Origin of the sequence: Serratia sp. CY76391, assembly GCF_052166695.1 — a bacterium.
Taxonomy (GTDB): domain Bacteria; phylum Pseudomonadota; class Gammaproteobacteria; order Enterobacterales; family Enterobacteriaceae; genus Serratia; species Serratia nematodiphila.
Genome location: NZ_JBJNOJ010000014.1, coordinates 57,182 through 172,524, shown reverse-complemented (window position 1 = coordinate 172,524; position 115,343 = coordinate 57,182). Strand labels below are relative to the sequence as shown.

At 61.3% G+C, this 115,343-nt stretch carries 99 protein-coding genes and 1 pseudogene (2 of these 100 running past the window's edge); 50 read left to right on the top strand and 50 right to left on the bottom strand.

Features of this window, described 5'->3' with window-relative positions; genetic code table 11:
• A protein-coding gene (gene tsgA, locus ACJ8PN_RS22700) for an MFS transporter TsgA (RefSeq protein WP_004930336.1) crosses the window boundary here: on the top strand, nt 1-300 show its 3' end. It extends 885 nt beyond the left edge of the window; 300 of the gene's 1,185 nt are visible here — the last part of the coding sequence; its start codon lies off the left edge, out of view; it ends in the stop codon at nt 298-300.
• 53 nt (nt 301-353) lie between these two features.
• Here tsgA and ACJ8PN_RS22695 read toward each other — a convergent pair whose 3' ends face one another.
• On the bottom strand, nt 354-1,622 hold the full coding sequence (locus tag ACJ8PN_RS22695) for a cytosine deaminase (protein ID WP_442535238.1): 1,269 nt from the start codon (nt 1,620-1,622) through the stop codon (nt 354-356).
• Nucleotides 1,623-1,925: 303 nt separating this feature from the next.
• On the opposite strand from ACJ8PN_RS22695, the gene nirB reads away from it, so the two are divergent.
• From nirB to cysG, 3 genes are read left to right on the top strand one after another with little or no spacing between them, the layout of a single operon-like run.
• Nucleotides 1,926-4,475 (top strand): nitrite reductase large subunit NirB, encoded by a 2,550-nt coding sequence (nirB, locus tag ACJ8PN_RS22690; RefSeq protein ID WP_082997493.1) that lies wholly within the window; start codon nt 1,926-1,928, stop codon nt 4,473-4,475.
• Nucleotides 4,472-4,798 carry a nitrite reductase small subunit NirD gene (gene nirD, locus ACJ8PN_RS22685; protein WP_015379293.1) on the top strand — a complete coding sequence of 109 codons (327 nt, stop codon included), beginning with the start codon at nt 4,472-4,474 and terminating at the stop codon, nt 4,796-4,798. Before nirB ends, nirD begins: the two co-directional genes overlap by 4 nt.
• A 50-nt stretch (nt 4,799-4,848) precedes the next feature.
• Nucleotides 4,849-6,252, top strand: coding sequence for a siroheme synthase CysG (gene cysG, locus ACJ8PN_RS22680; protein WP_171454877.1), 1,404 nt, complete (start codon nt 4,849-4,851; stop codon nt 6,250-6,252).
• Between the two features lie 50 nt (nt 6,253-6,302).
• Here cysG and trpS read toward each other — a convergent pair whose 3' ends face one another.
• The 12 genes and pseudogenes from trpS to pilM form a co-directional block, all read right to left on the bottom strand.
• A complete protein-coding gene (gene trpS, locus ACJ8PN_RS22675) occupies nt 6,303-7,310 on the bottom strand; it encodes a tryptophan--tRNA ligase (RefSeq protein WP_004930324.1) in 1,008 nt (335 codons plus the stop codon).
• A 2-nt stretch (nt 7,311-7,312) separates the two neighbouring features.
• Nucleotides 7,313-8,011 (bottom strand): phosphoglycolate phosphatase, encoded by a 699-nt coding sequence (locus tag ACJ8PN_RS22670; RefSeq protein WP_351108964.1) that lies wholly within the window; start codon nt 8,009-8,011, stop codon nt 7,313-7,315.
• Entirely contained in the window at nt 8,004-8,681 is a 678-nt protein-coding gene (rpe, locus tag ACJ8PN_RS22665) for a ribulose-phosphate 3-epimerase (RefSeq protein ID WP_004930320.1), read from the bottom strand. The genes ACJ8PN_RS22670 and rpe overlap by 8 nt, the downstream gene beginning before the upstream one ends.
• Before the next feature lie 51 nt (nt 8,682-8,732).
• Nucleotides 8,733-9,545, bottom strand: coding sequence for an adenine-specific DNA-methyltransferase (dam, locus tag ACJ8PN_RS22660; RefSeq protein WP_004930319.1), 813 nt, complete (start codon nt 9,543-9,545; stop codon nt 8,733-8,735).
• A gap of 84 nt (nt 9,546-9,629) precedes the next feature.
• On the bottom strand, nt 9,630-10,643 hold the full coding sequence (locus ACJ8PN_RS22655; RefSeq protein WP_351108966.1) for an SPOR domain-containing protein: 1,014 nt from the start codon (nt 10,641-10,643) through the stop codon (nt 9,630-9,632).
• 172 nt (nt 10,644-10,815) lie between these two features.
• Nucleotides 10,816-11,904 carry a 3-dehydroquinate synthase gene (gene aroB / locus ACJ8PN_RS22650; protein ID WP_342107754.1) on the bottom strand — a complete coding sequence of 363 codons (1,089 nt, stop codon included), beginning with the start codon at nt 11,902-11,904 and terminating at the stop codon, nt 10,816-10,818.
• Nucleotides 11,905-12,010: 106 nt separating this feature from the next.
• On the bottom strand, nt 12,011-12,532 hold the full coding sequence (aroK, locus tag ACJ8PN_RS22645) for a shikimate kinase AroK (RefSeq protein ID WP_004391482.1): 522 nt from the start codon (nt 12,530-12,532) through the stop codon (nt 12,011-12,013).
• A 349-nt stretch (nt 12,533-12,881) separates the two neighbouring features.
• Nucleotides 12,882-14,126: a DNA uptake porin HofQ gene (hofQ, locus tag ACJ8PN_RS22640; RefSeq protein WP_351108971.1), complete on the bottom strand. Its 1,245-nt coding sequence runs from the start codon at nt 14,124-14,126 to the stop codon at nt 12,882-12,884.
• A complete protein-coding gene (locus ACJ8PN_RS22635) occupies nt 14,123-14,482 on the bottom strand; it encodes a HofP DNA utilization family protein (protein ID WP_033645613.1) in 360 nt (119 codons plus the stop codon). Before ACJ8PN_RS22635 ends, hofQ begins: the two co-directional genes overlap by 4 nt.
• Nucleotides 14,475-14,969, bottom strand: coding sequence for a hypothetical protein (locus tag ACJ8PN_RS22630; RefSeq protein WP_351108975.1), 495 nt, complete (start codon nt 14,967-14,969; stop codon nt 14,475-14,477). Before ACJ8PN_RS22630 ends, ACJ8PN_RS22635 begins: the two co-directional genes overlap by 8 nt.
• Nucleotides 14,962-15,501, bottom strand: coding sequence for a PilN domain-containing protein (locus tag ACJ8PN_RS22625; protein WP_351108978.1), 540 nt, complete (start codon nt 15,499-15,501; stop codon nt 14,962-14,964). The genes ACJ8PN_RS22630 and ACJ8PN_RS22625 overlap by 8 nt, the downstream gene beginning before the upstream one ends.
• Nucleotides 15,501-16,333: pseudogene (gene pilM / locus ACJ8PN_RS22620) on the bottom strand (pilus assembly protein PilM). The gene ACJ8PN_RS22625 and the pseudogene pilM overlap by 1 nt, the downstream one beginning before the upstream one ends.
• Nucleotides 16,334-16,454: 121 nt before the next feature.
• Between pilM and mrcA the strand changes: the two are divergent.
• Entirely contained in the window at nt 16,455-19,013 is a 2,559-nt protein-coding gene (gene mrcA / locus ACJ8PN_RS22615; RefSeq protein ID WP_031300057.1) for a peptidoglycan glycosyltransferase/peptidoglycan DD-transpeptidase MrcA, read from the top strand.
• Nucleotides 19,014-19,064: 51 nt separating this feature from the next.
• Here mrcA and nudE read toward each other — a convergent pair whose 3' ends face one another.
• Nucleotides 19,065-19,619: an ADP compounds hydrolase NudE gene (gene nudE, locus ACJ8PN_RS22610; RefSeq protein ID WP_015379304.1), complete on the bottom strand. Its 555-nt coding sequence runs from the start codon at nt 19,617-19,619 to the stop codon at nt 19,065-19,067.
• A gap of 445 nt (nt 19,620-20,064) precedes the next feature.
• Between nudE and ACJ8PN_RS22605 the strand changes: the two genes are divergently transcribed.
• The 7 genes from ACJ8PN_RS22605 (at nt 20,065) to ACJ8PN_RS22575 (ending at nt 26,965) form a co-directional block, all read left to right on the top strand.
• The gene (locus tag ACJ8PN_RS22605) at nt 20,065-22,200 is read left to right on the top strand and encodes an intracellular growth attenuator family protein (protein ID WP_442535235.1); all 2,136 of its coding nucleotides are present in this window, start codon (nt 20,065-20,067) and stop codon (nt 22,198-22,200) included.
• A gap of 98 nt (nt 22,201-22,298) precedes the next feature.
• Entirely contained in the window at nt 22,299-22,979 is a 681-nt protein-coding gene (yrfG, locus tag ACJ8PN_RS22600; protein ID WP_004930298.1) for a GMP/IMP nucleotidase, read from the top strand.
• Nucleotides 22,976-23,383 carry a ribosome-associated heat shock protein Hsp15 gene (gene hslR / locus ACJ8PN_RS22595; protein ID WP_015379306.1) on the top strand — a complete coding sequence of 136 codons (408 nt, stop codon included), beginning with the start codon at nt 22,976-22,978 and terminating at the stop codon, nt 23,381-23,383. The genes yrfG and hslR overlap by 4 nt, the downstream gene beginning before the upstream one ends.
• Before the next feature lie 25 nt (nt 23,384-23,408).
• Nucleotides 23,409-24,287 carry an Hsp33 family molecular chaperone HslO gene (hslO, locus tag ACJ8PN_RS22590; protein WP_015379307.1) on the top strand — a complete coding sequence of 293 codons (879 nt, stop codon included), beginning with the start codon at nt 23,409-23,411 and terminating at the stop codon, nt 24,285-24,287.
• Nucleotides 24,288-24,481: 194 nt separating this feature from the next.
• Nucleotides 24,482-26,101: a phosphoenolpyruvate carboxykinase (ATP) gene (pckA, locus tag ACJ8PN_RS22585; RefSeq protein ID WP_015379308.1), complete on the top strand. Its 1,620-nt coding sequence runs from the start codon at nt 24,482-24,484 to the stop codon at nt 26,099-26,101.
• Between the two features lie 127 nt (nt 26,102-26,228).
• Nucleotides 26,229-26,489: a FitA-like ribbon-helix-helix domain-containing protein gene (locus tag ACJ8PN_RS22580; protein WP_015379309.1), complete on the top strand. Its 261-nt coding sequence runs from the start codon at nt 26,229-26,231 to the stop codon at nt 26,487-26,489.
• A complete protein-coding gene (locus ACJ8PN_RS22575; RefSeq protein ID WP_076741273.1) occupies nt 26,486-26,965 on the top strand; it encodes a type II toxin-antitoxin system VapC family toxin in 480 nt (159 codons plus the stop codon). The genes ACJ8PN_RS22580 and ACJ8PN_RS22575 overlap by 4 nt, the downstream gene beginning before the upstream one ends.
• A gap of 32 nt (nt 26,966-26,997) precedes the next feature.
• Here the strand turns inward: ACJ8PN_RS22575 and envZ are convergent, their stop codons facing one another.
• The 4 genes from envZ to cbpA all read right to left on the bottom strand — a co-directional run bounded on the left by envZ (nt 26,998) and on the right by cbpA (nt 30,615).
• The gene (gene envZ, locus ACJ8PN_RS22570) at nt 26,998-28,368 is read right to left on the bottom strand and encodes a two-component system sensor histidine kinase EnvZ (RefSeq protein ID WP_031300055.1); all 1,371 of its coding nucleotides are present in this window, start codon (nt 28,366-28,368) and stop codon (nt 26,998-27,000) included.
• Nucleotides 28,365-29,084 (bottom strand): osmolarity response regulator transcription factor OmpR, encoded by a 720-nt coding sequence (gene ompR / locus ACJ8PN_RS22565; RefSeq protein ID WP_004709363.1) that lies wholly within the window; start codon nt 29,082-29,084, stop codon nt 28,365-28,367. Before ompR ends, envZ begins: the two co-directional genes overlap by 4 nt.
• A gap of 257 nt (nt 29,085-29,341) precedes the next feature.
• Nucleotides 29,342-29,647 (bottom strand): chaperone modulator CbpM, encoded by a 306-nt coding sequence (locus ACJ8PN_RS22560; RefSeq protein ID WP_004930739.1) that lies wholly within the window; start codon nt 29,645-29,647, stop codon nt 29,342-29,344.
• Nucleotides 29,648-29,652: 5 nt separating this feature from the next.
• Nucleotides 29,653-30,615 (bottom strand): curved DNA-binding protein, encoded by a 963-nt coding sequence (gene cbpA, locus ACJ8PN_RS22555; protein WP_016930380.1) that lies wholly within the window; start codon nt 30,613-30,615, stop codon nt 29,653-29,655.
• A 229-nt stretch (nt 30,616-30,844) separates the two neighbouring features.
• Here cbpA and greB point away from each other — a divergent pair, with 229 nt between their 5' ends.
• The 5 genes from greB to ACJ8PN_RS22530 all read left to right on the top strand — a co-directional run bounded on the left by greB (nt 30,845) and on the right by ACJ8PN_RS22530 (nt 37,267).
• Complete coding sequence (gene greB / locus ACJ8PN_RS22550) at nt 30,845-31,318, top strand: transcription elongation factor GreB (protein ID WP_004930745.1); 474 nt, start codon at nt 30,845-30,847, stop codon at nt 31,316-31,318.
• Between the two features lie 157 nt (nt 31,319-31,475).
• Nucleotides 31,476-33,809 carry a Tex family protein gene (locus ACJ8PN_RS22545; protein ID WP_351108987.1) on the top strand — a complete coding sequence of 778 codons (2,334 nt, stop codon included), beginning with the start codon at nt 31,476-31,478 and terminating at the stop codon, nt 33,807-33,809.
• Nucleotides 33,810-34,416: 607 nt separating this feature from the next.
• Entirely contained in the window at nt 34,417-34,641 is a 225-nt protein-coding gene (feoA, locus tag ACJ8PN_RS22540) for a ferrous iron transporter A (RefSeq protein ID WP_004930752.1), read from the top strand.
• A 71-nt stretch (nt 34,642-34,712) separates the two neighbouring features.
• Nucleotides 34,713-37,028 carry a Fe(2+) transporter permease subunit FeoB gene (feoB, locus tag ACJ8PN_RS22535; protein WP_442535234.1) on the top strand — a complete coding sequence of 772 codons (2,316 nt, stop codon included), beginning with the start codon at nt 34,713-34,715 and terminating at the stop codon, nt 37,026-37,028.
• Nucleotides 37,028-37,267, top strand: a complete 240-nt coding sequence (locus ACJ8PN_RS22530) for a FeoC-like transcriptional regulator (RefSeq protein ID WP_004930758.1) — start codon at nt 37,028-37,030, stop codon at nt 37,265-37,267. The genes feoB and ACJ8PN_RS22530 overlap by 1 nt, the downstream gene beginning before the upstream one ends.
• Before the next feature lie 44 nt (nt 37,268-37,311).
• Here the strand turns inward: ACJ8PN_RS22530 and ACJ8PN_RS22525 are convergent, their stop codons facing one another.
• Nucleotides 37,312-37,596, bottom strand: a complete 285-nt coding sequence (locus tag ACJ8PN_RS22525) for a YdgH/BhsA/McbA-like domain containing protein (protein ID WP_004930765.1) — start codon at nt 37,594-37,596, stop codon at nt 37,312-37,314.
• A 270-nt stretch (nt 37,597-37,866) separates the two neighbouring features.
• Entirely contained in the window at nt 37,867-38,637 is a 771-nt protein-coding gene (bioH, locus tag ACJ8PN_RS22520) for a pimeloyl-ACP methyl ester esterase BioH (RefSeq protein ID WP_351108990.1), read from the bottom strand.
• Between the two features lie 40 nt (nt 38,638-38,677).
• Here bioH and gntX point away from each other — a divergent pair, with 40 nt between their 5' ends.
• Both gntX and nfuA read left to right on the top strand, forming a co-directional pair.
• Complete coding sequence (gntX, locus tag ACJ8PN_RS22515; RefSeq protein ID WP_171454886.1) at nt 38,678-39,361, top strand: DNA utilization protein GntX; 684 nt, start codon at nt 38,678-38,680, stop codon at nt 39,359-39,361.
• Between the two features lie 58 nt (nt 39,362-39,419).
• Nucleotides 39,420-39,995, top strand: coding sequence for a Fe-S biogenesis protein NfuA (gene nfuA, locus ACJ8PN_RS22510; protein WP_004930777.1), 576 nt, complete (start codon nt 39,420-39,422; stop codon nt 39,993-39,995).
• A 69-nt stretch (nt 39,996-40,064) separates the two neighbouring features.
• Here nfuA and malQ read toward each other — a convergent pair whose 3' ends face one another.
• Both malQ and malP read right to left on the bottom strand, forming a co-directional pair.
• The gene (gene malQ, locus ACJ8PN_RS22505; RefSeq protein WP_351108994.1) at nt 40,065-42,155 is read right to left on the bottom strand and encodes a 4-alpha-glucanotransferase; all 2,091 of its coding nucleotides are present in this window, start codon (nt 42,153-42,155) and stop codon (nt 40,065-40,067) included.
• A gap of 9 nt (nt 42,156-42,164) precedes the next feature.
• On the bottom strand, nt 42,165-44,570 hold the full coding sequence (malP, locus tag ACJ8PN_RS22500) for a maltodextrin phosphorylase (RefSeq protein WP_442535233.1): 2,406 nt from the start codon (nt 44,568-44,570) through the stop codon (nt 42,165-42,167).
• Nucleotides 44,571-45,030: 460 nt separating this feature from the next.
• On the opposite strand from malP, the gene malT reads away from it, so the two are divergent.
• From malT to glpD, 5 genes are all read left to right on the top strand, one after another.
• The gene (gene malT / locus ACJ8PN_RS22495; RefSeq protein WP_171454889.1) at nt 45,031-47,745 is read left to right on the top strand and encodes an HTH-type transcriptional regulator MalT; all 2,715 of its coding nucleotides are present in this window, start codon (nt 45,031-45,033) and stop codon (nt 47,743-47,745) included.
• A gap of 82 nt (nt 47,746-47,827) precedes the next feature.
• Nucleotides 47,828-48,154, top strand: coding sequence for a thiosulfate sulfurtransferase GlpE (gene glpE, locus ACJ8PN_RS22490; protein ID WP_004930790.1), 327 nt, complete (start codon nt 47,828-47,830; stop codon nt 48,152-48,154).
• 171 nt (nt 48,155-48,325) lie between these two features.
• On the top strand, nt 48,326-49,162 hold the full coding sequence (glpG, locus tag ACJ8PN_RS22485; RefSeq protein WP_015379321.1) for a rhomboid family intramembrane serine protease GlpG: 837 nt from the start codon (nt 48,326-48,328) through the stop codon (nt 49,160-49,162).
• Between the two features lie 51 nt (nt 49,163-49,213).
• The gene (locus ACJ8PN_RS22480) at nt 49,214-49,972 is read left to right on the top strand and encodes a DeoR/GlpR family transcriptional regulator (RefSeq protein ID WP_004930797.1); all 759 of its coding nucleotides are present in this window, start codon (nt 49,214-49,216) and stop codon (nt 49,970-49,972) included.
• Nucleotides 49,973-50,218: 246 nt separating this feature from the next.
• Nucleotides 50,219-51,727, top strand: coding sequence for a glycerol-3-phosphate dehydrogenase (gene glpD / locus ACJ8PN_RS22475; protein WP_171454890.1), 1,509 nt, complete (start codon nt 50,219-50,221; stop codon nt 51,725-51,727).
• A 59-nt stretch (nt 51,728-51,786) separates the two neighbouring features.
• On the opposite strand, the gene glgP is transcribed toward glpD, so the two are convergent.
• The 6 genes from glgP to asd form a co-directional block, all read right to left on the bottom strand.
• Nucleotides 51,787-54,234 carry a glycogen phosphorylase gene (gene glgP, locus ACJ8PN_RS22470; protein WP_049240503.1) on the bottom strand — a complete coding sequence of 816 codons (2,448 nt, stop codon included), beginning with the start codon at nt 54,232-54,234 and terminating at the stop codon, nt 51,787-51,789.
• Between the two features lie 141 nt (nt 54,235-54,375).
• Nucleotides 54,376-55,806 carry a glycogen synthase GlgA gene (gene glgA / locus ACJ8PN_RS22465; protein ID WP_004930807.1) on the bottom strand — a complete coding sequence of 477 codons (1,431 nt, stop codon included), beginning with the start codon at nt 55,804-55,806 and terminating at the stop codon, nt 54,376-54,378.
• A 135-nt stretch (nt 55,807-55,941) separates the two neighbouring features.
• On the bottom strand, nt 55,942-57,219 hold the full coding sequence (gene glgC / locus ACJ8PN_RS22460) for a glucose-1-phosphate adenylyltransferase (protein WP_442535232.1): 1,278 nt from the start codon (nt 57,217-57,219) through the stop codon (nt 55,942-55,944).
• A 15-nt stretch (nt 57,220-57,234) separates the two neighbouring features.
• A complete protein-coding gene (gene glgX / locus ACJ8PN_RS22455; protein ID WP_171454891.1) occupies nt 57,235-59,217 on the bottom strand; it encodes a glycogen debranching protein GlgX in 1,983 nt (660 codons plus the stop codon).
• A complete protein-coding gene (gene glgB / locus ACJ8PN_RS22450) occupies nt 59,214-61,400 on the bottom strand; it encodes a 1,4-alpha-glucan branching enzyme (RefSeq protein WP_171454892.1) in 2,187 nt (728 codons plus the stop codon). Before glgB ends, glgX begins: the two co-directional genes overlap by 4 nt.
• 443 nt (nt 61,401-61,843) lie before the next feature.
• Nucleotides 61,844-62,947, bottom strand: coding sequence for an aspartate-semialdehyde dehydrogenase (gene asd, locus ACJ8PN_RS22445; protein WP_004930820.1), 1,104 nt, complete (start codon nt 62,945-62,947; stop codon nt 61,844-61,846).
• Nucleotides 62,948-63,139: 192 nt separating this feature from the next.
• Here asd and ACJ8PN_RS22440 point away from each other — a divergent pair, with 192 nt between their 5' ends.
• Entirely contained in the window at nt 63,140-63,733 is a 594-nt protein-coding gene (locus tag ACJ8PN_RS22440) for a YhgN family NAAT transporter (protein ID WP_025159894.1), read from the top strand.
• Between the two features lie 30 nt (nt 63,734-63,763).
• Here the strand turns inward: ACJ8PN_RS22440 and gntK are convergent, their stop codons facing one another.
• From gntK to ACJ8PN_RS22420, 4 genes are all read right to left on the bottom strand, one after another.
• Complete coding sequence (gntK, locus tag ACJ8PN_RS22435; RefSeq protein ID WP_033645624.1) at nt 63,764-64,291, bottom strand: gluconokinase; 528 nt, start codon at nt 64,289-64,291, stop codon at nt 63,764-63,766.
• A 101-nt stretch (nt 64,292-64,392) separates the two neighbouring features.
• On the bottom strand, nt 64,393-65,709 hold the full coding sequence (gene gntT / locus ACJ8PN_RS22430; RefSeq protein WP_004930830.1) for a gluconate transporter: 1,317 nt from the start codon (nt 65,707-65,709) through the stop codon (nt 64,393-64,395).
• Between the two features lie 340 nt (nt 65,710-66,049).
• Nucleotides 66,050-67,045 carry a gluconate operon transcriptional repressor GntR gene (gene gntR / locus ACJ8PN_RS22425; RefSeq protein ID WP_004930833.1) on the bottom strand — a complete coding sequence of 332 codons (996 nt, stop codon included), beginning with the start codon at nt 67,043-67,045 and terminating at the stop codon, nt 66,050-66,052.
• Nucleotides 67,046-67,175: 130 nt separating this feature from the next.
• The gene (locus ACJ8PN_RS22420; protein ID WP_004930835.1) at nt 67,176-67,871 is read right to left on the bottom strand and encodes a pirin family protein; all 696 of its coding nucleotides are present in this window, start codon (nt 67,869-67,871) and stop codon (nt 67,176-67,178) included.
• A 389-nt stretch (nt 67,872-68,260) separates the two neighbouring features.
• On the opposite strand from ACJ8PN_RS22420, the gene ACJ8PN_RS22415 reads away from it, so the two are divergent.
• The gene (locus ACJ8PN_RS22415; protein ID WP_060557884.1) at nt 68,261-68,776 is read left to right on the top strand and encodes a GNAT family N-acetyltransferase; all 516 of its coding nucleotides are present in this window, start codon (nt 68,261-68,263) and stop codon (nt 68,774-68,776) included.
• Nucleotides 68,769-69,947, top strand: a complete 1,179-nt coding sequence (locus ACJ8PN_RS22410) for a P1 family peptidase (protein ID WP_442535231.1) — start codon at nt 68,769-68,771, stop codon at nt 69,945-69,947. Before ACJ8PN_RS22415 ends, ACJ8PN_RS22410 begins: the two co-directional genes overlap by 8 nt.
• A gap of 61 nt (nt 69,948-70,008) precedes the next feature.
• Here ACJ8PN_RS22410 and iolE read toward each other — a convergent pair whose 3' ends face one another.
• Genes iolE through iolD form a run of 4 tightly spaced genes read right to left on the bottom strand, consistent with a single transcriptional unit; the run spans nt 70,009 to nt 74,878 of the window.
• Nucleotides 70,009-70,905, bottom strand: coding sequence for a myo-inosose-2 dehydratase (gene iolE, locus ACJ8PN_RS22405; protein ID WP_015379329.1), 897 nt, complete (start codon nt 70,903-70,905; stop codon nt 70,009-70,011).
• A gap of 59 nt (nt 70,906-70,964) precedes the next feature.
• Complete coding sequence (locus ACJ8PN_RS22400; RefSeq protein ID WP_004930845.1) at nt 70,965-71,849, bottom strand: sugar phosphate isomerase/epimerase family protein; 885 nt, start codon at nt 71,847-71,849, stop codon at nt 70,965-70,967.
• Between the two features lie 39 nt (nt 71,850-71,888).
• Complete coding sequence (locus ACJ8PN_RS22395) at nt 71,889-72,902, bottom strand: Gfo/Idh/MocA family protein (protein ID WP_004930848.1); 1,014 nt, start codon at nt 72,900-72,902, stop codon at nt 71,889-71,891.
• A 35-nt stretch (nt 72,903-72,937) separates the two neighbouring features.
• The gene (gene iolD, locus ACJ8PN_RS22390; RefSeq protein WP_437189554.1) at nt 72,938-74,878 is read right to left on the bottom strand and encodes a 3D-(3,5/4)-trihydroxycyclohexane-1,2-dione acylhydrolase (decyclizing); all 1,941 of its coding nucleotides are present in this window, start codon (nt 74,876-74,878) and stop codon (nt 72,938-72,940) included.
• Nucleotides 74,879-75,424: 546 nt separating this feature from the next.
• Between iolD and ACJ8PN_RS22385 the strand changes: the two genes are divergently transcribed.
• Together ACJ8PN_RS22385 and ACJ8PN_RS22380 are read left to right on the top strand one after the other, a co-directional pair.
• On the top strand, nt 75,425-77,356 hold the full coding sequence (locus ACJ8PN_RS22385) for a bifunctional 5-dehydro-2-deoxygluconokinase/5-dehydro-2-deoxyphosphogluconate aldolase (protein WP_442535230.1): 1,932 nt from the start codon (nt 75,425-75,427) through the stop codon (nt 77,354-77,356).
• 203 nt (nt 77,357-77,559) lie between these two features.
• Nucleotides 77,560-78,396 (top strand): MurR/RpiR family transcriptional regulator, encoded by an 837-nt coding sequence (locus tag ACJ8PN_RS22380; protein WP_004930856.1) that lies wholly within the window; start codon nt 77,560-77,562, stop codon nt 78,394-78,396.
• Between the two features lie 41 nt (nt 78,397-78,437).
• Here the strand turns inward: ACJ8PN_RS22380 and ACJ8PN_RS22375 are convergent, their stop codons facing one another.
• The 4 genes from ACJ8PN_RS22375 to ACJ8PN_RS22360 form a co-directional block, all read right to left on the bottom strand.
• Complete coding sequence (locus ACJ8PN_RS22375) at nt 78,438-78,776, bottom strand: type II toxin-antitoxin system RelE/ParE family toxin (RefSeq protein ID WP_004930859.1); 339 nt, start codon at nt 78,774-78,776, stop codon at nt 78,438-78,440.
• Nucleotides 78,777-78,790: 14 nt separating this feature from the next.
• A complete protein-coding gene (locus tag ACJ8PN_RS22370) occupies nt 78,791-79,060 on the bottom strand; it encodes a hypothetical protein (protein WP_004930864.1) in 270 nt (89 codons plus the stop codon).
• 174 nt (nt 79,061-79,234) lie between these two features.
• A complete protein-coding gene (gene iolB / locus ACJ8PN_RS22365) occupies nt 79,235-80,056 on the bottom strand; it encodes a 5-deoxy-glucuronate isomerase (RefSeq protein WP_171454897.1) in 822 nt (273 codons plus the stop codon).
• A 77-nt stretch (nt 80,057-80,133) separates the two neighbouring features.
• Nucleotides 80,134-81,639 carry a CoA-acylating methylmalonate-semialdehyde dehydrogenase gene (locus ACJ8PN_RS22360; protein ID WP_015379335.1) on the bottom strand — a complete coding sequence of 502 codons (1,506 nt, stop codon included), beginning with the start codon at nt 81,637-81,639 and terminating at the stop codon, nt 80,134-80,136.
• Between the two features lie 555 nt (nt 81,640-82,194).
• Here ACJ8PN_RS22360 and ACJ8PN_RS22355 point away from each other — a divergent pair.
• Together ACJ8PN_RS22355 and ACJ8PN_RS22350 are read left to right on the top strand one after the other, a co-directional pair.
• On the top strand, nt 82,195-83,637 hold the full coding sequence (locus tag ACJ8PN_RS22355; protein WP_171454898.1) for a sugar porter family MFS transporter: 1,443 nt from the start codon (nt 82,195-82,197) through the stop codon (nt 83,635-83,637).
• A gap of 32 nt (nt 83,638-83,669) precedes the next feature.
• Nucleotides 83,670-84,506, top strand: a complete 837-nt coding sequence (locus tag ACJ8PN_RS22350; RefSeq protein WP_171454899.1) for a TIM barrel protein — start codon at nt 83,670-83,672, stop codon at nt 84,504-84,506.
• Between the two features lie 35 nt (nt 84,507-84,541).
• On the opposite strand, the gene fetB is transcribed toward ACJ8PN_RS22350, so the two are convergent.
• The 5 genes from fetB to ACJ8PN_RS22325 form a co-directional block, all read right to left on the bottom strand.
• Nucleotides 84,542-85,315, bottom strand: a complete 774-nt coding sequence (gene fetB / locus ACJ8PN_RS22345; RefSeq protein WP_033631883.1) for an iron efflux ABC transporter permease subunit FetB — start codon at nt 85,313-85,315, stop codon at nt 84,542-84,544.
• The gene (gene fetA / locus ACJ8PN_RS22340; RefSeq protein ID WP_004930881.1) at nt 85,302-85,979 is read right to left on the bottom strand and encodes an iron efflux ABC transporter ATP-binding subunit FetA; all 678 of its coding nucleotides are present in this window, start codon (nt 85,977-85,979) and stop codon (nt 85,302-85,304) included. Before fetA ends, fetB begins: the two co-directional genes overlap by 14 nt.
• 191 nt (nt 85,980-86,170) lie before the next feature.
• Nucleotides 86,171-86,458 (bottom strand): FaeA/PapI family transcriptional regulator, encoded by a 288-nt coding sequence (locus ACJ8PN_RS22335; protein WP_171454900.1) that lies wholly within the window; start codon nt 86,456-86,458, stop codon nt 86,171-86,173.
• Between the two features lie 37 nt (nt 86,459-86,495).
• Nucleotides 86,496-87,605: an FKBP-type peptidyl-prolyl cis-trans isomerase N-terminal domain-containing protein gene (locus ACJ8PN_RS22330; RefSeq protein WP_351109020.1), complete on the bottom strand. Its 1,110-nt coding sequence runs from the start codon at nt 87,603-87,605 to the stop codon at nt 86,496-86,498.
• A gap of 29 nt (nt 87,606-87,634) precedes the next feature.
• Nucleotides 87,635-88,048 (bottom strand): hypothetical protein, encoded by a 414-nt coding sequence (locus ACJ8PN_RS22325; RefSeq protein ID WP_033639183.1) that lies wholly within the window; start codon nt 88,046-88,048, stop codon nt 87,635-87,637.
• A gap of 767 nt (nt 88,049-88,815) precedes the next feature.
• Here ACJ8PN_RS22325 and ACJ8PN_RS22320 point away from each other — a divergent pair.
• From ACJ8PN_RS22320 to pdxR, 9 genes are all read left to right on the top strand, one after another.
• Complete coding sequence (locus ACJ8PN_RS22320; protein ID WP_171454902.1) at nt 88,816-89,346, top strand: fimbrial protein; 531 nt, start codon at nt 88,816-88,818, stop codon at nt 89,344-89,346.
• A gap of 91 nt (nt 89,347-89,437) precedes the next feature.
• Nucleotides 89,438-89,989, top strand: a complete 552-nt coding sequence (locus ACJ8PN_RS22315; RefSeq protein WP_171454903.1) for a fimbrial protein — start codon at nt 89,438-89,440, stop codon at nt 89,987-89,989.
• A 71-nt stretch (nt 89,990-90,060) separates the two neighbouring features.
• On the top strand, nt 90,061-92,562 hold the full coding sequence (locus ACJ8PN_RS22310) for a fimbria/pilus outer membrane usher protein (RefSeq protein ID WP_171454904.1): 2,502 nt from the start codon (nt 90,061-90,063) through the stop codon (nt 92,560-92,562).
• A gap of 24 nt (nt 92,563-92,586) precedes the next feature.
• Nucleotides 92,587-93,333 (top strand): fimbrial biogenesis chaperone, encoded by a 747-nt coding sequence (locus tag ACJ8PN_RS22305; RefSeq protein ID WP_060557886.1) that lies wholly within the window; start codon nt 92,587-92,589, stop codon nt 93,331-93,333.
• Between the two features lie 11 nt (nt 93,334-93,344).
• Nucleotides 93,345-93,956: a fimbrial protein gene (locus ACJ8PN_RS22300; protein WP_004930909.1), complete on the top strand. Its 612-nt coding sequence runs from the start codon at nt 93,345-93,347 to the stop codon at nt 93,954-93,956.
• A 14-nt stretch (nt 93,957-93,970) separates the two neighbouring features.
• Nucleotides 93,971-94,975 carry a fimbrial protein gene (locus tag ACJ8PN_RS22295; protein WP_171454905.1) on the top strand — a complete coding sequence of 335 codons (1,005 nt, stop codon included), beginning with the start codon at nt 93,971-93,973 and terminating at the stop codon, nt 94,973-94,975.
• Between the two features lie 18 nt (nt 94,976-94,993).
• A complete protein-coding gene (locus ACJ8PN_RS22290) occupies nt 94,994-95,533 on the top strand; it encodes a fimbrial protein (RefSeq protein ID WP_004930913.1) in 540 nt (179 codons plus the stop codon).
• A 101-nt stretch (nt 95,534-95,634) separates the two neighbouring features.
• A complete protein-coding gene (locus ACJ8PN_RS22285) occupies nt 95,635-96,258 on the top strand; it encodes a LuxR C-terminal-related transcriptional regulator (RefSeq protein WP_004930915.1) in 624 nt (207 codons plus the stop codon).
• A gap of 79 nt (nt 96,259-96,337) precedes the next feature.
• Complete coding sequence (gene pdxR / locus ACJ8PN_RS22280) at nt 96,338-97,831, top strand: MocR-like pyridoxine biosynthesis transcription factor PdxR (protein WP_442535229.1); 1,494 nt, start codon at nt 96,338-96,340, stop codon at nt 97,829-97,831.
• Here pdxR and ACJ8PN_RS22275 read toward each other — a convergent pair.
• Complete coding sequence (locus tag ACJ8PN_RS22275; RefSeq protein WP_442535228.1) at nt 97,828-98,745, bottom strand: DMT family transporter; 918 nt, start codon at nt 98,743-98,745, stop codon at nt 97,828-97,830. The genes pdxR and ACJ8PN_RS22275 overlap by 4 nt on opposite strands.
• A gap of 294 nt (nt 98,746-99,039) precedes the next feature.
• Between ACJ8PN_RS22275 and ACJ8PN_RS22270 the strand changes: the two genes are divergently transcribed.
• The 3 genes from ACJ8PN_RS22270 to ACJ8PN_RS22260 are packed head-to-tail and all read left to right on the top strand — an operon-like array spanning nt 99,040 to nt 105,412.
• Nucleotides 99,040-100,281 carry an SrfA family protein gene (locus ACJ8PN_RS22270; RefSeq protein WP_411261706.1) on the top strand — a complete coding sequence of 414 codons (1,242 nt, stop codon included), beginning with the start codon at nt 99,040-99,042 and terminating at the stop codon, nt 100,279-100,281.
• The gene (locus ACJ8PN_RS22265) at nt 100,281-103,226 is read left to right on the top strand and encodes a virulence factor SrfB (RefSeq protein WP_442535237.1); all 2,946 of its coding nucleotides are present in this window, start codon (nt 100,281-100,283) and stop codon (nt 103,224-103,226) included. Before ACJ8PN_RS22270 ends, ACJ8PN_RS22265 begins: the two co-directional genes overlap by 1 nt.
• A complete protein-coding gene (locus tag ACJ8PN_RS22260; protein WP_442535227.1) occupies nt 103,223-105,412 on the top strand; it encodes a virulence factor SrfC family protein in 2,190 nt (729 codons plus the stop codon). Before ACJ8PN_RS22265 ends, ACJ8PN_RS22260 begins: the two co-directional genes overlap by 4 nt.
• A gap of 33 nt (nt 105,413-105,445) precedes the next feature.
• Here the strand turns inward: ACJ8PN_RS22260 and ACJ8PN_RS22255 are convergent, their stop codons facing one another.
• Nucleotides 105,446-106,345: a LysR substrate-binding domain-containing protein gene (locus tag ACJ8PN_RS22255; RefSeq protein ID WP_004930950.1), complete on the bottom strand. Its 900-nt coding sequence runs from the start codon at nt 106,343-106,345 to the stop codon at nt 105,446-105,448.
• Nucleotides 106,346-106,487: 142 nt separating this feature from the next.
• On the opposite strand from ACJ8PN_RS22255, the gene ACJ8PN_RS22250 reads away from it, so the two are divergent.
• From ACJ8PN_RS22250 to ACJ8PN_RS22235, 4 genes are all read left to right on the top strand, one after another.
• Nucleotides 106,488-107,498, top strand: coding sequence for an aldo/keto reductase (locus ACJ8PN_RS22250; protein WP_015379355.1), 1,011 nt, complete (start codon nt 106,488-106,490; stop codon nt 107,496-107,498).
• Between the two features lie 55 nt (nt 107,499-107,553).
• On the top strand, nt 107,554-108,351 hold the full coding sequence (locus tag ACJ8PN_RS22245; RefSeq protein ID WP_004930955.1) for an SDR family NAD(P)-dependent oxidoreductase: 798 nt from the start codon (nt 107,554-107,556) through the stop codon (nt 108,349-108,351).
• 36 nt (nt 108,352-108,387) lie between these two features.
• Nucleotides 108,388-108,804, top strand: a complete 417-nt coding sequence (locus ACJ8PN_RS22240; RefSeq protein WP_031300306.1) for an SRPBCC family protein — start codon at nt 108,388-108,390, stop codon at nt 108,802-108,804.
• Between the two features lie 126 nt (nt 108,805-108,930).
• A complete protein-coding gene (locus ACJ8PN_RS22235; RefSeq protein ID WP_171454911.1) occupies nt 108,931-109,350 on the top strand; it encodes a VOC family protein in 420 nt (139 codons plus the stop codon).
• Here ACJ8PN_RS22235 and ACJ8PN_RS22230 read toward each other — a convergent pair.
• Nucleotides 109,347-110,030 carry a Crp/Fnr family transcriptional regulator gene (locus ACJ8PN_RS22230; RefSeq protein ID WP_442535226.1) on the bottom strand — a complete coding sequence of 228 codons (684 nt, stop codon included), beginning with the start codon at nt 110,028-110,030 and terminating at the stop codon, nt 109,347-109,349. The two genes, ACJ8PN_RS22235 and ACJ8PN_RS22230, sit on opposite strands and share 4 nt — an antisense overlap.
• 160 nt (nt 110,031-110,190) lie before the next feature.
• On the opposite strand from ACJ8PN_RS22230, the gene ACJ8PN_RS22225 reads away from it, so the two are divergent.
• Together ACJ8PN_RS22225 and add are read left to right on the top strand one after the other, a co-directional pair.
• The gene (locus tag ACJ8PN_RS22225; RefSeq protein ID WP_197753913.1) at nt 110,191-111,132 is read left to right on the top strand and encodes a nucleoside hydrolase; all 942 of its coding nucleotides are present in this window, start codon (nt 110,191-110,193) and stop codon (nt 111,130-111,132) included.
• Nucleotides 111,133-111,141: 9 nt separating this feature from the next.
• The gene (add, locus tag ACJ8PN_RS22220) at nt 111,142-112,134 is read left to right on the top strand and encodes an adenosine deaminase (RefSeq protein ID WP_049240476.1); all 993 of its coding nucleotides are present in this window, start codon (nt 111,142-111,144) and stop codon (nt 112,132-112,134) included.
• A gap of 28 nt (nt 112,135-112,162) precedes the next feature.
• On the opposite strand, the gene ACJ8PN_RS22215 is transcribed toward add, so the two are convergent.
• Nucleotides 112,163-113,362 (bottom strand): NAD(P)/FAD-dependent oxidoreductase, encoded by a 1,200-nt coding sequence (locus ACJ8PN_RS22215; RefSeq protein ID WP_044030054.1) that lies wholly within the window; start codon nt 113,360-113,362, stop codon nt 112,163-112,165.
• A 300-nt stretch (nt 113,363-113,662) separates the two neighbouring features.
• On the opposite strand from ACJ8PN_RS22215, the gene pitA reads away from it, so the two are divergent.
• Complete coding sequence (gene pitA, locus ACJ8PN_RS22210; RefSeq protein WP_171454915.1) at nt 113,663-115,165, top strand: inorganic phosphate transporter PitA; 1,503 nt, start codon at nt 113,663-113,665, stop codon at nt 115,163-115,165.
• Between the two features lie 73 nt (nt 115,166-115,238).
• Here the strand turns inward: pitA and uspB are convergent, their stop codons facing one another.
• Nucleotides 115,239-115,343 carry the 3' end of a universal stress protein UspB gene (uspB, locus tag ACJ8PN_RS22205; protein WP_004930978.1) on the bottom strand. It continues 231 nt past the right edge of the window, so 105 of the gene's 336 nt are visible here — the last part of the coding sequence; its start codon lies beyond the right edge, outside the window; its stop codon occupies nt 115,239-115,241.

The window sequence follows — 115,343 nt, the reverse complement described above, 5'->3', positions numbered from 1 at the left end:
GAACACCTGGGCTACTACATCATGGCCCTGGGCTTCGTTTCCAGCGCCATCTATACCACGTTGATCACCCTCGGCTCGCTGCAGACCAAGGTCTCCTCGCCGAAACTGGTCAACTTTATCCTGACCTGCGGCACCATCGGCACCATGCTGACCTTCGTGGTCACCGGCCCGATCGTGGCGAAAGGCGGCGCGCACGCGGCGCTGACCACCGCCAACGGCCTGTACCTGGCGGTATTCGTGATGTGTCTGCTGCTGGGCTTCGTGACCAAGCACCGCAGCCACGGCCACGTGACGCACTGATTTCTTCGCATCAAATACATCAAGGGCGCCCGCAAGGCGCCCTTTTTTGCGCCTTAGCGCCGAAAATCCACCGTCTCATCCTGCTGCAAATGCAGCGTGGTTTCCGCCGGCCGCGTTTCGGCGATCACCGCCCCCTGGCGAATCGAATAACGCACCGGCGTCTGGCGGCGCACCGCGTCGAAACCGCTTTCCGCCGGCAGGATCACCAGGTTGGCGCTGTTGCCGGCCACCAGGCCATAGTCGCTGAGGTTAAGGGTGCGCGCACTGTGGTGGGTGATCAGCTTCAGCCCATCGTCGATCTGGCCATAGCCCATCAGCTGGCACACGTGCAGCCCCATATGCAGCACCTGCAGCATGTTGGCGGTGCCGAGCGGATACCAGGGATCGAACACGTCGTCGTGGCCAAAGCAGACGTTGATCTCCGCTTCCAGCATCTCCTTCACCCGCGTCACGCCGCGCCGTTTCGGGTAGCTGTCGAAACGCCCCTGCAGGTGAATGTTCACCAGCGGATTGGCGACAAAGTTGATGCCGGACATTTTCAGCAGACGGAACAGCCGCGAGGCGTAAGCGCCGTTGTAAGAGTGCATCGCCGTGGTGTGGCTGGCGGTGACTTTCGCCCCCATCTCCAGCTTCAGCGCCAGCGCCGCCACGGTTTCGACGAAGCGCGATTGCTCGTCGTCTATCTCGTCGCAGTGCACATCCACCAGCCGATCGTATTTTTGCGCCAGCGCGAACGCCTTATGCAGCGACTCCACACCGTATTCGCGGGTGAATTCGAAGTGCGGAATGGCGCCCACCACGTCGGCCCCCAGCCGCAGCGCCTCTTCAAGCAGCGCTTCGCCGTTGGGATAAGAGAGGATCCCCTCCTGCGGGAAGGCGACGATCTGCAGCGTCACCCAAGGCGCCACCTCCTGTTTCACCTCCAGCATGGCGCGCAGCGCGGTCAGCGTGGGATCGGAAACGTCGACGTGGGTGCGCACATACTGCACGCCGTTGGCGATCTGCCACTTGAGCGTTTGCCAGGCGCGCTGCTTGACGTCTTCATGAGTCAACAGCGCCTTGCGTTCGGCCCAGCGCTCAATGCCCTCGAACAGCGTGCCGGACTGGTTCCAGGCCGGCTGACCGGCGGTTTGCGTGGTATCCAGGTGAATATGCGGTTCGACGAACGCCGGCAGCGCCAGCCCGCCCTGCGCATCCAACACGTCGCTGCGCCACTCCAGCCCTTCCGGTTGCGGCACCAGATGCGCGATGCGCCCCTGCTCGATCGCCAGTTGCCACAACCCTTCATGCCCGCTTAAACGCAGGTTATCGATAAACTTCAATGGACGTTTCGCCACCCTTCACCTCTGCCGTTGCGCTGGTTTTCTTCATCATACTGGCAGCGGATCGCGCTGACAAAGTCACCGTTTCATGCCTACCCCCTGCGTTTACTCCCTGCGGGGTAATTTGCATGCAAACTGACTCGCTTCAGCTAAAGGTGAATAAAATCCGCAACTTATCAAAAAACGTGAAAAATCATCTATATACCACGTTAGAGGTATATGAGAGTGTGATTGATTTGCATCAATAAATTGCCCCTCGGGAGAGATAAGGTAAGCCTAGGAAACCCGAATTTTGAGGCAATAATGAGCAGAGTCAAACTTGCCGTCGTCGGCAATGGCATGGTCGGCCACCGGTTCATCGAAGATCTGTTGGATAAAGCAGACAAAGACCAATTCGACATCACCGTATTTTGCGAAGAGCCGCGCATCGCTTACGATCGCGTGCACCTTTCCTCCTACTTCTCGCACCACACCGCCGAAGAGCTGTCGCTGGTGCGCGAAGGCTTTTACGAAAAACACGGCGTGAAGGTGCTGATCGGCGAGCGCGCTATCACCATCAATCGCGACGAGAAGGTCATCCACTCCAACACCGGCCGCACCGTTTATTACGACAAGCTGATCATGGCCACCGGCTCTTACCCGTGGATCCCGCCGATTAAAGGCTCGGATAGCCAGGACTGCTTCGTTTACCGCACCATCGAAGACCTGAATGCCATCGAAGCCTGCGCGCGCCGCAGCAAGCGCGGCGCGGTAGTCGGCGGCGGGCTGCTGGGGCTGGAAGCCGCCGGCGCGCTGAAAAGCCTGGGGGTGGAAACGCACGTGATCGAGTTCGCTCCGGTGCTGATGGCCGAACAGCTCGACCCGATGGGCGGTGACCAGCTGCGCCGCAAGATCGAGCGCATGGGCGTCAAGGTACACACCGGCAAAAATACCCAGGAGATCGTCAACGGCGGCGGCACGGCGCGCAAAACCCTGCATTTCGCCGACGGTAGCCTACTGGAAGTGGATTTCATCGTGTTCTCCACCGGCATCCGCGCCCAGGACAAGCTGGCGCGCCAGTGCGGGCTGGAGATTGGCCGCCGCGGTGGCATCGCCATCAACGACAGCTGCCAGACGTCGGATCCGGATGTGTACGCCATCGGGGAGTGTGCCGCCTGGCGCGATCGCACCTTCGGCCTGGTGGCGCCGGGTTACAAAATGGCGCAGGTGGCCGCCGATCACCTGCTGAACCGCGAAAACGGCTTCCAGGGTGCCGACATGAGCGCCAAGCTGAAGCTGCTGGGCGTAGACGTCGGCGGCATCGGCGATGCCCACGGCCGCACCGAGGGCGCCCGCAGCTACGTCTATCTGGATGAAAGCAAAGAAGTCTACAAACGCCTCATCGTCAGCGCCGACAACAAAACCCTGCTCGGCGCGGTGCTGGTGGGCGACACCAGCGATTATGGCAACCTGCTGCAGCTTGCATTGAACGGCATCGCGCTGCCGGAAAACCCGGACGGCCTGATCCTGCCGGCCCATGCGGGCAGCAAACCGGCCATCGGCGTGGATTCGCTGCCGGAAAGCGCGCAGATCTGCTCCTGCTTCGACGTCAGCAAAGGCGACATCATTCAGGCGGTCAACAAAGGTTGCCACACCGTGGCGGCGCTGAAGGCCGAAACCAAGGCCGGCACCGGCTGCGGCGGCTGCATCCCGCTGCTTACCCAGGTGTTGAACGCCGAGCTGAGCAAGCAAGGCATCGAGGTCAACCACCACCTGTGCGAACACTTCGCCTATTCGCGCCAGGAGCTGTTCCACCTGATCCGCGTCGAAGGCATCAAGTCGTTCGAGGCGCTGCTGACCAAATACGGCAAAGGCTACGGCTGCGAAGTCTGTAAGCCAACCGTCGGCTCGTTGCTGGCTTCTTGCTGGAACGAGTACATCCTCAAGCCGCAGCATACGCCGCTGCAGGATACCAACGACAACTTCCTCGGCAATATCCAGAAAGACGGCACCTACTCGGTGATCCCGCGCTCCGCCGGCGGCGAAATCACCCCGGACGGCCTGCTGGCCATCGGCCAAATCGCCAAGGAGTACAACCTCTACACCAAAATGACCGGCTCGCAGCGCATCGGCATGTTCGGCGCGCAGAAAGACGACCTGCCGGCCATCTGGCGCAAGCTGCTCGCCGCCGGCTTTGAAACCGGGCACGCATACGCCAAGGCGCTGCGCATGGCGAAAACCTGCGTCGGCAGCACCTGGTGCCGCTATGGCGTCGGCGACAGCGTCGGCTTCGGCGTCACGCTGGAACACCGTTACAAAGGCATCCGCACCCCACACAAAATGAAGTTCGGCGTCTCAGGCTGCACCCGTGAATGCGCCGAAGCGCAGGGCAAGGATGTCGGCATCATCGCCACCGAGAACGGCTGGAACCTGTATGTCTGCGGCAACGGCGGCATGAAGCCGCGCCACGCCGATCTGCTGGCCGCCGATCTCGATCGCGAGACCCTGGTGCGCTACCTCGACCGCTTCATGATGTTCTATATCCGCACCGCCGATAAGCTGCAGCGCACCTCGGTGTGGCTGGAGAGCCTGGAAGGCGGCATCGATTACCTGCGCAAAGTGATCGTCGACGACAAGCTCGGCATCAACGCGCAGTTGGAAGCCGAGATCGCCCGCCTGCGCGACGCGGTGGTCTGCGAATGGAAAGAGACCGTCGAGCACCCGGAAACGCAGCTGCGCTTCGCCCACTTCATCAACAGCCCGCTGCGCGATCCGAACGTGCAGGTGGTGGCCGAACGCGACCAGCACCGCCCGGCGCGTCCGGACGAGCGCATTCCCGTCACCCTGATCGATACCGAGGAGAGTCACGCATGAGCCAGTGGATTACCGTTTGTCCCGTCGCCGACATTCTGCCCGGCACCGGCGTGTGCGCCCTGATCGGCGATCGGCAGGTGGCGGTGTTCCGCCCCTATGCCGACGAACAGGTGTTCGCCATCAGCAATATCGACCCGTTCGCCCAGGCCAGCGTGCTGTCGCGCGGCCTCATCGCCGAACATCAGGGCGAATTGTGGGTCGCCAGCCCGCTGAAGAAACAGCGTTTCCGCCTGTACGACGGCCACTGCCTGGAAGATGACAGCCGCTCCGTCGCCAGCTTCACCAGCCGGGTGGTCGACGGCATCGTGCAAGTCGCGGCATAACCTTTCGGGGGCGCATCCCGCCCCCACGCCGATAACCCCGAGGAATGCCGATGGACTACCTGCCGATTTTCTGCCAACTGCAACACAAAGCCTGCCTGCTGGTCGGCGGCGGCGAGATCGCCGAACGCAAGGCGCGCCTGCTGCTGGACGCCGGCGCGGCGCTGACCGTCAACGCCCTGGCCTTCAGCCCGCAGTTCCACCTGTGGGCGGAAGAAGGCCTGGTGACGCTGGCCGAAGGTGAATTCAGCCCGGCCCTGCTGGCGGAAAAATGGCTGGTGATCGCCGCCACTGACCGGCTGGAGGTCAACGCGCGGGTGTACCAATGCGCCAACCAGCAGCGGGTATTCTGCAACGTGGTCGACGACCCGAAACGCGCCAGCTTTATCATGCCGTCGATTATCGACCGTTCGCCAATCATGGTGGCGGTGTCCTCCGGCGGCAAAGCGCCGGTGTTGGCGCGGCTGCTGCGCGAGAAGCTGGAAGCGCTGCTGCCGCAACACCTCGGCAAGCTGGCACAGCTCGGCGGATCGCTGCGTCAACGGGTGAAACAGCGCTTCAGCAGCCTCGGCGCGCGCCGCCGCTTCTGGGAACGGTTGTTCGCTCACGATCGGCTGGCGCAATCGCTGGCCAATGACGACGCCGCGCTGGCCGAACGCCAGCTCGAGCAACTGTTCAGCGAACAGCCGGCAGATCGCGGTGAAGTGGTGCTGGTGGGCGCCGGGCCGGGCGATGCCGGCCTGCTGACGCTGAAAGGGCTGCAACAGATCCAGCAGGCCGACGTGGTGGTTTACGACCGGCTGGTCTCCGAAGCGATCATGACGCTGGTGCGCCGCGACGCCGAGCGCATCTTCGTTGGCAAACGCGCCGGCCATCACTGCGTGCCGCAGGAACAGATCAACCAAATTCTGCTGCAGCAGGCGCGGCAAGGCAAACGCGTGGTACGGCTGAAGGGCGGCGATCCCTTTATCTTCGGCCGCGGCGGCGAAGAGCTGGAGACGCTGGCGGACGCCAACGTGCCGTTCTCGGTGGTGCCGGGCATTACCGCCGCCTCCGGCTGTTCCGCCTACAGCGGCATCCCGCTCACCCACCGCGACCACGCGCAGAGCGTGCGTCTGGTGACCGGCCACGCCAAGGCCGACGGTGGATTGGACTGGGCGACGCTGGCCGCCGGGCAACAGACGCTGGTGTTCTATATGGGGCTGTCGCAAGCGGCGGAAATCCAGCGTCGGCTGATCGCGAACGGACTGCCGGCCGCCACGCCGGTGGCGCTGGTGGAAAACGGCACCTCTTGCCGCCAGCGGGTGATCGAAGGCGAGCTCCACCAACTGGGCGCCTTGTCCCTGCAGGCCGCCAGCCCCAGCCTGATCATCGTCGGCAGCGTGGTCAGCCTGCGCAGCAAGCTCAATTGGTTCGCCAGCGAGGAATCGCCCGCCAGCCTGGCGCAAATGGCGTAATACCGACGTAAAAAAAGCGGCCTTAGGCCGCTTTTTTATTTGCGCCGGCGTTACGCCTGCGGCGGTACGAAACCGACGGCCTGATAGACCTTCGCCAGGGTTTCCTGCGCGCGTGCACGGGCCTTGGCGGCGCCGTCGCGCATGACCTGCTGCAGATAGGCTTCGTCGTTGCGGAAACGGTGGTAGCGCTCCTGCAGCTCAGCCAGCATGCCGGAGACGGCTTCCGCCACCGCGCCTTTCAGGTGGCCGTACATCTGGCCTTCAAACTCGGCTTCCAACTGCGCGATGCTCTTGCCGGTCACGCCGGCGAGGATATCCAGCAGGTTGGAGACGCCCGCCTTGTTGACCACGTCGTAACGCACGACAGGCGGCTCTTCCGAGTCGGTCATTGCGCGTTTGATCTTCTTGGTCACCGCTTTCGGATCTTCCAGCAGGCCGATCACGTTGTTGCGGTTATCGTCCGACTTGGACATCTTCTTGGTCGGCTCCTGCAGCGACATCACGCGCGCGCCGGATTTGGGAATAAACGGCTCCGGCACTTTGAACACGTCGCCGTACAGCGCGTTGAAACGCTGGCCCACGTCGCGGCTCAGCTCCAGGTGCTGTTTCTGATCTTCGCCCACCGGCACCTGGTTGGTTTGATACAGCAGGATGTCTGCCGCCATCAGCACCGGATAGCTGAACAGCCCGGCGTTGATGTTCTCCGCGTAGCGCGCGGATTTGTCCTTGAACTGCGTCATGCGGCTCAGTTCGCCGAAATAGGTGTAACAGTTCAGCACCCAGCTCAGCTGCGTGTGCTCAGGCACGTGCGACTGCACGAAGATGGTGCTTTTTTCCGGATCGATACCGCAGGCCAGATACAGCGCCAGCGTATCCAGCGTGGCCTTGCGCAGCTTCTCGGCGTCCTGGCGCACGGTGATGGCATGCAGATCGACGATGCAGTAGATGCAGTCGTAGTCGTCCTGCATCTGCACCCACTGACGCAGCGCACCCATGTAGTTGCCGATGGTCAGTTCGCCGGACGGCTGCGCGCCGCTAAATACGATGGGCTTACTCATGTTTAAATTTCCTGATTCTCTAAAGATGACAGCCCAAGAGCGGGCAACAAATCGGCGAAGCGCTCCAACACCCGATCGGGGTGGCTCAGGGCGATCGATTCGCCGTAGTTATAACCGTAGGTAAAGCCGACGCTCGGGCAACCGGCGCCCTGCGCGGCTTGAATATCGTTGCGTGAGTCGCCGACGAACAGCAGTTCATGCGCGCGCAGGCCAAGCCTGCCGAGCACCAGGTACAAAGGCGCCGGGTGCGGTTTCTTTTCCGTCACGTCGTCGCCGCCGATCACCAGCGAGAAATAGTCGCCAATGCCCAAAGATGCCAGCAGCGGCGCCACGAACGGCGTCGGCTTGTTGGTCACCAGCGCCATCGGGTAACCGTGCGCGGCCAAGCGGGCCAGCGTCTCTTGCACCTGTGGGAACAGACGGCTGCCGCTGTCGACGGTCTGCGCGTAGAAATGGTCGAAGCGTTCACGCAGCCGGCTGCACTGCTCCGGCGTGCCTTCCGCCTCCGCCCAGCGCAGCGCGCGCTGCACCAGCACGTCGGCGCCGTTGCCGATCCAGGTGCCGACCCGCTCCTCACCCGCTTGCGGCAGGCCCGTCTCTTCCAGCGCCATATCGATGGCGGCCGCCAGACCCGGCGCGCTGTCGACCAGCGTGCCGTCCAGATCGAAGGCCAATGCGCGGATCGCGCCGAAATCAGCCATGGGTAACCTTCGCCAGCTCACTGCGCATTTCGTCAATCACCTTGCGGTAGTCCGGCTGGCCAAAGATGGCGGAACCGGCGACGAACATATCGGCGCCTGCGGCGGCGATTTCGGCGATGTTATCCACTTTCACCCCGCCGTCGACTTCCAGGCGGATATCGCGACCGCTGTCGTCGATCAGTTTGCGTACCTGGCGCAGCTTGTCCAGAGTGCCGTGGATAAACGACTGGCCGCCGAAGCCCGGGTTGACCGACATCAGCAGGATCACGTCAATTTTATCCATCACGTAATCGAGGTAGCTTAGCGGCGTCGCCGGGTTGAACACCAGGCCGGCCTTACAACCGTGCTCTTTGATCAGCTGAATGGTGCGATCAACATGTTCGGAAGCTTCGGGGTGGAAAGAGATATAAGACGCGCCGGCCTTGGCAAAATCTGGCACGATGCGATCTACCGGCTTGACCATCAGATGCACGTCAATCGGCGCGGTAATGCCGTAGTTGCGCAGCGCTTCGCACACCATAGGACCGATGGTCAGATTAGGCACGTAGTGGTTGTCCATGACGTCGAAGTGCACCACGTCGCCGCCTGCGGCCAGCACGTTAGCGGTATCTTCACCTAACCGGGCAAAATCTGCCGACAGAATGGACGGGGCAATCAAAAACTTTTTCATCCGCTTCTCCAAACGTAGGGTCGAGTTGTTATGCGCCGGGGTGCCCCCGGCTTAGCGATACAGCGCCAAAAGCTCGTTCACTTTGCTGCGGCCGAGAATATTGCGGCTGATCGTGCGGCGCGCTTTCACCACATACAGCGCAGCATGCTGGTACCAGTCGCGCGTCAGCTCGGTATCGTGATTGGAGATCAATACCGGTACCTGGCTCTCTACCGAGAGCTGGTGCGCCAGATGCGCCAAACTCTGCTGATCGGCGATGCTGAAGCTGTTGGTGTGGTAAGCGGTGAAATTCGCCGTCGCCGACAGCGGCGCGTAAGGCGGATCGCAATACACCACGGCACCGGCCACGGCCTTCGCCATGGTATCGCGGTAATGCTCGCAGACAAAAGTGGCATTGCGCGATTTTTCGGCAAACCAGTAGAGCTCTTCTTCCGGGAAGTACGGTTTCTTGTACCGGCCGAACGGCACGTTAAACTCGCCGCGCAGGTTATAGCGGCACAGGCCGTTATAGCAGTGACGGTTCAGGTACAGGAACAGCAGCGCCCGGCGGTAAGGCTCGGTGCTAGTATTGAACTCTTCTCGCAGCAGGTAAAACTGATCCGAGTTATTGAATTCATCGGCGAAAAGCGTGCGGGCATCGCGCACGAAGTCATCCGTGCGCAGCTTAACGATGTTATACAGGTTGATAAGATCGCTATTGATGTCGGCGAGAATGTAGGCGTCGTAATCCGTATTCAGAAAGACGGATCCCGCACCCACGAAGGGCTCGATTAAGCAGTCTCCCGCCGGCAGATGGCGACGAATCTCATCTACCAGCGGGTATTTTCCACCAGCCCATTTTAAAAAAGCGCGGTTTTTCTTCATGCCGTCAATTAGCTACTTATACAATTCAGAGCGGCGGATTGTACTCTGTTTCAGACAGCACATCAGCGCACAAATTTAAATGATTTATTTTTTAAGATCTTGCTGCACTTGGTGTACAGGTCGGACCCACGGTTTTTTCGCCTGCACATCCGCCGGCAACGAAGCAATGGCGCGCTTCGCTTCTGCGGAAGAAGCATAGTTACCGCTCACCAGTACGTACCACGGCTTGCCGTCACGCTTGGTGGCGTACACCAGGTAATTCTGCAGCTTCTGCTGTTTGGCGTAGGCGTTCAGCGTATCGGAACGCGAAGCGCTGCTCAGCTGCAAGGTATAGTGGCTGCCCGGCGCAGACTGCACAGAGCTGCCGCTGCTGGCGACCGCTCCCGCTTTCGCGGTGGAAGACGGCTTGGCCGGCGGCGTATACACCGTGGTCGGTGATTTATGCTGCGTTGCGGTCGGTTTGGCGGCGGCAGTTTTCGCCGGCGTTTTATGCTGTTGCGGCGCGGTTCCCTGCACAGGACGCGTCGCTTCGCGCGCTGCGGCACCGCTCATCACCGTCGCCGGTGCGGTCGGCAACGTCGACGCTGCGCCGGTCATGCCTTGGGTCGCCGCATCCACCTGCCCCTGCTGCTGCGACAACGCATCCGCCATGTTGCCCGGCAAATCGACGCGCTGCTGCGCACCGCCCTGCTGAGGCTGCGTTTGCGCTTCGGTCGGCGTGCCGGAGATCGGCGGAACGCTGACGTTCTGCGGTTGCTGCGGCTGAGCCGCGCTCACGCCGTTGTTATCGTGGGTATCCGTGGTACCGCCCGGCACGCCGTTGTTGGCGGTAGTCAGCGACGAAGAACCGGACAGGTTGATATCGCGGGCCCCGCCGTTTTGCGCGCCGTTCTCCTGAGCCGCTTCATGTTTGGTCGGCGCCTTCAGGGCGGAACCGATGCCGATAATCAGCAGCAGCAGCACCAAAATGCCGATGCCAATCATCAAATGTTGGCGCGAAACGGCGAAGCGCGGCGCGGCGGCCGGCTTGCGCGAGCGCGTAGGGCGACGATCGCTGCTATCAGGTCTGAGATCGTCTTCCGGTTTAAACTCGTCCATCTGAAACCCTCCAACTAGAGGCAAAAGCCCACCACCGTAGACCTACCGTGGCACGGGCAGATTAACCCGATGATGGCAAAGCGACACCCGTCATGCTCTGCTCACTGTATTAATATAGATGCAAATGGCGGCTAAGCCACTGTTACTTAGTCCGATTTAATTACGCGTCTGCTCAGGCAGGCAGGCAGGCGGCGATCGACGCCAACACCAGCTCATGCCCTACGCCGCCGCGCACTTCCGCCGCCCCGATCGCGGTCGGCAGCACCAGGCGCAGTTCACCCGCCAGCACTTTCTTGTCGCGCAGCATGTGCGGCAGATAGGATTCCGGCGTCATTTCCTGCGGCCCGCAGACCGGCAAGCCGGCGCGCAGCAGCAGCGTTTTGATGCGTTCGATATCTTCAACGGAGAACTGGCCGAGACGGTGCGCGGTTTCCGCCGCCATCACCATGCCGGCAGCCACCGCTTCGCCGTGCAGCCATACGCCGTAGCCCATTTCGGCTTCGATGGCGTGGCCGTAAGTATGGCCCAGATTCAGCAAGGCACGCAGGCCGCTTTCGCGTTCGTCGGCGGCCACCACCTCGGCCTTGAGCTCACAGCAGCGGCGGATACAGTAGGCCAACGCCTGCATATCCAGCGCCATCAGCGCATCGATGTTGTTTTCCAACCAGACGAAGAACTCGCGATCGAGGATGATCCCGTATTTGATGACTTCTGCCAGGCCGGAAGAGAGTTCACGCGTCGGCAAGGTTTTCAGGCAATCCAGATCAACCACCACCGAAGCGGGTTGATAGAAAGCGCCGATCATGTTTTTGCCGAGCGGGTGGTTGACGGCGGTCTTGCCGCCCACGGAAGAGTCCACCTGCGACAACAGCGTGGTGGGAACCTGAATAAAGCGCACGCCGCGTTGGTAGCACGCGGCGGCAAAGCCGGTCAGATCTCCGACAACGCCGCCGCCGAGGGCGATCAGCGTGGTATCACGCCCGTGCGGTTTTTCCAGCAGCGCCGAAAACACCTGCTCCAACACCGCCAGAGATTTGTACTGCTCACCATCGGGAAGGATCACCTGATCCACCACGACGCCGCCCTGCTCCAACACCTGCCGGACACGCTCAAGATAAAGCGGCGCCAGGGTCTGGTTGGTGACCAACATCGCTTGCTCACCCGCCTTCAACGGCATAAAAGAAGCCGGATCGTTAAACAATCCGGCGGCGATGGTAATCGGGTAGCTGCGCTCCCCAAGCGTTACAGTAATTCTCTCCATGTCGCGCTCAGTTCTCTGTATGGTGCGGCGGTGGTTGATCCCCGCTGCGGCGGGGAACACAAATCAGTTTTCCGCATTGGCCGACGGCGAACGCGGAAAGCGGCAATCAGTTGCTTTCCAGCATGTTGATGATCTGGTTGGCAACCACTTTAGCGCTCTGATCGTCGGTGCGGATGGTGACATCGGCAATCTCTTCATACAACGGATTGCGCTCTTTCGCCAAGGCTTCCAGCACTTCACGCGGCGGAGAATCGACCTGCAGCAGCGGGCGTTTTTTATCACGCTGGGTACGAGCAAGCTGCTTCTCGATCGTGGTTTCCAGATAGACCACCACACCGCGCGCGGACAGACGGTTGCGCGTTTCGCGCGACTTCACCGAACCGCCGCCGGTCGCCAACACAATCCCTTGTTTTTCCGTCAGTTCATTAATGACTTTTTCTTCACGATCGCGGAAACCTTCTTCCCCTTCCACGTCGAATACCCAGCCCACGTCAGCTCCGGTACGTCGCTCAATTTCTTGATCGGAGTCGAAGAACTCCATATTGAGTTGCTGAGCTAACTGACGGCCAATAGTGCTTTTGCCGGCACCCATAGGCCCAACCAGAAAGATATTGCGTTTCTCTGCCATGTTTTTCGGTATTACTAAGACAATTCGTTAATGTTAACCCGCCCCGCCAATCAAATCAGCGGCGGGACCTAAACTGAAACCTCATGAGCGATAGTGCGAGATCAGACGAAAAATTATCTCAACACTCTTGGTAGTTTGGCAACCGAATAAATCGCAATCCACGCCGCGGGAGGGAAACCATATGTTTTTAACGGCGTCTTGACGCTAACAAAAAACCTCGGTGCTCAATTCGGTAACCCTTGTAAGCTAAATCGGCCGCAGCGTCAAACGCAGATCCCCCCAAGGAGATAAAAAAGTGTATCTGCTCATCAACTTTAGGAGATTTGCCGCCCGGCCGACAGGCCGCCGCTTATCCCTTAATCAGAGTCGGCGTAATGAAGATCACCAGCTCGCGTTTTTTCTGTTGTGCGCCGCTTTGTCGGAACAAGCCTCCCAATAACGGCACATCCCCCAACCCCGGCACCTTGTCCGCCGTCTTGCCGCTATGCCGTTGAAAAATACCGCCGAGCACCAGGGTTTCACCGTTTTTCACCGTGATCTGCGTCTTAATCTCCTGTTTATCGATGGTCAGTGCCTCACCCGCCCCGCGGCTGATAGCGCGCCCCGGCATATTTTGGCTGATGTGCAGCGTCAGCGTGATGCGCCCGTCCGGCAACACTTTCGGTGTCACCTCCATGCCCAGCACCGCCTCTTTGAACTCGATGGCAGTCGCACCGCTGGCGCCGCTTGACACTTCGTAAGGGATCTCGGTTCCCTGCTTGATACTGGCGGTTTGCAGGTGCGCCGTCAGCAGGCGTGGACTGGCGATGATCTCCACCTGATTCTCCTGCTCCAGCGCCGTCAGCTCCAGGCTCAGCAAACGCCCGCTGATGCGCGCCAGATGGAAACCGGCGTTCACCGCGCTGCGCTCCAGCGGCAGGTTGACACCGACATTGCCCGGCCGCAACGGCCGCGCCGGCCTGTCGTCGGGCGCCAACCCCCAACGCACGCCAAGCTCACGCAGGCTTTCGCGGTTGATGGTCACGATATGCGCCGCCAGTTGCACCTGCGCCAGCGGCGCGTCCATTTCCGTTACCCGCTTTTTCAACTGCGTCAGGATTGGCGTGGTGTCGCGCAGCAGCAGCGTATTGGTGCGTTTATCCGCCAACACGCTGCCACGCTCGCTCAGCAACGCACCACGTTGGGCATTGAGGCTTTCGGCAATTTCCGCCGCATCGCCGTTCTGTAACGTCAAGGTCAGGCTGTGCAGCGGTTGCCGCTGCGCCAACGCCTCTCGCTGCTGCCTTTTTTCCTGTGCGTCCGGCTCCGGCGAGATCAGTATCACGTTGCCTTCCCGCGTCATCGCCAGTTTGCCCATGCGCAGGGTCAACGCCAGCGCCTGCGGCCAGGGCACATTCTCCAGCCGCAGCGTCAGGTTGCCGCTCACGCCGGGCGCGGCGATCAGGTTCATCTGCCGATAATCCGCCAACGCCTGCAGGATGACCGTGACCGGCGCATCCTGAAATTCCAGGGAAACCCGCTGCTTATCCTGCGCCTGCGCGGTGCCAAGCGCCAGGCACCACAGCGCCAAGCCCAATCCAGCACATCCTTTCATGGTTTGCCATCCTTGTTGTCCATCATCAGCGAGACGTCGCCCTGGCTCGCCGGGCAATCTGGTTCGGCCGTCAGCGCCGTTAACGTCAGGCTACGTGCCTGCACCTGCGTCACCTGCCAGCGCTCGGCCAGCACCCGTTGCTGCGGCCGCAGGCGCAACCATTGCCCCGCCGGCGTCACCACCCAGCCATAGCGCAGCGTCGGTTGCCCGATGACGCCTTTCAGTCGCCAGCCCGCCGGCGACGCCTCCGTTTGGGCACAAGCAGGCATCGGCAGCGGCGCAAACGGGTCGCGCGGCTCAGCGCACAATGCCCATGGCCATAACAACCACCACCAACGGCCGGGTCTTTTACTCATTGGGCTGCTCCTCGGTGGCATCCTGCAAAACCAACCGCGCCGTCATGCCAAGGGACGGCGTCTCCACGCTCAGCTGCTCAAGGCGTAAATCGGTGGGCAGCGTCTCCAGCAGCGCCAGCAAACCGGCGTAGTCAATGCGCAAGCTCAGCGTTTGCCGCGGCGGTTTTTCCTGCCGCTGCCAGCGCAACAACGCGCCTCCCGCCCGTTGCAGCACGCTCGCCAGATCGCCGGTGGTGGACGGAGGTAGCGGCGCCGCCGGGATAGCGGTTTCCGGCACCTCGTCCAGTTGGCGTTGCACCATGGCGATCTGTTGCAACAGACGCTGTTGCCGCTCCGCCGCGCTTTCCCGCTGACGCCATTCGTCTTGCAGCATCCAGCCGCCGCCCAACAGCGCCAACGTGCCGATACCCAACCCTTGTGACAGCAGCAATAGCCAGCCCGGCAAGCTCAGCCAGAGACGCAGCCCGGATGACAAACGGTTATCCATCACGCCCCCACTGCGCCGCCAGATGAAAGGTGTACAGGCCGTCGTCGCGTTGCGCCACCTCAGCCAAACGCAACCGCGGCAACGCAGGCATCCCCGCCAGCCGCCGTTCGAACTGCGTGATGGCCGCAGGAGAGCGGCTTAATCCACGCAGCCGCAGGCCGTTCACCGCATCACTCTCCATCGCCGTGAGCCACAGCGGTGGAGGAATGCTGGAGGACAATTGCTGCAGCAGCTGAAAATAACGCCGGTTATGTTGGGCGTTGCTCGCCTGCCGTTCGGCGCGGGCGCGGTGCAGCGCCCGCTGCGCCCGCTCTTGCTGTTGCTGACGGGCGAGCAACGTCAGTGCCGCCAGCTCTTCACCCAGCATCGCCAGCCGCGCATGCCGCTGCGCCTGTTGGTGACGCAACTGGCCGGCGACCAGGAACAGCGCCAGCAGCAGTGCCGTTAGCTGCAACAGCAGCACGCCCAACCAGAAATAGCCACGTCGCCGCTCGCGGCGTTGTCGCCAGGGCAGAAAGTTGACCTGATACATCAGCGATCCTCCTCGCGCAGCGCCAGGCCACCGGCCAACGCGAACGCCGAAGGATGCCAGGCAACGGCGGACGCAGCTGCGTGAAGGCGCTGAGCGGCGACCAGGCAAGGCAACCGGCGGGCAAGGCACCTGCCAGCACGCTGCCGGCATAGATCGGCCGATCGTCGCCCGCCGGCATCTGGGCTTGCAGCGCCCGCAGCGCCTGCGCGTCATCGTCGCCCGGCGCCAGACCAAAGGCGAACGCGCCATCGGCCGGCGCTACCCACAGCCATTCTCGTTCGAGACGGTGCATCAGCCCCGCAGCGGGCGGCACGCCTGCCGCCGTCGCCATCATCCGCAGCGCGCAGGGGGTGATATCGACCGCTTGCGGATGCAGGCCAGCCTGACGCAGACAATGCAGCCACTGCTGCAGCTCCTGCCGCCGCGCGGCGGTCAGCAACAGCGCCGCCTCATCCGCCGGCGCGGTGCGATAGTCGAGCGCCAGCGTCTGGCCGTCGAGCGGAAACTGCTTCACACCGTGGCCGCCGATATAGTCGCTGCGTTCCGGCTCGCGCAGCCGCGCGTCCGGCTGCGCCATGCGTTGCTGCAACACACGCTGCGCCGGCAGGGCAATGCGTAAGGAAATATGTCGCGGCAGTTGGACGCGCCATTGCCGCAGCGCCCGGATAAGAAATTCGGAAGGTTCCAGACAGCCATCGCGTAAAACCGCCTGCGGCAGCGCCTGCTGCCACCAGTGGCGCAACTGCCAGCCGTTGCGACGCCGTTGGGCCGCCACCGCCCGCACGCAGTCGATTTGTATATCCAGCCCCACCTGCCATGCTTGAGGGAACATGTTTCGCAAGCCTCCATAACATCAGATGATAAAAGAACATATCCATGTCGCAGGCTTGCCTTTATACTACCGCGCGGTTGTTTATAAACTGCCCAAATGACTTAGAAATGGGAAATCTCAGGTGAAGTTCGTAAAGTATTTACTAATCCTTGCAGTATGTTGCATCGTGCTGGGAGCAGCCTCGATTTTCGGCTTGTACAAATATGTCGAGCCGCAGCTGCCCGACGTCGCAACGCTGAAAGATGTGCGGCTGCAGATACCGATGCAGGTCTACAGCGCCGATGGCGAACTGATCGCCCAATACGGCGAGAAACGCCGCATTCCGCTGAAACTGGATCAAATTCCGCCGGTGATGGTGCACGCATTCATCGCCACCGAAGACAGCCGCTTCTATGATCACCATGGCGTCGATCCGGTCGGCATCTTCCGCGCCGCCTCCATCGCGTTGGTCTCCGGCCACGCTTCGCAGGGGGCCAGTACCATTACCCAACAGCTGGCGCGTAACTTCTTCTTAAGCCCGGAACGCACCCTGATGCGTAAAATCAAGGAAGCCTTCCTGGCGGTGCGCATCGAGCAGATGCTCACCAAGGATGAAATCCTTGAGCTGTATCTGAACAAGATCTATCTGGGTTACCGCGCCTACGGCGTGGGCGCCGCCGCGCAGGTCTATTTCGGCAAAGACGTCAGCCAGCTGACCCTGAGCGAAATGGCGACCATCGCCGGCCTGCCGAAAGCGCCGTCCACCTTCAACCCGCTCTATTCGCACGATCGCGCCGTTGCCCGTCGCAACGTGGTGCTGTCGCGCATGCTGGACGAACACTACATCACGCAGGCGCAGTACGATCAGGCGCGCTCCGAAGACCTGGTCGCCAATTACCATGCGCCGGAAATCAGCTTCTCCGCGCCGTATCTCTCCGAGATGGTGCGTCAGGAGATGATCAAGCGTTACGGTGAAAACGCCTATACCGATGGTTACAAGGTTTACACCACCGTCACCAAACGGCTGCAGCTGGCGGCGCAGGAGTCGGTACGCAACAACGTGCTGGCCTATGACATGCGCCACGGTTACCGCGGCCCATCCAACGTGTTGTGGAAAGTCGGCGAAGCGGCCTGGGATCGCAAACAGATTGTCGATTCGCTGAAAAACCTGCCGAACTACGGCCCGCTGGCGCCGGCGGTGATCACCGCCGCCAACCCGCAGGAAGCGACGGCGATGCTGGCCGACGGCAGCAGTATTGCCCTGCCGATGGCGACCATGCGCTGGGCACGCCCATACCGTTCGGACACTCAGCAAGGCCCAACGCCGAAACGCGTCACCGACGTAGTGCAGGCCGGCCAGCAAGTGTGGGTGCGTAAAGTGAACGAAGCCTGGTGGCTGTCGCAGGTGCCGGACGTCAACTCGGCGCTGGTCTCTATCAACCCGAACGACGGCGCGGTGAAAGCGCTGGTTGGCGGCTTCGACTTTAATCAGAGCAAGTTCAACCGCGTCACGCAGGCCCTGCGTCAGGTGGGCTCGAACATCAAACCGTTCCTGTACACCGCCGCGATGGATAAAGGCCTGACGCTGGCCACCATTCTGAATGACTTGCCGATTACCCGTTGGGATGCCGGCGCCGGCACCGACTGGCGGCCGAAGAACTCGCCGCCGACCTACGACGGCCCGATTCGCCTGCGACAGGGGTTGGGGCAATCGAAGAACGTGGTGATGGTGCGCGCGATGCGCGCGATGGGCGTCGATTACGCGGCGGAATATCTGCAGCGCTTCGGCTTCCCGGCGCAAAATATCGTGCATACCGAATCGCTGGCGCTGGGGTCCGCCTCCTTCACCCCGATGCAGCTGGTGCGCGGCTACGCGGTGCTGGCGAACGGCGGTTACCTGGTCGATCCGTACTTCATCACCAAAATTGAAGACGATAACGGCAATACGGTGTTCGAAGCCAAACCGAAAGTGGTGTGCGGCAGCTGTAACCTGCCGGTGATCTACGGCGATACCCACCGTTCGGCGGTGCTGTCCGACGACAACATCGAAAACGTCGCCACCTCGCAGGAAGGCAACAACAGCACGGTGCCGATGCCTCAGCTGGAGCAAGTCACCCCGGCTCAGGTACAGCAGGACGGCGACCAACAGTATGCGCCGCACGTCATCAGCACACAGCTGGCCTTCCTGATTCACGACGCGCTGAACAGCAACATCTTCGGCGAACCGGGTTGGATGGGTACCGCCTGGCGCGCCGGCCGCGATCTGAAACGTCATGATATCGGCGGCAAAACCGGTACCACCAACAGTTCCAAGGACGCCTGGTTCTCCGGCTATGGCCCGGATACCGTGACCTCGGTGTGGATCGGTTTCGACGATCACCGCCGCGACCTGGGCCGTTCGACGGTATCCGGCGCTATCCCGGATCAGATTTCCGGCGGTGAAGGCGGTGCCAAGAGCGCCCAGCCGGCGTGGGACGACTTTATGAAAACCGCGCTGGAAGGCATCCCAGAGCAGAAAGTCACGCCGCCGCCGGGCATCATCAGCGTCACCATCGACAAGAGCAGCGGCAAGCTCTCAGGCGGTGGCGGCGGCAGCCGTTCCGAATACTTCATCGAAGGAACGCAGCCGACGGACTACCCATCGCGCGATACCGGCACCACGTTGACCGATCCGGGCGGCGAAAGCCACGAGCTGTTCTGATCGAAAAGGGCCAGAGAAATCTGGCCCTTTTTTTATTCGGCGTGAAGCGTATCAGCGCGACGCGCGCAAAAATGCCTCGGAAAGGAACAGCGCGCTGACGTTGCGCGCCTCACGGAAATCCGGTTCCGCCAGCAGCGCCATCATGTTGGCGATCGGCCAGCGCACCTGCGGCAAGGGCTCCGGCTCATCCCCTTCCAGGCTCTGCGGATAGAGATCGTGCGCCAGCACGATATTCATTTTGCTGGAAAAGTAGGACGGCGCCATCGTCAGCTTACTGAGAAAATCAAAGCGTTTCGCGCCGTACCCCACCTCTTCCATCAGCTCGCGGTTGGCCGCCTCCAGCACCCCTTCACCGGGATCGATCAGCCCTTTCGGGAACCCCAGCTCATAGGATTCGGTGCCGACCGCATATTCGCGGATCAGCAGCAGGTCATCGCCAATCACCGGCACGATCATCACCGCTTCGCGATCCGAAGGCCGCATGCGCTCATACACCCGCCGAACACCGTTGCTGAATTCCAAATCGACCGACTCGACGTTAAACAAACGCGAACGCGCGACCGTTTCCACTTTCAGAATTTTAGGTTTTTGCAGGTGTTTATCCATGATTGCCTCAAAGAGGTTACCCAGGCGCGGACGGGGCAACCGAAAAAATGATTGGCGTAACGCACGGCTCGTTGGCGCTCAAACGCTGACCAAATTCGATCCTGATCACATTGTGCGTTAAGGGCAAGCTCTGCCGCAACGCGCATGCACAGTAATTTACTTTCTTTTAACAAGCGTAGCCAGCGGCCGGCGATTTTCCGTACTGATTCAGCAAACAGCGCGCAAGAAAATAGGATAATACCGATATCGACGACAGAGGCCGGTTGCTAGTATCACGCAGGCAAGAATCAGTGATAAAATGGCCTTGCATCATGAAGGAATGAGATCCAGAGCGAGAATCTGTTTGTTCCCTCATTAGTTCTGGGTGCCTCCTGGCGGTTTACTCCGTATAATATTCAGCTTTTCATCAGGTTGGCGAAATTCACGGGTGTGAGATGGGGATTGCATGAGCACAATAGTGTTGATATTGGCCTTAGTGCTTGTCTGCCTGATTGCCGCCGGCCTGTACCTGTGGTTCAAGGCTCGCAACCCGTCGGCGCTGGCGCACGCATTGCCGTTTATCAAGCCTGCCCACCGCAAGCTGACCGACGAAGAGCGCGCCGCGGTCGAGTTCTATCTCAGTCAGCAAAACAAACTGAGCAACAAACTGTTGCCCGGCGGCGGTGCTACGCTGCCCGCGGCCAAGCTGGCGCTCACCCCGCAAAGCGATAACGTATATCCGGTCACGCACGCCATCACCCGCTACGGGCTGGCCAGCGACGATCCCAATAAATGGCGCTATTACCTCGACGCGGAAGAGGTGCATCTGCCGCCGTTTTGGGAACCCTATATCACCGCCGACAACCATGTGGAAGTGATCAGAACCCAGACGCTGCCGCTGGTGATTTCGCTCAACGGGCACTCGCTGAAAGATCACATTCACGATCGGCCGCAGCCGCCGGTGGTGGCCGCCACGCCGACCAAAAACGCGTCCATCCGCAAGGAAGAGAGCGAGCATGTCGAGCTGGTCAATATTCGCAAGGAAACGCAGGAAGAGCATGCGCTGAACCGGCCGAACGGCATCCGCGAAGCCGTCATCATCTCCGCCGCACTGCTGCTGCTGTTCTTCAGCCTGATAAGCCCGGTGCTGGTTATCCCCTGGATGATTTTTGTGGCGGTGCTGATGATCGCCTGGGGATGCTGGAACCTGTTCCGCCGTCCGGCGTCGCGTGAGCTGAAAGAGATCCACTGCCTGCGCGGCACGCCAAAGCGCTGGGGCCTGTTCGGCGAGTCCGATCAGGGGCAGATCAGCAACATTTCGCTCGGCATCATCGATCTTATCTACCCACCGCATTGGCAGCCGTACCTGACTCAGGATCTGGGCAAGACCACCGATGTGGACGTCTACCTCAATCGGCAGGTAGTGCGCCAGGGGCGCTTCCTCTCGCTGCATGACGAAGTGAAGAATTTCCCGCTGCAGCAGTGGGGCCGCAACGCGGTGCTGGTCGCCAGTTCGGCGCTGGTACTGCTGTTGCTGTTGATCTATATCCCGCTCAACCTGCCGCTGACCCTCAGCATGGCCTGGCTGCAGGGTGCGCAAAAAGTGGAAGTGACCAGCGTGCAGGCCCTGGAAGCCACGCCGCTGCGCATCGGCGACACGCTGAAAGTACGCGGCAGCGGCATGTGCTATGTGCCGCCGCCGGCCAACGGTGGCGGCACCGTCAATTTTGCGCCGTTCGACTGCTCCGGCATCTATTGGAACAACGCCGCCCCGCTGCCGCAGCCGGAATCGGAAGTCATAGACAAAGCGACGGCCCTGCTGGCCACGGTCAACAGCCAGCTGCATCCAAGCGGCGCCGATCAGAAGGTCAACCCGCAGCTGGCCAGCGCCATCGAGAAATCCGGCATGATCCTGTTGGATGACTTCTCTGATATCGTTTTGAAAACGCAGGATTTATGTCAGGCAGAAAACGACTGCGTGCGGTTAAAAAACGCCTTGGTCAACCTGGGCAACGCCAAAAACTGGAGCGGCCTGATGAAACGCGCCAGGTCCGGCGCGCTGCAAGGCGTCAACGTCCTGCTGCGCCCGGTGAGCGCCGAGTCGCTGGAAAGCCTGACCAAAGTGGCCACGTCATCGTTCATCTTCAATGAAACGCGCCTGGCCGCCGCGGCGCTCAACAGCCCGCCACCGGGCGGTTTCCTGATCCGCAGCGACGAAGGCCGCCAACTGGTCAGCCACCCGCAATCCTCGGTGCCGCAAAGCGAATACAACGCCCTCGACCAGTGGAATGAGCTGCAGCGCCTTTCCACTCTGCTGTTGCATACCCCGTTCCAGGCCCAAGGGGTGATCACCAGCCTCAGCGTCGATGCCAACGGCACCCGCCACGTGGCGCTGCACAGCGAACCGGACATGATCACCCTGTGGCGTTACCTCGGCACCAGCCTGCTGTTGCTGGCGGTGGTCGTCAGCCTGGGCTATAACGCCTGGCGGCTGGTGCAGCGTCGGCGCATCAATCAACACCGCGTCGCCGATATCCAGCGTTACTACGACAGCTGCTTCAACCCGCAGCTCAATCCGATGTCGATGCGGCCGATGCCCTGAACCTGACGCCGGGGCCTCCGCCCTGTCATCTGCTTATGCTACGCTAACGCTATTATTCTCATCTGCGGACCGCCCGTCGGTTCGCCCGTGGAGTTTTTATGGTTCCCGAGTTTGATTGGCCGCAGATCGATACCGTGCTGCTGGATATGGACGGCACCTTGCTGGATCTGGAATTCGACAGTCACTTTTGGCTCAGCCTGGTGCCGCAAGCGCTGAGCGAAAGGCGCGCCATTCCGTTTGACGAAGCCCGCAATATTATTGAGCGGGAATATCAGGCGGTGCAGCACACCATGAATTGGTATTGCTTCGATTACTGGAGCGAGCGGTTGGATCTGGATATCTACCGCATGACCAGCGAAGTGGGCAGCCGCGCCCGGCTGCGCGAGGACACCGAGCCATTTTTACGGGCGCTGCGCGGCGCCGGCCTGCAAACCATTTTGCTGACCAACGCCCATCCGCACAGCCTGGCGGTGAAAATCGAGCATACCGGTCTGGATCGGCACCTTGATTTATTGTTTTCCACCCACACATTTGGTTATCCGAAAGAAGATCAGCGTCTGTGGCAGGCGGTGCAACAGCACACCGGGTTCAACCCGCAGCGCACGCTGTTCGTCGACGACGGCGAGCCGATCCTCGACGCGGCGCGCACTTTCGGCATTCGTTACTGCCTGGGCGTGCAAAACCCGGACTCCAGCACGGCGGAGAAAAGCTTCCAGCGCCATCCGTCGATGCGCGACTATCGCCTGCTGATACCGGCGCTGGCCAAGGGGGAAGCATGAAGGAAAAAGCGACGCGCGACGACGCGGTCCGGCTGGATAAGTGGCTGTGGGCCGCACGCTTCTACAAGACCCGCGCACTGGCGCGCGAAATGATCGACGGCGGCAAGGTGCATTACAACGGCCAGCGTGGCAAGCCGAGCAAGATTGTCGAACTTAACGCCGAGCTCAAGCTGCGGCAGGGCAACGAAGAACGTACGGTGATCGTGCTGGCGCTGACCAGCCAACGCCGCGGCGCCGGCGAGGCGCAGCAAATGTATCAGGAAACCGAAGCCAGCATCGCCAACCGCGAAAAAATGGCGCTGGCGCGCAAGATGAACGCGTTGACCATGCCGCATCCGGATCGTCGTCCGGACAAAAAGGAGCGGCGCGACCTGATGAAATTTAAATTTGGTGAGCCGGAATAACCCCTCACCGCAATGAGAGAAGATTATGTCCAACCATGACCAATTGCACCGTTACCTGTTTGAAAACTACGCGGTGCGCGGCGAGCTGGTTACCGTCAGCGAAACCTATCAGCAGATCCTGAATAACCACGACTACCCGGCGCCGGTGCAAAAGCTGCTGGGCGAGCTGCTGGTCGCCACCAGTCTGTTGACCGCCACCCTGAAGTTCGACGGCGACATCACCGTTCAGCTGCAAGGCGACGGCCCGCTGAAGCTGGCAGTGATCAACGGCAACAACCGCCAGGAGATGCGCGGCGTTGCGCGCACCCAGGCGCCTATCGCCGACGACAGCACCTTGCATCAGATGATCGGCAACGGCGTCATGGTCATCACCATTTCCCCGACGGAAGGCGAGCGCTATCAGGGCGTCGTCGGCCTGGAAGGTGAAACCCTGGCCGAATGCCTGGAAGCCTACTTCCGCCAGTCCGAGCAGCTGCCAACCCGCCTGTTCATCCGCACCGGCGAAGCGGAAGGCAACGCCGCGGCGGCCGGTATGCTGCTGCAGGTGCTGCCGGCGCAGGACGGCAACCTCGATGATTTCGATCATCTGGTGCAACTGACCAACACGGTCAAAAGCGAAGAGCTGTTCGGCCTGCCGGCCAACGAAGTGCTGTACCGCCTGTACCATCAGGAAGAGGTCACCTTGTACGAACCGCAGGACGTGCAGTTCCGCTGCACCTGTTCCCGCCAGCGTTGCGCCGACGCGCTGCTGACCCTGCCGACCGACGAAGTGGCGGACATGCTGGAGCAGGACGGCAATATCGACATGCACTGCGACTACTGTGGCAGCCACTATGTCTTTGACCCGGTTGATGTTGCCGCGTTGTATGCAGGTAACACCGGCGAAAGCGACCAGTTGCACTAAGTTACACCCTTTCGGCGGGCGCGCCCGGCGCCCGCCAACGCCCGCCGTTTGCACGTTTGCTTTTTTCCGTGTGCTATCTCTCAGATCGTAACGAAATACCGCCTAAAACGTTAAATATTTGATACCCATCGCGGTTACGCACCGTTAGATCCCTACAATTGCCGCCAGAAATTCTGTGACCAAGGAGTAGTAACATGCGCGTTAAAGGTATAACCCCTCAGGATCTGGCCGCTTACGGCATTCACGACGTTAGCGAAATCGTTCACAACCCGAGCTATGAACTGCTGTTTAAGGAAGAAACAGACCCATCTCTGGAAGGTTTTGAGCGTGGGGTAGTCACCAAGCTGGGTGCCGTCTCCGTCGATACCGGCATCTTCACCGGCCGTTCGCCGAAAGACAAATACATCGTCCGCGACGACATCACCCGCGATACCGTGTGGTGGGCCGATCAGGGCAAAGGCAAGAACGACAACAAACCCCTCAGCCCGGAAGTGTGGGCCGATCTGAAACACCTGGTCACCGAACAACTGTCCGGCAAGCGCCTGTTCGTGGTGGATACCTTCTGCGGCGCTAACGCCGACTCGCGCCTGAAAGTGCGCTTCATTACCGAGGTGGCCTGGCAGGCGCACTTCGTGAAAAACATGTTTATCCGCCCGAGCGACGAAGAGCTGGCTGACTTCGAACCGGACTTCGTGGTGATGAACGGCGCCAAATGCACCAACCCGAACTGGCAGCAGCAAGGCCTGAACTCGGAGAACTTCGTCGCCTTCAACCTGACCGAGCGCATGCAGCTGATCGGCGGCACCTGGTACGGCGGCGAAATGAAGAAAGGCATGTTCTCGATGATGAACTACCTGCTGCCGCTGAAAGGCATCGCCTCGATGCACTGCTCGGCCAACGTGGGCGAGAAAGGCGACGTGGCGGTGTTCTTCGGCCTGTCCGGCACCGGCAAGACCACCCTCTCCACCGATCCTAAGCGTCAGTTGATCGGCGATGACGAGCACGGCTGGGACGACGACGGCGTGTTCAACTTCGAAGGCGGCTGCTACGCCAAGACCATCAAGCTGTCTGAAGAAGCCGAGCCGGACATCTACCACGCCATCAAACGCGATGCGCTGCTGGAAAACGTCACCGTGCTGGCCGACGGCAGCATCGATTTCAATGACGGTTCGAAAACCGAAAACACCCGCGTTTCTTACCCGATCTATCATATCCAGAACATCGTCAAGCCGGTGTCCAAGGCGGGTCACGCCACCAAGGTGATCTTCCTGACCGCCGACGCCTTCGGCGTGCTGCCGCCGGTATCGCGTCTGACCGCCAACCAGACTCAGTACCACTTCCTGTCCGGCTTCACCGCCAAACTGGCCGGCACCGAGCGCGGCGTAACCGAACCGACGCCAACCTTCTCCGCCTGCTTCGGTGCCGCGTTCCTGTCGCTGCACCCGACGCAGTACGCCGAAGTGCTGGTGAAACGCATGCAGGCCGCCGGCGCCCAGGCTTACCTGGTCAACACCGGCTGGAACGGCACCGGCAAACGCATCTCGATCAAAGATACGCGCGGCATCATCGACGCTATCCTGAGCGGTGAGATCGACAAGGCGGAAACCGTCACTCTGCCGATCTTCGATCTGGCGATGCCGACCGCGCTGCCGGGCGTGAATCCGGAGATCCTCGATCCGCGCAATACCTACGCCAGCCTCGAGCAGTGGCAGGAAAAAGCGCAGGATCTGGCCGAGCGCTTCATCACCAACTTCGACAAATACACCGACACGCCTGCAGGCGCCGCGCTGGTCAGCGCTGGCCCGAAGCTGTAATTCGGTAGCATTACCTCTTCAGCTAAGGCGCGGATCCCGCGCCTTTTTTTATTTTTTCGTGATTGCTTTTTGACCAGCGAGACGAGAAAATAAGTCAATGCAATCATTGATAGCAAAGGAGGTTTAAATGGCGACTATCACCGTCAGAAATCTGGACGACGAAATCAAAGAACTGCTGCGTATTTCAGCGGCGAAAAACGGCCACTCCATGGAAGAGGAAGCGCGCATGATCCTGAAGCAGGCGCTGGTGAAAAAGCCGCCGCGCTATGGGTTAGGAACACGCATGCATCAGTACTTCGCCGAATTCGGCGGCGTTGAGCTGGAGATCCCCCCACGTGATGAAGCCCCTCATCGTATCGTCAACTTTGATGAAGATGATGAAAAATGATTGTGCTGGATACCAACGTCGTTTCGGAATTGCTGCGACCGGCGCCTCACTACAATGTATTGCGCTGGTTAGATGAGCAGGATACGTATCGGTTCTATTTGAGCGCCATCGTGGTTGCGGAGTTGTATACGGGCATCGCCTGCATGCCTCACGGCAAGAAACAGCTCGAACTGCAAACTAACCTCGGCGACATGCTGCAGGAAGAGTTTTCAGACAGAATCTTACCCTTTGACGTCGGCTGTGCGATGCAGCATGCGGAATTAATGGGCGCCAATCGCCGCCGAGGCATTGGCGTCAGCATGCCGGATACCCAAATCGCCGCCACCTGCCTGCATTATGGCGCCACCCTGGCCACCCGCAATACCAAAGACTTCCTCCACTGCGGCATCGAGTTAATCGATCCGTGGCAGGCGCCGACCGGCCGTCGGTTGCATGAAGATGCGGCGGAATACTACGTGATGAGCAGAAAGTCCTGACGGGGCCGCAGCGGCGCGGCCCACACCAGAGGTCAGGCGTTTTCCCTGGCCGTTTGATGGCCGTTGGTCGACTCTTTTTTCTCCATCGGCAACGGAATATACGCGCGGATCAACAGCCCGCCGCGCTCGCTGGTGCCGATATCCAGTTCGCCGTCATGCGCGTCGATAATGCGCTGCACGATCGCCAGCCCCAGCCCGGTGCCGCTGGTGCTGCGCGCGCTGTCACCGCGTACGAACGGCTGCAACAGGTGCTTCAACTCGTCCGGCTTGATGCCCGGTCCGTCATCTTCCACCTGGAACCAACCGCGCTGCAGCTCACGGCCGCTGCTGACCTTGATCCAGCCATTGCCGTAACGCGCCGCGTTCACCACCATATTCACCGCCGCCCGCTTAATCGACAGCGGATGCACATTCATCATCAGCTCGCCCGGCGACAGCGCGGTTTCAATCACCCGCTCATAGCCGCTCTCGGCCGCGACCACTTCGCCTAAAATGGCGTTCAGATCGCTGCTTTCGGTCGGCATTTCCTGCCCGGTGCGCAGATAATCGATGAACTGCTCGATGATGGCGTTGCACTCTTCGATGTCTTTATTGATCGACTCGGCCAGATAGCCGTCTTCGGCGCTCATCATCTCCGTCGCCAGCCGGATGCGCGTCAACGGCGTGCGCAGGTCGTGGCTGACCCCGGCCATCAGCAACGTGCGGTCATCCGCCAGTTGCTTGACGCCCGACGCCATCTGATTGAATGCGCGAGTCACCGACCGCACTTCGGAAGCGCCATACTCGCGCAGCGGCGGCGGAATAATGCCCTTGCCCACCTGCAGCGCCGCATGTTCCAGCTCCACCAGCGGGCGGTTTTGAATACGAATAAACAGCCAGGCGCCGCCGATCGCCAGCAGCATGATCGCCAGCGTATAGCGGAACAGCGGCGAGAAGTCGCCCTGGTGGATTTCCGTCAGCGGCACGCGCACCCAGATATCGGGCTGCAGCCAGGTTTTCAGCCACACCACCGGGGAGTTCTTGTTCACCTCCACCCGCACATCGGTCGGCCCGCCGAGCTGCTGCGCCATCTGCTGGCTGAGGAACTGGTAGTGCTGCGCCCAGCGCAGGCCGCTCTCCTCCGCCGCCGAGTTGGTGTAGAGAGAGATGCCCAGTTCGCGGTAGATCTCACGGCGGAACGCCGGCGGCACTTCCAGCAACGTGCCGTCTTCCAGTTGCAGCCGATCGGTCATCAGCATACGCACTTCGTAGGCCAATACCTTGTTGAACTGCTGCAGGCTGGGCAGGATGGCGAAGTTCAGCACTACCAGATAGGTCGTCACCAGGCTGACGAACAGCAAGGTGACGATCAACAACAGGGTTCGGGCAAACGAGCTACGCGGTGAAAAGCGCAATCGCCTCATGCCTTGCTGCCGTCCGGTACGAAGACATAGCCGAGACCCCACACGGTCTGGATATAACGCGGATGCGCCGGATCTTCTTCAACCATGCGGCGCAGGCGAGAGATCTGCACGTCGATGGAACGCTCCATGGCGCTGTATTCGCGGCCACGCGCCAGGTTCATCAGCTTATCGCGCGACAGCGGTTCACGCGGGTGGCTGACCAGCGCCTTCAGTACCGCGAACTCGCCGCTGGTCAACGGCATCGGTTCGTCTTCGCGGAACATCTCGCGGGTGCCGAGGTTCAGTTTGAATTTGCCGAACGCGATCACCGCCTCTTCCTGCGAAGGCGCGCCCGGCAGTTCGTTCGCCTGACGGCGCAGCACCGCGCGGATACGAGCCAACAGCTCACGCGGGTTGAACGGTTTAGGAATGTAGTCGTCGGCGCCGATTTCCAGCCCCACGATGCGATCGACCTCTTCGCCTTTGGCGGTGACCATAATGATTGGCATCGGGTTGCTCTGGCTGCGCAGGCGGCGGCAGATGGACAGGCCGTCTTCGCCCGGCAACATCAGATCGAGCACCATCAAATGGAAGGATTCACGAGTCAGCAAGCGATCCATTTGCTCAGCGTTGGCAACGCTGCGAACCTGGAAGCCCTGCTCGGTTAAATAACGTTCTAAAAGCGCGCGCAGGCGCATGTCATCATCGACAACCAGGATCTTATGATTCTCTTGCATGGTATTACTCCCAAAGGCTTTATTGCCTGACTCGAATATTGTTAGAAAACCTTGCCATTTGAGACAGCGTTTAATGGTATGTATTCTAGACGAAATTGTTACAAAGCTTATTCTTTTCCCCATTTATCAACAATTTTCAGTGAATGTCGACGGGGGTTCGTTAAAATTTCGCCCTTTATCGGCGCAATGTGGGGTGACGGCCCAATTTTGCACAATTTCGCCACCGGCGAACCGACCGGTGGCGTTTAGCTGTCGGATCAGGAAGTCTGCAGGAAACGCGCCAGCTGCCGGCGCAACTGCCGGTTCTCTTGCTGCAACGCATCAACCCGATCGAGCAACGTCAGCGCCATGGCGATCCCCGGCCAGTCCAGATCCAGCTCGGCACGCAGCCTGCGTGCGCGCTGCAGATGGCTCAGCGCCGGATAATCAAACTCCCAGCGCGGCTGCGCCGGCTCCAGCGGCACGATAACGCCCAGGCCGACGATCTCGACCAGCTCGTCCTCTGAAATCTCCACCCGCTGGCACAGTTCCACCACGGTGAATGTGATCTCTTTTTTCATCATCTGCTTTACTCCCATTCCGCGCGCGGGTTGAACGCCGCCTGTTCAGCCAGTTCTCGCCACAGGGCGCTGGCCTTCTCGTTCGGCTTCGGCGGCATCACCACCTTGAGAATGACATACAGATCGCCGGGCTCTTTCTTGCCCGCCAGCCCTTTGCCCTTGACCCGCAGCCGTTTGCCGCTCTGGCTGCCGGCCGGCACGGTCAACGCGATTTTGCCGGTCAGCGTCGGCACCTCGATGCTGGCGCCGAGCGCCGCTTCCCACGGAGCGAGCGGCGCCACAATGCTCAGGTTGTGGCCGTCTATCTCAAACAGCGGATGCGGCGCAAGGCGGATGACCAAATACAGGTCGCCGTTCTGGCCGCCGCCCACGCCGGCAACGCCCTGCCCCTTGAGGCGAATGCGCTCGCCGTCGCCCACGCCGGCCGGAATTTTCACGTTCAGCGTCTTGCTGGCCTCGCTTACCTGCCGCCCCAGTTCGTCGTACACCGGCAGCGTGTAGGAAATCTCGCGGCTTTGACCATGCAGCGTTTCCTCGAGGAACAGCGGCACCTCCATCTCCAGATCCTGGCCGCGGAAGCCATGCCCGCCGTGCGAGTGCGAAGCAGAGCGATGCCCGCCCGCCGCCCGCCCGCCGAACATGCTTTCGAAGAAATCGGAGAAGTCTTGCGCGTCGGCGCCGCCGCCGTGCCATGAAGCGCTCTGCTGATAGCCGCCGTGATCGCCGCGCGCCTGGCGGCCAAAGTTCGGATCGTTGCGGTGCAGCCGGATCTGATCGTACTCGGCGCGGCGCTCCTCGTCCTTCAGCACCTCATAGGCTTCGGCCACTTCCTTGAACTTGCTTTCGGCATCGTCTTCAGTGCTCACGTCAGGGTGATATTTACGCGCCAGCCGACGGTAGGCCGTTTTGATGGTTTTCAGATCGGCGTTGGGCTCAACGCCCATCGTGGCGTAGTAATCTTTAAATTCCATGCGGTAATACCTTCAATGTGTTGGGTTGTGCGCCAAAATTCCTTGTCTCTCTCGCCAGATATCCTCCTTTCGTCACATTCCTTTTCCGCTACGCTAAGCATACTCCCGATTGTTAAAAGCTGCGCAAACTGAATAAAAACCGTGCGACAAGGCACAGACCCGCGCGCCATTTCTAAAGCCCCCCGCATTCACGTACACTGTGGCGGTGGCCCCATAAAGATAAATCACGATGAGAACTCAACTGATAACCCGTGAAGGGTATGACAAGCTCAAACAAGAGCTGGATTACCTCTGGCGCGAAGAACGCCCCGAGGTGACCAAGAAAGTGACCTGGGCCGCCAGCCTGGGCGACAGAAGCGAAAACGCCGATTACCAGTACAACAAGAAGCGGCTGCGCGAGATCGATCGCCGCGTCCGCTATCTGACCAAATGCCTGGAGCAGTTGAAGATCGTCGATTATTCACCGCAGCAGGAAGGCAAAGTGTTCTTCGGCGCCTGGGTAGAGGTGGAGAACGAAGACGGCGAAACCAAACGCTTTCGCATCGTCGGTTACGACGAGATTTTCGGCCGCAAGGATTACATCTCCATCGATGCGCCGATGGCGCGCGCCCTGCTGAAAAAAGAGGTCGGGGACGTCGCCACCGTCAATACCCCGCTGGGCGAGGCGCAGTGGTACGTTAACGAGATAAACTACCCGAAGTAAGCTTTCAGCTTTTTCCTAACCGCCGCCAACGCCGCCGTCTGCGCTGTTCTCCATGCGGCGGCCGCGCGGCGGCGGCCCGCTTCGCTGGCATTTTCCCCGATCAATCCGTATAACTGTCCCCTGTTTATTCACCGATCTCAATACAGATACCAGACCTATGAATGACCCACTGAGCCGCATTATTGCAACAGAACTGCAGGCCCGGCCGGAGCAAGTCGACTCCGCCATCCGTCTGCTGGATGAAGGTAATACCGTGCCCTTTATTGCACGCTATCGTAAGGAAGTCACCGGGGGCCTGGACGACACCCAACTGCGCCAGCTGGAAACCCGCCTGGGTTATCTGCGTGAACTGGAAGATCGTCGCCAGACCATCCTGAAGTCGATCGATGAACAGGGCAAACTGACTGAACAATTGGCGGGGGCGATCAACGCCACGCTGAGCAAGACCGAACTCGAAGACCTCTACCTGCCGTACAAACCGAAGCGCCGCACCCGTGGCCAGATCGCCATCGAAGCCGGCCTGGAACCGCTGGCGGATACGCTGTGGCAGGATCCGCAACAGCAGCCGGAACAACTGGCTGAACGCTACGTCGACGCCGACAAGGGCGTGGCGGACGTGAAAGCCGCCCTCGACGGCGCGCGCTATATCCTGATGGAGCGCTTCGCCGAAGACGCCGCGCTGCTGGCCAAGGTGCGCGACTACCTGTGGAAAAACGCCCATCTGGTGTCCAAAGTGGTCGAAGGCAAGGAAGAAGAAGGCGCCAAGTTCCGCGACTATTTTGATCACCACGAACCGATTTCTCAGGTGCCTTCACACCGCGCGTTGGCGATGTTCCGCGGCCGCAACGAAGGCGTGCTGCAGCTGGCGCTGAACGCCGATCCGCAGTTTGAGGAAGCACCGCGCGAAAGCCAGGCGGAGCTGATCATCATCAATCACCTCAACCTGCGCCTGAACAACGCCCCGGCCGACGCCTGGCGCAAGGCGGTGGTCAACTGGACCTGGCGCATCAAGGTGTTGCTGCACCTGGAAACCGAGCTGATGGGCACGGTGCGCGAGCGCGCGGAAGATGAAGCAATCAACGTTTTCGCCCGCAACATGCATGATCTGCTGATGGCCGCACCGGCCGGCATGCGCGCCACCATGGGCCTCGATCCGGGCCTGCGCACCGGGGTGAAAGTCGCCGTGGTCGACGCGACCGGCAAGCTGGTCGCCACCGACACCGTCTACCCGCACACCGGGCAAGCGGCGAAAGCCGCCGCCATCGTCGCGGCGCTGTGCATCAAACACAACGTGGAGCTGGTGGCCATCGGCAACGGCACCGCTTCGCGTGAAACCGAGCGTTTCTATCTCGACCTGCAAAAGCAGTTCGGCGAAGTCCGGGCGCAGAAAGTGATCGTCAGCGAAGCGGGCGCGTCGGTGTATTCCGCGTCTGAACTGGCGGCGCAGGAATTCCCGGATCTCGACGTGTCGCTGCGCGGCGCGGTGTCCATCGCCCGTCGTCTGCAGGATCCGCTGGCGGAGCTGGTGAAGATCGACCCGAAATCCATCGGCGTCGGCCAGTATCAGCACGACGTCAGCCAGAGCCAGCTGGCGAAAAAGCTGGACTCGGTGGTGGAAGACTGCGTGAACGCCGTCGGCGTCGATCTGAACACCGCTTCGGTGCCGTTGCTGACCCGCGTGGCCGGCCTGACGCGCATGATGGCGCAGAACATCGTCAATTGGCGCGACGAGAACGGCCGCTTCAGCAACCGTGAACAGCTGCTGAAGGTCAGCCGCCTGGGGCCGAAGGCCTTCGAACAGTGCGCCGGCTTCCTGCGCATCAACCACGGCGACAACCCGCTGGATGCTTCCACCGTTCACCCGGAAGCCTATCCGGTGGTGCAACGCATCCTGGCCGCCACCGAGCAGGCTCTGCAGGACCTGATGGGCAACGCCTCCGCGGTGCGCAGCCTGAAAGCGGCCGATTTCACCGACGACAAGTTCGGCGTGCCGACGGTCACCGACATTCTGAAAGAGCTGGAGAAGCCGGGCCGCGATCCGCGTCCGGAGTTCAAAACCGCCACCTTCGCCGAAGGCGTGGAAACCCTCAACGATCTGCAGCCGGGCATGATCCTGGAAGGCTCGGTGACCAACGTCACCAACTTCGGCGCCTTCGTGGATATCGGCGTGCATCAGGACGGCCTGGTGCACATCTCCTCGCTGGCGGACAAGTTCGTCGAAGATCCGCACACCGTGGTGAAGGCCGGCGACATCGTCAAAGTGAAGGTGATGGAAGTCGATCTGCAGCGTAAACGCATCGCGCTGAGCATGCGTCTGGATGAGCAACCGGGCGAGGGTTCACCGCGTCGCGGCGGCAACGCGCCGGCACAGGCGCGCGACAACGCCAACCGTTCGGCAGGCGGCAACAAGGCCAAACCGCGCAACGCGGTGCCGGCCGGCAACAGCGCCATGGGCGACGCGCTGGCGGCGGCATTCGGCAAGAAACGCTAAGTCGGAACCGACAGGGCGGAGCCTGCTCCGCCCTTTCCGAGAAAGAAAACTTGCGGCCTTTTTTTGACCCGTCTCAATAAACCTTCATCTTTTTATTTCCCGTTGCTGCGTGACCGCCCTCTCATTGTTAAAGCGGCAAACATCCCTTCTGCAGCCGTTTATTAACAACGTCGTTAACACGCATTTTTCATTTTGCGAATTGTGAGCGAAACACAAATGGTTACCGCTCGTATTACGGCGGAATAATGTTATTGAATTGCCTTTCATCAGAAATAAATAAGGGAAAAACGCCATCAATATTTGCAAACGAGAAAACCCTGCTACAAATACGCAACTGATTTAACTCACCATTCTCATTTGTCGCCGAGTAAAAGCAGTGGTAAAACGGGGCTTATCAAGACGACACAACCAAAAACTGTCGACGCCATAATAATTGGTTACAATACCCCTACTTTTTGTATTGAATGCGATAATGATAATTACTATTATTTGCGCTCACTTTATTGCATGACCTTATGGATGAATACCGCCGACGGCGTGGCATTTTCGCCGGCAACGTCCAATTATCATCAGCCCGATGTTCATCGGCCCCCGGAAGGTTAATCACATGCAGCTTCAACCTAAACACACATATAAGATTGTCGGCTTTTCCGGTGAAATTGCACCGGCCTACCGCCAGAAACTGTTATCGCTCGGCATGCTGCCCGGCTCTTCGTTCGACGTGGTGCGCGTCGCGCCGCTGGGCGATCCGATAGAAATAAAAACTCGCCGCGTCAGCCTGGTGCTGCGCAGGAAGGATCTGGCGCTGCTGCAGCTCGACGGCCAGTCCTGAACCGGCGCGCCTCCATTTGCCGACGCGCCCTTGCGCCGGCGCTGCTCTCCTTGAAGACGACACGCTGAACTATGAAAAAACTCACCATCGGCTTAATCGGTAACCCGAACTCCGGCAAAACCACGCTGTTCAACCAGCTGACCGGCGCACGCCAACGGGTCGGCAACTGGGCGGGCGTGACGGTCGAACGCAAAGAAGGCCATTTCACTACCCCGCAGTCCGACGTGCGGCTGGTCGATTTGCCCGGCACCTACTCCCTGACCACCATTTCAGAGCAAACCTCGCTCGATGAGCAGATCGCCTGCCACTACATTTTGAGCGGCGACGCCGATCTGCTGATCAACGTAGTCGACGCCTCCAACCTGGAGCGCAATCTCTACCTGACGCTGCAGCTGCTGGAGCTGGGCATTCCCTGCATCGTGGCGCTGAACATGCTCGACATCGCCAAAAGCCAGCATATCGATATCGACGTCGCCGCGCTGTCGGCACGCCTCGGCTGCCCGGTAGTGCCGATGATCTCCACCCGCGCCGACGGCATCGGCGTGCTGAAACAGATGATCGACAATCATCGCCTCAACGAACAGCAGGCGCTGGTGAACTATCCGCCGTTGCTGCTGAAAGCGGTCGCCACGCTGAGCGATGCCATGCCGCAAACGCTGCCGGCGGTGCAACGCCGCTGGCTGGCATTGCAGATGCTGGAAGGCGACATCTACAGCCACCGGCTGGCCGGCCCCGCCGTGGCGCGGCTGCCAGCGGCCATTCAGGCGCTGCAACAGCAGCAGCAGGAGGACCCGGCGCTGGTGATCGCCGACGCGCGCTACCAGTCTATCGCCACCCTGAGCGACGCGGTCAGCAACTCGCAGCAGGCGATGCCCAACCGCCTGACCGACATGCTGGATAAAGTGATCCTCAACCGCTGGCTGGGCGTACCGATCTTCCTGTTGGTGATGTACCTGATGTTCCTGCTGGCGATCAACATCGGCGGCGCGCTGCAGCCGATCTTCGATATCGGCTCGGCGGCGATCTTCATTCAGGGCATTCAGTGGCTCGGCTACACCCTGCACTTCCCCGACTGGCTGACCGTTTTCCTGGCGCAGGGCGTCGGCGGCGGCATCAACACCGTGCTGCCGCTGGTGCCGCAGATCGGCATGATGTACCTGTTCCTGTCGTTCCTGGAAGACTCCGGCTACATGGCGCGTGCGGCGTTCGTGATGGATCGCCTGATGCAGGCGCTCGGGCTGCCGGGCAAATCCTTTGTGCCGCTGATCGTCGGTTTCGGCTGCAACGTGCCGTCCATCATGGGCGCCCGTACGCTGGACGCCCAACGCGAGCGCCTGATCACCATCATGATGGCGCCGTTCATGTCCTGTGGCGCCCGGCTGGCGATCTTCGCGGTGTTCGCCGCCGCCTTCTTTGGCCAGGACGGCGCAGGGGTGGTGTTCTCGCTGTACATGCTCGGTATCGCGGTGGCGATCCTCACCGGCCTGGTACTCAAATACACCCTCATGCGCGGCGAAGCTTCGCCGTTCGTGATGGAGCTGCCGGTTTACCACGTGCCGCACCTGAAAAGCCTGCTGCTGCAAACCTGGCAGCGGTTGAAAGGCTTCGTGTTGCGCGCCGGTAAGGTGATCGTGGTGGCCAGCATATTCATCGGCGGCCTGAACAGCTTCTCGTTCAGCGGCAAAACGGTCGACAACATCAACGACTCCGCGCTGGCCACGGTTTCCAAGGTGCTGACGCCGTTGCTGCAGCCGATGGGCGTCCACCGCGATAACTGGCAGGCCACCGTCGGCCTGGTGACCGGCGCGATGGCGAAAGAAGTGGTGGTCGGCACGCTGAATACGCTGTATACCGCCGAGCACATCAACAAAGAGGCGTTCGACGCCGCCAACTTCAACCTGCTCGATGAGCTGGGCGGCGCGCTGCAGGAAACCTGGGACGGCCTGAAAAACACCTTCAGCCTGAGCGTGCTGTCCAACCCGATCGAAGCCAGCAAGGGCGACGGCGAGATGGGCGTCGGCTCGATGGGCGTGATGAGCAGCAAATTCGGCTCCGGCATCTCCGCCTACAGCTATCTGATCTTCGTGCTGCTGTATGTGCCCTGCGTCTCGGTGATGGGCGCCATCGCCCGCGAATCGAGCCGCGGCTGGATGACATTCTCCATCCTGTGGGGGCTGAACGTGGCCTACTCACTGGCGACGCTGTTCTACCAAGCGGCGACCTTCAACCAACACCCGCAGTACAGCCTGACGGCGATCCTGGCGGTGCTGCTGGTGAATCTGCTGGTGCTGTTCGGCCTGCGCCGGGCGCGCAGCCGCGTCACGGTGCGCCTGGGCAACGCCACGCCGGCGGCCTGTTGTCAGGGCGCCAAAGGGAGCTGTCACTGATGGCCGGGCTGCTGCAGGTGCGCGATGCGCTGGCGCTGCGCGGCAGCGCCCAGGCGCAGCAGCTCAGCCAATCGCTGGCGACGCCGCTGCCGCTGGTGCAGGCGATGCTGGATCGTTTGACGGCGATGGGGAAAGTGGAGCGCATCGAACAGGATGACGGCGCCTGTTTGAGCGGCGGCTGCAAAAGCTGCCCGCAGGGCCAGGGGTGCAGCACGGTGTTCTACCGACTGAAAGCCTGAAGATAAGGGGCGCCAATGACGGGCGCCCCATTACCGTTCAAGGCTTATTGTTTGTCTTTGTAAACTTCGGCGATGGCGCTGAATTTACCGTGTTCGCGGCCTGCCAGGATCACGTAGTATTGACCGCCCTTTTCGTCAGCCAGTTTGGACAGCTCTTCCTTGGCATCCATTGGTGACGTGGTTTCCGCCGTCGTGGTGACGGTGCCGATCTTCTCGTATTTACCCGGGTTCTTATCCAGATCTTCCTTGGTCAGCAGGGTTGCCGCCATGGAGCCGAAAGACACCGAACCCAACACTGCCGCTGCAATAATCATCTTCAATGATTTCATGACACTAACCTCTCAATGGATAATTTATCTGTTATGAAAGCCGTCCAGGATCCATGCGTAGTACTGCAGGCTGCCGCGACATCCTCAGGCCTCGTTGCTTTCCCTGACGGGGACTGTTTCCCAGAGACGAAACGCCAAAATGAAAATCGCCGCACGCGGTCTTTTCATTTTGCAGCCAACGCATTGACTCACTAAGTATTGAACAGCTTTGTCTTTTATCCACCCGGCGGCGTTTTTTTTCGCGCTCTATCGTGCGTTTTCCCGCTGCATTCAATGTGCTGCAATAAACGCTTCGATCATCGTCACAAATTCATCGGGATGAGAGATAAACGGCGCATGGGCGGCTTTGGCCACGATCTGCGACGCAGAATTCGGCCAGGCGGCATCGAGCAGCTCGGCGACCTTGCGCGGCACCAGCCCGTCCAGATAGCCGTAAATCCGCAGCAGCGGCAGATTCAACTCCGCCAGCGGCGCACGCAGATCGGCGGTGCGCAGGATCTCCAGCCCGCCGTTCAACACCTCGACGCTCGGCGTCGGCTGGTTAAGCACCACCGCTTTCAGCTGGCGCGCATCCTGACGCGCGCTCTCGGTGCCCAGCGTTTGCAGCGCCAGAAAACGCTCGACGGTGCGCTGGAAATCCAGGCTTAGCTGGTGCTGGAAACCGCTCAGCACGTCCGGGCGGATCCCCGGCCACTCATCGCGGGCGGCAAAGCACGGCGAGGAGGCCACGGTGATAAGCCCGCTGACCCGCTGCGGCTGCATCAGCGCCGCCTGGCTGGCCACCAGCCCGCCGAGCGACCAGCCGAGCCACCAGGCCTGCGGCGGGGCGGCCGCCAGCACGATTTCCGTCATCTGCTCCAGCGACAGGGCGCCGACCCCCTGGCTGCGGCCGTATCCCGGCAGATCGACCAGATGCAGGCGAAAATGCGGCGTCAGTCGCGCCTGGATGCAACTCCACACTTCGGCGTTCAATCCCCAGCCGTGCAGCAGCACAAGATCGCGTTCGCCTTCGCCTATTGTTTGCCAGTACAGCGCTGTCATTGGTTACTGTCCTTTCATGCTTATCCGTGTCGGAGGCCCTATGCTATCAATCCGCAGCCGCTGTTGGCTATGCCGACAGCCGTTGAGCCTGGTGCGTCACGGCATCTGCAGTTGCTGCCTGCGCCATCTGCCGGTCAACCCTCCGTGTTGCCCGCGCTGCGGATTGCCCGCCGGCGAGACGCAAATACCCTGCGGCCGATGCCTGCAACGGCCGCCGCCCTGGCAGCGGCTGGTGTTCGTCGGCGACTACGTTGCGCCGCTCAGCCAACTGGTAAAAAGGTTCAAGTTCCACCGCGCGCCCGAGCTGGCACCGACGCTGGCGCGCCTGATGCTGCTGCGGTGGCAGCAGGCGCGAAGAGAGCAGTATCTGAACAGACCCGACCTGATTTTAGCGGTACCCTTGCATGCATCACGCTGCTGGCGCCGTGGCTACAATCAGAGCGATCTGCTGGCCCGGCCGCTGGCGCGCTGGCTGGGCTGCGCCTATCGGCCCGCCGCCTTGCGCCGGGTGCGCAAAACCGCCCTGCAACAGCGGCTGAGTGCCTCTGCCCGCAGACGCAATCTGCAGCGCGCGTTCGCCTGTACCGTGCCGGTCGCCGGCCGGCATATCGCCCTGGTGGATGACGTGGTGACCACCGGCAGCACCGTCGCGGCGATCGCGGCGCTGCTGCGGCGGCAAGGCGCCGCCTCGGTGCAGATATGGTGCGTTTGCCGCACGTTGTAGTGCCACGGCAATGGGCGTATTATAACCGACTATAGAAGTCAACTATTGAGCTAATGCTATGATCCGTATAACAGATGCTGCACAGGAACACTTTGCCAAACTGCTGGCAAATCAAGAAGAAGGCACCCAAATCCGCGTATTCGTGATCAACCCGGGCACGCCGACGGCCGAATGCGGTGTCTCTTATTGCCCGCCGGACGCGGTAGAAGCAACGGATACCGAACTGAAGTTCGACAAACTGTCCGCCTATGTCGATGAGCTGAGCGCGCCGTATCTGGAAGACGCCGAAATCGACTTCGTGACCGACCAGCTGGGTTCTCAGCTGACGCTGAAGGCGCCGAACGCCAAGATGCGCAAGGTCGATGACGACGCACCGCTGATGGAGCGCGTTGAATACGTGCTGCAGTCGCAGATCAACCCGCAGCTGGCGGGCCACGGCGGCCGCGTAACGCTGATGGAGATCACCGACGACAACATGGCTATTCTGCAGTTCGGCGGCGGTTGCAACGGCTGTTCGATGGTGGACGTCACGCTGAAAGAAGGCATCGAGAAAGAGCTGCTGCAGAAATTCCCGGAGCTGAAGGGCGTGCGTGACCTGACCGAGCACCAGCGCGGCGAGCATTCTTACTACTGATCTCCGGCGCTCGCGCCGCAGCAGATAACACAATGCCGGAAGGGGGAACCCGTTCCGGCATTGTCGTTTTCAACCCACCGACACCTTGCGGCGCCGCTTGTCCAAATCCTTCAGTAAGCGGTTTATGTGCGGGTCGGCAAACATCTCCTCCAGCGTCTGGGTCAGCTTGCGCCGCCAGTTAGGGTATTGATCGCTGGTGCCGGGAATATTGACCGGATCCGCCATATCCAGCCAGTCTTCCGGCTGCAGGCCGAGCAAAGCGCTGGCGCTGTCGGCGACATAGCGCTGCAGGCCGCGATTGAGCAGCGGGCTCATGCCGAGCAGCGCCGCCTTCTTGCCCACCTTCTGCGGCACGCAGCCATAGCGATGCAATCCGTCCAGCAACCCCTGTTTGGCGCGTTCCCGATCGGCGAACAGCGCCTGCAGGATCTCCGCGTCCGGGTAAAGGCCCAGCCGATTGCCGAGCGTCAGATCGTCGCTTTGCCAATAGCCGCGCAGCGTCGGCAGATCGTGGGTGGTGATGGTCGCCATCGCCTGCACCGGATAGGCCTGCGGCGCGCGGAAATGGTGCTCGCCGTCGCTTTCGAAATAGAGCACTTTGTAGGAGTAGACGCCGCTGTCGCGCAGCTTGCCGACGATCTCCACCGGCACCGTGCCGAGATCCTCGCCGATCACCATGCAACGGTGGCGCTGGCTTTCCAGCGCCAGCACCGCCAGCAGATCGTCCACCGGGTATTTGACATAGGCGCCGCGATCGGCGGTTTCGCCATACGGGATCCACCACAGCCGCAGCAGCGCCATGACGTGATCGATGCGCAGCGCGCCGCAGCTGGTCATGTTGGCGCGCAAAAGATCGATGAACGGCTGATACCCGCGCGCCGCCATCACGTGCGGATCCATCGGCGGCAGGCCCCAGTTTTGCCCCAGCGGCCCCAGAATATCCGGCGGCGCCCCGACCGACGCTTTCAGGCAGTACAGCTCACGGTCACACCAGGTTTCCGCCCCGCCTTCCGCCACCCCGACCGCCAGATCGCGATACAGGCCAATCGGCATCTGCTGCTGCCTGCTCTGGTCAAAACACTGCGCGAACTGGGTGGCCGCCAGCCATTGCAGCCACAGGTAAAAGCGGACCGCGTCCTGATGTTCGGCGCAGAACTGCCGCACCGCGTCGCTCTGCCCCTGCCGATAGCGCTCGGGCCAGGCCGGCCAGCCCCACTGACTGGCGTCTTTGGCCGCCAGATGGGCATGCAGCGCATCAAACGCCGCCTGCTGATACAGGCTGTCGCCCCCCTCAGCCACGAACTGCTCGAACGCCTGACGCTGTGCGTCGTTCGGCTGGCGCGCCTGAAACAGAGGGAACGCCAGCTTCAGCGCCGCCAGCTTCAGCTGCATCACGGCGGTGTAGTCCACCCACTCCGCGGCGCGCGCCTTGGCCAGCTGCCTCTGCGTCGCCGGCTTCTGCCACCAGCGCTGCGCCGCGTCGCTGCGCTGGAAATCCTCCACCGCGTTGACGTCGATATACGCCAGATTCAGCCAGCGGCGCGACGAGGGGCTGTAGGGGCTGGCGCTCTCCGGGTTGGCCGGATACAGCGCATGGATCGGATTGAGGCCGACGAAGGCACCGCCGCGTTCCCCCACCTGCTCCACCATCAGGCGCAGATCGCCGAAATCGCCGATGCCCCAGTTGCGATCGGAACGCAGCGTATACAGCTGAACGCAGGCACCCCACAGCTTCTTGCCAGTCAGCAAGGCGTCCGGCTCGAAGCAGCGTCTCGGCGCGACGATCACTCGGCATGGCCACTGCTGCTCGCCCTGGCTCAGCGTCAATTGGTGGTACCCCATCGGCAGATCGCCGGGCAGCGTCAGGGTCTTGCGCGCGCCGACGCGCCCCTGCAGGCATTCGCCGTCTTCACGCTGCAGCGCCCACAGGTACTCGCCTTCACCCGCCGGGGTCAACGCCAGCGGCGCGCCCTGATAGAACACCTTGACCGCCGGTAACGGCGGCGGCGCGCTTTCCCGCTCGGCAGCGCCCCAGTTCATGGCCGCCAACAGCTTGCGCTTGGTCTCCGGTTCAATCGCCTGCCGCTTGCCGTGGGCATTGATAAAATCGGCAGCGATCCCCGCCTGCGCTGCCGCCTGATCGATACGCTTGCGATCCATTCGCTCTCCTTAACGTTTGGCTTGCCAGATACGCTGCTGATAATCGCGGATCGAGCGATCCGAGCTGAACATGCCGACGCGCGCGGTGTTAAGGATAGTCCGCCGCGTCCATTCGTCCCGATCGCGATACAGCTCGTCGACCCGGCGCTGCGCCTGGCAGTACGAGGCAAAGTCCGCCAGCACCAGGTAGGGATCGCCGCCTTCCAGCAGGCTGTGCAGCATCATGTCGAACGCGTGCTTGTCGCCGTGGCTGAAGGCACCGCTCGCCAGCTCGTCCAGAATCGCCTTCAGGTGCTTGTCTTTCTTGCGGTAGCTGAGCGGATCGTAACCCTTCGCCACTATCGCCTTCACCTGCTCCACGGTATTGCCGAAGATAAAGATATTGTCTTCGCCCACCTGCTCGGCGATTTCGACGTTGGCACCGTCCAGCGTGCCGACCGTCAGTGCGCCGTTCAACGCCAGCTTCATGTTGCCGGTGCCGGAAGCCTCTTTGCCGGCGGTGGAGATCTGTTCGGAGATATCCGCCGCCGGGATCATCAATTCGGCCACCGACACACGGTAGTCAGGGATGAACGCCACTTTCAGGCGATCCTTCACCAGCGGATCGTTGTTGATCTTCTCGGCCGCCTGATTGATGGCGTAGATGATGTTCTTCGCCAGGTAGTAACCCGGCGCCGCCTTGGCGCCGAACAGGAACACGCGCGGCACGATGTCCAGGTTCGGGTTGTCGCGCAGCTGGCGATACAGCGACAGGATGTGCAGCAGGTTCAGGTGCTGGCGTTTGTACTCGTGCAGGCGTTTGATCTGCACATCGAAGATCGCGTCCGGGTCGAGCGTCAACCCCATCACGCCGTGCACGTACTGGGCCAGCGCCACCTTGTTGTCGCGTTTGATCTGCTGATAACGCTGGCGGAACGCCGCGTCGTCAGCGAATTTCTCCAGCCCACGCAACGCGTCGAGATCGTTCGCCCATTCCACCTTCAGCGTCTCGTCGATCAGGCCCGACAGCGCCGGGTTGCACTGTTTCAGCCAGCGGCGCGGCGTGATGCCGTTGGTGACGTTATGGAATTTGTTCGGCCACAGCTGGTGGTATTCCGGGAACAGATCTTTCACCACCAGATCCGAATGCAGCTGCGCCACGCCGTTGACCGCAAAGCCGCTGACCACGCACAGGTTGGCCATGCGCACCTGCTTGTTGTGGTGCACCGCCAGCTTGGCCCACATCGCCTCGTCGCCCGGCCAGTGCTTATCCACCAATTTTTTAAACCTGGCGTTGATCTGTTTGATGATGGAGAAATGGCGCGGCAGCAGGCTGCGCACCAATTTTTCATCCCAGCATTCCAGCGCTTCCGGCATCAGGGTGTGGTTGGTATAGGCGAAGGTGTTGCTGGTGATCGCCCAGGCAGCCTCCCACTCCAACTGGTGCTCGTCCAGCAGAATGCGCAGCATTTCCGGAATGGCGATGGTCGGGTGGGTGTCGTTCAGCTGGATCACTTCGTACTTCGGCAGCTCTTCAATCTTGCGGCCGGCCTGATGGTGCTTGCGCAAAATGTCCGCCACCGAGCAGGCGCACTGGAAATACTGCTGCATCAGGCGCAGGCGCTTGCCGGCCTGATGGTTGTCGTTCGGGTAAAGCACCTTGGTCAGCTTGTCGGCTTCTACGCCCTGCTTCTCCGCCTGCAGGAACTTGCCGTCGTTGAAATCGCTCAGGTTGAACGGATGCTGATGGGTCGCCTGCCACAGGCGCAGCGGCTGCGCCACGCCGTTGCGATACCCCAGCACCGGCAAATCCCAGGCTTCGCCGCGCAGGGTGAAGGCGGGGCGCCACAGTTCGCGGCCGTCGGCCTGCTTTTCCAGCTTGCCGCCGATGCCCACGTCCACCGCCAGCGCGGCGTTGTGGCGGAACCACGGATAGCTCTCGCGTTGCCAGTTATCCGGCGCCTCTTGCTGTTGCCCACCTTGGAACGACTGGCAGAACAGCCCGTACTGGTAGTTCAGCCCATAGCCGGTGGCCGGTTGTTCCACCGTCGCCATCGAGTCGAGGAAACAGGCCGCCAACCGCCCCAACCCGCCGTTGCCCAGCGCCGGATCGGTTTCCTGCTCCAGCAGATCCGCCAGCTTGACGTTCTGCTCGGCCAGCGCCTGCTCGACGGTGTCGTACCAGCCCAGGTTGATCAGGTTGTTCGCCGTCAGCCGGCCGATCAGAAACTCCATCGAGATGTAGTTCACGTGGCGCAGCGGTTTGGCGCTTTTGCGCGGCGCCGGCTGCGCGGCCAACTGCTCGGCCAGCGCCGCACTGACGGCTTCCCACCATTGATGTTGCGTCATCTGCTGTGCGGAACTGAGGCCGAACCGTTGCCACTGACGGGCGAGCGCCGCCAGAAAAGCATCCTTCTTGAGCGTAGGCTGTGACATAAGGGAAACTCTCTATCCAGTAAGTGGGTCAAATTGCCGCTATCGTGCCGGTGAGAAAGCCTGACGGCATCATCCCGCCTGGGGATTAGCTGGGGAGGAGGATTGGGGCGTAGCTGGAATTGTGATCTCAGGCACTGTTTGACTCCCTTGCAACGATGCAAAAAAGCCCGCCAACGCGTGCGGCGAGCACTGAGAACGTTAACCCTGACGTTAGCACAAGTATTCGCGCTGCTGAAGTTTTGTCCATGGCCGGAAATGCGATCCGCCACCGCATCGCCGCGCGCCGGCGCCAAACGTAAAAAAGTGTGATCGATAGCAACTTAACTCCAAGCCGATGCGGAAGCTTGTTGCAATACGTTTAGGGTTGGCAGAAGTTAGGGGGAGCTATTAATTACGAACCATAAAATAATTAGCGCCACTCCAATCCCGGCGGGAACCGCGATTTATACCCTGGAATACTATGCTGATCCCATCAAAACTGAGCCGCCCGGTACGGCTGCAAAATACCGTGATCCGCGATCGCCTGCTGGCCAAACTGGCCAGCGCGGGCAACTATCGTCTGACACTGGTCAATTGCCCGGCGGGATACGGGAAAACCACGCTGATCGCCCAATGGGCGGCCGGCAAGGCCGATCTGGGCTGGTATTCCCTGGATGAGAGCGACAACCAGCCGGAGCGCTTCGCCAGCTACCTGATCGCCGCGCTGCAGCAGGCCAGCGGCGGCCGCTGCGTCAAGAGCGAGGCGCTGAGCCAGAAACACCAGTATGCCAGCCTGTCGGCGCTGTTCGCCCAGCTGTTTATCGAGCTGGCCGACTGGCATCAACCGCTGTACCTGGTGATCGACGACTATCACCTGATCACCAACGACGCCATTCACGAAGCCATGCGCTTTTTCCTGCGCCATCAGCCGGAAAACCTGACGCTGCTCCTGCTCTCGCGCACCCTGCCGCCGCTCGGCATCGCCAACCTGCGGGTGCGCGATCAGCTGCTGGAAATGGGCACGCAACAGCTGGCGTTCACGCACCAGGAGGCCAAACAGTTCTTCGATTGCCGCCTGGCGGCGCCGATGGAGCAGCAGGACAGCAGCCGCCTGTGCGACGAAGTCGAAGGCTGGGCCACCGCGCTGCAGCTGATCGCGCTGTCGGCCCGCCAATCTGCTTCGTCCGCTCAACTGTCGGCCAAGCGGCTGGCGGGGCTGAACGCCAGTCACCTGTCCGACTATCTGGTGGACGAAGTGCTGGATCACGTCGATGCCGATGCGCGCGCCTTCCTGCTGCGCTGTTCGGTGTTGCGCTCGATGAACGACGCGCTGATCGTGCGGCTGACCGGCGAAGACAACGGCCAGCAACGGCTGGAGGAGCTGGAGCGCCAGGGGCTGTTTATCCACCGCATGGACGACACAGGCGAATGGTTCAACTTCCATCCGCTGTTCGCCTCTTTCCTGCGCCAGCGCTGCCAGTGGGAACTGGCGCTGGAGCTGCCGGGGTTGCACCGCGCCGCCGCCGAGGGCTGGCTGGCGCTGGGGTATCCGGCGGAGGCCATACACCATGCGCTGGCGGCCAGCGACGTCAGCATGCTGCGCGATATCCTGCTGCAACACGCCTGGTCGCTGTTCCACCACAGCGAACTGGCCTTGCTGGAGGAGTGCCTCAACGCGCTGCCCTATGAGCGCCTGATCCAAAACCCCAAGCTGGCGCTGCTGCAGGCCTGGCTGGCGCAGAGCCAGCACCGCTACAGTGAGGTCAACACCCTGCTGGAGCGCGCCGAGCGCACCATGCGCGAGCAGAAAATCGAGATAGACCAAACGCTGCACGCCGAGTTTGACGCCTTGCGCGCCCAGGTGGCGATCAACGCCGGCAAACCGGAAGAAGCCGAGCGGCTGGCGACCGAAGCGTTGAAATTCCTGCCGCTGTCGAGCTATTACAGCCGCATCGTCGCCACCTCGGTGACCGGCGAAGTGCACCACTGCAAGGGCGAACTGGCGCGCGCGCTGCCGATGATGCAGCAGACCGAGCAGATGGCGCGTCGTCATCAGGCCAACCATTACGCGCTCTGGGCGCTGCTGCAGCAGAGCGAAATCCTTATCGCCCAAGGCTTCCTGCAGGCCGCTTACGAAACCCAGGACAAGGCGTTCGAACTGATCCGCGAGCAGCACCTGGAACAGCTGCCGATGCACGAGTTCCTGCTGCGCATCCGCGCGCAGATCCTGTGGTCGTGGTCGCGGCTGGACGAGGCGGAAGACGCGGCGCGCAGCGGGCTGAAAATCCTGGCCAACTACCAACCGCAACAGCAGTTGCAGTGCATCGCCATGCTGGCCAAATGCTCGCTGGCGCGCGGCGATCTGGACAACGCCAATACCCATCTGCAGCGCTGCGAAACCCTGCTGCACGGCGCGCACTATCATCGCGACTGGCTGACCAACACCGACAAATCGCGGGTGATCCACTGGCAGATGACCGGCGACACCGCCGCCGCCGCCCAGTGGCTGCGTCATACCGAAAAACCCGGCATGGCGGACAACCATTTCACGCAGGGCCAATGGCGCAACATCGCGCGGGTGCAGATCCTGCTCGGCCAGTATGAAGAGGCCGGCGTGGTGCTGGATGAACTGAACGAAAACGCTCGCCGCCTGCGGCTGGTGAGCGATCTCAACCGCAATCTGCTGCTCAGCAACCAGCTCTACTGGCTGCAAGAGCGCAAGGGCGAAGCGCAGCAGGCGTTGATCGAAGCGCTGTCGCTGGCCAACCGCACCGGCTTTATCAGCCACTTCGTCATCGAGGGCGAAGCGATGGCGCAGCAGCTGCGCCAGCTGATCCAGCTCAACACGCTGCCGGAGCTGGAACAGCATCGCGCCCAGCGTATCTTGCGCGACATCAACCAGCATCATCGGCACAAGTTCGCGCATTTTGACGAGAACTTCGTCGATAAGCTGCTGACCCACCCGCAGGTGCCGGAACTGATCCGCACCAGCCCGCTGACCCAACGCGAATGGCAAGTGCTGGGGCTGATCTATTCCGGTTACAGCAACGACCAGATCGCCGGTGAGCTGGATGTGGCGGCCACCACCATCAAGACGCACATCCGCAACCTGTATCAGAAACTGGGCGTGGCCCATCGCCAGGAGGCGGTGCAGCAGGCGCAGCAACTGCTGAAAATGATGGGGTACGGCGCGTAAAAACCCTGATATCCCTCTGGTCTTAAACGCCGCAGAGTTGGTTACAATAGCGGCGTCCCCCTATTACGAGGCAGTCAGCAGTATGGAACAGTTCGAAGCGATCAACGTTGAGCAGGCGTACACCCGCTGGAAAGAGGGCAGCGCCGCCCTGGTCGACATCCGCGATCCGCAAAGTTTTGAAGCCGGGCATACGCCGGGCGCTTTTCACCTCACCAACGCCACCCTGTCGGCCTTTATGCAGCAAAACGACTTCGAGCGGCCGGTGATGGTGATGTGCTACCACGGCAACAGCAGCCGCAGCGCGGCGCAGTACCTGCTGCACCAGGGGTTCGACGCGGTCTACAGCATTGACGGCGGCTTCGAAGCCTGGGCCCGCCAGTATCCGCAAGACGTGGAAACCTCTGCCTGATCCCCGCTGCCCGCCGTGCGTCGGCGGGCTTCCCCTTCGTTTTTGTGCGCGTTTTCGCGGGTTTTTCGCAGATCCGTTTGCCAGCGCTCAGGATTTCGACGTTATAATCGGCCGTCAGGGTCACCGGCGAGCAAGCCGCGGCCAAAATCATTCACTTACGACGGAAGAGCAATGGTTAGAGTAATCGCCATATCCAACCCGCGCCTGGCGCTGGCCTTTGTCGACTATATGGCGACCCAGGGCATCCGGCTTGAGCTGCGCAACAGCGGCGAGGCGGCGGAAATCTGGCTGGCCGACGACGGTCACCTCGAGCAGGTGCAACACGAGCTGCAGCAGTTTCTGGCCGATCCGCTCAACCGCCGTTATCAGGCTGCCAGCTGGCAGACCGGCCATACCGACGCCGGCCTGCATTATCAGAGCGAATCCTACCTGCACACCCTGCGCAGCAAGGCCGGGCCGCTGACGCTCGGCGTGATGGTGCTGTGCATCGCGGTCTATATTCTGATGCAGGCGCTGGGCGACGATACCGTGATGTACTGGCTCTCCTGGCCGCAGGACAGCAGCCAATACACGCAGCTGTGGCGCTGGGTCAGCCATGCGTTCCTGCATTTCTCCCTGCTGCATATCCTGTTTAACCTGATGTGGTGGTGGTATCTCGGCGGCCAGATGGAAAAACGCCTCGGCGCCGGCAAGCTGTTCGTGCTGGCGGTGGTGTCGGCGTTCTTCAGCGGCTGGGCGCAATCGTTGTTCAGCGGCGCGCTGTTCGGCGGGCTGTCGGGCGTGGTTTATGCGCTGATGGGCTATGTGTGGCTGTCGGGCGAACGGGCGCCGGAGCGCGGCCTGATGCTGCCGCGCGGCCTGATGGTGTTCTCGGTGCTGTGGCTGGTGGCCGGATATTTCGATATTTTAGGAATGTCGATCGCCAACGCGGCACACATAGCCGGTTTAGTGTTAGGGTTATTGATGGCATTTTGGGATACGCGTCATCGCGCACACAACGAACAATAACAGCCGGGAGCTATGCCCCAATGGGCATAGCGGGCGTTTTAGGGGATTATCGTGAAGCAAACACAGCGTCATGACGCAATTATCGAGCTGGTGCGCCTGCAGGGTTACGTCAGCACGGAAGAGCTGGTCGAACATTTTGACGTCAGCCCGCAAACGATTCGCCGCGATTTGAATGACCTGGCCGACCAGAACAAGATCCAGCGTCACCACGGCGGCGCGGCGCTGCCTTCCAGCTCGGTCAACGCTGCCTATAACGATCGCAAGGTGATGTGGTCGGAAGAGAAGGCCCGCATCGCGCAGCGCGTCGCCAGCCAGATCCCGGACGGCGCCACGCTGTTCATCGATATCGGCACCACGCCGGAGGCGGTGGCCCATGCGCTGATGAACCACAAGAACCTGCGCGTAGTCACCAACAACCTTAACGTCGCCACCCTGCTGACCGCCAAGGAAGACTTCCGCCTGATCCTGGCCGGCGGCGAAGTGCGCACCCGCGACGGCGGCATCATGGGCGAAGCCACGCTGGACTTCATCTCCCAATTCCGCCTCGATTACGGCATTCTCGGCATCAGCGGCATCGATATGGACGGCTCGCTGCTCGAATTCGACTATCACGAAGTGCGCACCAAACGCGCGATTATCGAAAATTCCCGCTGCGTGATGCTGGTGACCGACCACTCCAAATTCGGCCGCAACGCCATGGTCAACCTGGGCAACATGAACCTGATCGACTACCTGTTTACCGACCAGCTGCCGCCGCCGAGCGTGATGAAAATCATCGAACAGTACGACGTGCAGCTGGAGCTGTGCTGATTCGGCCTTAACCTGCGGGGCGCGCCGCCGCCCCGTTTCATCCCTTTAACCCCCCTCACCGACAGCCGTTTGCCCGCCCGCGCCATATCCATGCTACTTGTGTGACTATCATCACCAAACTGTTACCTCTATCACGCCTAAATGTTTTTGTTTGGTTAACTCTTGGCTTGCTTGTTGGTTTTTGATTACAATCATGAGCGAAAACGAACATGAAAGAGCTATTTCGAACATCTGGAGGAAGATGACGTGGAAACCAAAGACTTGATCGTTATCGGTGGCGGCATCAACGGTGCCGGCATCGCGGCGGATGCTGCCGGGCGCGGGCTGTCGGTACTGCTACTGGAAGCGCAAGACTTGGCCTGTGCTACGTCTTCCGCCAGTTCCAAACTGATCCACGGTGGCCTGCGCTACCTGGAACACTACGAATTCCGTCTGGTGAGCGAAGCGCTGGCCGAGCGTGAAGTGCTGCTGAAGCTGGCGCCGCACATCGCGTTCCCGATGCGTTTCCGCCTGCCGCACCAGCCGCACCTGCGTCCGGCCTGGATGATCCGTATCGGCCTGTTCCTGTACGATCACCTGGGCAAACGCACCAGCCTGCCGGGCAGCAAGGGTTTGCGCTTTGGACCAGAGTCGGTGCTGAAGCCTGAACTGAAGCGCGGTTTCGAATATTCCGACTGCTGGGTCGACGATGCTCGCCTGGTGGTGCTGAACGCGCAGGAAGTGGAAAAACGCGGCGGCGAAGTGCGCACCCGCACCAAAGTGACCCGCGCATGGCGTGAAAACGGCCTGTGGATGGTGGAAGCGGTCGATATCGACAGCGGCAAAACCTTCACCTGGCGCGCCAAAGGCCTGGTGAACGCCACCGGCCCGTGGGTGAAAAACTTCTTCGACGACGGCCTGAAGCTGAAATCGCCTTACGGCATCCGCCTGATCAAAGGCAGCCACATCGTGGTGCCGCGCGTGCACGATCAGCCGCAGTCTTACATTCTGCAGAACGAAGACCACCGCATCGTGTTCGTGATCCCGTGGAATGACGAGTTCTCCATCATCGGCACCACCGACGTGGAGTACAAAGGCGATCCGAAAGACGTGAAGATCGACGAGAACGAAATCGCTTATCTGCTGAAAGTGTACAACGACCACTTCAAGAAGCAGCTGGGCCGCGACGACATCGTCTGGACTTACTCCGGCGTGCGTCCGCTGTGCGACGACGAATCCGATTCACCGCAGGCGATCACCCGCGATTACACGCTGGACGTGCACGATGAGCAGGGCAAAGCGCCGCTGCTGTCGGTCTTCGGCGGCAAACTGACCACCTACCGCAAGCTGGCCGAGCATGCGATGGAAAAACTGGCCCACTACTACCCAGGCTGCGGCCCGGCGTGGACCAAAAACGCCACGCTGCCGGGCGGTGACATCGACGGCGACCGCGACGGTTACGCGGCCAAACTGCGCCGTGCGCACGGCTGGCTGCCGGAAGCTCTGGCGCGCCGCTATGCCCGCACCTACGGCAGCCAGAGCGAGCTGATCCTGGCCGGCGCCAACGGCCTCGCCGATCTGGGCGAAGAGTTCGGCCACGGTCTGTATGAAGCCGAACTGCGCTACCTGACCGAGAAAGAGTGGGTCGTAGAGCTGGACGACGCCATCTGGCGCCGCACCAAGCTGGGCATGTGGCTGGACGAAGCGCAGCAGGCGCGAGTGAAAGCCTGGCTGGCGGAACACGCGAAAACGAAAGCGCTGTCTCTGGCTTCCTGAGCTGCAGCGTAACGAAAAAGGGCCGGTTATCCGGCCCTTTGCTTTTTTCCTCTCTCGCTTTACAGCTTCACCGGCTTAATGTGCCAAATTTCATCCGCGTATTCCTGAATGGTGCGATCGGATGAGAAGTAGCCCATATTGGCGATATTCAGCACCGCGCGCCGCGTCCACTCGTCCTGATTGAGATAGACCTCGTCCACCTTGTCCTGCGTGTCCACATAGCTGCGGTAATCCGCCAACAGCTGATAGTGGTCGCCGAGGTTGACCAGCGAGTCGAACAAGTTGCCATAGCGTTTCGGCTCTTCCGGGCTGAACACCCCGGTGGCGATCTGCGTCAGCGCCTGATGCAGCTCCGGGTCCTGCTCATAGTACTGGCGCGGGTTGTAACCGTTGCGGCGCAGTTCCTCAACCTGCTCGGCGGTATTGCCGAAGATAAAGATATTCTCCTCCCCCACGTGCTCGCGCATCTCGACGTTGGCGCCGTCCAGCGTGCCGATGGTCAGCGCGCCGTTCAGCGCGAACTTCATGTTGCTGGTGCCCGAGGCCTCGGTGCCCGCCAGCGAGATCTGTTCCGACAGATCCGCCGCCGGGATAATGATCTGCGCCAGGCTGACGCCGTAGTTCGGGATGAACACCACCTTCAGTTGGGTATGCACGCGCGGATCGTTGTTGATCACTTTGGCCACGTCGTTGATCAGGCGGATGATCTGCTTGGCGGCATAGTAGGCAGAGGCCGCCTTGCCGGCGAAGATCACCACCCGCGGTACGCGCTCGATGTCAGGGTCGGCCAGCAAACGGTTATACAGCGTGATGACGTGCAGTACGTTGAGCAGCTGCCGTTTGTACTCGTGGATGCGCTTGATTTGCACATCGAACAACGCATCCGGGTTGACCACCACGTTGAGCGTTTTGGCGATGTACAGCGCCAGCCGCTCCTTGTTCTGCCGTTTGGCGCGCTGCACCGCCTGCAGGAAGCTCGGGTAATCGACGTTGGTTTTGATCTCGCTCAGTTGGCTGAGATCGGTGCGCCAGGTTTGACCGATGCAGTCGTCCAGCACCGCCGCCAGCGGCGGGTTGGCCAGCGCCAGCCAACGGCGCGGCGTCACTCCGTTGGTTTTGTTGCAGAAACGGGTCGGGAATAGCCGGGCGAAGTCGGCGAACAGCGACTGCACCATCAGTTCGGAATGCAGGGCGGAAACGCCGTTGACCTTGTGGCTGGCCACCACCGCCAGCCACGCCATGCGCACCCGGCGGCCGTTGGTTTCGTCGATGATCGAGACCCGCGCCAGCAGATCGTTGTCGTCCGGCGCCACTTCCTGCACCATCTTGAGGAAGTGATCGTTGATTTCGAAAATCAGCTGCAGATGGCGCGGCAAGATGCGGCCAATCATATCCAGCGGCCAGGTCTCCAGCGCCTCGCTCATCAGCGTGTGGTTGGTGTAAGAGAACACCTGCTCCACCACTTCCCAGGCGTCGAGCCACTTGAATTTATGCTCGTCGATCAGCCGGTGCATCAGCTCCGGAATCGACAATACCGGGTGGGTGTCGTTGAGGTGAATGGCGATCTTGTCCGCCAGATTGTCGAAGGTTTTGTGCATCAGCCAATGGCGGTTGAGGATATCCTGCACCGTGGCCGACACCAGGAAATACTCCTGCCGCAGCCGCAGCTCGCGCCCGGACGAGGTCGAATCGTCCGGATAGAGCACGCGCGACACGTTCTCCGAATGGTTTTTGTCTTCCACCGCCGCGAAGTAATCGCCCTGGTTGAACTTGCCGAGGTTGATCTCATTACTGGCCTGCGCGCCCCATAACCGCAGCGTGTTGGTGGCGTCGGTGTCAAAACCGGGGATCACCTGATCGTAGGCGATGGCCACGACCTCTTCGGTCTCCAGCCAGCGCGCCTTGGCTCCCTCCTGCTGCACGCGGCCGCCGAAGCGCACCTTGTAGCGGGTGTTATGGCGCGGAAACTCCCACGGATTGCCGTACTCCAGCCAGTAGTCCGGCGACTCCATCTGTTGGCCGTTGACGATGTTCTGCTTGAACATGCCGTATTCATAACGAATGCCGTAGCCGCGCCCCGGCAGCGCCAGCGTCGCCAGCGAGTCGAGGAAACAGGCTGCCAGCCGGCCCAGGCCGCCGTTACCGAGCCCGGGGTCGTTTTCCTCCTCCAGCAGCTCCGCCAGGTTCAGCCCCATCTCGTTCAGCGCGTTGTCGATATCCTGATAGATGCCCATCGACAGGAGCGCGTTTGACAGGGTGCGGCCGATCAGGAACTCCATCGACAGGTAATACACCTGCCGCACGTCTTGAGACAGCTGGGCGCGGTTGGAACGCAGCCAGCGCTCCACCATGCGATCGCGTACCGCGAACAGCACGGCGTTCAGCCAATCGTGCCGGTTGGCGATGGCAGGATCCTTGCCGACGATAAACATCAGCTTATAGGCGATGGAGTGTTTCAGCGCTTCCACACTGACCGTAGGTGAGGTGTAACTAAACGGTGAAGTCATGGCTTTTTAATCCCTTGTGGGGAGCCCCGCCATTCGCCGCGGAATAGCGGGCTCCGCTGAACATGGACGCGGCACGCCGCGCCCCGACAATCTACCCTTACGGCTGCCCGCCGCGCGTCAACCCGAAACGCGAAACGCGGGCTACAAGCGTTGATAAAGCGATAAATACTCTTTCGCCGCCACCGGCCAGCCGAAGTCCACGCTCATGGCGTGGCGCTGAACGTGGCGCCAGTGTTTCGGCCGGCTCCACAGCACCATGGCGCGGCGGATGGCGTTGCCCAGCGCGACAGCGTCGCAATCGTCGAACACGAATCCGCTGGCGGTGCCGTCAGCCAGGTTCTCCAGCGCGCAGTCCACCACCGTGTCCGCCAGTCCGCCGGTGCGGCGCACCAGCGGCAGCGTGCCGTATTTCAGGCCGTAGAGCTGCGTCAGGCCGCAGGGCTCGAAGCGGCTCGGCACCAGAATAACGTCGGCGCCGCCGATGATGCGGTGGGAGAAGGATTCGTGATAACCGATCTGCACGCCGACCTGTTCAGGGTAGTCGGCGGCGGCGGCCAGAAACGCCTGTTGCAGCACCGCATCGCCGGCGCCCAGCAGCGCCAGCTGCCCGCCCTGCGCCAGCAGTTCAGGCAACGCCTGCAGCACCAGATCGAGGCCTTTCTGGCTGGTCAATCGGCTCACTACCGCGAACACCGGCAGTGATTCGTCCACCTTCAGCCCCATGGCCTTTTGCAGATGCAGCTTGTTTTTGACCTTGCTTTTCAGATCGTCGGCGTCATAGCGGGCGCTCAGCCGCGGGTCGTGGGCCGGATCCCAAATCTTGTCGTCCACCCCGTTGAGGATGCCGCTCAGCCTGCCCTGCCGCTGCCGCTCCTGCAGCAGCCCCTCCATGCCGTAGCCAAACTCCGGCCGGGTGATCTCACGCGCATAGGTCGGGCTGACGGCGGTCACGTGATCGGCATAAAACAGCCCGGCCTTGAGGAACGACATCTGGCCGTAGAACTCCAGGCCATAGACGTTGTAGAACGACGCCGGCAGCCACAGCTCGGTCACGTGATGGGCGGAGAACAGCCCTTGATAGGCCAGGTTATGCACCGTGAACACCGAACGCGCCGGGTGGCCGTTGGCGGCCAGATAGGCGCAGCTAAGACCGGCGTGCCAGTCGTGGGCATGCACCAGCTGCGGGCGCCAGTAGCGATCCAGCCCCTTGGCCAGCTCGCAGGCCATCCAGCCCAGCAGCGCAAAGCGGCGGTGGTTGTCGGGGTAGGCATACATGGACTGATCGTGGTACGGACTGCCCGGCCGGTCATACAGCCAGGGCGCATCGATCAGGTAAATGCCCACGCCATGGTAGGTGCCGTAACGCAGGCCAACCCGGCCGGCGAACGAGTCTATCTCCGCCACCAGCACGGTGTCGGGTATGCCGTTGCGTACGTCAGGGAAAGCGGGCAATAGCACCCGAACATCGGCGCCTTCGGCGATTTGCGCCGCCGGCAGCGCGCCAACCACGTCTGCGAGTCCGCCCGTTTTCAGCAGGGGGAACATTTCAGAACATACGTGTAAGACCTGCATTATCACTCCTGAAAGTCGGCCGAAGGCCTCTGGATAAGAAATAAAGCAGGCTTGCCGCTGTTATGTGTGCCGCGTTGCGCAAGCCATCGAACCGTTCATCGGGCGGCAGGCTATCGTTCTGCCCCCCACGTTAACTCACAATTTTGACAACATTTCGCGCGTCACCAGCACGATGCCGCCTTCCGAGCGATAGAAACGCTTGCTGTCCTCATCGGCGTTTTCCCCGATCACCATGCCCTCCGGAATGTGGCAGGCGCGGTCTATGATGCAGCGCCGCAGGCGGCAGGAACGGCCGACGTTCACGTCCGGCAACAATACGGTAGAGTCGATGGTGCAGAACGAGTTCACTCGCACGCGCGGGAACAGCACCGAATGCACCACCACCGACCCGGACACGATGCAACCGCCGGACACCAGCGAATTCATGGTCATGCCATGGCTACCGGAGCGATCCTGCACGAACTTGGCCGGCGGCAGCGGTTCCATGTGGGTGCGGATCGGCCAGGCGCGGTCGTACATGTCCAGCTCCGGCGTCACCGACGCCAGATCGAGATTGGCGCGCCAGTAGGCGTCCAGCGTGCCCACGTCGCGCCAGTAAGGCGGCAGATCGGGGTTGGACGTCACGCAGGACAAGGTAAACGGATGCGCCCACGCCGCCTGCTGCGCGGTGATTTTCGGGATCAGATCCTTGCCGAAATCGTGGCTGGAACCGGGGATCGACATATCCTCTTCCAGCAGCTGGAACAGATAGGCGGCATTAAAAATATAGATGCCCATGCTGGCCAGCGACATATCCGGGTTGCCCGGCATCGCCGGCGGATCGGCGGGCTTTTCCAGAAACTCGATGATACGGTCGCTTTCATCCACCTTCATCACGCCGAATTCGCCGGCTTCGCTGCGCGGCACCGGCAGGCAGGCCACGGTGCACTGAGCGCCTTTCTCGACGTGATCGATCAGCATGCGCGAATAATCCATCTTGTAGATGTGATCGCCCGCCAGGATCACCACGTATTCGGCCTCGTAGCGGCGGATGATATCCAGGTTCTGGTACACCGCGTCGGCGGTGCCCTTGTACCAATGCTCGGTGCTGAGGCGCTGCTGGGCCGGCAGCAGATCGACGAACTCGTTCATCTCCTCGTTGAGGAACGACCAGCCGCGCTGAATGTGCTGCACCAGCGTGTGCGACTGGTATTGGGTGATCACGCCGATGCGGCGGATGCCGGAGTTCAGGCAGTTCGACAAGGCGAAGTCGATGATGCGGAATTTGCCGCCAAAGTGGACGGCGGGCTTGGCGCGGGTGGAGGTCAAATCTTTCAAACGTGAGCCGCGGCCGCCGGCCAGGATCAGCGCTACGGATTTAATCGGCAACTGGCGCGCCAACATCAGGGGGTCTTTATTTTCAAACCTAACCATAGCGGACTCCTTTTATTATTTCCGTACCAGAACGCAAAGCGAGCGCGCGGCCTGGTGCCAGGCGGGCAATACCGCCCGTGAGTCTTCCTGAGTGAACGGGGCGACAACCTGCCAATCGCCTTCCGGCAATCTCATCTCCGTCGTTTGCGGCGTGGCGTTGACCAGCAGCAGCCAGCGCTGCGACAGCAGGATCTGCATGAGCGGCTCGCCCTGCTCCCACTGCTGCGCGTCGAGCGGCTGGCCTTGCGCGTTCAGCCACTGCACGCTGCCGTCGTCCTGCTGCCACCAGCGATCCTGCTGCAGCGCGGGGATCTGGCGGCGCAGCGCGATCAGCGCCGCGACGTAATCGGTCAGTGCGTCATCCGCCGTGGCCCAATCGAGCCAGGTGGTGGCGTTGTCCTGACAATAGGCATTGTTGTTCCCCTGCTGGCTGTGTCCCTGTTCATCGCCGGCCAGCAGCATCGGCGTTCCCTGGGACAGTAACAGCGTGGCGAGCATCGCCCGCTGGCTGGCCCTGCGGCGTTGCACAATGTCGTCGTCGGCGACCAGGCCTTCGACGCCGTGGTTGTTGCTGAAATTGCGATCGCTGCCGTCGCGGTTGCCCTCGCCGTTGGGCTGATTGTGTTTCTCGTTGAAGCTGACCACGTCCTGCAGGGTAAAACCGTCATGCGCGGTCAGCATATTGACGGTGGCGTAAGGCGCCCGCCCGCGCTGGTTGTACAGATCGCTGGAAGCGGCAAAACGCCGGGCGAACTGGCCGAGCGACACGCCGCTCTGCAGCCAAAAACGGCGCATGTCGTCGCGGTAATGATCGTTCCATTCGGCGAAGCGGCCGGGAAATGCCCCCACCTGATAGCCGCCGGGACCAATGTCCCAGGGTTCGGCGATCAGCTTGCAGCGCGACAGCAGATCGTCCGCCAGCATCGCCTGGAACAGCGGCGCATCGCGATCGAATCCCGGCGTGCGGCCCAGCACGCTGCCCAGATCGAAGCGGAAGCCGTCGACGTGGCACTCCCGCACCCAAAAATGCAGGCAATCCATCACCCAGGCTACGCCCTGCGGCTGATCCAACCGCAGGGTGTTGCCGCAGCCAGTGTCGTTGACGTAGTCCCCTTCGGGCGTCAGCCAGTAGTAACTCAGATTATCGATGCCGCTCAGCGACAGCATCGGCCCATCCCTGTCCAGCTCGGCGCTGTGGTTGAACACCACGTCGAGGATCACCTCGATGCCGGCTTGGTGCAGCGCCTTGACCGCATCGCGGAATTCGTTGAGCGGCGTGGCATCGGTGCTCAGGCTGGCGTAGCGGTTGTCCGGCGCATAGGGCGCCAGCACGTTATAGCCCCAGTAGTTGATCAGCCCCAGCCGCTGCAAGCGCGGTTCGGAGGTATGTTGCTGCACCGGCAACAGTTCCAGCGCGGTGATGCCGAGGCGTTTAAAGTGGGCGATCATCACCGGGTGCCCCAATGCGGCGAAACTGCCGCGCAGCGCCGGCGGGATCTGCGGGTGCAGCAGCGTCAGGCCGCGCACGTGCGCTTCGTAAATCACCGTCTGCCCCCAGGGCGTGGCAGGCGGGCGATCGTCCTGCCAGTCATACTGTTCGTCCACCACCACGCACTTCGGCATCAGCTCCGCGCTGTCGTGCGGGTCCGGCTGCTCGTAACCGCCGTGCAGGTGCGGGTGATCCGCCACCGGCCCTTCCACCGCGCGCGCAGCCGGATCGAGCGCCAGCTTGTTGGGGTTGAAACGCTGCCCGTTCGCCGGGTCAAACGGGCCGTAGACCCGGTAACCGTAACGTTGCCCCGGCCTGCCGCCCGGCAAGTAGCCATGCCAGATATCGCCGCTGCGCGCCGGCAGCGGCAGGCGCATTTCGCGCTGCTGGCCGTCGAACAGGCACAGCTCCACCCGCTCGGCGTGCGCCGAGTACAAGGTAAAGTTGATGCCTTCGCCGTCGTAATGCGCGCCCAGCGGCGCGGCGAGGCCGGCCATCAGCTCCGTCATGGCGCCTCCCGCAGCAGATAAATGGTCGCCAGCGGCGGCAGCGTTACGCAGATGGAGAAGTCGCGGCCATGGCTGCCGACCGCTTCGGAAGAGACCCGCCCCTGATTGCCGGCGTTGCTGCCATGATAGTGGTGCGAATCGGTATTGAGGATCTCGCGATAGTTACCGGCGCGGGAAATGCCGATGCGGTAGCGATAGCGCGGCACCGGGGTAAAGTTGCTGATGGCGATCAGCTCATTGCCCTGCGAATCGTAGCGCGCAAAGGCGAACACCGAGTTATCGTGATCGTCGACCACCAGCCACTCGAAGCCGTCCGGGAAGTAGTCGCGCTCGTACAGCGGCGCCTGCTGCCGGTAGCAGTGGTTCAGATCGCGCACCAGCCGCTGCACGCCGTTATGCCAATTATCCAACCCTTCCAATAAATGCCAGTCAAGGCTGGTATCGAAATTCCACTCGCGCCCTTGCGCGAACTCGCAGCCCATAAACAGCAGCTTTTTGCCCGGATGCGCCCACATAAAGCCGTAATAGGCGCGCAGGTTGGCGAACTTTTGCCAGGCATCGCCCGGCATACGGTCGAGGATCGATTTTTTGCCGTGCACCACTTCATCGTGCGAGATAGGCAATACGAAGTTCTCGGTATAGGCGTACAGCATGCCGAAGGTCATCTGGTTGTGGTGATACTTGCGGTGCACCGGATCGCACTTCATATAATTGAGCGTGTCGTGCATCCAGCCGAGGTTCCATTTGTAGTGGAACCCCAGGCCGTTGGCATCCGGCGGCAGGGTGACGCCGGGATAGTCGGTGGACTCCTCCGCCAACGTCACCGCCCCCGGCTGCGCCTGGCCGATAGTCTGGTTGGTATAACGCAGGAAGGCGATGGCCTCCAGGTTCTCGTTGCCGCCGTAGTAATTCGGCACCCACTCGCCGTCGGCGCGGCTGTAATCGCGATAGATCATCGACGCCACCGCATCGACCCGCAGCGCGTCGATGCCGAAACGCTCCAGCCAATACAGCGCGTTGCCCGCCAGGTAGTTGCGCACCTCGTGACGACCGTAGTTGTAGATCAGCGTATTCCAGTCCTGATGGTAGCCCTCGCGCGGATCGGCGTACTCGTACAGCGCAGTGCCGTCGAAATTCGCCAGGCCGTAGGCGTCGCTCGGGAAGTGCCCCGGCACCCAGTCGAGGATCACGTTGATGCCCGCCTCATGCGCCGCCGCCACAAACGCCCTGAAGTCGGCCGGCGTGCCGAAGCGCCGGGTCGGCGCATACAGCCCCAGCGGCTGATAGCCCCAGCTGCCGTCGAACGGGTGCTCGTTGATCGGCAGCAGCTCGATATGGGTGAATCCCATGTCCTTCACATAATCGATCAGCTGCACCGCCAGCTCGCCGTAGCTGAGCCAGAAGTGGTTGTCAGTGTGGCGGCGCCATGAGCCGAGATGCACCTCGTAGATGGCGATCGGCTGGTCAAAATCGTTGGCGCGGCGGCGCGCCGGCGTCGACGGCACCACCTCCGGCAGCGGCGCCACCAGCGAGGCGGTATCCGGGCGCATCTGCGCCTCGAAGGCGTAAGGATCGGCTTTCAACTGAGTATTGCCGTAGCAATCGACGATTTCATATTTGTACAGCTGGCCGGCCTGCACGCCGGGCAAGAACAGCTCCCAGATGCCGTTTTCACGCCGCAGACGCATCGGGTGGCGGCGGCCGTCCCAGAAGTTGAATTCCCCTACCACCGAAACACGCTGGGCGTTGGGCGCCCAGACCGCAAAGCTGACGCCGTCGATGCCATCCAGCGTGACGAGGTGGGCGCCCAGCCGTTCATAGGGGCGCAAATGCGTACCCTCAGCCAATAGCCAACTGTCGATATCCTGCAGCAGTGGGCCGAACCGATAAGGATCGTCGACGATCTGTTGATGATCGCGCCAGCTGACCTGCAGCTGATAGCGGAAAGGATTTTTGCGCCGCGGCACCACCGCGCTGAAGAAACCGCGCGGATCGTCGCAGTTCAGCTGCACCAGCCGCCGGCCGGTTTGCTGTTCCACCAGCCAGACTGCGCCGGCGTCCGGCAGCAGCGCGCGCACCTGCAGACCGTTATCGGTCGCATGCATGCCAAGCAGAGCGAAGGGATCGGCGTAATGGCCGGCGATGATCTGATCAATCACGTCACGATCGGGAAGTACAGGCATAGTCTTCTTCCTTAGATTAACAGCATGATCTAAGCACGGCTTGTTGATTATTCCTTGGCCGTTTTGGTCATCATGCAATGCATTCGGACTCTAAAGCGTGATTGCGGTCGGTTATTGACCAATCTTTACTCTGCCGACCTGAATTTCGCTCTTTATGCTTATTTTTTGAAATATTTCAGTCATGGTGAAAAATTGTCCACCCATGCGTTAAGCATAGCCAATGTCTGTTAAAAACTGCTCAGCATTGCTCAGGAAAATTCTTCATTAAGAAAACTGCCAGCCTGGCGGCGTTTGCATGCGGCGGCTGACGAGGAGACAGGCGGTATCCCGCCTATTGAAACGAGGCTGGCGATGACGCTGCCCGACGCGGTGCGCGGCGAACAAAAAAGCGGAAAATAAGGCATTAGGGGGCTGAAAGCAGCCAGCCCCCTGGAAGTGCGGGTTTACAGCAGGATGCGCAGCATGCGGCGCAGCGGCTCGGCCGCGCCCCACAGCAGTTGGTCGCCCACGGTGAACGCCGACAGGTACTCCGGCCCCATATTCAGCTTGCGCAGACGGCCGACCGGCGTATTCAGCGTACCGGTCACCGCCGCCGGCGTCAGTTCGCGCATGGTCAGTTCGCGGTCGTTCGGGATCACGCGCACCCAGTCGTTATGCGTCGCCAGCATCTGCTCGATTTCCGGCAGCGACACGTCTTTTTTCAGCTTCAGCGTGAACGCCTGGCTGTGGCAGCGCAGCGCGCCGACGCGCACGCACAGACCGTCGACCGGAATCACGCTGGCGGTGTTCAGGATCTTGTTGGTTTCCGCCTGGCCTTTCCACTCTTCGCGGCTCTGGCCGTTGTCGAGCTGCTTGTCGATCCACGGGATCAGGCTGCCGGCCAGCGGCACGCCGAAGTTATCGGTCGGCAGTTTGCCGCTGCGGGTGGCTTCGGTCACCTTGCGTTCGATATCCAGAATCGCGGAGGCCGGGTTCTGCAGCTCTTTCGCCACGTCGGCATGCAGCATGCCCATTTGGGTCAGCAGTTCGCGCATGTGGCGCGCGCCGCCGCCGGAGGCCGCCTGGTAGGTGGCGACCGACGCCCACTCCACCAGATCGTTGGCGAACAGGCCGCCGAGCGACATCAGCATCAGGCTGACGGTGCAGTTGCCGCCGACGAAGGTTTTGATGCCTTTGTCCAGGCCCTGCTGGATCACCGCGTGGTTGACCGGATCCAGGATGATGATGGCGTCGTCCTGCATGCGCAGCGACGAGGCCGCGTCGATCCAGTAACCCTGCCAACCGCTGGCGCGCAGCTTAGGATAAACTTCGTTGGTATAATCGCCGCCCTGACAGGTAATAATGATATCGAGCGCGCTCAGCGCGTCGATGTCATACGCATCCTGCAGCGTGCCCTGCTGGCCGCCGAAGGCCGGCGCGGCGGAACCGTGCTGCGAGGTGGAGAAAAAGACCGGGCGAATGGCGTCGAAATCGCGCTCTTCCGTCATGCGTTGCATGAGAACCGAGCCGACCATTCCGCGCCAACCGATGAAACCAACGTTTTTCATAATATCTGTGTCCCGCCCGGATAAGGGCTTATTAGGTGATAACGAGTTGTGTGCAATATCTCCTCACCTTACAAAATGTCGGCGCGGGCGCAAAGTGAATTTATTCGATGGCTGAGGATTTCTCAGCAATCCTTCTTATAGGCAAGGACGCGGCCGGAAAGGCCGAGGCGTTTTCCCGATCACGAGGTCACCATGACAGAGATGATTTCCGCTACGGTATTGCTGTTTTTAATTATGGATCCGCTGGGCAACCTGCCGATTTTCATGTCAGTGCTCAAGCACCTGGAACCGCGCCGCCGCCGGGTGGTGCTGATCCGCGAGCTGCTGATCGCCCTGCTGCTGATGCTGATCTTCCTGTTCGCCGGCGAGAAAATTCTGGCGTTCCTCAACCTGCGCACCGAAACCGTCTCCATTTCCGGCGGCATCATTCTGTTTCTGATCGCCATCAAGATGATTTTTCCCTCGCAGGAGGGGAACAGCTCCGGGCTGTCCGCCGGCGAGGAACCGTTCCTGGTGCCGCTGGCGATCCCGCTGGTGGCCGGGCCATCGATTCTGGCGGCGCTGATGCTGCTGTCGCACCAGTATCCACATCAGCTGCCGCATTTGGTGGCGGCGCTGCTGATCGCCTGGGGCCTCTCTGCGGCCATTTTGCTGATGTCGAACCTGTTCCTGCGCCTGCTGGGCAGCAAAGGCGTCAGCGCGCTGGAGCGGTTGATGGGGCTGATTCTGGTGATGCTGTCGACCCAGATGTTCCTGGACGGCGTGCGGGCTTACATGAAGCTGTAGGCGCCTGGCGGCGCCGACAACGGTCCGCGTTTAGCGGGCGGTAACGCGGCGAATATAGGCGAGCGTATCGGCAACCACGCCGTCCAGCGGCTGGTTGATGTCGATCGCTTGCACATCCGGCTCCTGCTCGCCCGGCTCTTCCAGCGTGGCGAACTGGGAAATCAACATCTGCGGCTTGAAGAAGTGGCCCTTGCGTTGCTTCAGACGCTCCTCGATCACCGACTGGTCGCCTTTCAGATACAGGAAATGCAGGTTGCTATTCCCTTCGCGCAGGCGGTCGCGATAGCTTTTCTTCAGCGCCGAGCACACCAGCAGCGACACGTCGTTGGTGCGCTGCATGGCGAAGATGGCGTCGTTCAGGGCCGCCAGCCACGGCGCGCGATCGTTGTCGTCCAACGCATGCCCGGAGGACATTTTGATGATGTTGGCGCGCGGGTGCAGGTAATCGCCGTCCAGCATGGCGGCGTTGGCCTGGTGAGCGACAGCGCTGGCCACGGCGGATTTGCCGCTGCCGGAAACGCCCATCAAAACAAATACGTGATTCTGCGGATTGCTCATTGTGTCATGCCCTTATGGGAACTGGCGCGAGCGCGCCAAATGCGTCCCAACTGATAAAGATACTCTGGAACGCCGACGCCCCGCAGGGCGCCGGATAAAGATTATACGACCGTCGCCAGCAGCAGACAGCCCACCAGGCCGCACACCGAGATAATGGTTTCCAACACCGACCAGGATTTGATGGTTTCCATGATGCTCAGGTTGAAATACTCCTTGAACAGCCAGAAGCCCGGATCGTTGACGTGCGAGAAGATGACGCTGCCGGAGCCGACCGCAATCACCATCAGCTCAGGGCTGACGCCGGTGGTGGCGATCAGCGGCGCCACGATGCCGCCGGCGGTGATCGCCGCCACGGTGGCGGAACCCAGCGCCAGACGCAGCGCGGCGGCGATCGACCAGGCCATCAGGATCGGCGAAACGTTGCTGCCTTCCATCAGGCCGGCGATGTACTTCTCAACGCCGCTGTCCACCAGCACCTGCTTGAAGGCGCCGCCGCCGCCAATGATCAACAGCATCATGGCGATGATTTTAATCGAGTCGGTGATGGTGCCCATCACTTCATCCATGGTACGGCCACGGTTCAGGCCGAAGGTGAAGATGGCGATCAGCACGGCGATCAGGGTGGCCATCACCGGGTCGCCGAAGAACTCGGCGAAGCGCAGCAGGCTGTGGCCCTTCGGCAGCACCATTTCAGCGACCGCGCGCAGCGCCATCAGGATCACCGGCACCAGCGACGTGGCGACGCTGACGCCAAAGCTTGGCATCTCCGCGTCGGTAAAGGTTTTCGGGTTGTACAGGCCTTCCGGCACCGGCTTGTCAATGCCTTTCAGGAAGCGGGCATAGACCGGGCCGGCCAGGATCACCGTCGGGATCGCCAGCAGCGTGCCGTACAGCAGGGTTTTACCCATGTCGGCATGGAAGATGGTGGCGATGGCGGTCGGGCCTGGGTGCGGCGGCAGGAAGCCGTGGGTCACCGACAGCGCGGCGGCCATCGGCACGCCGACGTACAGCAGCGGGATACGCGCGGAGGCGGCGATGGTGAACACCAGCGGCAGCAACAGCACGAAGCCCACTTCGTAGAACAGCGCGAAGCCGACGGTGAAGCCGGTCAGCACCACCGCCCATTGAATGTGTTTTCTGCCGAACTTGTCGATCAGCGTGGTGGCGATGCGCTGTGCGCCGCCGCAGTCCGCCAGCAGTTTGCCGAGCATGGCGCCGAAGCCCATGATCAGCGCCAGGCTGCCCAACGTGCCGCCCACGCCGGCCTTGATGGAGCCGATGACCTTATCGACCGGCATACCCTGCGCGATCCCGACCGCCAAAGCAACCAGAACCAGAGAGATAAAGCCGTTCAGCTTGAAGCGGATCATCAGCAGCAGCAGCAGCGCTACGCCGCCTGCAACAATCACTAATGGCATAGTTTTTCTCCAACCTTTTATCGCGACTCTCTTTACAATAGGCGTAAAGCGTGCGGTTGTTTTATTTTTAGGCTCTTTCCCGGTGTTTAAGAAGAGCTGTAGGTGTTGTTGAGTCAGAGGTTCAGTCTTGCAGCAAGATGACCGCGCTCATGTTGTTACCGGTATCATGATACCGGTAACAACATGAGCGCCGGAACCGGGTAACCGGCTAAAATTCGCGTTCTGGGACAGAGATCAAACTTATGCCGGCAACGAGCGGCGGGCTTACAGGCGGGGTAACCAGCGCGCCTCAGGGCGCGCTGTAAAAAGAAAGAGTGTTAAAACAGAACGTTAAAATGGTTCAGATGCTGCCGCCGGGGATCACGGTGAAACCGACGTCCACCATGCGCGGGCACACCGTTTCGCCGCGCAGCCGGGCCAGCAAGCGCTCGGCGCCGATCTGGCCCATGCGTTCGCGCGGCGTCAGCACGCTGGCCAGCTTCGGCACCATCACCTGGCCGATGTCATGGCCGTGGAAACCGGCGATCGCCATGTCCTGCGGGATCGACAGCCCTTGCCGCTGGCATTCGAAGGCCGCGCCGATCGCCAGGTCATCGTTGGTGCAGAAGATACTGTCGATCTGCGGGTAGTCACGCTGCGCCTGGCGCAACAGCTCGCCGCCGGCGGAATAAGAGGAAGAACGCGCGGTCATGATGCTGTACGGCTCCAGGCCGGATTCACGCATCGCCTGCTCATACCCCTGCTGCTTGATGATGGTACGCTCATCCTGACGAGCGCCGAAATAGACCACGTGACGGTGGCCGTGCGCGATGATCTGCTGGGTCATCTGGCGCGCCGCCTCGAAGTTGTTGAAGCCCACCGCCAGATCGATGCACGGCGAGACGCAGTCCATCAGCTCCACCACCGGAATGCCCGCCACCTCGATCATTTTCAGGGTGCGCGGCGTGTGATGGCGCTCAGACAGGATCAGGCCGTCGATATTGTAAGACAGCAGCGAGGTCAGACGTTCTTCTTCACGCTCCGGCAGGTAGCCATAGTGCGCCAGCATGGTCTGATAGTTGTGCGCGTCGGTCACGCTTTCAATGCCGCGCAGCACTTCGGCGAACACCTGGTTGGTCAGCGACGGCAACAGCACGCCAATCGCCCGGCTGGTGGCGTTGGAGAGGATGTCCGGCGCGCGGTTGGGGATGTAGCCCAGCTCATCCAGCGCGACGGCGATTTTTTGCTGCAGGGCGGCGGAAACCTGGTCGGGATTGCGCAGATAACGGCTCACCGTCATCTTGGTCACGCCCACCTTGTCTGCCACATCCTGGAGTACCGGCCGTTTTTTCTTCATTATCAATGAACTGACTAACCGTGAATGGGCAGCCATTTTAGCAAAAAAAACGGCGGGCCGATATTGTCGGTTATGCGACGGCCAACGCAAAAAGGGCTCACACCGTGAGCCCTTGAAATTTACCGCTTAATCACACCGGCGGCAGATCGAACAGCAGGATTTCGCTCTCTTCGTCGGCCTGGATCGTCAGCGCCGATTCATCCCACACCGCGAACGCGTCGCTGATGCCGGCGGTCTGGCCGTTGACCGAGACCTTGCCGCGCACCACCTGGATCCAAACGCGACGGCCGGCGGCGATCGGGCATTCCCCCTGCTCGCCCTTATTCAGCGCCCAACGCGACAGCGTCATATCCTGGAACACCTTCAGCGAGCCGTCACGCGCATCCGGCGACAGCACCAGCTGACGGCCCTGCGGCGCGTCGAACATGCGCTGCTCGTAGCGCGGCTCCAGCCCGACCTGATCCGGGATGATCCAAATCTGGTACAGGTGCAACGGACGATCCTGATTAGCGTTGTACTCAGAGTGACGCACCCCGGTGCCCGCACTCATGATCTGGAATTCACCGGCCTGGATCTGCTCCTTGTTGCCCATGCTGTCCTGATGTTCCACCGTGCCGCTCAGCACGTAGGTCAGGATTTCCATGTCTTTATGCGGGTGAGTACCGAAACCCTGCCCTGCGTCGATCACATCTTCGTTGATCACTCGCAGCGCCGAGAACCCCATAAAGTTCGGATCGTAGTAATCGGCAAATGAGAAGGTGTGCCAGCTATCCAGCCAGCCATGATTGGCGTGGCCGCGGTCTTCCGCTTTACGTACATAAATCATTTTCAACTCTCCTCAATGTTTTTTTACAGTCTAGTCCTGCCAGCAGAATAAGAAAGCGTAAAAAACTCATGCCTCTGTTCAAAAATTTCGATGGAATGAAACAGCGGATGGGCAGCGGATTTGTTGAAAGCGGAACCGGCTGAAAAAGGGCAAAAAAAAAGCCAGCACCCGAGCTGGCTAAGTAAACACTGGAAGCAATGTGAGCAATGTCGTGCCTTCGCAGCGAGAGTATCAAGGATTGATGCCCTCCCCGGAACGCATCGCAATAATAATCATTATCATTCGCACCTGTAAAGCGTTTTTTTTGACCCGTTGAAATAATATTGACTCAAGGCAGTAAACGGATAAATTCAGAGGTTATTCAACCGGTAAGCAAAAGGAGCAGCGAGATGAGCGAGATCGTGATACGCCACGTGGAAACATCGGATGCGCAAGCTCTGCATCATCTTTATTCTCAGACGCCCGTCTACCGCGATACGCTGCAGCTCCCGCTACCGTCCGTCGAGTCCTGGCAGAAACGCCTCGCCAACCCCGAACCGGGCATGCATAACCTGGCGGCCTTCGTTGACGGGCAGCTTGTCGGTCAGTTAGCCGTGATGCTGAATCAGCGCGTTCGCCGCCGCCACGTGGCCACCTTCGGCATCGGCGTCGATCCGCGCTATCACGGTAAAGGCGTCGGCAGCCGCCTGATGCAGGCGATGATCGACCTGTGCGACAACTGGGCGGCCATCGAGCGCATCGAACTGACGGTGTTTACCGACAACCCGGCGGCCATCGCGCTGTATCGCAAGTTCGGTTTTGAGATTGAAGGCACCAGCCGCGCTTTCGCCATTCGCGACGGCGTGCTGGTCGATGCCTACCATATGGCGCGTTTTCGCTCCGGGCAGCCGCGCGGCGATGCGTGATCTCATCCCCCCGCAGGGGCCGCTGCGCCGGCCCCTGAATATCAACCGCCGAACCTTTTTACACGCGCTGGCCGGCCTGACCGCCGCCGGCATGTTCTCCCCCTTCACCCCATTAGGTGCCGCTATGCCAACTTCCGCCGCCGGGCGCCCTGGCGCCCGCAACCTGATTACCGATGTGCCCGGCCTGAAGGTCGGCGTGGCGCAGGACAGCCGGATGCGCACCGGCGTGACGGTGATCCTGCCGGACAGCCCGGCGATTGCTGCCGTGGACGTGCGCGGCGGCGGCCCCGCCACCCGGGAAACCGACGCGCTGGGTGAAGACAATTTGGTACAGACCGTCGATGCGTTGACGTTCAGCGGCGGTTCGGTATACGGCCTGGCGGCGGCGGACGGCGTCGCGGCCTGGCTCGGGCAACAAGGCAGAGGCTATGCGCTGCGGCCGGCTCCCGGCGTGCCGGTCTCACCTATCGTGCCCACCGCCTGCCTGTACGACCTTGCCAACGGCGGCGATAAAAACTGGCAACTCACGCCGCCGTATCGCCAGCTGGGCATCGACGCGGTCGGCAAGGCTGGATTGGACTTTCCACTGGGCACCGTCGGCGCCGGCTACGGCGCCATGACCGGCATGGGCAAGCTGAAAGGCGGGCTCGGTTCGACATCGATCGTTGCCGCCAGCGGCGCTACCGTCGGCGCACTGGTGGCGGTCAACAGCCTGGGAGCGGTGGTAGCGCCTGGCACCCGCGCCTTCTGGGCGACGCCCTATGAAATTGACGGTGAATTCGGCAACGGCGGCGCGGCGGCGCTGGCGCAACTGCGCGCGCAGGGCGAAGACTGGATGGTGCAAGAGCCGCAGGGCGGCAGAAAGAACACCACCCTGGCCTGCATCGCCACCGATCTGGCGCTGACGCGGGTGGAGTTGAAACGGGTGGCCATCATGGCGCAAGACGGCATGGCGCGCGCTATTCGCCCGCTGCACAGCCCGTTTGACGGCGACGTGGTGTTCGCCCTGTCCACCGGGCAGCGCGAGGTACAGGGCAGCCGCGAACTGGCGGTGCTGCAGATCGGCGCGCTGGCGGCGGACACCCTCGCTCGGGCGATCGCCCGGGGCGTATACGCCGCCACGCCGTGGCCGGGCAGCCAGGTCACAACCTGGCGAACGCTCGGCGGCTAACGCGCCGCCATCAAAAAAGGGGCGCCGGCGGCGCCCCTCGATCTTTATTGCCCCCCACCGCCTAAATGCCGGCGGTTTCCCGAATATAGCGGCGCGCCTTCACCGCATACTCGAACGGGTTGGCCAGCGCCGGATCCTGCTCGGCCTCCACCACCATCCACCCTTTGTAACCGCGCTCGTCCAGCAGCTTGAACACCGGCCTGAAGTCGATCACGCCATCACCCGGCACGGTGAAGGTGCCCTTCTTCACGCCGTCGAGGAAGCTCAGCTTGTTGGCCTTCACTTCCGCCACCACCTCATCGCGCACGTCCTTCAGGTGGACATGGTTGATGCGCGGCAGATACTTCTCCAGGATCGCCATCATCGCCTGTTGGCTGCCTTCCGAATAGTAGGCGTGGCCGGTATCGAACAGCAGGTAAACGTCGTCGTTGACCATGCTCATGTAGCGATCGATTTCGGCCGTGGTCTGAATGCCGGTGCCCATGTGGTGGTGCAGGCACACCTGCATGCCTTTATCGGCGGCGATCTTCGCCAACTCGTTGTAACCGTCGGCCACGCGCTGCCACTCTTCATCGCTGAAGTACGGCTTCTCTTCGAACACCCCTTTGGTGGTGCCCTGAATGCTCTTGCTCTGCTCGGAGCAGCCAATCACCCTGGCGCCCATGGCATGCAGGAAATTCATGTGGTTGATAAATTCATCGATGGTTTTGTCTTTCTGGCCGTCGGCGAAAAAGGTGCTGAACCAGGCGTTGCAGATCTGGATGCCGCGAATATCCAGCATCGGTTTCAGCACCGCCGGATCGCGCGGGTATTTGCTGCCCACTTCGCTGCCGGTGAAACCGGCCAGCGCCATTTCACTGACGCATTGCTGGAAGGTGTTCTCCTTGCCCAGATCGGGCATGTCGTCGTTGGTCCAGCCGATCGGCGCAATGGCCAATTTCACGTTGTCTTTATTCATGGTTTGCCTCGGTCCTTGCAGGGCCGCCGGTACAAACGCCGCCGGCGAGCCGAATCAGATTATTTGCCCAACAGCTCTCTTTCGATGCGTTCTCTGGTCGCCACCGCCTGGCTCGGCATCTTTTCCGGGTAGCCGAACAGCGAGGTGCAGATGATCGATTCGCCGCCGACCTTGAAGCTGCGGTTGGCAAATTCCATGTCGCGCAGCGTCTGGAACAGGGCGTCGAAATTCACCTCGCCTTCGCCGATGCCGACGTGCTGGTGTACCGCGGCGTCAACGCCTGGCGGGTTGACGATATAACGGCAATGCTTGGTGTGATTCATGGTGTCGGCGATCAGCACGTGGGAAAGATCGTCCCCGGCGTACTGCAGCATGCCGGCTACGTCACCCTGCCCCTTGTCGTAGTAGAAGGTGTGCGGCACGCTGTAGAGGTATTTGACGTGGTCGCTGCGCAGCGACTTCACCAGATCGGCGGTTTCGTTGCTCAGCTCGCAGAAGTCCCACGGGTGCGACTGGATCTCCATACGAATACCCTCGCGCTCAACGATCGGCAGCAGCTCCTCCATCGAGCGATACCACAACTCCTCGCAGATCTCCGGTTCGTTGGGATTGCCGGCCAGCTCGGTGTTGATCACCTGTACGCCCATTTCCACCGCGATTTCGATCATCCGCCGCCAGTTTTTGACCGCCGCCTGGCGGCGATCTTCCCCCGGACCAGACCAGCGATACACCACGATAAATGAGGAGATCTCCACGCCGGTCGCTTTTAGGGCGTTTTTATACTCCGCCATGATTTCGCGGCTGGCCTTCGGATGTTTGTAAAACGGGTTGATCTGCGGGTGCGGCGACTGCTCGATGTATTTGTAGCCCCAGTCCGCCACCTGCTGAACCATTTTGGTGACGCCCAAATCCCGGATAACGTCGACATCAAAAGCGATCTTCATGGTCACTCCTCTGCAATCGTGGTTACGCGCTGCGAGCGGTTATTTGCCGTAAAACGCCGGGCGCGCCGGCAGGGTCACCGGCACGATCTCGCCGCTGAGCTGGGCCGCCACGCAGGCGTCGGCGGTTACCGCGGCGGCGTAGCCGTCCCAGGCGGAAGGCCCGGTCAACTTGCCCGCGGCTACGTCGTTGATGAAGCCCTGCAGCTCGACGTCATAGGCATCGATAAAGCGATCCTTCCAGTCGGTCAGGATTTCGGTCGACAGGCGGGCGCCGCTGCGCATCTGCACCGAGGACGGTTCCGGCAGTTTGGCGATGCCGGTTTCCCCCACCACTTCGCACTGAATGTCGTAGCCGTACTGGCAGTTGACGAAGATTTCGACGTCGATGCGCGTCCCCTTGGCGGTTTCAAACAGCACAATTTGCGGATCTTTCAGGTGCGGGAACGCCTTCGGGCTCTTGCGTGGGAACACCACCTGCACCGACACATAGTCGTCGTCGAGCAGCCAGCGCAGCACGTCGATTTCGTGGATCAGGGTGTCGGTGATCGCCATATCGGTGGTATAGGCCTCGCCGACCGTCGGATTGCGGTGCGCGCAGTGCAGCATCAGCGGCTCGCCGATCTGGCCGCTGGTCAGTACCTGTTTCAGCGCGCGATAGCCCTGGTCATAGGGGCGCATGAAGCCGACCTGCACCAGCCGTTTGCCGTGCTTCGCTTCGGCGTCGACGATGTTTTTGCAACCCTGCGCGGTCACCGCCAGCGGCTTCTCGCAGAATACCGGTTTGCCGGCGGCGATGGCCGCCAGCACGAACTCTTCATGACTCGGCCCCCAGGAGGTGACCAGCACCGCCTGCACGTCGGCGGCCTTGATCAGATCGTGGCCGTTGTCATACACCCGCGCATCCAGCTGCAGATCGCTCACCACCTTGGCGGCGTTGTCGCGGTTGATGTCGTTCACCGCCACCACGCGGGCGCCCTGCAACACTTTGCTGCAGCGACGGATATGATCGCGGCCGATGGCGCCGGTGCCGATAACCCCAATGTTCAATGTCATTTTCGCTACCCTCGAGATTAATGTATGAAAACGAATCAGTAATCGCGCGCCTTATCGATGTTTTCCTGCAGCTTGCGCGCCACTGCGACGATTTTTTCGCTGTCGGCCACCTGAGCGCCGCCCACGCGCCACCAGCTGAGATACTTGTGCACCATGGTCTTCGGCAGCACCTTGATGTCCAGCAGCGTGGACACGGTTTGCCTGCGGGCGTCGGCCAGCGCGTCGAGCAGCTGCTGCTCGGTGGTGACGCGATAGGTTTTACAGCCGTAAGCCGCCGCCAGCATGGCGAAATCGACCGGCACCAGTTTGCCGTCGAGCTTGCCGCCCTGTGGATTGCGGAAGCGGAATTCGGTGGTGTAGCTGTCCATGCCGTGTTCCATCTGCAGGTTGTTGATGCAGCCGTTGGTCATGTTGTCGAACAGCACCACGTTAATCTTGCAGCCTTCCTGAATCGAGGTGACCAGTTCGGAATGCAGCATCATGAAGGCGCCGTCGCCCACCATCGCGTACACCTCGCGCTGGGGCTCGGCCAGCTTGACCCCCAGCGCGGCGTTCACCTCGTACCCCATGCAGGAGTAGCCGTATTCCACGTGGTAACCGTGCTCGCCGCGGTTGTGCCACACCCGCTGCAGATCGCCCGGCAGGCTGCCGGCGGCGGCGACGATCACGCTGTCCGGCGGCAGCTCGCGGTTCAGCACCCCCAGCACCCGGCTTTGCGTCATCGCCGAGCCGGTCTGGGCGATAAATTCGGCGAACACCTGCTCGCGATCGAGGTGATCGTCTATCTCCGGCACAAAACCTGCGCCGCTGTATTCCACCGCGTAAACGCGCTCGGTCTCTTCGCGCTGGGCACCACGCGCCGCGGCGATGACGTCGCCCCAGCCGGCGCGATAATCGGCCTGCGCCAGCAGCGCGCCCAGTGCGTTCAGGGCCTCGCGTGCGTCCGCCAACACCTGCACGCCGTCGAGCTTGCCGGCGTCGAAGGCGCTGACGTTGATATTGAGGAAGCTGACGTCCGGATGTTGGAACAACCATTTGGACGAGGTGGTGAAATCGGTGTAACGGGTGCCGACGCCAATCACCAGATCGGCCTGCCGGGCCAGCGTGTTGGCCGCCAGGCAGCCGGTTTCGCCGATGCCGCCGAGGTTGAATTCATGGTCGCTCGATACCGTGCCTTTGCCGGCCTGGGTCTCGGCGAACGGAATGCCGAAGCGCTCGGCGAATTCGCGCAGCGCCCGCCCGGCCTGCGAGTACTTCACGCCGCCGCCGCACACCAGCAGCGGTTTGCGTTTGGCCGTCAGCAGCGCCAAAGCGTCCGCCAACATGCCGTCGGTCGCCGGGCGGCGATCGAGCCGATGCACGCGCTTTTGGAAGAAATAGTCGGGGTAGTCGTAGGCTTCCCCCTGCACGTCCTGCGGCAGACACAGCGTTACAGCGCCGGTTTCCGCCGGATCGGTCAGCACGCGCATCGCGTTGATGCAGGCGCTCATCAGCTGTTCCGGGCGCACGATACGATCCCAGTATTTGCTCACCGCACGGAACGCGTCGTTGGTGCTGATGCTGAGATCGTAAGACTGTTCGATTTGCTGCAACACCGGGTCCGGCTGGCGGGAAGCGTAAACGTCGCCCGGCAGCAGCAATAAAGGAATGCGGTTAGCGGTGGCGGTGGCCGCGGCGGTGATCATATTGGCGGCGCCGGGGCCGACCGATGAGGTGCAGGCGTAAATTTGCCGGCGCAGCTTCTGTTTGGCGAAGCCGATCGCCGCATGGGCCATCCCCTGCTCGTTGCGGCCCTGGTGCACCCGCAGATTGCCGCTATCCTGTTCCAGCGCCTGCCCCAGCCCCAGCACATTGCCGTGGCCGAAAATCGCGAAAATGCCCGCGACGAATTTGGTTTCCACGCCGTCGGCCAGCAGATACTGGTTATCGAGAAATCTGACGAGCGCCTGCGCCATGGTTAACCTGATCTTGCCCATTTACCCACCCTTTAGATTAAGGGCCGCCCCGGAAAGCGCTCATGCCGAGCCGACAATCCCGTGTTTGTGTTACGCGGCGGCAGCTATTATCTTGAGCAGGCGATGCCCGCGCTGCTCACGAAGTCGACAACCTGAAACGTGAAGCGATTATAAACAAATATATTTTTCATAAAATCACATTACAGAAGAAACATTTCATTTTGCGATAAAGATCGCATATTACATGAAAAGCCCGTTTCATCTCGTGGTTCAGCCTTCATGGGCTCCGTGCCGCGCACCGGCCGATAAAAGTCGTTGGCACATGGGCTGACAGCCTTTTCCTATGCCCTCCCCCCCTTTTATGTTCCGCCCCGGCGGCCCTTGCGCAGCCGATTCATCGCCTTTTCCCACGCCTCTGTCGATGTTTTAAACGCATCACATTTTTGGGGTGTAAATTTCATTTCATATTGAAATTGAAATTTTCATTCCCCATACTGTCCCCATGCTTCCTGCAGGGCGCCACGCTCGGGCCGCCGCCGGAGTTTTGCTTAACAGAAGGAAACGGGTATGGCTACACAACAAAAACAGCTTGATGTCATTTGTCTCGGGCGCATCGCCGTCGATTTCTATGCTCAGCAGATCGGCGCGCGTCTGGAAGACGCCGGCACATTCGCCAAATACCTCGGCGGCTCTTCCGGCAACGTGGCCTACGGCACCGCCATTCAGGGGTTGAAATCCGGCATGCTGGCCCGCGTCGGCGATGAACACATGGGCCGCTTTCTGCGTGAAGAGCTGCAGCGCGTCGGGGCCGATACCCGCTGTCTGATCACCGACAAGCAACGATTAACCGGCCTGGTGATCCTCGGCATCAAGGATCAGGAAACCTTCCCGCTGATCTTCTACCGCGAAAACTGCGCGGACATGGCGCTGACGCCGGACGACATCGACGAGGCCTACATCGCCTCCTCCCGCGCGCTGGCCATCACCGGCACGCACCTGTCGCACCCGAACACCCGCGCCGCGGTGCTGAAGGCGCTGGAGTATGCGCGCCGCCACGGCCTGCGCACCGCGCTCGACATCGATTACCGCCCGGTACTGTGGGGGCTGACGTCGCTGGGCGACGGCGAAACCCGCTTTGTGGAATCAGACCAGGTGACCCGCGAACTGCAGGAGGTGCTGCACCATTTCGATCTGATCGTCGGCACCGAAGAGGAATTTCATATCGCCGGCGGCAGCACCGACACGCTGACGGCGCTGAAAAACGTGCGCCGGACTACCGCGGCCACGCTGGTGTGCAAGCGCGGCGCACAGGGCTGCTCGGTGTTCGAAGGTGAAATCGCCGACGACTGGGCGCAGGTGAAGCTGCACGCCGGTGTGCGGGTTGAAGTGCTGAACGTGCTGGGAGCCGGCGACGCCTTTATGTCCGGGCTGCTGCGCGGCTACCTGAACGATGAGGGCTGGGAGCAGGCCTGCCGCTACGCCAACGCCTGCGGCGCATTGGTGGTTTCGCGCCACGGCTGCGCGCCGGCGATGCCGACCAAACGGGAGCTGGACGACTACCTGCAGCGTGAACAGCAGGTCACGCGCCCGGACCGCGACGCACGCCTGAACCACCTGCACCGGGTCACCACCCGCAAGCAGCAGTGGCCGGAACTGTGCGTGTTCGCCTTCGATCACCGCAAGCAACTGGCGGACATGGCGCGCGAAGCCGGCGTCGGCGAGGAACGCATTCCGCGCCTGAAGACCCTGCTGCTCACCGCGGCGCAACAGGCTGCCGCGCAAGCCGGCCTCAACGGCAACAGCGGCATTCTGGCCGACACCACCTACGGGCAGGCGGCGCTGAACGAGATCACTGGCCAGGGATGGTGGATCGGCCGGCCGGTGGAGCTGCCCAGCTCGCGCCCGCTGCGCCTGGAGCACGGCAATATCGGTTCGCAATTGATCGACTGGCCGCAGGAGCACGTGGTGAAGTGCCTGGTGTTTTATCACCCGCACGATGCGGAGGAACTGCGCCGCGAACAGGATGAGCTGATCGCCGACGTCTACCGCGGCTGCTGTAAATCCGGCCACGAGCTGCTGCTGGAGGTGATCCTGCCGGACAGCAACGCCGACAAAGACGAACGTTATTACCTGGAGATGATTGAGCATTTCTACCAGTTGGGCATTCAGCCCGACTGGTGGAAACTGCCACCGCTGAGCGCAGAAAACTGGCAGCAGGTCGGTGCCCTGATCGACACCTACGATCCCTTCTGCCGCGGCGTGCTGATCCTGGGGCTCGACTCCCCGGAGGCGGTGCTGAAGGCGGGCTTCGCCGCCGCCGCGGATGCGCGCTGGGTGAAAGGTTTCGCCGTCGGCCGCACCATTTTCGGCCAACCTTCGCGCCGCTGGCTGCAGGGGGAAATCGACGACACGGCCCTGATCGAGCAGGTGAAACAAAAATACCTGACGCTGATCGGTTTCTGGCGCCAGTACCGTCCGCAGGCGGGCGGCGCGCACTGACAACAAGCGCGAGTTCACGTCCCCTTAAGGCCATTTCGCCGCTTTAAGGGGATTTTTTTGCCCCTTTTCTGTGAAGTCGCGCAATGTGCGATCGAATAAATCGCTTTTTGAGGAAATGAAATTTCCGCTCCGTCTGTTAAAATACCCTGTCAATATTTCAGGCATCAGGCCAATGCGCCTTCACCCCACTGCGAGCCGAATGGATGAACAACCCAACTCAACTTTCGCTGTTACAGGACGAGATCCGCCACCGTTATGAAACGCTGAGCAAGCGTTTGAAGCAGGTGGCGCGCTATATTTTGGATAACAGTAACAGCATCGCTTTCGATACCGTTGCCTCCATCGCCGCACAGGCCAGCGTGCCGCCTTCCACCCTGATCCGTTTCGCCAACGCCTTCGGCTTCAGCGGCTTCAACGAAATGAAGCAGGTGTTCCGTCAGCATCTGATGGAAGAAACGGTGAACTATACCGAGCGCGCGCGCCTGTTCCGCCAAACCTCTACCGACGACAACGTCGCGCCGGAGAAGCCGGCGGAGATTCTCAACGTATTCACCATGGTCAATGCGCAGGCGCTGCAGCAGCTGGCGATGCAGATTGCCCCCGAGCAGTTGGATCGCGCCGTCGAACTGCTCAACAACGCCGAAAACATCTACGTGATCGGCCTGCGCCGCTCGTTCAGCGTCGCCTCCTACCTCACCTATGCGCTGCGCCATCTGGAGCGCCGCGCATTTCTGATCGACGGCCTGGGCGGCATGTTCACCGAACAGCTGAGCATGGTGAAACCGAAAGACGTGGTGATCGCCATCAGCTATTCGCCGTACGCACGCGAGGCGGTCGAACTGGTGGAATTGGGCGCCAAGCGCGGCGCGCAGCAGATCGCCATCACCGACAGCCAGGTCAGCCCGCTGGCCGCGTTCAGCGACGTCTGTTTCGTGGTGCGCGAAGCGCAGGTGGACGGGTTCCGTTCACAGGTGGCCTCGATGTGCCTGGCGCAGACGCTGGCGGTCTCGTTGGCGCTGAATAACGCCCGGGACGAGTAAGGCGGATGTGAACGCGCCCGACAGGCTCGGGCGCGGCGGGATTATTGCAGCAACAAATAGCGGTAGAGCGCGCTTTCCAGATCCTGCTTCATGCTGATGAAAAGCAGAATCTCCACCGTTTGGCCATCGTAGTCATAGATGACGCGGTATTCGCTGTCGGGATCCAATCGTTCGTGCAACCGCACTCCCATGCCCGCCAGCACGGCGTTGAAGCGGTAGCGGGCGGGATCGTCGGCAATTGCCGCGAGGGACGATAACAACAGATTGTCCACGAACATCCCGGCTGCGACGGCCCCTATCGTTCCGCTCTTATAAGACTCGATGTCTTTCAGGCTCCATTCCGCCGCCGGCGCGACGGTAAAACGTATTTCCTGGGGCATCCTGCACCTCGGGTCTATTTCCGCGCGTCACGCAGCCGCTGCAAGGTTTCTTCGGGCGACAGACCGCGCTGATTTTTAATCTCTTGCTTCGCCATCATAGTCAGTTTCAACAACGCGTTGGACTGGCGCTCGAGATTGCGTTCCCGTATTTCGGCCTCTCTCTCAGCCGCCGTTTGTACAAACAGCTCGGCAACACCATTTTTTGTGACGTAAACCCCGCCTTCAAACAGATCGGGCGAACCTAATCCTTCGCGCGCCGCTTTTTGAGACATGGTGGTTGTCATAGTTTTTCCTCCTGTGTACCGGCATTCTCACTGCATAACAGCGGTTCGTTAGATTCACTCAGCCAGGGAGCAATCGCGTGCGGACAGGTTATCATTTGAGCAAGACAGAGGGCAAATTTAGGTCAAATTTATCCCCTGATAAAGAGAAAGCCCGGCAAGCCGGGCCTCAAGCGCCTATTGCGCGGCGGGATAGGCGTCGCCGTTAATCCAGGCGTGATCTTTTTCCCAAGTGAATTTCCACTGCCGCACCGGCCCGGCCATCACGTTGAGATAATAGTTGTCGTAGCCCGCCAGGGTCGCCACCGGATGATAACCGCGCGGCACTTTCACCACGTCGCGATTGTAGACCGGCATGCATTCGTCGAGCGTGCGATCGTCGGTATAGACGCGCTGCATGCAGAACCCTTGCTCCGGCTGAATGCGGTGATAGTACGTCTCTTCGAGATAGGTCTCGTCCGGCGAATCTTCTTGATCGTGCTTGTGGCTCGGGTAGGAGCTGGTATTGCCCTCGTCGGTGTAAACCTCCACCACCAGCAGACTGTCGGCCGGCTCGCTGTCCGGCAGAATGTTATGCACCAACCGCTGGTTGCGCCCCTTGCCGCGCCGCTCCACGCCGATTTCCGCCGGCGTAATCAGGCGTGAAGGCAGGTGGCCGCTGCCGGGCGCGCTGCACACCGCCAACTCCAGATCGGTTTCTGCCCGCACGTCGATGCGATCGTGGTGCGGCACGTACACCGCGTAAGGCGGCGTGCGCTCGAACGGGCTCATGCGTTTGCCGATATGCGGGTATTCGGCGCGCAGCGTGGCGACGGAGGCGATACCGGCCACCAGTACCAGACACAGTTCCTTGTCACCGCATTCCAACCGCAACGACTGCCCGGCGGCCAGGCGGTAAACGTCAAAGCCGACATAGCCCCAACCGGCATTTTCCGGCGTCACGTGCTGGATACGCCCCTCGGCGTTCGGCGCCTGACATTTGGCAAGCAGTGAAGACATTTCGATTCTCCTGTTAACTCCCCGTGCAAAGGCCGCTGCCCCCATGGAGCAACGGCCCGCTCATACTCTGCGATCGCTTAACCCAGCGTCGGCATGCTGAATTCAGACACCGTCTGTTGTCCGGCCGGCCAGCGCGCGGTGGCGGTCTTCATGCGCGTGTAGAAGCGCACGCCGTCGGTGCCGTGCACGTTCAGCGCGCCGAACACCGAGCGCTTCCAGCCGCCGAAGCTGTGGAACGCCATCGGCACCGGCACCGGCACGTTGACGCCGACCATCCCGGCCTGCACTTCCTGCACGAACTGGCGCGCGTAGTGGCCGCTGCCGGTAAAGATGGCGCTGCCGTTGCCAAACTCGTGGCCGTTGACCGTGTCGATGGCGGTGCGATAGTCCGGCACCCGCACGATGCCCAGCACCGGCCCGAAGATCTCTTCGCGGTAGATGCGCATGTTCGGCTTCACATGGTCGAACAGCGTGCCGCCGACGTAGTAGCCTTCAGGGTAGCCCGGCACCTGATAATTGCGGCCGTCGGCCACCAGGGTGGCGCCTTCTTCCACGCCCAGATCGATGTAGCCCAGCACCTTTTTCTGATGAGCGGACGACACCAGCGGCCCCATTTCATTCTCTTCGCCACCCTGCTGCAAGCCCGGCCCGACGCGCAGCTGCGCGATCAACGGCTTCAGTTTGGCGATCAGTTTGTCGGCGGTGTCGTCACCGACCACCACGGCGATCGGCAGCGCCATGCAGCGCTCGCCGGCAGAGCCGAACGCGCCGCCCATCAACGCGTTGACCGTGGCGTCCAGATCGGCGTCCGGCATGACGATCGCCTGGTTTTTCGCCGCGCCGAAGGCCTGTACCCGCTTGCCGTGCGCGCTGGCGGTGGTATAGATATGTTCCGCCACGGTGGAGGAGCCGACGAAGCTCACCGCCTGAATGCGCGGATCGGTGCACAGCTGTGCCGCGTCTTCATTGGCGCAGTGCACCACGTTGAACACGCCGTCCGGCAGGCCGGCTTCTTTCAGCAGCTCCGCCAGGCGCACCGAGGCCGAAGGCACCAGCGCCGGCGGCTTGAGGATAAAGGTATTGCCGCAGGCCAACGCGATAGGGAACATCCACATCGGCACCATCGCCGGGAAGTTGAACGGGGTAATGCCCGCCACCACGCCCAGCGGCTGCATCAGCGAGAAGCTGTCGACGCCGCTGCCGACGTCCGGCGAGTATTCGCCCTTGATCAGATGCGGGATGCCGCAAGCGAATTCGACCACTTCCATGCCGCGCGTCAGTTCGCCCAGCGCGTCCGAATACACTTTGCCGTGTTCGCTGACGATAAGCTCGGCCAGCTCGTCGCGGTGCTGTTCCAGCAGCGCCTTGAAATTGAACATGATGCGTGCGCGGCGCAGCGGCGTGGTGCGCGACCAGTCGGCAAACGCCCGGTGGGCCACGTCGATGGCCTGTTTGACTTCGGCGGCGGTGCTCTGCGTGACGCGCCGCTCAACCTGCCCGCTGGCCGGGTTGTGCACGTCGACGGTTTGATTGCTGCTGCTCAGGCACACCTGCCCGTCAATAAAGTTACCCACGGTTTTCATGTCACGCCCTCTTTTCAAGTCCGCTGTCGCCTGGCCACACCCAGGCGGCGCGGCGTTAATCGTCCCGCTCGCCAAACCCCGTCGGCAAGCCGGCTACATCCTGACCGGATGCAGCAAACTCTATTTCATTGAAAAAAAAGTTTCAAATAAATTGTTTTGAAAAATTTGTTTTTAGTGCGTGAGGTCGCAATTTTGCGGTGTCGATCGGGCGGGCGCTTGCATTGCCGTGCCAGGGAAAGCGCAACTGCGGCGGAGAAAGTTGGGGTAATACACACTGACTTTGCTACAGAAAACCCGCACTGCGCCTGCCCTGCCGCCGTTACCGCACGCCCTCGAGCGCCCAAGGTGCCCGAATCGCTCGCGACGGTTTTTTTTGAACTGGATCTAAAAATCAATATTCCATCATTCACTAATTATGAAATAAATGTTCTTGTTTGTTTCAGCATTTATCGACGACATCGCCTTGATGACAGGCACGGTTCACACCCTTCCGCTCGCCCTCTTCCCGACCCCCAACCGTGCGGACGGAAGCCAGGATAAAAATCGGAGCAACACATGTCATATCAGCGTAAGCACAATACCGGCTACATATTGCGAATTTGCGGCATCGCCGCCCTGGGCGGCATTCTGTTCGGCTACGACACCGCCGTGATCTCCGGCGCGATCGAAGCGTTGAAAGCCTATTTCGATCTCAGCCCGGCCGAAACCGGCTGGGCAGTCTCCAACGTGGTGATCGGCTGCGTGGTCGGCGCCTTCGCCGCCGGGCCGCTGGCGGCGCGCTGGGGCCGTAAAAAGGCGCTGATGCTGGCAGCGCTGCTGTTCACCGTGTCCGCCGTCGGCGCAGCTTTGGCCCCGACCTTCACCTGGTTCGTCATCTACCGCATCGTCGGCGGGCTGGCGGTCGGCATTGCCGCCACCGTGTCGCCGATGTACATGTCGGAGGTGTCACCGAAAGACATGCGCGGGCGGGCGCTCAGCATGCAGCAATTCGCCATCGTCTTCGGCCAGATCGTGATTTTCTACGTCAACTTCAAAATCGCCAGCCTCGCCAGCGAAGCCTGGCTGGTGGAAATGGGCTGGCGCTGGATGTTCGCCTCGGGCGTGATCCCCTGCATTCTGTTCTGCATCCTGGTGTTCGTCATTCCTGAATCGCCGCGCTGGAACGTGATGATGGGCCGCGACGATCAGGCGCTGGCGATGTTGACCAAGGTCTCCAACGCCGCCCACGCGCAGAATCTGCTGAAAGAAATCAAAGACTCGCTGCAGCAGGATCAACAGCAACAGCACCGGAAGCTGAACTACGGCGATGTGCGGGTGCGGTTCATCCTGTTCGTCGGCTGCATGATCGCCATGCTGCAACAGGTCACCGGCGTCAACGTGATGATGTATTACGCGCCGGTGGTGCTGAAAACCGTCACCGAAAACGCGCAGGAAGCGCTGTTCCAAACCATCTGGATCGGCGTGCTGCAGTTGGTCGGTTCGGTCATCGGCGCCATGCTGATGGATCGCATGGGCCGCATTCCGCTAATGCGTTACGGCACGCTGGGCGCCATCGCCGGCCTGCTGCTCACCTCGTACGCGCTCTACACGCAGGCCACCGGCTATTTCGCGCTGTTCGGCATGCTGTTCTTCATGGTGTTTTATGCGCTGTCCTGGGGCGTCGGCGCCTGGGTGCTGGTGTCGGAAATCTTTCCGAACCGCATGCGCGCGCAGGGGATGAGCATCGCCGTCGGCTGCATGTGGGTCGCCAACTTTGCGGTGTCGCAGTCGTTCCCGATGATCAACGACCACCCTTACCTGTTCTCGCATTTCCACGGCGCCTTCCCGATGTGGATCTTTGCCGCCTGCTGCCTGTTCAGCTACTGGTTTATCGGCCGCTATATTCCTGAAACCAAAGGCGTCTCGCTGGAAAAAATGGAACAGGTGGTGCTGGCCAAACGCCACCGCCAATCCCTGCCCGACGGCAAGCCGCTGCCGCTGGAAAACGGCAAATCCTGATCTCTCACCCCTTATCGCTGGAGTCATGCCCCATGAACATTGCGCTGGACCGTTTCTGCATTAACCGCAAGATCGCGCCGAATCTCGATCTGGACCGTTTTTTCCGCCTGGTGAAACGCTGCGGGCTCAGCAAGGTTGAGCTGCGCAACGACATGCCCGGCGGCAAGGTGACCGACGATCTGAGCGACGCGCAGCTCAACGCGCTCGCCGCGCAATACGGCATCGAGATCGTCACGATCAACGCCCTCGGCAGGTTCAATCTGATGGATGACACGGCGGCGCTGCAGCAGCGCACCGAAGCGATGCTGGCGCAGGCGCAGGCCATCCGCAGCCGGGCGCTGGTGCTGTGCCCGCACTGCAGCGCCGACGACACGCGCAGCGAGCAGCAAAAACGCGACGACACCCTCGCGGCGTTGCGTCTGCTGGCGCCGCTGTTTGCCCGCTATGGCGTGCAGGGATACGTCGAACCGCTGGGCTTCGGCATCAGCTCGCTGCGATCGTCGCTGTTGACCCAGGCGATCATCCGCGACTCGGGCGCGCCGTACCGCATTGTGCTCGATACGTTCCACCACTATCTGAGCGGCGTGACGCAGGCCGACTTCGACGCGCAGATCCAGGTGGGGCAGATCGGCCTGGTGCATCTGTCCGGCGTGGAGGACGGGCGGGATAAAAGCGCGCTGAGCGACGAAGAGCGCATCATGCTGAGCGCGTGCGATCGGCTGGAGAGCCGCCACCAGGTGCAGAACCTGGAACGCTTGGGCTACACCGGCGTCTATGCCTTCGAACCCTTCTCTTCACAGCTGGACGGCTGGAGCGAGGCGGATATCGAACGGGAAATCCGCCAGAGCATCGCCCTGCTGCAAGGGTAAAAAAACGGCCTCCGCGGAGGCCGTTTTTCATGGCGTTACTTCAGGTTGCCGACCACCAACTGGTGGCGCGCATTGTAAAACTTACGGTAAGCCAGATAGCAGGCGATGATGGTCGACAGGCTGGCGGTGGAAAGCAGCATAAAGGTCACCATAATCTGGTATTTGATCGCTTTCACCGGGTCGATGCCGGCAAAGATCAGCCCGGACATCATGCCCGGCAGGCTGACCAGCCCAACGGTTTTCGCCGAGTCCACGGTCGGGATCAGCGAAGCGCGGATGCTGTCGCGGATCAGCGCCGCCGAGGCGAACTTGGGCGTCGCCCCCAGGCTGAGCATCTCCTGAATCTTCTGCTGCTCGCCTTTGAAACGCTGGCCGAGGTTGGTGTAACACAGCCCCACCGCCACCATGGCGTTACCGGCGATCATCCCGGAGATGGGGATCACCTGCATCGGCGTAAATTCGATGGAGCCGGTCAATACCAGCACCGCCAGCGTCAGCACCGCGCCGGTGGTGATGGCGATAAACGACGTCACGAACGCGTGTTCGACGTACTTGCTGCGTTTCTTGGCGTTGTAGGCCGCGTTAAAGCAGATGAACAGCACCATCAACACGGTGAGAACGGCGTTATCCAGGTCGAAAATATACTTCAGCACGTAGCCGACGATGATCAGCTGCACCACCGCGCGGCAGATGCTCCAGATAATGTCCTTTTCCAGCGCCAGCTTTTCCCGGTGGCTGATCAGGATGGCGACCACCACCAGCACCATCGACAAGCCCAAGGATTCGTTGGTGATGTTATGCTGATTCATGCTGTTGCTCCTGTTGCTCGGCGCCGTGCGCGCGCAGGGTGATCACTTCGTCCGCATGCGCTATCTCTTCGGTATCGTGCGTCACCCACAGCACCGCCAGCCGGTGTTCTGCCACCAGCTGATGCACTATCTCATTGACGTTGCGTTTGTTTTCCTCGTCCAGCGCACTGGTGATCTCATCGAGCAACAGCACCCGGGGCATAAACTGCAGGTTGCGGATCAGGGACACCCGCTGCTTCTCCCCGCCGGACAGTTCATTGATGCTTTTGGTCAGCATCGCCTCCGGCAGCCCGAAACGCGCCAGATCGGCCTTCATTTTCCGCTCGGCCGGCGGTTCCTGGCGGATCTGGTAGGGCAGCGCCAGATTGTCGTAAACCGTATTGCCGAACAGTGACGGCGTCTGGAAGCAGTAAGAGACCTGCTTGCGATACGCCTCCGGCGACATCTCGTCGATCGCCTGGCCGTCGAAATAGAGCTTTCCGCTGGTCGGATCCATTAAGGAAGAGATGATTTTCAGCAGGGTGCTTTTCCCACATCCGGAAGGTCCGGTGATCAGTTTGAACTCGCCTTCACCCAGCGTGAAAGAGACGGAATCCAGGATCACCTGGCTGTCTATTTGATAATGAATATCATCCAATCTCAGTATGTCTTTCTTTTCCTTCATTACGATGCCGGCTCCCTATATCTGTTCCCGTCTGAGCGATAAGTATATGGCCGCCAAAAACATCTTAGCAATGGCTGTGCGGATGGCAGCGAACGAAGGGGAAGGATTGACGGAGCGAAACGCCCCGCCAAATGATAAATTTAATTAATGATTAGCTGTAGGAATAGTCAAAAGCGACCGCCAGGGTCGAATCACTCTTTTTTTATCGCTGCCTGTTCGTCGCAGCTGTACCAGCGGAGAGAATTGTTGATGCTGCGGTGGGTGCAGTGAACCTTACCCTCCTTTTCCAGCGCCAGCAGCAGGGTGCGGGTGGTATAAATATTTTCGCCGCATTTATCCGCCAGCTCGCGCGTCTTCGGCCAGTGCTCCGGCGGGGGATGATGGCCCCCAGATCCTTCCACACGCTCCCTGCACAATCCTTGCAACACATTCAGCATCAGCGATTTTCTGCTTTCAAACGTTTTCGGCGCCTTGGCCATAGCATTCCTCCTGAGTGGTTACTACTGAGCACCCCGCTCACGGCTGCACGTCAGCGATGCGCAGGGTGTAAATCATGGTGGCATTCGGGGGGATCGCCGGCGGGCTGCCCTGTTTGCCGTACGCCAGCGCCGGCGGCACCACCAGCGTGATCGCACCGTGGCGCTGCAGCTTCTCGATAGCCGCGCGAAACAGCGGTGGGTAGCGCGTCAACGGCTGCGAGATCACCGTCCCCGCCAGCTCCATGTCTTTGACTACCCGGCCGTCGGTCAGGCTTTCGCGCACCACGATATCCACCCGATCGTCGGCGCCGATCGCCCCGCTGCCGGCATAGTCCACCCGGTAATAGAAACCGAGCGCATCCTGCTTGACCCCCTCCTGGCGGACGAAATTGGCCAGGTAGGCGTTGTCATCCCGAGGCGGCGCCTGCGTCTGTTGCTCCTGCTGCAACCGCTGCTGCGCCGTGTGCAGCGCGCCGTCGATGGCGGCTTCATCGAGCCGCAACCGCCCGGCCAGGGTATCGGCGATGCCTGCCAGCAACAGCCGGCGATCCGCTTCCAGACCCGCGCGCCGGTTCTCCTGCTGCAGATGCAGAATGTCGCGTCCGAGCGATACGCCGGCGGCATACGCCTGCTTGTCCGCCTCGCTGGCCAGCGCAGGCGGCTCAGCCGCCTGCTGCCGTTCGGCCAGCAAGGTCTCCACCCGCCGCTGCTGCTGCGCCAGCTGCGCCGCCAAACTTGCGCTGCGCTGTTCGGCCCGCGTTAACGAAGCGGCCAGCACGCTCACTTCAGGCACCGGCGCAACGGCATGCCGCAACCCCTTCAGGGCATCGGCCAGCGGCCGAATATCGACGACGGCCGGTTCCCGTTTCGGCGCCGCCGCGGCCTGAGCCGCCGCCAACTGCCGCTCCAGCTGACGGATTTTCTCCGCCTGCTGTTGCACAGAGTGCTTCAGAGAAGTTAAACGAGCGCCGTCTGCCCCCGCGACGGCGGCCGGTTTGGCGGCCGGTGCGGGCGCCGGTTTACGCGCGGTTTCCTCCTTGAGCGCGGCCGGCGGAGCCTGCCGCTGTTCGGCAAACTTCAACAGGGCGGGAATGCCGTCGTCAGCGGCGCAAGCGGCCCCGCTCGCCGCCAACAGCAAAAGCCCCATCGCCCATCCTTGCGCGCCTCGCTTCATGGCTACAGATTCTCAACCCGGCTGGACAGATCGGACATCAGCTCATGCTCGACGTCGGCGCAGAATTTCTCGGTTTTATATTGATAAAGAGCATCAATCGCTTTACGGGTACTCTCATCCACGTTGCCGCGCACCCCGGCATATCCCGAAGCGTTGGAAAGCAGGCCATTAAAATAGGCGATGCGTTTTTGGTAACTTTGCGGATTAATATTCTTTAATGAATTAACCCGCTGCTGACAAAGCGCGATGCGTTGCTCATCGGATTTATCATTAGGATTATTCTGTGAGATTTTTTTCACGGAATTCAGTTTTGTCTTGCTCCCGCCCGCACAGCCAGAAAGCGCCATAAAAGACAGCAGAAATAGGGTCAAACCCACCCAACGGCGCCCGCCGCAAGCATTAATCATCGTTATCATTCCGTTTATAATCCTTTAATTGTCACTTAGGTCATCATTATGTGGCGAACGGCAGCAGCACATGCCTTAATTTGATTAATCAATATGGGTTAGGTAGCGAAAAATCCCTATCACGCAATGCGATAGAATAATTCACTACCGGTGCAATTGTTATTTAATTGTTAACCAATTAGGTCTAAACGCTGGCTAAACGCGAATAAGAAACCCCATTCCCTCATGAACAAACAACCATGAAATAACAATAAAAACAATAAAAACAATAAATTATGTTTTATATTTTGTTTCTAAAGGGAAATGCATCATCTGCTGCCTCAGAGCGATATTAGCAAAACAATATTGTGAATTGTAGGTGCCACCCTATTTCCCCCGATCTAATATCTCGCATATCGTTATTTATATAGTGATTTATACTGGATAATATTTGTATACGATCTATTGATTTTAAAGCAAATATATTTCTTTTTCCTTTTGGTTTTATATTCTGAATTTGACTTAATTTAATAAAATCTATTTCCAAGCAATACTATTATTTGCAAGAATATTCCCAGCAAAACGCCACACGTAAAAACCGTATTTTATTTACCAGAAAATCCATTATCGATTTTCCAAATCTCGTTATTTCTCATAAATAACGGATGTCGGCGTATTGCCCAGAGCAAAAGGATCTGGCTCCAACCGCACGGACGGCGACATGGCGTTGCCACCGCCGCGGGGGATTTAGATGTGCTGTTCTTTTTATTTAAAAACTCTCTACAGGAACCTGAGAAATGAAACTGAATAAATTAATGCTGGCAACCATGATTGCTTTCGCTTCCGCATCTGTTGCTCATGCCGCATCTAATCAGGGCAGCGGTAAAGTCACCTTTACCGGCGAAATTATCGATGCGCCATGCAGCGTCGCGCCGGAATCCGTTGACCAAACCGTGCCGATGGGCCAGATCAGCAGCCGCATCCTGGCCAACCAGGGTAAATCCAGCATGCAGCCTTTCAACATCGAACTGAAAGATTGCTCCATCTCCACCATGAAAAACGTCAAAGTGACCTTTACCGGCACGCCTGATCCGGTTAACAACAAACTGCTGGCCCTGAGCGGCACGGCAACCGGCGCCGGCATCGTGATCTACGACAACCTGCACTCCAAAGAGGTGGAGCTGGGCACCGCGACCGACGGTCAGGGCCTGAACGACGGCGACAACTCGCTGAAATTCGCCGCTTACCTGCAGGGCAGCAGCGCCTCCGCCGCCGTGGTTCCGGGCGACTTCACCAGCGTGGCCAACTTCACCCTGGCTTACCTGTAATACCCCACAGGGGATGTCTCAGGGCATCCCCCGCTTGATTGCATGCCGAGGATACCGGCAAGGGAACAGGGCAAGACAGGGAGACGCCAGCATGACTATCCGCCTTTGCGGCCTGTTGCTCATCGCGCTCAGCGTCGGCAGCGCGGCGGCGGCAGTGAAAAATCAGGGCCACGGCAAAGTCAGCCTGGGCGGCACCATCGTTGAAACGCCGTGCGGCATCGCCAGCGAAAGCCTGGATCAAACCGTCGATTTCGGTCTGATCTCCATGACCGACGCCTCGCAGGATGGGCAGTCGGTGCTGATCGGCAGCCGCCGTCATTTCACGATCAAACTGGTGAACTGCGAGCTGGCCAGCCAGGTGAAGCCTGACTTCATCTATCGCGCGGCCAACGTCACCTTCGACGGCACCGCCGACAGCCGGGATCCTTCCCTGCTCGGCGTTTACGGCGAGGCGCAGGGCGTGGCTATCGAGCTGTTGAACGATGCCGGCACGCCGATCCCGCTCGGCAGCACGACGGCGGATTACCAGATCGTCGCCGGCGACAACACGCTGCGCTTTGGCGCGCAGTTGCGCCTGCATCCCGACAAGGCGCGGGCGGGCGGCTTCAGTTCTCTGGCCAAATTCACCCTGTCTTATCTCTAGCGCCGGCGGGCGCTGCACAGCATTACGTATTCAGGTCGTACGGATGACCTGCTATTGGGCGCGGACTTGCCATGAGTGATTATACTATGACGTCATTACTGACACGGAAACACCTACCTCTCCTCGTCATTCTATCTTTCCTCTGGGTGCGTCCGGCATTTTCCGCCACGGAATTCAATACCGACGTCCTGGATATCGGCGAGCGCAGCAAAGTGGATCTTTCGCGCTTCTCCGACGCCGACTACGTCATGCCCGGCGCTTATTTGCTGGACATCAAGATCAACCAGAAAACGCTGCCCCAGCGCAGCATTCAGTATTTCCCGTCGCCGGATAACAAGAGCGGCAGCCAGGTGTGCCTGCCGCCTGATCTGGTGGAAAAAATGGCGCTGAAAGAAGAAGCGGCCAAAAAAGTCACCCTGTGGCACGACAACCAGTGCGCCGACATTCGCGGCATCAAAGGCGCGACCATCTCCGATCGCATCGGCGGCGGCGTGCTGGCGATCACCATCCCGCAGGCGTGGATGAAATACTCCGATCCCGACTGGACGCCGCCCGAGCAGTGGGACGACGGCATTCCCGGCCTGCTGCTGGATTACAACGTCAGCGGTCAGCTAGGCAAACAGAGCCACAACAACAACACCGCCCAGAACCTGAGCAGCTACGGCACGCTGGGCGCCAACCTGGGCCCTTGGCGCCTGCGCGCGGACTACCAGGCCAATTACAATCAGCAGGCCGGCGATCGCAGCACCGGTTTCGACTGGAACCAGATCTACGCCTACCGCGCGCTGCCGATGCAGGCCGCCAAGCTGACGCTGGGCGAGATCTATCTCGACTCCGGGGTGTTCGACGCCTATCGCTTCACCGGCCTCAACCTGGCCAGCGACGAGCGTATGCTGCCGCCTAACCTGCAGGGCTACGCGCCGGAAGTGCGCGGCATCGCCAAGAGCAACGCCAAGATCACCGTTTCGCAGGAAGGCCGCACGCTGTACGAAACCACCGTGCCCGCCGGGCCGTTCGCCATACAGGATCTCAACAGCTCGGTGCGCGGCAAGCTGGACGTCAAGGTGGAAGAGCAGGACGGCACCGTCTCGACCTTCCAGGTGGATACCGCCACCATTCCGTACCTGACCCGCCCGGGCTACGTGCGCTACAACGTGGCGCTCGGCAAAACCTCGGCCTACGACCACCGCACCCAGGGCCCGCTGTTTTCCGCCAGCGACTTCTCCTGGGGGCTGAGCAACGCCTGGTCGCTGTATGGCGGGGCGCTGCTCGGCGGCGACTATAACGCCTGGGCACTCGGCCTCGGCCGCGATCTGAACGTGTTCGGCGCCATGTCCCTGGACGTCACCCAGTCGATCGCCCGTCTGCCCGGCGAGCCGACCGCCAGCGGCATGTCGTTCAAGCTCAACTACGCCAAACGCTTCGACGAGCTGAACAGCCAGATCACCTTCGCCGGCTACCGCTTCTCGCAACGCAAATTCATGAACATGTCGCAGTATCTGCAGGAGCGCTACGGCGATTACGACAAGAATTACAACGGCCGCCAGAAAGAGCTGTATACCATCACCGCCAGTAAAACCTTTATGGCGGAAGACAGCGCCAGGGCGATCACCACCTATCTGACTTACTCGCACCAGACCTATTGGGACGCGCGAACCCAGGATCGTTACGGGCTGTCGACCAGCAAGTTGTTCAGCATCGGCGATATCAGCAACATCACCGCCTCGCTGTCGGCTTACCGCACCTATTACCAGGGCCGCACCGACGACAGCGTGATGCTCAACTTCACCGTACCGATCGGCGATCGTCGGCGCGTCGGCTATGCGCTGCAAACCAACAACGGCGACGTCACGCAGACCGCGTCGTACAACGACTACAGCGATCCGGACAATACCTGGCAGGTCAGCGGCGGCTTTAACCAGTCCGGCAAATCGCTGGCGCGCGGGTACTACACCCACAACGCCTCGTTCGGCTCGCTGAACGCCAGCGCCTCTTACCAACAGGACAGCTACTCGTCGATCGGCGGCTCGTTCCGCGGCGGTCTCACTGCGACCCGGCACGGCATCGCGGCGCATCAGAACTCAAGCAACGGCGGCAGCCGAATGATGCTCGACACCGACGGCATCGCCGGCGTGCCGATCAATAACGGCCGCGCCTACAGCAACCGTTTCGGGCTGGCGGTGATTTCCGACATCACCAGCTACTACAACACCGACACCCGTATCGACGTCAACAAGCTGGCGGACGACGTCGAGGCCACTCGCGCCGTGGTGCAAGGCACGCTGACCGAAGGCGCCATCGGCTACCGCCACTTCGAGGTGGTGAAAGGCAGCAAGCTGCTGGCCACCATTCGCCTCGCGGACGGCAGCGAACCGCCGTTCGGCGCCGCGGTGCTGAGCGAGAAAGGCCGCGAGGTCGCGGTGGTCAACGACGGCGGCTCGGTCTATCTGACCGGCGTACAGCCGGAGGAAAAACTGGATGTCGCCTGGGAAGGCCAACGCCGCTGCCGCATCGTGATCCCGGGCGCCGCCAAGCCGCTGGACCAGCTGCTGCTGCCGTGCGCCACCCTGTAATCCGTAACGCTGAGAAATAATGACATGAACAAACACCCGATAACGCTACTGACCGCCGCCGGCCTGGCCCTGAGCGCCGTACTGCCCACCGCCGACGCGGCGATATCGCTGGATCGCACGCGCGCCGTTTATGTGAGCGACGCCAAATCGATCAGCCTGAATATCGTCAACGAAAACAAAGAGCTGCCTTTCCTGGCGCAGTCCTGGCTGGAGAACGAACAGCATCAGAAAATCACCTCACCGCTGGTGGTGCTGCCGCCGTTGCAGCGCGTGGAGCCGAGCGAGCGCAGCGTGGTGCGCATCACCAAGACGCCGGAAGCGGATCGCCTGCCGCAGGATCGCGAGTCGGTGTTCTACTTCAACCTGCGCGAGATCCCGCCGAAAAGCACCAAAACCAACGTGATGCAGCTGGCGCTGCAGACGCAGATCAAGCTGTTCTACCGGCCGAAGGCGATTGTCGCGCCCAAGGGTGAAGTGTGGCAGGAAAAGCTGGTGTTCCGTAAAAGCGGCGGCGCCATCACCGTCGACAACCCGACCCCGTTTTACATCACCCTGACCGGCATGACGCGGCAGACGCAAAAACAGGGCGGCGGCGCGATCGGCGGTTTTCAGCCGCTGATGCTGAAGCCGAAATCCAGCGAAAGCCTCAAGCTGCACGACACCGGCATGAACAGTTTCGTCATCACCTACATCAACGACTACGGCGGCCACCCCGAGCTGCGCTTCGCCTGCAACGGCAGCGCTTGCACCGCCGTGCCCGAGAAAAAATAAGGAGGTCCAGCATGGCTGAATTCACCGATCGACTGCGCCCTCTGCTGCTCGGCGCACTGCTGTGCGGCGGCGGCGCGCTGGCGGCAACGCCGCTGGGCGTGATCGAAGGCACCACCGGCACCGTCAGCTTTCACGGCGGTCTGCTCAGCTCTCCCTGCAGCCTGACGCCGGACAGCCGGGATCAGTCCGTCGATCTGGGCGACGTCAGTGCACGCGACTTCCGCAACGCCGGCGATCGCAGTGCGCCGGTGCGTTTTCGTCTCTCGTTCCGCAATTGCCTGCTGGGCGCGCGCGCGCTGGCGGATAACCCGGCCGGCCCACGCAACGGCGATGCCGGCCGCCTCTATCTGCAGGGTGAGCAGGCCGCCACGCTGGTGTTTCTCGGCGAAAGCGACGTCGACAACCCGTCGCTGCTGAAGCTGAACGGCGGCGTACAGGGCATCGGCCTGCGGCTGCAAGACCAGCAGGGCCAGGCGCTGGAGCTGAATCAGCGCAGCCGCCCCTACATTCTGCAGCCCGGCAGCAACACCCTGTGGTTCAGCGCCAGCGTGGAATCCACCCAGCGGGCGGTGATGGCGGCCGGGTTCGCCGCCGTGGCGCACATTCAGGTGATTTACCTGTGAGGTTCGAGAACGCGATGAAAACTCAACTGACCAAACTCTGCCTGCCGCTGGCGATCGCGCTGGCGGCCCCCGCCGCCTGGGCCAACGGCTACGTCACGCCGGATGGCGGGCCGAAACAGTTCTATATCGATCTGAATCAAAGCAACATCACCAACCAGGTGGGGTTTACCAAAGTGTTCCCTTATTCGTTAGGTGGCCAATATACCGGTAAGGCCTACTGCGATACGCCGATCCCCAGAAGCCCGCACTTTTACAAGTCGGATTCGGCGTTGCCCCCCTCCGACTACGGCAACGGCTATTTAAAACTGAATGACTTTCTGGATTTAAAAGCCGAGGTGTGGATCGCCGGTAACAAGAAGGCCTATGTCACGGTGCCTTTTTACAACGAATCCAACGAGTATCCCAATCACAGCTGTTCGCCGCCCTATGTGCAGGTAAACAACTACGAAAGCGGCTCCAAAGGCCGCATCACCTTCCGGGTGCGCAAAAAAATCATTAACGGCGTTGAGATTAACGATCGGCAGATCATCGAGATGTACGGCCGCCTCGGCTCGACCGACGGCGGTTTCGGCCCCAACCCGATGGCGCAGGTGTTTATCCAATCCGCAATCCTCTACGTGCCCGATAAATGCGTGGTGAACGAAGGCCAGCTGATCAACGTGGAGTTCGGCGAAATCGGCGGCAGCGATCTCAACGGCTCAAACTACCCGCAAAGCATTCCGGTGCGCTTCCAGTGCGAGGGCGGCAGCTTCGAGGACGGCACGCTGAACATCAAGCTGGCGGTGTCGGGCACGGCCGCTTCCTTCAGCAACGAGGTATTCAAAACCGACAAGAACAATCTCGGCATCAGGCTGACGCACAACGGCCAGTTGGTTATCCCGAATGAGTTTTACCCGGTGCCGAACATCGGCAACGGCGGCTCCTGGAACCTGGTGGCGGCGCCGTTCGCCAACGGCGGCGCAGAGATCGGCGAAGGGGAATTCAACGCATCGGCCACCATCGTGGCGGCATTCCAGTAACCGAGGGAGGAACGGAAAATGCGTCTACGCGCTTTAGCGCTGCTGAGCTGCGCGCCCTGGTGGTTTGCCGCCATGCCGGCGGCGGCGAACACCGAGCTTATCGGCGCGCCGGTGCAGTTCCACGGCACCGTGGTGAGCCGCCCGTGCAATATCGAACCGCAGTCCGCCGATCAGCTGGTGGATATGGGGACGGTGATCGTCAAAACCCTGTACCGCTACGGCCATACCACGCCGGTGCCGTTCAGCATCAAGCTGACCGACTGCAAGACCACGGTGTTCAAATCCGTCAGCGTGACCTTCAGCGGCGCCGAAGACGGAGAGCTGCCGGGCAAGCTGGCGATCAACAACGGCGCGAACGGCGCCGCCATCGCCCTGTTCGATCATCAGGGTGCGGACATCTCTCTGAATAAGGCCACCAGCGCCGTCGCGTTGCAAAACGGCCCCAACAACCTGAACTTCACCGCCTACGTACAAGGGCGGCCGAGCGCGATTCAGAACCAAAGCATTACCGAAGGCGAATTCACGTCCGTCGCCAATTTTGTGCTGGCGTACCAATAAGCCCCGCACCGTCCCAGGGAAATCAGGAAAACGCCCGGCGCGCTATCGCCGGCAATGGGCCGTCACCGTTCGCTCCGGCGCGGCCTTTTAAGGAGGCACCCATGCCAGATATTCGCTTCACGCTGTTCGACAGCGATAACTTCTACCAGCAGGGGCTGCGTCTGCTGCTGCAGGATTATCTGCACTCCCTGAACGAATGCCAGCGCCGGTACCCGCAGTTCTCGCCGCTGGCGCTGCAGGCGTTGGATAACATCGAAATCGTGTTCCGCACGCCGGAAGAGCGCTGGGGCTGCGCCTGCTGTTACCAGAGCCCCTACGGCATCCCACGCCAGCGGCAGCTGACTCTGCTGATCCTCGACGACACGACCCAGCAACAGGTGAAAAACCTGCCGCCGCTGTTCAGCATCCATCGGCGCGATTCGGCCTACGCCATCCGCCTCAAATTGCAGATGGCGCTGGAGAAATTTATCCAGCATCCGTGGATGGCGCTGCACGCCGCCGGCATGTGGAAATGCCAGACTTGCCGCATCGCCGCGCTCAGCCACTGCGAAAAAAAGGTGTTGGGGTTGATGAGCAGCGGCATGTCCGCCTGCAGCATCGCCGGCCTGCTGCAGCGCAGCCAGAAAACCATCAGCGCCCATAAACGCTCGGCGATGCGCAAGCTGAACGTGCGAAAAAACAGCGAGCTGAATAAGGTGCTGCTGAATCAGCGCGGGCTGAGTTGACTGACAACGGACTCGCGAGTGCCGAAAGAGTGGTTTACTCTGAATACTCATTTTCGCACTGCAAAGCGAGCCGGAATCCATGCCCAGAACAGCCAAAGTCGTTGACGTTCCCGCCCTCGGCGAGCTCGATCGCCAGGCGGGTCAGCTTAGCCACCAGCTGGCGCAGGCTCTGCGTCAGGCCATCCACCGCGGCGATCTGAAAGCGGGCGATCTGCTGCCCTCGACGCGCCGGCTGTCGGCGGCGCTGGATCTGGCGCGCGGCACGGTGTTGGAAGCCTTTGCTCAGCTGACGGCGGAAGGCTTTCTCGAACCGCAGCCCGGCTCCGGCACCCGGGTCGCCCACTATCAGGCGCCGCGCCGCACGCTGCACGCCACGGCGCAGGCGAGTTCGGCGGTAGCGGTTCCGCTTTCTTCACAGGCGCAGCATCTGGCGCGCTTTGCCACGCAGGCGCGGGCGCTGCCGCCGGTGCCGTTCACTGTGTCAGTGCCAATCGGCGATACCGCGCCCGACGATATCTGGCGGCGGCTCGGCAACCGCATCCGCGCCCGCGGCCCCGGCGCGCCGTCGGGCTACGGCGATCCGCTGGGCGCACTGCCGCTGCGCGAAGCCATCTGCGACTATGTGCGCCGTTCCCGCTCGGTAAACTGTACGCCGCAGCAAATCCTCATCACCTCCGGCACCCAACAGGGACTGTATCTGGCCGCGCAGATCCTGTTGGATGCCGGCGACAGCGCCTGGGTCGAAGATCCTGCCTACGCCGGCATTACCGCCCTTTTTAACAGCCTGTTTCGCGATCGGCACATGATTAGGGTGCCCGTCGCCGACGACGGCATCGACGTCGCCGCCGGCGTGCGCCTGGCCGCCAATGCCCGCGCCGCCTTTGTCACGCCGTCGCATCAGTATCCGCTGGGCATGCCGATGAGCATGGCGAAAAGAAGCGCCCTGCTGGCCTGGGCCAGAGAGCGGCAAGCCTGGATCGTGGAAGACGATTACGACAGCGAGATGCGCTACGCCGGCCACCCGTTCCCTTCGCTGCAGGGGCTGGCACCCGAGCGGACGCTTTATCTCGGCACCTTCAGCAAGGTGCTGTTCCCTTCGCTGCGGCTGGGTTACGCCGTCGTGCCGCCGCCGCTGGTCGACGCCTTTTGCGGCGCCAGGATCCTGATGGATCGCCATCCACCCAGCGCGGATCAATACGTGCTGGCCGCCTTTATCGCCGAAGGGTATCTCGACCGGCATATCCGCAAAATGCGCGGCGTCTACGCCGAGAAGCGTCGGGTGCTGATCGAGGCGATCAACGCGTACATCCCGGCCGAGCTGGCGGTGGTGCAGCCCTGCGATCAGGGCATGCACATGGTGCTGTGGTTGAGAAAAGATCTCGACGACGTGCGGGTCGCCCTGCAGGCCAACGAAGCCGGGTTGGCGCTGCGGGCGGTGTCGCCGATGTATGCGCCCGGCCAGGGTGAGCCGGGCCTGGTGCTGGGATTGGGCGGTTACGCCGACCGCCAGGTGCAACAGGCGGTGGAACGGCTCGGACAGGTGATCCTGGCCTGCGCCGGCAGCGGCGCCTAGCGGGAAAAACGTTTGGCGCCGAACACGCAAACCACCACGCCGGCCATCACGGCGATCATCATCGGCTGGACGGTCTCATGCAGCAGCCAGCCCGCCAGCGCCAAGCCGAAGAACGGCTGCAGCAGCTGCAACTGCCCGACGGCGGCGATGCCGCCCTGCGCCAGGCCGCGATACCAGAAAATAAACCCAATCCACATGCTGAACACCGAGACGTAAACCAGCGACAGCCAGGCAGCGCCGCTGACCACGGGCCAGGCGGCCGGTGCCACCAGCCAGGTGGCCGCCAGCGTCAACGGCAAGGCGACCACCAGCGCCCAGGAGATCACCTGCCAGCCGCCGATCCGGCGCGACAGCACCGCCCCTTCGGCATAACCCAAGCCGCACAGCAACACCGCCCCGACCATCAGCGCATCCCCTTGCCAGGCGCCGCCGCTCCCCTGGCTCAACGCGAAAGCGCCCACCAGCACGGCGCCGACGCCTGAAAAAGCCCAAAAAGCGGGCTTGGGCCGCTCTCCGCCGCGCAAAACGCCAAAACCGGCGGTCGCCAGCGGCAGCAGGCCGATATACACCAGCGAATGCGCCGACGTGGTGTGCTGCAGCGCCAGCGCCGTCAGCAGCGGAAAACCGATGACTACGCCAAGCGCCACAAACAGCAGCGGCGGCAAATCGGCCCACGTCGGCCGCGCCTGTCGGGTGATCAGCAGCGCACACAGGGCCAGCAAAGCGGCGATCGCCGCCCTGACCGCCGTCAGAAACAGCGGATCGAGCTCCAGCACCGCCACCCGGGTGGCGGGCAACGAGCCGCTGAAGATCATCATGCCAAGAAAACCGTTCATCCAGCCCTGGGCCGAATGACCGGCGGCGGGATGTGCAGGGGTAACAACGAGAGTTTTTGCAGACTGACTGTCCGTCATGTGAACGCTCCGCACGCCTGAGGCATACCGAAATCGGCAACCCGCGAGGCGATGTCATAGTGAAAGAGAACATCGTTGCCCGGCGTCGCTTGCCGGGGCTGCGTTCTATTTTTCAGATAAAGCGGTTCACAGACAGGTCCAGATAGTGAAATTTTCACTGTGCCGGTTAGCAAAGCGCGCCGCTAACGCCAAAGAAGGGCGTTTTTCGGGCTGTCCTTGGCCGTTTGGCGGCCCTGCCTGCGGGGTATCATGGACTTTTATGCGTTTTTGTAGAACAGGACAAGGTGCGGCGCCGTGGTGAAACCCTTCTTACGCAGTGGCAGTTTGGATGATGTGCTGGCTTTAGGCGAGAACGGGCAACCGGTCTACGCCTGCGCGCAGCAGCTGCGGGAAACTCTGCGCCTTCGCCGGCAGCAGCAGGCCGCCGACTGCCTGGCGATCCCCCAGCCGAACGAAAGCGGCACCCGCATCGACTGGTATGCGCCCTTCCCCGGCAAAGTCACCTCCTGGCTGGCGGCGAGCGACGCCCAGCGCGCGCAGGCGGTACGGCACCTGGAACACTGCCTGACGACCTTCCGCAGCCTGACGGAACAGGCCCTGGCGACCGATCACCCCAGCCATCGCCTGTTCGGCGCGCTGCTGGCCAAAGCGATGCACATACCCGACCCCAACCACGTTTACCTGGTGGACGATCGACCGGTGCTGACCTTCTGGGGCTTTATCAAGCCGCAGGCGCAGAGCCCGAACGATCCGTTGGCCTGCCTGCGCCCGATCGAAGCAGAGATGAAAGTCGAAGTGGAAAAACCGGCGCCGATCGCCGCCGCTCCGCGTAAACCGGCCGTTGTCGAACCGGTAAAGCCGGCCCCGGCCGCCGAGCCCGAACCGGCGCCCGCCCCGGCAGCGCCTATCGAATCCCCTGCCGCTCGCCGGCGCCACGCTCTCTGGCTGTTGCCCGTACTGTTGCTTGGCAGTGCAGCGCTGGCCGCCTGGCTGCACCGCTCACCGCCGCCGCAACCGGCGATACCGGCTGAGGTACGGCATCCGGCGCCGCCGAAAAAAACCGCCGCGCCGTTGCCCAAGCTGCGCTTGCCGCTGGCGCACGCGACGCTGATGCCGCCGCCCCCGGCGCCGGCCATCCCGCAACCGCTGGACAAAAATGCGCTGGTGCTGCCGCCCGAGGCGGTGAAGGCCGGTTCCACCCGTTTCCTTAACGGCAAATGGCGCGCCACGGTGGCGCTGAAAGACCCGATTACCGGCAAGCGCCCCGGCCTGCAATACCGTCTGAACGGCGGCAAGGGCAGCGCTGTCATCGCCTACGGCGACGGCGTCAGCTGCCGAGTGGCGGTCGAAGCCGGGCTGATGCAGTCCGGCAATCTGGTGATCAACAGCCGCACCAAGGCGCGCTGCAGCGACGGCAGCCGCTACCAGATCCCGGAGATCGTCTGCCGCCAGGGCGAAACCGGCGCGGCAGAGTGCACCGGCCGCTACGATGCGGACACCACCTATCCCATGACGTTCAAGCGCGAGAGTAAATGATGCTGGCACCCCTTACGGACTACAAACACGGCATTACGCTGATCCAGGACAGCGGCATTCAGTTTCTGGACTTTGCCCTGACGCCGCTGCTGGACGCCGAGTTTCCCGGCAAATTCGTGCGCAAGACCGCCAGCGGCCCACTGCTGCGTCTGCAATGGGAGGCCGAGAGCGGCAAATACCAGTTGCCGGCCGTGGGCGACCAGGCTGCCGAAGTGGTGCGGCCGGAGTTCAGCTACCCGCTGCAGCAGTCGCTGCGCCTGCTGGATAAGCTCTGGCTGCCGCTGCCCTTCTTGCGCCACACCCCGGCGGGCCTGTTTTTGTCGGGCCCGGACAACTGGGCGCGCCTGCAGGTGGTGCAGCTGGATGAACCGGATCAGGACGGCAACCTGCTGCGCGTGGTGCTGGCCTTCGACACTCGCGCCGCCGCGCCCGGCCAGGAGGCGCTGGCGCCGGGCGAAAGCGATCTCGGCGCCGATCTGAGCTTCGCGCTGGCGCACCGCAACCACGAGCTGGGCGAGTTCCTCGATCTGACCTGGGTGGACGGCTGGCTGCGCGAGGCGTTCAGCCAGCGCGCCGCCGAGCGGGAACAGCGCGCCGAGGCGGAGATCAACGCCGGGCTGAAAACCTTCGAGTACCAGGCGCACTACCTCAACCTGCTGCACATGCTCGGCCACCAGCTGGCGGTGCCACAGATAAAAATGGTGGCGGCAACGCTGCAGCAACCGGCGATCGACGTCGATCTGGTGCTGGACGTCGGCAACTCGCACACCTGCGGCGTGCTGGTCGAAGACCACCCGGAAGAGAGCAACGGCCTGAAGCAAACCTACGAGCTGCAGCTGCGCTCGCTGTCTGAACCGCACCGCGTCTACAACGAGCTGTTCGAGAGCCGGGTGGAGTTCTCGCAGGCCAGCTTCGGCAAGCCGCATCTGTCGTTCCAGAGCGGGCGCGACGACGCCTTCCAGTGGCCCTCCATCACCCGCGTCGGCCGCGAAGCCGCGCAGCTGGCGCAGCGGCGAGCGGGCCATGAAGGCACCACCGGCATCTCCAGCCCGCGCCGCTACCTGTGGGACGAGGAGCGCTATGCGCCCGGCTGGCGCTTCAACGAGCGGCACGAGCCGATGGCCGCCGCCGCGCCGTTGACCACCCTGATCAACGACGAAGGCGTGCCGCTGTCCGCCCTGCCGACGGCGCAACGGCTGCCGGTGTTCGCCGCCCATTACAGCCGCAGCGCGGTGATGACGCTGATGCTGAGCGAGCTGCTGGCGCAGGCGCTGATGCAGATCAACAGCATCGCCCAGCGCAGCCGCATGCCGAACGCCGCCGCGCCGCGCCGTTTGCGCGCCATCATTCTGACGCTGCCTTCGGCGATGCCGAAACCGGAGCGCGAGATTTTCCGCCGCCGCATGCAGGAGGCGATCGGGCTGGTTTGGAAGGCCCTCGGCTGGCACCCGCAGGATGCGCCGTTCGACGGCGCGCACGCCCGCTTCCCGGCGCCGCAGGTGCAGATGGAGTGGGACGAGGCCACCTGCGGTCAGATGGTCTATCTGTACAACGAAACCCAGGTGAACTTCGCCGGTCGCACCGACGCCTTTTTCGCCGCCATGGCCCGGCCCGACCGGCCGCTGGTGCCGGGTGAGCAGGCGGGAAAAACGCTGCGCATCGCCTCCATCGACATCGGCGGGGGCACCACGGATCTGGCGATCACGCACTATTCGCTCGACGACGGCGTGGGCAACAACATCAAAATCAACCCGCGCCTGCTGTTCCGCGAGGGCTTTAAAGTCGCCGGCGACGATATCCTGCTGGACGCCATCCAGCAGTTTATCCTGCCCGCCGTGCAGCAGGCATTCGAAACCGCCGGCGTGAGCGCCGCCCCGGCGCTGATGGACAGGCTGTTCGGCAACGAAGGGCGCATGGACGGGCTTTCCACCCTGCGTCAGCAGGCCGCGCTGCAGATCTTCATGCCCGCCGGACGCGCGCTGCTCGGCGCCTATGAAGAATACGACCCGCTGGACAACCGGGCGGAAATCGCCGCCAGCCTGGGCGATCTGCTGCCGCAGCCGCCGACGCCGCAGGTGCTGGCGTTTATCAACGGCGAAGTGCAGCGCGAAGCCGACAGCAACGCCTTCGATATCCTGCACACCCCGCTGGTGATCCGCCTGGCCGATCTGCACGCCGCCTTCTTGTCCGATCGCATCGGCATCGGCCGCTGCCTGCGCCTGCTGGCCGAGGTGGTGGCGCTGTATACCTGCGACGTACTGCTGTTGACCGGCCGTCCGGCGCGTTTCCCCGGCGTGCAGGCGCTGCTGCGCCATCTGCAGCCGCTGCCCGCCAGCCGCATTCTGCCGCTTGAGGGCTACCACACCCGCAGCTGGTACCCGTTCAACAAACGCGGCCGCATCGACAACCCGAAATCCACCGCCGCGGTGGGCGCCATGCTGTGCCTGCTGGCGATCGACCTGCGGCTGGAGAGCTTTTACTTCAACGTCGGGGATTTCCAGCCCTACTCCACCATTCGTTATCTGGGCATGCTGGACGGTAACAACATGCTGGCGGACGATAACGTCTATTACCGCGACATCGATCTGGATCGCGCCGATTTCGCGCTCGATCCCGCCGGCAGCTTCCAGCTGCGCGGTCCGCTGCGCCTGGGGTTCCGCCAATTGGACAACGAACGCTGGCCGGCCTCGCCGCTCTATACGCTGACCATCAATGACGCCCAACTGGCGCGCAAGCTGGCCGGCGATGCGGTGATCGGCCTGCGGCTGGCCATCACCGCCAGCGCCGAACAGGGCGCTGAGAGCGTCAAGATCGCGCAGGCGCTGCTGGCCGACGGCAGCCCCGTCCCGGCGCACCACCTGCAACTGAAACTCAATACCCTGGCTGCCAGCGCCTCCGGCGCGACCCACTACTGGATAGACAGCGGGAGCATTTACCCACGATGAACACGCAAACCTTCGCCCCAGCGGCCCCGAATAACGCGCTCAGCGCCGGCATATTGCAGGCGATCGACTGGGTGGACGCCGCGCGCCGCCAATCCCCTCGCCTGGAGCGGGAGGCCGATCGCCTGATACAGCGTCTGCGCCGTTGCCATAACCGCGCCGCACGGTTGGAAAACACATGCCCTGCGCAGGTCGCCATCGGTTTGTATGGCCACAACGCCGCCGCCAAGGCCCATCTGCTGGCGGCGCTGGCGCCTGGCGCAAAGCGCTTCAACGCGGACCTTTCGCTCGCGGTGCGCTACTGCACGGCGGCCGAGGCGGGGCCCGCCGAGTATCCGATCGCCCTCGCCCTGCTCAATGAAGCGCAGTGGCTGGCCATCACGCTCGATGCCGCCGCGATGGGCGGCTTCCGGCTGGACTGGGACGCCCGCGCGATCGCCGGCCATCTGCAAACGCTGGCGCGCCACCGCCAAGCCATCGCCCCCGACGGCCTCAGCGACGGCGATGTGCTGGCGCTGTGGGATAGCCAACGCCGCCACGGCGACAAGGGGCAACAGACGCTGGACAGGCATTTCTGGCCGCAGGCCGTAGCGCTGGCGCCGCAGCTGAGCATCGACGATCGCGCGCGCCTGTTTGCGCCGCTGTGGGGAGAGGAACCGACGCTGACGACGCATTATCGCCAGCTGGCACACACGCTGCATGCCCTCGGTGACAGCCGGCAGGTTCATGCCCCGCGCCGCGCCTTGACGCTGCTGACCGCGAGCGCCGCACCGGAAAACACGGCAATCGTCGTGATGGCCGAACACGGCGGTGAACGGGAGATCGCGCTGAGCGATCTGGTCTGGCTGACCGCCGAAGTCACCACCGTTCTGCCGCAAACCGCGCAGGCGGGCCTGCCCGCCGACGTGGCACTGATCGACCTGCCCGGCAGCTGCGCCCGCCCGCAGGCGGAACCGACGCAGCGGCTGCAACAGGCGAAACGCGCCCATTTGCTGGCCCGCTGCGCGGACGGCCTGCACGCCAACCTGCTGCTGGTGGCCGATGCCGCCGCCACGCCGCAGGACGCCGCGCGCATCGGCCAGGCGCTCGCCGGTTGGGTCGACCACACCCAGGGGGAAACCCCGGCGCTGCGCCAGCGCCGCAAACCCGGTTTAATCTGGGCGATCACGCCATTCGACCCACGCCAGGAAGGCAAACCGCGCCCTGACGACGCCGTTCAGCGCCAGGTCGGCGAGCCCGGCGACAGCTGGGCCACACTGCTGGCGCTGGATGAGCAGGATTGCCGCCGCATGGTGAACTACCTGGCCGCACAGGCGCGCCCGGCCCACAAGCAAGCGCGCCTGCTCGAGCTGCGCGAAGAGTTGCAGCGCGAGCTGACGGAAAGCCTGCTCGGCAACTGGCTCACCGCCGCCGATCCATACGCGACCCAGCAACGCGCCCAACAGCTGCTGCGCGCGCTGCAAGCGCAGGCCGGCCGCCACGGCGAACTGCTGGAACGATTGTTGCCCCAGCGCGATACGCTGCGCCAGCTTTACCAGCAACAGCAGCACGCCGCGCCGACCCCGGCGACGCCTGCGCCGTTCGGGCTCGACATCGATCTGTTCGGCGCACCGGAAACCCCGGCGCCCGGCGAGCCCCCCACGTCACCCTTTGCCGCGCGGATATTCGCGGATTGGATCAACCATCTGCGCAGCCTGCCGGACAGCCGCCGGTTGCTGGATCTGCTCGGCATCGACAAACCGCATCTCGAACTGCTGGTTGATGCGTTGATCGGCGCCGCCTGCCGCCAGCGGCTCGATGATGAGCTGGAGCGCGTGCTGTGCGCCGGCGGCCTGCCGGAACAGGGGGAAGATCGGCAGATCAGCCAGGCGTTGGCGCTGTTGGGCGACTTCGTCGCCTGGCTCGGCTTCCAGCGGCGCGATGCGGCAACTCGCCCTGAGAGCCGCGTCAATCCCGGCCAACCGATCTTCACCCTGCCGCCGCAGCCGGCGGTGGACTGGAGCGGCCAGCAGCGGCTCACCCGGCTGGCACCGACGCCAACCAAAAATACCGCATTTTATATCTATGACTGGCTGATCGGCCTGCAGACCCTGCTGGCGGAAAATGCCGCGCAGGCGCAGCCCGCGCTGGCAGACGAGCAACGCGCCGCACTGGCGGCGATCGTCGCCGCCCTGCGCGCTGAGTCATAGCGGACGCCATCCGGGCCGGACACCGCCGCGCAGTCAGTGGCAGGCCGGCCCGGCCGACATCACTTCGCGAAAGTGGGTGACCAGCGGGCGCAGGTTGGCCTTGTGCCACACGGCCCACAGCTGCGTAGTGTATTGCATCCAGGGCAGCTCGCGCAGCACCACGCCTTGCGGCGCGTTATGCCGCAGGCTGTGCTGGATCAACGTCATCCCCAACCCGGCGGCGACCAGCCCCAACGCAGTCAGCGGCTCGCCCGCTTCCAGCCGAATATCCGGATCGAACCCGGCCTTCACACAGGCCGCCACGAAGTCGTCGCGCGAATGGGCATCCTCCTTGTGCAGCACCGAAATCCAGGCCTGATCGGTGAGATCCGCCGGCAGCAGCGTCTCTCGCTCCGCCAGCGGATGGGCCTGCGGCAAGGCCAACAGCATGCGATCGTCCAGCACCTGCGTATATTCAAAATCCGGATCCGCGCGATCCGGCACCGTATTGACCAGCGCCACGTCCAGGCTGCGCTGCCGCAGCCCTTCCAGCTGTATGAAAGAAGGCTGGCTGTAAAGCACGATGTGCACATCCGGCCGGGAAACCCGCAGCGACCGCAATGCGTTCGACAATACGCCGGAGTGCATCGCATTTTCGATATAGCCAATGCACAGCCCGCCGTCTTCCCCGCGCCCCAGACGGCGCCCAAGCGACTCGAGCCGGGTGGCGTGCGTCAACAGCGCGCGGGTTTCGGCCAGAAACGTCTGGCCGTCGGCGGTCAGGCGGATGCGCTGCTGATTGCGCTCGAACAGCATCAAACCCAGACGTTCCTCAAGTTGGGAAATCTGCCGGCTCAGCGGTGACTGGGAAATGTGCAGCCGTTCGGCGGCGCGGCCGACGTGCTCTTCTTCCGCCACCGCCACAAAGTATTTCAACTGACGTAAATCGATCATGTGAGACCTAAAAGGACTTAACTTAGACAAATTATGTCCTATCAAGTCACAACTTGCCAAGTTATCTTTAGCCTCGTGACGGGGCAGACGCTGTATGAGCCCCACTAGTTTCCCTGAAAAGATAACGAATTGAGGATTCACCATGAGCATCAAAAATATTTTACCCGGCAAGATCGGTTTGGGCGGCGCGCCGCTCGGCAATATGTTCCGCGCCATTCCAGAAGAAGAAGCGCTGGCTACCGTAACCAGCGCCTGGGACTTGGGCATCCGCTACTTCGACACCGCACCGCTTTACGGTTCCGGCCTGTCGGAAATTCGCATGGGCGAAGCGCTCTCTCAGTACCCACGCGATGAGTTCGTACTGAGCACCAAAGTGGGCCGCATCATGCTGGACGAAATGGAAGATCCCGCCGCCCGCGATCTGGGTGAGAAAGGCGGCCTGTTCGAACACGGTTTGAAAAACAAGATCCTGAACGACTACTCGGAAGACGGCACGCTTCGTTCCATTGAACACAGCCTGAAGCGTCTTAAAACCGACCGTCTGGATATCGTCTGGATCCACGACGTCGCTCAGGATTTCTACGGCGACAGCTGGCTGGAACAGTTCAATATCGCCCGTACCGGCGCCTTCCGCGCACTGTCCCGCCTGCGTGACGAAGGCGTGATCAAAGCCTGGGGCCTCGGGGTCAACCGCGTCGAGCCTTGCGAACTGACGCTGGCGCTTGATGAGCCGAAACCGGATGCCTTCCTGCTGGCCGGCCGCTACAGCCTGCTGGATCACGAACGCGCCCTGCAACGCCTGATGCCGGAAGCGCTGGAACAGAATGTCGATATCGTCGTCGGCGGCCCATACAGCTCCGGCGTGCTGGCCGGCGGCGAACATTTCGAATATCAGAAAGCGTCCCCGGCTATTCGCCAGCAAGTCGCGAAAATCAAAGAGATCGCCGCTCGCTTCCAGGTAGACGTCAAAGCCGCTGCGCTGCAGTTTGCGCTGGCTAACCCGGCCGTCGCCGCCGTGATCCCCGGTTCGAGCCGTCCTGGCCGCATGGCCGAAGATCTGGCTGCGCTGGATGCAGTGATCCCGGCTGAGTTCTGGGCGGAGATGCGCCGCCAGAAACTGGTGGCCGACAACGCGCCGCTGCCGATTCGTTAAGTTTTATGGGGCCGGCCCCCGGCCCCATTACCCACATGACAGAGTGATATACATGATGAAACTGGATCTTTCAGGCAAAGTCGCCGTCGTCAGCGGCTCCACCTCCGGCATCGGTCTCGGCATCGCGCGCGGGCTTGCCAAAACGGGCGCCACCGTGGTGATCGTCGGCCGTCAGAAAGCCGGGGTCGATAACGCCATCGCCGACATCAGCGCCAACGTGCCCGGCGCGCAGGTACGCGGCGTGGTCGCCGATCTCGGCACCGAACAAGGGGCTGCAACCCTGTTCGCCGCGGAACCGAAAGCCGACGTGCTGGTCAACAACCTCGGTATTTTCAACGATAAAGACTTCTTTACCGTGCCCGACAGCGAGTGGATGCACTTCTATAACGTCAACGTTCTCTCGGGCGTGCGTCTGGCGCGCCACTACGCGCAGAGCATGACCGAACAGGGCTGGGGACGCATTATTTTCGTGTCGTCCGAATCCGGCGTCGCCATCCCGGCGGATATGATCAACTACGGCGTGACCAAAAGCGCCAACCTGGCGGTATCTCACGGCCTGGCGAAACGCCTCGCCGGCACCGGCGTGACGGTCAACGCCATCCTGCCAGGGCCAACCTTTACCGAAGGCCTGCAGGAGATGCTGGCGGAAGCGGCGGCCAAATCCGGGCGCAGCGCGCGCGATCAGGCCGACGAGTTCGTTAAAACCGAACGCCCAAGCTCCATCATTCAACGCGCGGCGGACGTCGATGAAGTGGCCAACCTGGCCGTTTACCTTGCGTCCCCGCTGTCTTCGGCCACTACCGGTGCGGCGCTGCGCGTCGACGGCGGCGTCGTCGACACCCTGGCAATGTAATTCCGTACCCTAAACCGATATCAAGAGAGAAAGAAAATGGCTACTACATCCGTATCTATGAACATCCCGGCATCCGCCGACACCGTATGGCAACTGATCGGCGGCTTCGACGCCCTGCCTGACTGGCTGCCGTTCATTCCGAAAAGCGTCGTTTCTGAAGGCGGCCGCGTGCGCACTTTGACGACCTCTGACGGCGGCACCGTTATCGAGCGGCTGGAAGCGTTCGACAACCGTCAACGCAGCTACAGCTACTCCATCATGCAGGCGCCGTTCCCGGTGGTGAATTACCTGTCCACCCTGTCGGTACACGCCACCGACGACGCCAACGTGGCGCGCGTGGAGTGGTCGGGCAGCTTCACGCCGGTCAATATCAGCGACGACGAAGCCGTCGCCCTGTTCCATGGCATCTACCAGGATGGCCTGGATGCGCTGAGCGGCAACTTCCCGCGCTAATGCGTGAACACTCCTCACGCTTACGGCCGATGGTGAAAACCATCGGCCGTTTTTTTGCTTTAGCTCTGGAGCAGGATAAATCCGCCAGCGCCGTTTATGCTGTAAAGGAGACTTCCGTTTGAGGAGATGGCCGTGCGCCCTTTCAGCCTGAGAACTATCGACCATGTGGTGCTGCGCGTGCGCGATATGCAGAAAAGCCTGCATTTTTATACCCGGATCGTCGGCTGTGATATCGCCAAACAGCGGCCGGATTTGGGGCTGATGCACCTGCGCGCCGGAGCGGCCATGATCGATCTGGTGGATATTAACGGCGTGTTGGGGAAAAAAGGCGGCACGGCGCCCGATCCTCACCGGCAAAATGTCGATCACATCTGCCTGCGCATCGATCCTTTCAACGAGGACGAGCTGTTGGCCTATCTGCGATCGCAGGGGATCGGCGTTGATCCCGCCGAATCGCGCTATGGCGCTGAAGGCGACGGCCCGTCCATTTATTTCAGCGATCCGGACGGCAATCGCGTGGAATTGAAGGGGCCGGCGATCGGCTAGATCCTGGCGCTCCCGTTGATGTCGGACAGCCGTTGGCGATCCGTCACCCGCAGTGATCTGTTTTTAAATTGAATGATGCCGTCCGTCGCGAGCTGCGCCAGCGCGCGGCTCAGCTGTCTGACGGAGATGCCCAATCTCGCCGCCAGCGCCTCCCGGTTTTCCAGCTCAATCAATTCCCCTTCGTTCTTTATCTTGAATAATAAAAATTTTCGCAGTTTATACTCCGCCGTAAAAACGCCGTTCGCATGCAGCAAAGAGGCATTCAGCAGCTTATTGCTCAATTGCCGGCAGATAAAGGTGAGGAACGCCGGGTCGCTCAGGGCGTGATTGTTGATGGCCTCTATCGGTGCCGCGAGGAGCAGCGCGTCGGTCACCGCCTGCACGGTGCTGAACAGCGTGCGCTGCGCCTGGGAGAACAGCTCCAGATCGCCAATCACCGAGAAATCCGTTTCGAAGGAAAAGACAATGTGCGCGCCATTCACATCAAAATTCTCAACCTGCAATTTTCCCTGCACGAGAAAAAACAGGTGGGTCAAACGATCGCTTTGCGTCACCAGGTATTCGCCGGCTTCGACGCTGACCAGGCGCAGTGCGGCGAGCAGCGTGGGCGAAAGCGCCGTTCGCAGATCGTGAGCGTCGATAAAAGCTTCTTTTAGCTTGCTGTCACCGACCGTTTTCAAGGCGATTCACTCCCAGGGCTCATCCTTAAACGTCTTACATCCTCGCTTTCGACTGCGTTCAGCATAGCCGACGCGCTTCAGAACGAAAAAGGACATCTGACCTTTTTTGCCTTAGGTCGTCTGGGTACTTTCTCCGTATAGCCCACCCGAGGAGATGGCCATGCGACATATTTTGATAGATACCGATACTGCTTCCGACGATGCCGTCGCGCTGCTGATGGCGTTGCGCGCACCCGACGTGAAGGTGGAAGCGATCACCACCGTCGCGGGAAACTGCCCGCTTGAACAGTGCGTCAAAAATGCACTTATCTGCGTGGAAAAAGCGGGAACCTATGCGCCCCCGGTTTATGCCGGCATGGCGAAACCGCTTTTCCGAACGCGTTATCATTCGCACCATATTCACGGCGAAGACGGCATGGGCGACATGGCCTTGCCCGATCCGCGCCAGAGCGCCGAACCCGTTCATGCCGTGGACGCCATCATCGACTGCGCCGCACGGCTCAATGGCGAGCTGGAAATCGTCACCCTCGGGCCGTTGACCAATCTCGCGATGGCGGTGCTGAAAGCGCCCACGCTGGCCGAAAAAGTGAAGAGGGTTTATGTGATGGGCGGTTCCGGGCTGATGCCCGGCAATATCACCCCGCTGGCCGAATTTAATTTTTACGCCGATGCCGAGGCCGCGCATCTGGTGCTCACTGCCGGGCTGCCGCTCACCCTCGTTGGCTGGGAGATCGGCATGGGGGAAGCATTTATCAACGAACGCGATATAGAGCGATTGAATAATCTCGGCGAACTGGGGCGCTTTGCCGTGCGCTGCAATCGCACACTGATGGCGTTCAACGCCATGCGCACCGAACGTAAAGGCTTTGATTTGCCCGATCCGACCACCATGGCGGTGGCGCTCTACCCGGACATCGTCGAAACCAGTCTGGAGGCGTATTCCTGGGTTGAATATAAAAGTGAAAGGTCTTACGGCCATTACGTCATCGATTCCACCCACCTGACCGACGAACCGGCCAATGCGCGCGTGATCACCCGCATCAAACCCGGCCTGTTTAAAGAAAAACTGTTTTCGTTGTTATCTCAGCCGTTAATGAAATAAGTGGCCCTTATGAAATTCGATCCAAGAAAATTGAAGAAAGTGGAATTACACGTCCATTTGGATACCTGTTTAAGCTACCACTATGTCAAAAAGGTCGACCCGCAAATAACCAGAGCGGCATTTAATCGGCAATTTATCGCGCCGAAGCGATGCGCCGATCTGGGGAACTTTTTAAGCAAGATAGCGCCGCAAATAGATCTATTACAGACACGCCAGGCGATAACGCTGGCCGTCGAGGACTTATTCGCGCAGTTGGCGGCGGATAATGTCATCTATGCCGAGCTGCGCTTCGCGCCGCTGCTGCATACCCGGCTGGGATTAACCGGCGAAGCGGTGGTCGAGACGGTGCTGGCGGCCATGCATCACGCATCACGGGCTTACGGCATCGCCGCCGGGCTGATCCTGTGTACGCTGCGACATTTCGACGCGGCCGCCAGCCTGCAAACGGCGAAACTGGTTATCGATTATCAGGGAAGCGGCGTGGTGGCGCTGGATTTGGCCGCCGATGAAGCGCGTTACCCGCTGGCCAATCACGTAGCGGCCTTTCGGGCGGTGCGCGAAGCCGGCGGCAACGTCATCGCCCACGCCGGCGAGGCGAAGGGCGCCGACAGCGTACGGGAAACGCTGGAGCAGCTACAGGTGTCGCGCATCGGCCACGGCGTCAGGAGCATCGAGGATGCTGCCCTTATCGAGCGTCTGATAGCCACCGGCGTCCTGCTCGAGATCTGCCCCAGCTGCAATCTCGTCTGCAATCTGTTCGACAGCATCGACGATCATCCGATAGATCGGCTGAAAAGGATGGGAGTGCGGCTGAACGTGAATACCGATGCGCGCACCGTCGCCGACACCACGCTGAACAAGGAGTACCAGCTGTTGCATGACGCCTTCGGCTGGCAGGATGACGATTTTAACCGCAGCAACCGACAGGCGCTGGAGGCGAGTTTTCTCGACGGCAACACTAAAATGAAATTAATGAATCAGCTCAAGGCCGGGCCAATGTGACCCGGCACGTGTCAAGGCTGAGCGGGTTTTAACGCCCCTGCGCCGCCAGCGCCTGGGCACAGGCCCAGGCCGAACTCCAGGCCCACTGGAAGTTGTAGCCACCCAGCCACCCGGTCACGTCCACCACTTCGCCGATGAAATAGAGCCCCGGCACCTTGTGGGCCTCCATCGTCTTGGAAGAAAGTTCGTTGGTGTCGACGCCGCCGAGCGTCACTTCCGCCGTGCGGTAGCCTTCGGTGCCGTTCGGCTGCACGCGCCAGTTCTGCAACAGATCAACCAGCGCCGCTTGTTGCGGCGCATTCAGCTGCTTCAGCGTCGCCTCCGGCAGTTGTCCCAGGGTCTGCAAGCACTCCACCAGCCGCTTCGGCAAATGCAGCGCCAGAGTGTTTTTCAGGCTTTGGTTCGGGTGCTCTTGGCGTTGGTTATCCAGGAAGCCCGCCAGATCCAGCTCAGGAAGTAAGTTAACGCTCACATACTCACCCGGTTGCCAGTAGCTGGACAGCTGCAATACCGCCGGGCCGGAGAGACCGCGATGGGTGAACAGGATGCTTTCACGGAAGCTGACGCCGTTCTCGGCGGTGATCACCGCCGGCACCGACACGCCGGACAGCGTTTGCACATGCTCCAGCAGCGGCTTATGCAGGGTAAAAGGCACCAGCCCGGCGCGCGTCGGCAGCACCCTGAGGCCGAACTGCTCCGCCAGTTTGTAACCGAACGGCGAGGCGCCCAACCCCGGCATGGATAATCCGCCGCTGGCCACCACAAGTGAGCGAGCACTTACTTTTTCGCCATTGAGCGCCAGCTGGTAGCCGTTCTCGGTTTTCTCCACGCCCAGCACTTCGCTGCGCAGGCGCATCGTCACCTGACCCAGCTCGCACTCTTTGACCAGCAGATCCACCACCTGCTGCGCCGAATCGTCGCAGAACAGCTGCCCCAGCGTTTTTTCATGGTAGGCGATGCCGTAGCGGTTGATCAGATCGATGAAGTCCCACTGGGTGTAGCGCGCCAGCGCCGACTTGCAGAAGTGCGGGTTGTTCGACAGATAGGCCGCCGGTTCGGCGTACATGTTGGTAAAGTTGCAGCGCCCGCCGCCGGACATCAGGATCTTGCGGCCCGGTTTTTTGCCGTTGTCGAGCAGCAACACGCGGCAACCGAGTTGCCCCGCCTGCGCGGCGCAAAACATGCCGGCGGCACCCGCCCCAATCACTACGACATCAAACTGTTCCACCTGAGCCTCACTTATCAAAACCACAATCGCGACAAAAGAGCGCCATATTACGCCGTTTCGCCGCCGGTCACCGCCAAATTCACGGCGGCAGATTGTAAAGCCCCGGCGCCGCCAACGCCACAGTAAGAAAATATTACAGAGGTCAGAGGAGAATAAAGCGTTGATATTCAATATTTTTGTTATAGGCGCGTCATCGTTTCGTCATGTCCAAATCAAAAAAACGTCATATTTTCCTTTTCCCCGGCCCCGGTTGTCACTGATAATGCGCGGCGTTCATGTCCACAAACTGGCGTAACGCTTATGCTGCATTTGTTCGCTGGCCTGGATTTCCATACCGGCCTGATGTTAATTCTCGCATTGTTGTTCGTGTTGTTTTATGAAGCCATCAACGGTTTTCATGATACGGCCAATGCGGTCGCTACAGTTATTTATACCCGCGCCATGCGCTCGCAACTTGCGGTCGTGATGGCAGGTTTGTTCAACTTTCTTGGCGTAATGCTCGGCGGTTTGAGTGTTGCTTACGCCATCGTCCACTTGCTGCCTACCGATCTGTTGTTGAACGTCAGTTCAGCACACGGATTAGCCATGGTCTTCTCCATGCTGTTGGCGGCAATCATCTGGAACCTCGGCACCTGGTATTTCGGTCTGCCGGCCTCCAGTTCCCATACGCTGATAGGCGCAATCATCGGTGTCGGTTTAACCAACGCCCTGATGACCCACACTTCGGTAGTGGATGCGCTTAACGTCCCGAAAATGATTGGCATTTTCCTTTCTCTGCTGTTCTCGCCGCTGGTCGGCATGATGGTGGCGGGAGTGATGGTGTTCGCCTTGCGCCGCTATTGGAGTGGCACCAAGAAACGCCAGCGTATCCACATGACCCCTGCGGAACGTGAAAAGGTCGACGGCAAACGCAAGCCGCCGTTCTGGACCCGTATCGCGCTGATCCTGTCGGCGATTGGCGTCAGCTTCTCGCACGGCGCCAACGACGGCCAGAAAGGCATCGGCCTTATCATGCTGGTGTTGATCGGCGTTGCGCCGGCCGGCTTCGTGGTCAATATGAATGCAACCGGTTATGACATCACCCGTACGCGTGACGCCGTGACCCACCTGCAGCAATATTACCAGCAGCACGGCGACGCGCTGTCGCATGCGGTGTCGCTGACGCCGCTGCTGCCAAGCCCGGATGACGAAGCTGCGTCTGGCAAACCGGCCGAGTTCCACTGCGACAGTTCGCGCGCCATGCCGGCGATCGAGCTGGCTCAGGGCATGCTGACCAACCTGCAAAGCTACGATCAGCTGACGGTTGACCAGCGCAGCCACCTGCGCCGCCTGCTGATGTGCGTGACCGACACGGCGGATAAAGTCGCCAAGCTGCCGGAAACCTCATCCGCCGACCAGCGCTTCCTGAAGGACCTGCGTCAGGATCTGCTGCAGACCGTCGAGTACGCGCCGATGTGGATCATCGTCGCCGTCGCGCTGGCGCTGTCGCTCGGTACTATGGTGGGCTGGAAACGCGTGGCCACCACCATCGGCGAGAAGATCGGCAAGAAAGGCATGACCTACGCCCAGGGCGTATCGGCCCAGATGACCGCGGCGCTGTCGATCGGCGTGGCGAGTTATACCGGCATGCCGGTCTCCACCACCCACGTCCTCTCTTCGGCGGTTGCCGGGACGATGATCGTGGACGGCGGCGGCGTGCAGAGCAAAACCGTGAAGAACATCCTGTTGGCCTGGGTACTGACCCTGCCAATCTCGATTCTGCTTTCCGGTGCGCTGTATTGGATTGCGTTGAAGCTGATCTAAGCGATAAGCATCATGAGGAAGGCGGCCGCAGGGCCGCCTTTTTTTTGCCTGCATCAAGGGAAACAGAAAGGCATTAATACCAAATCATCATCGCTATCAGGCAGATGACCACCAGGCCGCACAGGGCCGAGGTCAGCATAAACTGCCCGCGCACCCGCTCACAGCGGCGAATAAACTC

Coding starts and splice junctions, on each gene's coding strand:
- nirB (WP_082997493.1), top strand. CDS start 1,926: ATGAGCAGAGTCAAACTTGCCGTCGTCGGCAATGGCATGGTCGGCCAC.
- nirD (WP_015379293.1), top strand. CDS start 4,472: ATGAGCCAGTGGATTACCGTTTGTCCCGTCGCCGACATTCTGCCCGGC.
- cysG (WP_171454877.1), top strand. CDS start 4,849: ATGGACTACCTGCCGATTTTCTGCCAACTGCAACACAAAGCCTGCCTG.
- trpS (WP_004930324.1), bottom strand. CDS start 7,310: ATGAGTAAGCCCATCGTATTTAGCGGCGCGCAGCCGTCCGGCGAACTG.
- ACJ8PN_RS22670 (WP_351108964.1), bottom strand. CDS start 8,011: ATGGCTGATTTCGGCGCGATCCGCGCATTGGCCTTCGATCTGGACGGC.
- rpe (WP_004930320.1), bottom strand. CDS start 8,681: ATGAAAAAGTTTTTGATTGCCCCGTCCATTCTGTCGGCAGATTTTGCC.
- dam (WP_004930319.1), bottom strand. CDS start 9,545: ATGAAGAAAAACCGCGCTTTTTTAAAATGGGCTGGTGGAAAATACCCG.
- ACJ8PN_RS22655 (WP_351108966.1), bottom strand. CDS start 10,643: ATGGACGAGTTTAAACCGGAAGACGATCTCAGACCTGATAGCAGCGAT.
- aroB (WP_342107754.1), bottom strand. CDS start 11,904: ATGGAGAGAATTACTGTAACGCTTGGGGAGCGCAGCTACCCGATTACC.
- aroK (WP_004391482.1), bottom strand. CDS start 12,532: ATGGCAGAGAAACGCAATATCTTTCTGGTTGGGCCTATGGGTGCCGGC.
- hofQ (WP_351108971.1), bottom strand. CDS start 14,126: ATGAAAGGATGTGCTGGATTGGGCTTGGCGCTGTGGTGCCTGGCGCTT.
- ACJ8PN_RS22635 (WP_033645613.1), bottom strand. CDS start 14,482: ATGAGTAAAAGACCCGGCCGTTGGTGGTGGTTGTTATGGCCATGGGCA.
- ACJ8PN_RS22630 (WP_351108975.1), bottom strand. CDS start 14,969: ATGGATAACCGTTTGTCATCCGGGCTGCGTCTCTGGCTGAGCTTGCCG.
- ACJ8PN_RS22625 (WP_351108978.1), bottom strand. CDS start 15,501: ATGTATCAGGTCAACTTTCTGCCCTGGCGACAACGCCGCGAGCGGCGA.
- nudE (WP_015379304.1), bottom strand. CDS start 19,619: ATGGATAAACACCTGCAAAAACCTAAAATTCTGAAAGTGGAAACGGTC.
- ACJ8PN_RS22605 (WP_442535235.1), top strand. CDS start 20,065: ATGAGCACAATAGTGTTGATATTGGCCTTAGTGCTTGTCTGCCTGATT.
- yrfG (WP_004930298.1), top strand. CDS start 22,299: ATGGTTCCCGAGTTTGATTGGCCGCAGATCGATACCGTGCTGCTGGAT.
- hslR (WP_015379306.1), top strand. CDS start 22,976: ATGAAGGAAAAAGCGACGCGCGACGACGCGGTCCGGCTGGATAAGTGG.
- hslO (WP_015379307.1), top strand. CDS start 23,409: ATGTCCAACCATGACCAATTGCACCGTTACCTGTTTGAAAACTACGCG.
- pckA (WP_015379308.1), top strand. CDS start 24,482: ATGCGCGTTAAAGGTATAACCCCTCAGGATCTGGCCGCTTACGGCATT.
- ACJ8PN_RS22580 (WP_015379309.1), top strand. CDS start 26,229: ATGGCGACTATCACCGTCAGAAATCTGGACGACGAAATCAAAGAACTG.
- ACJ8PN_RS22575 (WP_076741273.1), top strand. CDS start 26,486: ATGATTGTGCTGGATACCAACGTCGTTTCGGAATTGCTGCGACCGGCG.
- envZ (WP_031300055.1), bottom strand. CDS start 28,368: ATGAGGCGATTGCGCTTTTCACCGCGTAGCTCGTTTGCCCGAACCCTG.
- ompR (WP_004709363.1), bottom strand. CDS start 29,084: ATGCAAGAGAATCATAAGATCCTGGTTGTCGATGATGACATGCGCCTG.
- ACJ8PN_RS22560 (WP_004930739.1), bottom strand. CDS start 29,647: ATGATGAAAAAAGAGATCACATTCACCGTGGTGGAACTGTGCCAGCGG.
- cbpA (WP_016930380.1), bottom strand. CDS start 30,615: ATGGAATTTAAAGATTACTACGCCACGATGGGCGTTGAGCCCAACGCC.
- greB (WP_004930745.1), top strand. CDS start 30,845: ATGAGAACTCAACTGATAACCCGTGAAGGGTATGACAAGCTCAAACAA.
- ACJ8PN_RS22545 (WP_351108987.1), top strand. CDS start 31,476: ATGAATGACCCACTGAGCCGCATTATTGCAACAGAACTGCAGGCCCGG.
- feoA (WP_004930752.1), top strand. CDS start 34,417: ATGCAGCTTCAACCTAAACACACATATAAGATTGTCGGCTTTTCCGGT.
- feoB (WP_442535234.1), top strand. CDS start 34,713: ATGAAAAAACTCACCATCGGCTTAATCGGTAACCCGAACTCCGGCAAA.
- ACJ8PN_RS22530 (WP_004930758.1), top strand. CDS start 37,028: ATGGCCGGGCTGCTGCAGGTGCGCGATGCGCTGGCGCTGCGCGGCAGC.
- ACJ8PN_RS22525 (WP_004930765.1), bottom strand. CDS start 37,596: ATGAAATCATTGAAGATGATTATTGCAGCGGCAGTGTTGGGTTCGGTG.
- bioH (WP_351108990.1), bottom strand. CDS start 38,637: ATGACAGCGCTGTACTGGCAAACAATAGGCGAAGGCGAACGCGATCTT.
- gntX (WP_171454886.1), top strand. CDS start 38,678: ATGCTATCAATCCGCAGCCGCTGTTGGCTATGCCGACAGCCGTTGAGC.
- nfuA (WP_004930777.1), top strand. CDS start 39,420: ATGATCCGTATAACAGATGCTGCACAGGAACACTTTGCCAAACTGCTG.
- malQ (WP_351108994.1), bottom strand. CDS start 42,155: ATGGATCGCAAGCGTATCGATCAGGCGGCAGCGCAGGCGGGGATCGCT.
- malP (WP_442535233.1), bottom strand. CDS start 44,570: ATGTCACAGCCTACGCTCAAGAAGGATGCTTTTCTGGCGGCGCTCGCC.
- malT (WP_171454889.1), top strand. CDS start 45,031: ATGCTGATCCCATCAAAACTGAGCCGCCCGGTACGGCTGCAAAATACC.
- glpE (WP_004930790.1), top strand. CDS start 47,828: ATGGAACAGTTCGAAGCGATCAACGTTGAGCAGGCGTACACCCGCTGG.
- glpG (WP_015379321.1), top strand. CDS start 48,326: ATGGTTAGAGTAATCGCCATATCCAACCCGCGCCTGGCGCTGGCCTTT.
- glgP (WP_049240503.1), bottom strand. CDS start 54,234: ATGACTTCACCGTTTAGTTACACCTCACCTACGGTCAGTGTGGAAGCG.
- glgA (WP_004930807.1), bottom strand. CDS start 55,806: ATGCAGGTCTTACACGTATGTTCTGAAATGTTCCCCCTGCTGAAAACG.
- glgC (WP_442535232.1), bottom strand. CDS start 57,219: ATGGTTAGGTTTGAAAATAAAGACCCCCTGATGTTGGCGCGCCAGTTG.
- glgX (WP_171454891.1), bottom strand. CDS start 59,217: ATGACGGAGCTGATGGCCGGCCTCGCCGCGCCGCTGGGCGCGCATTAC.
- glgB (WP_171454892.1), bottom strand. CDS start 61,400: ATGCCTGTACTTCCCGATCGTGACGTGATTGATCAGATCATCGCCGGC.
- asd (WP_004930820.1), bottom strand. CDS start 62,947: ATGAAAAACGTTGGTTTCATCGGTTGGCGCGGAATGGTCGGCTCGGTT.
- ACJ8PN_RS22440 (WP_025159894.1), top strand. CDS start 63,140: ATGACAGAGATGATTTCCGCTACGGTATTGCTGTTTTTAATTATGGAT.
- gntK (WP_033645624.1), bottom strand. CDS start 64,291: ATGAGCAATCCGCAGAATCACGTATTTGTTTTGATGGGCGTTTCCGGC.
- gntT (WP_004930830.1), bottom strand. CDS start 65,709: ATGCCATTAGTGATTGTTGCAGGCGGCGTAGCGCTGCTGCTGCTGCTG.
- gntR (WP_004930833.1), bottom strand. CDS start 67,045: ATGAAGAAAAAACGGCCGGTACTCCAGGATGTGGCAGACAAGGTGGGC.
- ACJ8PN_RS22420 (WP_004930835.1), bottom strand. CDS start 67,871: ATGATTTATGTACGTAAAGCGGAAGACCGCGGCCACGCCAATCATGGC.
- ACJ8PN_RS22415 (WP_060557884.1), top strand. CDS start 68,261: ATGAGCGAGATCGTGATACGCCACGTGGAAACATCGGATGCGCAAGCT.
- ACJ8PN_RS22410 (WP_442535231.1), top strand. CDS start 68,769: ATGCGTGATCTCATCCCCCCGCAGGGGCCGCTGCGCCGGCCCCTGAAT.
- iolE (WP_015379329.1), bottom strand. CDS start 70,905: ATGAATAAAGACAACGTGAAATTGGCCATTGCGCCGATCGGCTGGACC.
- ACJ8PN_RS22400 (WP_004930845.1), bottom strand. CDS start 71,849: ATGAAGATCGCTTTTGATGTCGACGTTATCCGGGATTTGGGCGTCACC.
- ACJ8PN_RS22395 (WP_004930848.1), bottom strand. CDS start 72,902: ATGACATTGAACATTGGGGTTATCGGCACCGGCGCCATCGGCCGCGAT.
- iolD (WP_437189554.1), bottom strand. CDS start 74,878: ATGGGCAAGATCAGGTTAACCATGGCGCAGGCGCTCGTCAGATTTCTC.
- ACJ8PN_RS22385 (WP_442535230.1), top strand. CDS start 75,425: ATGGCTACACAACAAAAACAGCTTGATGTCATTTGTCTCGGGCGCATC.
- ACJ8PN_RS22380 (WP_004930856.1), top strand. CDS start 77,560: ATGAACAACCCAACTCAACTTTCGCTGTTACAGGACGAGATCCGCCAC.
- ACJ8PN_RS22375 (WP_004930859.1), bottom strand. CDS start 78,776: ATGCCCCAGGAAATACGTTTTACCGTCGCGCCGGCGGCGGAATGGAGC.
- ACJ8PN_RS22370 (WP_004930864.1), bottom strand. CDS start 79,060: ATGACAACCACCATGTCTCAAAAAGCGGCGCGCGAAGGATTAGGTTCG.
- iolB (WP_171454897.1), bottom strand. CDS start 80,056: ATGTCTTCACTGCTTGCCAAATGTCAGGCGCCGAACGCCGAGGGGCGT.
- ACJ8PN_RS22360 (WP_015379335.1), bottom strand. CDS start 81,639: ATGAAAACCGTGGGTAACTTTATTGACGGGCAGGTGTGCCTGAGCAGC.
- ACJ8PN_RS22355 (WP_171454898.1), top strand. CDS start 82,195: ATGTCATATCAGCGTAAGCACAATACCGGCTACATATTGCGAATTTGC.
- ACJ8PN_RS22350 (WP_171454899.1), top strand. CDS start 83,670: ATGAACATTGCGCTGGACCGTTTCTGCATTAACCGCAAGATCGCGCCG.
- fetB (WP_033631883.1), bottom strand. CDS start 85,315: ATGAATCAGCATAACATCACCAACGAATCCTTGGGCTTGTCGATGGTG.
- fetA (WP_004930881.1), bottom strand. CDS start 85,979: ATGAAGGAAAAGAAAGACATACTGAGATTGGATGATATTCATTATCAA.
- ACJ8PN_RS22335 (WP_171454900.1), bottom strand. CDS start 86,458: ATGGCCAAGGCGCCGAAAACGTTTGAAAGCAGAAAATCGCTGATGCTG.
- ACJ8PN_RS22330 (WP_351109020.1), bottom strand. CDS start 87,605: ATGGGGCTTTTGCTGTTGGCGGCGAGCGGGGCCGCTTGCGCCGCTGAC.
- ACJ8PN_RS22325 (WP_033639183.1), bottom strand. CDS start 88,048: ATGATAACGATGATTAATGCTTGCGGCGGGCGCCGTTGGGTGGGTTTG.
- ACJ8PN_RS22320 (WP_171454902.1), top strand. CDS start 88,816: ATGAAACTGAATAAATTAATGCTGGCAACCATGATTGCTTTCGCTTCC.
- ACJ8PN_RS22315 (WP_171454903.1), top strand. CDS start 89,438: ATGACTATCCGCCTTTGCGGCCTGTTGCTCATCGCGCTCAGCGTCGGC.
- ACJ8PN_RS22310 (WP_171454904.1), top strand. CDS start 90,061: ATGAGTGATTATACTATGACGTCATTACTGACACGGAAACACCTACCT.
- ACJ8PN_RS22305 (WP_060557886.1), top strand. CDS start 92,587: ATGAACAAACACCCGATAACGCTACTGACCGCCGCCGGCCTGGCCCTG.
- ACJ8PN_RS22300 (WP_004930909.1), top strand. CDS start 93,345: ATGGCTGAATTCACCGATCGACTGCGCCCTCTGCTGCTCGGCGCACTG.
- ACJ8PN_RS22295 (WP_171454905.1), top strand. CDS start 93,971: ATGAAAACTCAACTGACCAAACTCTGCCTGCCGCTGGCGATCGCGCTG.
- ACJ8PN_RS22290 (WP_004930913.1), top strand. CDS start 94,994: ATGCGTCTACGCGCTTTAGCGCTGCTGAGCTGCGCGCCCTGGTGGTTT.
- ACJ8PN_RS22285 (WP_004930915.1), top strand. CDS start 95,635: ATGCCAGATATTCGCTTCACGCTGTTCGACAGCGATAACTTCTACCAG.
- pdxR (WP_442535229.1), top strand. CDS start 96,338: ATGCCCAGAACAGCCAAAGTCGTTGACGTTCCCGCCCTCGGCGAGCTC.
- ACJ8PN_RS22275 (WP_442535228.1), bottom strand. CDS start 98,745: ATGACGGACAGTCAGTCTGCAAAAACTCTCGTTGTTACCCCTGCACAT.
- ACJ8PN_RS22265 (WP_442535237.1), top strand. CDS start 100,281: ATGCTGGCACCCCTTACGGACTACAAACACGGCATTACGCTGATCCAG.
- ACJ8PN_RS22260 (WP_442535227.1), top strand. CDS start 103,223: ATGAACACGCAAACCTTCGCCCCAGCGGCCCCGAATAACGCGCTCAGC.
- ACJ8PN_RS22255 (WP_004930950.1), bottom strand. CDS start 106,345: ATGATCGATTTACGTCAGTTGAAATACTTTGTGGCGGTGGCGGAAGAA.
- ACJ8PN_RS22250 (WP_015379355.1), top strand. CDS start 106,488: ATGAGCATCAAAAATATTTTACCCGGCAAGATCGGTTTGGGCGGCGCG.
- ACJ8PN_RS22245 (WP_004930955.1), top strand. CDS start 107,554: ATGAAACTGGATCTTTCAGGCAAAGTCGCCGTCGTCAGCGGCTCCACC.
- ACJ8PN_RS22240 (WP_031300306.1), top strand. CDS start 108,388: ATGGCTACTACATCCGTATCTATGAACATCCCGGCATCCGCCGACACC.
- ACJ8PN_RS22235 (WP_171454911.1), top strand. CDS start 108,931: ATGGCCGTGCGCCCTTTCAGCCTGAGAACTATCGACCATGTGGTGCTG.
- ACJ8PN_RS22225 (WP_197753913.1), top strand. CDS start 110,191: ATGCGACATATTTTGATAGATACCGATACTGCTTCCGACGATGCCGTC.
- add (WP_049240476.1), top strand. CDS start 111,142: ATGAAATTCGATCCAAGAAAATTGAAGAAAGTGGAATTACACGTCCAT.
- pitA (WP_171454915.1), top strand. CDS start 113,663: ATGCTGCATTTGTTCGCTGGCCTGGATTTCCATACCGGCCTGATGTTA.